110 protein-coding genes, 2 tRNA genes, 3 rRNA genes and 3 pseudogenes (2 of these 118 running past the window's edge) are annotated in these 111,973 nt (G+C 63.0%); 45 read left to right on the forward strand and 73 right to left on the reverse strand.

From position 1 onward, the window contains the following. From KSS90_RS19535 to KSS90_RS19560, 6 genes are all read right to left on the reverse strand, one after another. Window positions 1-87, reverse strand: partial view of an acetolactate synthase large subunit gene (locus KSS90_RS19535; RefSeq protein WP_023629316.1) — the start only. Its footprint begins 1,557 nt before the window's first position; the window shows 87 of its 1,644 coding nt (coding positions 1-87); the start codon lies at window positions 85-87; its stop codon lies off the left edge, out of view. Between the two features lie 359 nt (window positions 88-446). Beyond that, a 5S ribosomal RNA gene (rrf, locus tag KSS90_RS19540) occupies window positions 447-562 on the reverse strand. Window positions 563-696: 134 nt separating this feature from the next. Next, window positions 697-3,589: ribosomal RNA gene (locus tag KSS90_RS19545) — 23S ribosomal RNA — on the reverse strand. A gap of 245 nt (window positions 3,590-3,834) precedes the next feature. Continuing rightward, window positions 3,835-3,910: transfer RNA gene (locus tag KSS90_RS19550), tRNA-Ala, on the reverse strand. Window positions 3,911-3,933: 23 nt separating this feature from the next. Continuing rightward, a tRNA-Ile gene (locus tag KSS90_RS19555) sits at window positions 3,934-4,010 on the reverse strand. Window positions 4,011-4,096: 86 nt separating this feature from the next. After that, a 16S ribosomal RNA gene (locus KSS90_RS19560) occupies window positions 4,097-5,633 on the reverse strand. Together the 16S, 23S and 5S rRNA genes with 2 tRNA genes alongside form the textbook arrangement of a ribosomal RNA operon. A 459-nt stretch (window positions 5,634-6,092) precedes the next feature. On the opposite strand from KSS90_RS19560, the gene KSS90_RS19565 reads away from it, so the two are divergent. After that, window positions 6,093-6,968, forward strand: coding sequence for a formate/nitrite transporter family protein (locus KSS90_RS19565; protein WP_217866889.1), 876 nt, complete (start codon window positions 6,093-6,095; stop codon window positions 6,966-6,968). Here the strand turns inward: KSS90_RS19565 and KSS90_RS19570 are convergent. Then, entirely contained in the window at window positions 6,965-8,059 is a 1,095-nt protein-coding gene (locus tag KSS90_RS19570) for an MBL fold metallo-hydrolase (RefSeq protein ID WP_217866890.1), read from the reverse strand. The two genes, KSS90_RS19565 and KSS90_RS19570, sit on opposite strands and share 4 nt — an antisense overlap. A gap of 125 nt (window positions 8,060-8,184) precedes the next feature. Between KSS90_RS19570 and KSS90_RS19575 the strand changes: the two genes are divergently transcribed. Both KSS90_RS19575 and KSS90_RS19580 read left to right on the forward strand, forming a co-directional pair. Next, window positions 8,185-9,261 (forward strand): diguanylate cyclase, encoded by a 1,077-nt coding sequence (locus KSS90_RS19575; RefSeq protein WP_217866891.1) that lies wholly within the window; start codon window positions 8,185-8,187, stop codon window positions 9,259-9,261. A gap of 52 nt (window positions 9,262-9,313) precedes the next feature. Then, window positions 9,314-11,896 carry a bifunctional diguanylate cyclase/phosphodiesterase gene (locus tag KSS90_RS19580; protein ID WP_217866892.1) on the forward strand — a complete coding sequence of 861 codons (2,583 nt, stop codon included), beginning with the start codon at window positions 9,314-9,316 and terminating at the stop codon, window positions 11,894-11,896. 17 nt (window positions 11,897-11,913) lie between these two features. Here the strand turns inward: KSS90_RS19580 and KSS90_RS19585 are convergent, their stop codons facing one another. Next, window positions 11,914-12,234: a DUF2025 family protein gene (locus KSS90_RS19585; protein WP_217866893.1), complete on the reverse strand. Its 321-nt coding sequence runs from the start codon at window positions 12,232-12,234 to the stop codon at window positions 11,914-11,916. A 182-nt stretch (window positions 12,235-12,416) separates the two neighbouring features. Between KSS90_RS19585 and KSS90_RS19590 the strand changes: the two genes are divergently transcribed. Further along, on the forward strand, window positions 12,417-13,631 hold the full coding sequence (locus tag KSS90_RS19590; protein ID WP_217866894.1) for a GAF domain-containing sensor histidine kinase: 1,215 nt from the start codon (window positions 12,417-12,419) through the stop codon (window positions 13,629-13,631). Here the strand turns inward: KSS90_RS19590 and KSS90_RS19595 are convergent. Then, the gene (locus KSS90_RS19595) at window positions 13,570-14,487 is read right to left on the reverse strand and encodes a LysR family transcriptional regulator (protein ID WP_217866895.1); all 918 of its coding nucleotides are present in this window, start codon (window positions 14,485-14,487) and stop codon (window positions 13,570-13,572) included. The two genes, KSS90_RS19590 and KSS90_RS19595, sit on opposite strands and share 62 nt — an antisense overlap. Before the next feature lie 114 nt (window positions 14,488-14,601). Here KSS90_RS19595 and KSS90_RS19600 point away from each other — a divergent pair, with 114 nt between their 5' ends. Then, window positions 14,602-15,360 (forward strand): SDR family NAD(P)-dependent oxidoreductase, encoded by a 759-nt coding sequence (locus tag KSS90_RS19600; protein ID WP_217866896.1) that lies wholly within the window; start codon window positions 14,602-14,604, stop codon window positions 15,358-15,360. Window positions 15,361-15,381: 21 nt separating this feature from the next. Here KSS90_RS19600 and KSS90_RS19605 read toward each other — a convergent pair whose 3' ends face one another. Further along, complete coding sequence (locus KSS90_RS19605; protein ID WP_046854499.1) at window positions 15,382-16,161, reverse strand: LysR family transcriptional regulator; 780 nt, start codon at window positions 16,159-16,161, stop codon at window positions 15,382-15,384. A 101-nt stretch (window positions 16,162-16,262) separates the two neighbouring features. Here KSS90_RS19605 and KSS90_RS19610 point away from each other — a divergent pair, with 101 nt between their 5' ends. Next, window positions 16,263-16,991, forward strand: coding sequence for an SDR family oxidoreductase (locus tag KSS90_RS19610; RefSeq protein ID WP_217866897.1), 729 nt, complete (start codon window positions 16,263-16,265; stop codon window positions 16,989-16,991). A gap of 109 nt (window positions 16,992-17,100) precedes the next feature. Here KSS90_RS19610 and KSS90_RS19615 read toward each other — a convergent pair whose 3' ends face one another. From KSS90_RS19615 to KSS90_RS19630, 4 genes are all read right to left on the reverse strand, one after another. After that, on the reverse strand, window positions 17,101-17,961 hold the full coding sequence (locus KSS90_RS19615) for an efflux RND transporter periplasmic adaptor subunit (protein ID WP_217866898.1): 861 nt from the start codon (window positions 17,959-17,961) through the stop codon (window positions 17,101-17,103). An 11-nt stretch (window positions 17,962-17,972) separates the two neighbouring features. Continuing rightward, window positions 17,973-18,179, reverse strand: a complete 207-nt coding sequence (locus KSS90_RS19620) for a DUF1656 domain-containing protein (RefSeq protein ID WP_217866899.1) — start codon at window positions 18,177-18,179, stop codon at window positions 17,973-17,975. Next, the gene (locus KSS90_RS19625) at window positions 18,166-20,154 is read right to left on the reverse strand and encodes an FUSC family protein (RefSeq protein WP_217866900.1); all 1,989 of its coding nucleotides are present in this window, start codon (window positions 20,152-20,154) and stop codon (window positions 18,166-18,168) included. Before KSS90_RS19625 ends, KSS90_RS19620 begins: the two co-directional genes overlap by 14 nt. Before the next feature lie 220 nt (window positions 20,155-20,374). Continuing rightward, the gene (locus KSS90_RS19630; RefSeq protein WP_217866901.1) at window positions 20,375-22,285 is read right to left on the reverse strand and encodes a potassium transporter Kup; all 1,911 of its coding nucleotides are present in this window, start codon (window positions 22,283-22,285) and stop codon (window positions 20,375-20,377) included. Window positions 22,286-22,520: 235 nt separating this feature from the next. Here KSS90_RS19630 and rimO point away from each other — a divergent pair, with 235 nt between their 5' ends. The 5 genes from rimO to tsaA all read left to right on the forward strand — a co-directional run bounded on the left by rimO (window position 22,521) and on the right by tsaA (window position 26,442). Beyond that, on the forward strand, window positions 22,521-23,852 hold the full coding sequence (gene rimO / locus KSS90_RS19635) for a 30S ribosomal protein S12 methylthiotransferase RimO (RefSeq protein ID WP_031315328.1): 1,332 nt from the start codon (window positions 22,521-22,523) through the stop codon (window positions 23,850-23,852). An 85-nt stretch (window positions 23,853-23,937) separates the two neighbouring features. Next, on the forward strand, window positions 23,938-24,396 hold the full coding sequence (locus KSS90_RS19640) for a GNAT family N-acetyltransferase (RefSeq protein WP_217866902.1): 459 nt from the start codon (window positions 23,938-23,940) through the stop codon (window positions 24,394-24,396). A 121-nt stretch (window positions 24,397-24,517) separates the two neighbouring features. Then, entirely contained in the window at window positions 24,518-25,228 is a 711-nt protein-coding gene (locus tag KSS90_RS19645; RefSeq protein WP_217866905.1) for an rRNA pseudouridine synthase, read from the forward strand. 50 nt (window positions 25,229-25,278) lie between these two features. After that, window positions 25,279-25,740: a YehS family protein gene (locus KSS90_RS19650; RefSeq protein ID WP_217866906.1), complete on the forward strand. Its 462-nt coding sequence runs from the start codon at window positions 25,279-25,281 to the stop codon at window positions 25,738-25,740. A 6-nt stretch (window positions 25,741-25,746) separates the two neighbouring features. Continuing rightward, a complete protein-coding gene (tsaA, locus tag KSS90_RS19655) occupies window positions 25,747-26,442 on the forward strand; it encodes a tRNA (N6-threonylcarbamoyladenosine(37)-N6)-methyltransferase TrmO (protein WP_217866907.1) in 696 nt (231 codons plus the stop codon). A 101-nt stretch (window positions 26,443-26,543) separates the two neighbouring features. On the opposite strand, the gene fpr is transcribed toward tsaA, so the two are convergent. After that, a complete protein-coding gene (fpr, locus tag KSS90_RS19660) occupies window positions 26,544-27,323 on the reverse strand; it encodes a ferredoxin-NADP reductase (RefSeq protein ID WP_011535180.1) in 780 nt (259 codons plus the stop codon). Window positions 27,324-27,443: 120 nt separating this feature from the next. On the opposite strand from fpr, the gene finR reads away from it, so the two are divergent. After that, the gene (finR, locus tag KSS90_RS19665; protein WP_217866908.1) at window positions 27,444-28,370 is read left to right on the forward strand and encodes a LysR family transcriptional regulator FinR; all 927 of its coding nucleotides are present in this window, start codon (window positions 27,444-27,446) and stop codon (window positions 28,368-28,370) included. A gap of 4 nt (window positions 28,371-28,374) precedes the next feature. Here finR and KSS90_RS19670 read toward each other — a convergent pair whose 3' ends face one another. From KSS90_RS19670 to KSS90_RS19680, 3 genes are all read right to left on the reverse strand, one after another. Next, the gene (locus KSS90_RS19670) at window positions 28,375-28,740 is read right to left on the reverse strand and encodes a diacylglycerol kinase (RefSeq protein ID WP_217866910.1); all 366 of its coding nucleotides are present in this window, start codon (window positions 28,738-28,740) and stop codon (window positions 28,375-28,377) included. Window positions 28,741-28,817: 77 nt separating this feature from the next. Further along, the gene (gene erdR / locus KSS90_RS19675; protein ID WP_217866911.1) at window positions 28,818-29,468 is read right to left on the reverse strand and encodes a response regulator transcription factor ErdR; all 651 of its coding nucleotides are present in this window, start codon (window positions 29,466-29,468) and stop codon (window positions 28,818-28,820) included. A 257-nt stretch (window positions 29,469-29,725) separates the two neighbouring features. Continuing rightward, complete coding sequence (locus KSS90_RS19680; protein ID WP_102681664.1) at window positions 29,726-30,436, reverse strand: tRNA-uridine aminocarboxypropyltransferase; 711 nt, start codon at window positions 30,434-30,436, stop codon at window positions 29,726-29,728. Between the two features lie 213 nt (window positions 30,437-30,649). Here KSS90_RS19680 and KSS90_RS19685 point away from each other — a divergent pair, with 213 nt between their 5' ends. Then, window positions 30,650-31,069, forward strand: coding sequence for a quorum-sensing-regulated virulence factor family protein (locus KSS90_RS19685; protein WP_046856783.1), 420 nt, complete (start codon window positions 30,650-30,652; stop codon window positions 31,067-31,069). Between the two features lies 1 nt (window position 31,070). Here KSS90_RS19685 and KSS90_RS19690 read toward each other — a convergent pair whose 3' ends face one another. Beyond that, on the reverse strand, window positions 31,071-31,277 hold the full coding sequence (locus tag KSS90_RS19690) for a hypothetical protein (protein WP_217866912.1): 207 nt from the start codon (window positions 31,275-31,277) through the stop codon (window positions 31,071-31,073). Between the two features lie 305 nt (window positions 31,278-31,582). Between KSS90_RS19690 and KSS90_RS19695 the strand changes: the two genes are divergently transcribed. Continuing rightward, the gene (locus tag KSS90_RS19695) at window positions 31,583-32,701 is read left to right on the forward strand and encodes an LOG family protein (protein WP_217866913.1); all 1,119 of its coding nucleotides are present in this window, start codon (window positions 31,583-31,585) and stop codon (window positions 32,699-32,701) included. A gap of 69 nt (window positions 32,702-32,770) precedes the next feature. Here KSS90_RS19695 and recX read toward each other — a convergent pair whose 3' ends face one another. The 25 genes and pseudogenes from recX to KSS90_RS19820 form a co-directional block, all read right to left on the reverse strand. Next, on the reverse strand, window positions 32,771-33,241 hold the full coding sequence (gene recX, locus KSS90_RS19700) for a recombination regulator RecX (protein ID WP_217866915.1): 471 nt from the start codon (window positions 33,239-33,241) through the stop codon (window positions 32,771-32,773). Window positions 33,242-33,250: 9 nt separating this feature from the next. After that, window positions 33,251-34,327, reverse strand: a complete 1,077-nt coding sequence (recA, locus tag KSS90_RS19705; protein ID WP_028690616.1) for a recombinase RecA — start codon at window positions 34,325-34,327, stop codon at window positions 33,251-33,253. 104 nt (window positions 34,328-34,431) lie between these two features. After that, window positions 34,432-34,914, reverse strand: a complete 483-nt coding sequence (locus KSS90_RS19710) for a CinA family protein (RefSeq protein ID WP_217866917.1) — start codon at window positions 34,912-34,914, stop codon at window positions 34,432-34,434. A gap of 30 nt (window positions 34,915-34,944) precedes the next feature. Next, window positions 34,945-35,517 (reverse strand): hypothetical protein, encoded by a 573-nt coding sequence (locus KSS90_RS19715; protein WP_217866919.1) that lies wholly within the window; start codon window positions 35,515-35,517, stop codon window positions 34,945-34,947. A 140-nt stretch (window positions 35,518-35,657) separates the two neighbouring features. Then, window positions 35,658-36,119 (reverse strand): lysis system i-spanin subunit Rz, encoded by a 462-nt coding sequence (locus tag KSS90_RS19720; protein ID WP_217869830.1) that lies wholly within the window; start codon window positions 36,117-36,119, stop codon window positions 35,658-35,660. Between the two features lie 32 nt (window positions 36,120-36,151). Next, complete coding sequence (locus KSS90_RS19725) at window positions 36,152-36,703, reverse strand: glycoside hydrolase family 19 protein (protein WP_217866920.1); 552 nt, start codon at window positions 36,701-36,703, stop codon at window positions 36,152-36,154. Between the two features lie 209 nt (window positions 36,704-36,912). Further along, the gene (locus KSS90_RS19730) at window positions 36,913-37,947 is read right to left on the reverse strand and encodes a phage late control D family protein (protein ID WP_217866921.1); all 1,035 of its coding nucleotides are present in this window, start codon (window positions 37,945-37,947) and stop codon (window positions 36,913-36,915) included. 17 nt (window positions 37,948-37,964) lie between these two features. Next, complete coding sequence (locus tag KSS90_RS19735) at window positions 37,965-38,171, reverse strand: tail protein X (RefSeq protein ID WP_217866923.1); 207 nt, start codon at window positions 38,169-38,171, stop codon at window positions 37,965-37,967. After that, window positions 38,146-38,991: a phage tail protein gene (locus tag KSS90_RS19740; protein WP_217866925.1), complete on the reverse strand. Its 846-nt coding sequence runs from the start codon at window positions 38,989-38,991 to the stop codon at window positions 38,146-38,148. Before KSS90_RS19740 ends, KSS90_RS19735 begins: the two co-directional genes overlap by 26 nt. 9 nt (window positions 38,992-39,000) lie before the next feature. Then, on the reverse strand, window positions 39,001-41,289 hold the full coding sequence (locus KSS90_RS19745; RefSeq protein WP_217866927.1) for a hypothetical protein: 2,289 nt from the start codon (window positions 41,287-41,289) through the stop codon (window positions 39,001-39,003). 125 nt (window positions 41,290-41,414) lie between these two features. After that, a complete protein-coding gene (locus tag KSS90_RS19750; protein WP_217866929.1) occupies window positions 41,415-41,717 on the reverse strand; it encodes a phage tail assembly protein in 303 nt (100 codons plus the stop codon). Window positions 41,718-41,729: 12 nt separating this feature from the next. Then, window positions 41,730-42,239: a phage major tail tube protein gene (locus KSS90_RS19755; RefSeq protein ID WP_023628885.1), complete on the reverse strand. Its 510-nt coding sequence runs from the start codon at window positions 42,237-42,239 to the stop codon at window positions 41,730-41,732. Between the two features lie 13 nt (window positions 42,240-42,252). Beyond that, the gene (locus tag KSS90_RS19760; RefSeq protein ID WP_217866931.1) at window positions 42,253-43,419 is read right to left on the reverse strand and encodes a phage tail sheath subtilisin-like domain-containing protein; all 1,167 of its coding nucleotides are present in this window, start codon (window positions 43,417-43,419) and stop codon (window positions 42,253-42,255) included. Between the two features lie 80 nt (window positions 43,420-43,499). Next, the gene (locus KSS90_RS19765; RefSeq protein ID WP_217866933.1) at window positions 43,500-44,012 is read right to left on the reverse strand and encodes a phage tail protein; all 513 of its coding nucleotides are present in this window, start codon (window positions 44,010-44,012) and stop codon (window positions 43,500-43,502) included. A gap of 1,218 nt (window positions 44,013-45,230) precedes the next feature. Further along, window positions 45,231-46,304: pseudogene (locus tag KSS90_RS19770) on the reverse strand (phage tail protein); the annotation flags it as partial. Next, window positions 46,297-46,905 (reverse strand): phage tail protein I, encoded by a 609-nt coding sequence (locus KSS90_RS19775; RefSeq protein ID WP_139669597.1) that lies wholly within the window; start codon window positions 46,903-46,905, stop codon window positions 46,297-46,299. The pseudogene KSS90_RS19770 and the gene KSS90_RS19775, both read right to left, overlap by 8 nt. Window position 46,906: 1 nt before the next feature. Further along, entirely contained in the window at window positions 46,907-47,788 is an 882-nt protein-coding gene (locus tag KSS90_RS19780) for a baseplate assembly protein (RefSeq protein ID WP_217866935.1), read from the reverse strand. Beyond that, window positions 47,785-48,111: a GPW/gp25 family protein gene (locus KSS90_RS19785; RefSeq protein WP_028690641.1), complete on the reverse strand. Its 327-nt coding sequence runs from the start codon at window positions 48,109-48,111 to the stop codon at window positions 47,785-47,787. Before KSS90_RS19785 ends, KSS90_RS19780 begins: the two co-directional genes overlap by 4 nt. Window positions 48,112-48,214: 103 nt before the next feature. Beyond that, complete coding sequence (locus tag KSS90_RS19790) at window positions 48,215-48,547, reverse strand: hypothetical protein (RefSeq protein ID WP_110738424.1); 333 nt, start codon at window positions 48,545-48,547, stop codon at window positions 48,215-48,217. Between the two features lie 91 nt (window positions 48,548-48,638). After that, window positions 48,639-49,199 carry a phage baseplate assembly protein V gene (locus KSS90_RS19795; protein ID WP_217866936.1) on the reverse strand — a complete coding sequence of 187 codons (561 nt, stop codon included), beginning with the start codon at window positions 49,197-49,199 and terminating at the stop codon, window positions 48,639-48,641. Then, complete coding sequence (locus tag KSS90_RS19800; RefSeq protein ID WP_217866937.1) at window positions 49,196-49,693, reverse strand: hypothetical protein; 498 nt, start codon at window positions 49,691-49,693, stop codon at window positions 49,196-49,198. The genes KSS90_RS19795 and KSS90_RS19800 overlap by 4 nt, the downstream gene beginning before the upstream one ends. 62 nt (window positions 49,694-49,755) lie before the next feature. After that, window positions 49,756-50,586: a putidacin L1 family lectin-like bacteriocin gene (locus KSS90_RS19805; protein ID WP_217866938.1), complete on the reverse strand. Its 831-nt coding sequence runs from the start codon at window positions 50,584-50,586 to the stop codon at window positions 49,756-49,758. A 10-nt stretch (window positions 50,587-50,596) separates the two neighbouring features. Further along, window positions 50,597-50,785, reverse strand: coding sequence for a zinc finger domain-containing protein (locus KSS90_RS19810; protein ID WP_217866939.1), 189 nt, complete (start codon window positions 50,783-50,785; stop codon window positions 50,597-50,599). Between the two features lie 25 nt (window positions 50,786-50,810). Beyond that, a complete protein-coding gene (locus KSS90_RS19815; protein WP_186714660.1) occupies window positions 50,811-51,158 on the reverse strand; it encodes a phage holin family protein in 348 nt (115 codons plus the stop codon). A gap of 462 nt (window positions 51,159-51,620) precedes the next feature. Beyond that, on the reverse strand, window positions 51,621-52,367 hold the full coding sequence (locus KSS90_RS19820) for a LexA family transcriptional regulator (RefSeq protein ID WP_217866940.1): 747 nt from the start codon (window positions 52,365-52,367) through the stop codon (window positions 51,621-51,623). 112 nt (window positions 52,368-52,479) lie between these two features. On the opposite strand from KSS90_RS19820, the gene KSS90_RS19825 reads away from it, so the two are divergent. From KSS90_RS19825 to fdxA, 3 genes are all read left to right on the forward strand, one after another. Beyond that, window positions 52,480-52,683, forward strand: a complete 204-nt coding sequence (locus KSS90_RS19825; RefSeq protein ID WP_217869867.1) for a hypothetical protein — start codon at window positions 52,480-52,482, stop codon at window positions 52,681-52,683. Window positions 52,684-52,804: 121 nt separating this feature from the next. Next, on the forward strand, window positions 52,805-55,378 hold the full coding sequence (gene mutS, locus KSS90_RS19830) for a DNA mismatch repair protein MutS (RefSeq protein ID WP_217866941.1): 2,574 nt from the start codon (window positions 52,805-52,807) through the stop codon (window positions 55,376-55,378). 139 nt (window positions 55,379-55,517) lie between these two features. Next, window positions 55,518-55,841 (forward strand): ferredoxin FdxA, encoded by a 324-nt coding sequence (fdxA, locus tag KSS90_RS19835; RefSeq protein WP_023629582.1) that lies wholly within the window; start codon window positions 55,518-55,520, stop codon window positions 55,839-55,841. A 441-nt stretch (window positions 55,842-56,282) separates the two neighbouring features. On the opposite strand, the gene KSS90_RS19840 is transcribed toward fdxA, so the two are convergent. Beyond that, complete coding sequence (locus KSS90_RS19840; RefSeq protein WP_217866942.1) at window positions 56,283-56,909, reverse strand: Pr6Pr family membrane protein; 627 nt, start codon at window positions 56,907-56,909, stop codon at window positions 56,283-56,285. Further along, complete coding sequence (locus KSS90_RS19845; protein ID WP_028690109.1) at window positions 56,909-57,130, reverse strand: VF530 family protein; 222 nt, start codon at window positions 57,128-57,130, stop codon at window positions 56,909-56,911. The genes KSS90_RS19840 and KSS90_RS19845 overlap by 1 nt, the downstream gene beginning before the upstream one ends. Before the next feature lie 188 nt (window positions 57,131-57,318). Here KSS90_RS19845 and KSS90_RS19850 point away from each other — a divergent pair, with 188 nt between their 5' ends. The 7 genes from KSS90_RS19850 (at window position 57,319) to cmoB (ending at window position 68,349) form a co-directional block, all read left to right on the forward strand. Next, window positions 57,319-59,343, forward strand: a complete 2,025-nt coding sequence (locus KSS90_RS19850) for a TonB-dependent receptor (RefSeq protein ID WP_217866943.1) — start codon at window positions 57,319-57,321, stop codon at window positions 59,341-59,343. 295 nt (window positions 59,344-59,638) lie between these two features. After that, window positions 59,639-60,985, forward strand: coding sequence for a carbohydrate porin (locus tag KSS90_RS19855; RefSeq protein WP_217866944.1), 1,347 nt, complete (start codon window positions 59,639-59,641; stop codon window positions 60,983-60,985). A gap of 31 nt (window positions 60,986-61,016) precedes the next feature. After that, window positions 61,017-63,428: a glucose/quinate/shikimate family membrane-bound PQQ-dependent dehydrogenase gene (locus KSS90_RS19860; RefSeq protein ID WP_217866945.1), complete on the forward strand. Its 2,412-nt coding sequence runs from the start codon at window positions 61,017-61,019 to the stop codon at window positions 63,426-63,428. 153 nt (window positions 63,429-63,581) lie between these two features. Continuing rightward, window positions 63,582-66,002: an endopeptidase La gene (lon, locus tag KSS90_RS19865; protein ID WP_217866946.1), complete on the forward strand. Its 2,421-nt coding sequence runs from the start codon at window positions 63,582-63,584 to the stop codon at window positions 66,000-66,002. Window positions 66,003-66,170: 168 nt separating this feature from the next. Continuing rightward, window positions 66,171-66,563 (forward strand): protease inhibitor I42 family protein, encoded by a 393-nt coding sequence (locus tag KSS90_RS19870; RefSeq protein ID WP_217866947.1) that lies wholly within the window; start codon window positions 66,171-66,173, stop codon window positions 66,561-66,563. Window positions 66,564-66,652: 89 nt separating this feature from the next. Further along, on the forward strand, window positions 66,653-67,396 hold the full coding sequence (gene cmoA, locus KSS90_RS19875; protein WP_217866948.1) for a carboxy-S-adenosyl-L-methionine synthase CmoA: 744 nt from the start codon (window positions 66,653-66,655) through the stop codon (window positions 67,394-67,396). Beyond that, window positions 67,393-68,349, forward strand: coding sequence for a tRNA 5-methoxyuridine(34)/uridine 5-oxyacetic acid(34) synthase CmoB (gene cmoB, locus KSS90_RS19880; protein WP_217866949.1), 957 nt, complete (start codon window positions 67,393-67,395; stop codon window positions 68,347-68,349). Before cmoA ends, cmoB begins: the two co-directional genes overlap by 4 nt. Window positions 68,350-68,418: 69 nt before the next feature. On the opposite strand, the gene KSS90_RS19885 is transcribed toward cmoB, so the two are convergent. Continuing rightward, entirely contained in the window at window positions 68,419-68,622 is a 204-nt protein-coding gene (locus KSS90_RS19885) for a hypothetical protein (protein WP_217866950.1), read from the reverse strand. Between the two features lie 277 nt (window positions 68,623-68,899). Between KSS90_RS19885 and KSS90_RS19890 the strand changes: the two genes are divergently transcribed. Together KSS90_RS19890 and KSS90_RS19895 are read left to right on the forward strand one after the other, a co-directional pair. Continuing rightward, window positions 68,900-69,574 carry a heavy metal response regulator transcription factor gene (locus tag KSS90_RS19890; RefSeq protein WP_217866951.1) on the forward strand — a complete coding sequence of 225 codons (675 nt, stop codon included), beginning with the start codon at window positions 68,900-68,902 and terminating at the stop codon, window positions 69,572-69,574. After that, window positions 69,571-70,956, forward strand: a complete 1,386-nt coding sequence (locus KSS90_RS19895) for a heavy metal sensor histidine kinase (RefSeq protein WP_217866952.1) — start codon at window positions 69,571-69,573, stop codon at window positions 70,954-70,956. The genes KSS90_RS19890 and KSS90_RS19895 overlap by 4 nt, the downstream gene beginning before the upstream one ends. Window positions 70,957-71,084: 128 nt before the next feature. Here the strand turns inward: KSS90_RS19895 and pdxJ are convergent, their stop codons facing one another. The 10 genes from pdxJ to rpoE form a co-directional block, all read right to left on the reverse strand. After that, on the reverse strand, window positions 71,085-71,807 hold the full coding sequence (gene pdxJ, locus KSS90_RS19900) for a pyridoxine 5'-phosphate synthase (RefSeq protein ID WP_189656959.1): 723 nt from the start codon (window positions 71,805-71,807) through the stop codon (window positions 71,085-71,087). 62 nt (window positions 71,808-71,869) lie between these two features. Beyond that, on the reverse strand, window positions 71,870-72,553 hold the full coding sequence (recO, locus tag KSS90_RS19905) for a DNA repair protein RecO (protein ID WP_217866953.1): 684 nt from the start codon (window positions 72,551-72,553) through the stop codon (window positions 71,870-71,872). A gap of 134 nt (window positions 72,554-72,687) precedes the next feature. Next, window positions 72,688-73,590, reverse strand: a complete 903-nt coding sequence (gene era / locus KSS90_RS19910) for a GTPase Era (protein WP_031315023.1) — start codon at window positions 73,588-73,590, stop codon at window positions 72,688-72,690. Beyond that, on the reverse strand, window positions 73,583-74,272 hold the full coding sequence (rnc, locus tag KSS90_RS19915) for a ribonuclease III (protein WP_023630413.1): 690 nt from the start codon (window positions 74,270-74,272) through the stop codon (window positions 73,583-73,585). The genes era and rnc overlap by 8 nt, the downstream gene beginning before the upstream one ends. A 160-nt stretch (window positions 74,273-74,432) precedes the next feature. Next, window positions 74,433-75,287 carry a signal peptidase I gene (gene lepB / locus KSS90_RS19920; RefSeq protein WP_217866954.1) on the reverse strand — a complete coding sequence of 285 codons (855 nt, stop codon included), beginning with the start codon at window positions 75,285-75,287 and terminating at the stop codon, window positions 74,433-74,435. Between the two features lie 5 nt (window positions 75,288-75,292). After that, window positions 75,293-77,092 carry a translation elongation factor 4 gene (gene lepA, locus KSS90_RS19925; RefSeq protein WP_217866955.1) on the reverse strand — a complete coding sequence of 600 codons (1,800 nt, stop codon included), beginning with the start codon at window positions 77,090-77,092 and terminating at the stop codon, window positions 75,293-75,295. A 201-nt stretch (window positions 77,093-77,293) separates the two neighbouring features. Further along, on the reverse strand, window positions 77,294-78,700 hold the full coding sequence (locus KSS90_RS19930; RefSeq protein ID WP_437180097.1) for a DegQ family serine endoprotease: 1,407 nt from the start codon (window positions 78,698-78,700) through the stop codon (window positions 77,294-77,296). 201 nt (window positions 78,701-78,901) lie between these two features. Beyond that, window positions 78,902-79,867: a MucB/RseB C-terminal domain-containing protein gene (locus KSS90_RS19935; RefSeq protein WP_217866957.1), complete on the reverse strand. Its 966-nt coding sequence runs from the start codon at window positions 79,865-79,867 to the stop codon at window positions 78,902-78,904. Between the two features lie 12 nt (window positions 79,868-79,879). Continuing rightward, entirely contained in the window at window positions 79,880-80,470 is a 591-nt protein-coding gene (locus tag KSS90_RS19940) for a sigma-E factor negative regulatory protein (protein ID WP_217866958.1), read from the reverse strand. A gap of 31 nt (window positions 80,471-80,501) precedes the next feature. Further along, window positions 80,502-81,083, reverse strand: coding sequence for an RNA polymerase sigma factor RpoE/AlgU (rpoE, locus tag KSS90_RS19945; RefSeq protein WP_010220971.1), 582 nt, complete (start codon window positions 81,081-81,083; stop codon window positions 80,502-80,504). Window positions 81,084-81,519: 436 nt separating this feature from the next. Between rpoE and nadB the strand changes: the two genes are divergently transcribed. Then, window positions 81,520-83,133 (forward strand): L-aspartate oxidase, encoded by a 1,614-nt coding sequence (nadB, locus tag KSS90_RS19950; RefSeq protein ID WP_217866959.1) that lies wholly within the window; start codon window positions 81,520-81,522, stop codon window positions 83,131-83,133. Between the two features lie 48 nt (window positions 83,134-83,181). On the opposite strand, the gene KSS90_RS19955 is transcribed toward nadB, so the two are convergent. Further along, the gene (locus KSS90_RS19955; RefSeq protein WP_217866960.1) at window positions 83,182-84,144 is read right to left on the reverse strand and encodes an NAD(P)H-quinone oxidoreductase; all 963 of its coding nucleotides are present in this window, start codon (window positions 84,142-84,144) and stop codon (window positions 83,182-83,184) included. 144 nt (window positions 84,145-84,288) lie between these two features. On the opposite strand from KSS90_RS19955, the gene KSS90_RS19960 reads away from it, so the two are divergent. Together KSS90_RS19960 and KSS90_RS19965 are read left to right on the forward strand one after the other, a co-directional pair. Then, on the forward strand, window positions 84,289-86,370 hold the full coding sequence (locus KSS90_RS19960) for a carboxy terminal-processing peptidase (protein WP_172670906.1): 2,082 nt from the start codon (window positions 84,289-84,291) through the stop codon (window positions 86,368-86,370). 108 nt (window positions 86,371-86,478) lie between these two features. Continuing rightward, window positions 86,479-88,236, forward strand: a complete 1,758-nt coding sequence (locus tag KSS90_RS19965; RefSeq protein WP_217866961.1) for a bifunctional diguanylate cyclase/phosphodiesterase — start codon at window positions 86,479-86,481, stop codon at window positions 88,234-88,236. Between the two features lie 71 nt (window positions 88,237-88,307). Here KSS90_RS19965 and KSS90_RS19970 read toward each other — a convergent pair whose 3' ends face one another. The 9 genes and pseudogenes from KSS90_RS19970 to KSS90_RS20005 all read right to left on the reverse strand — a co-directional run bounded on the left by KSS90_RS19970 (window position 88,308) and on the right by KSS90_RS20005 (window position 93,398). Beyond that, entirely contained in the window at window positions 88,308-88,676 is a 369-nt protein-coding gene (locus tag KSS90_RS19970) for a hypothetical protein (protein ID WP_023629774.1), read from the reverse strand. Beyond that, window positions 88,673-88,843 (reverse strand): annotated as a pseudogene (locus KSS90_RS25960) (helix-turn-helix domain-containing protein); the annotation flags it as partial. The gene KSS90_RS19970 and the pseudogene KSS90_RS25960, both read right to left, overlap by 4 nt. A 65-nt stretch (window positions 88,844-88,908) precedes the next feature. Further along, window positions 88,909-89,017, reverse strand: a pseudogene (locus tag KSS90_RS25965) (transcriptional regulator); the annotation flags it as partial. Window positions 89,018-89,107: 90 nt separating this feature from the next. Next, on the reverse strand, window positions 89,108-89,548 hold the full coding sequence (locus KSS90_RS19980; protein WP_217866963.1) for a YkvA family protein: 441 nt from the start codon (window positions 89,546-89,548) through the stop codon (window positions 89,108-89,110). A gap of 278 nt (window positions 89,549-89,826) precedes the next feature. Then, complete coding sequence (gene bamJ / locus KSS90_RS19985) at window positions 89,827-90,549, reverse strand: BamJ family beta-barrel-assembly machinery protein (protein WP_217866964.1); 723 nt, start codon at window positions 90,547-90,549, stop codon at window positions 89,827-89,829. 220 nt (window positions 90,550-90,769) lie between these two features. Continuing rightward, window positions 90,770-91,528: a collagen-like protein gene (locus KSS90_RS19990; RefSeq protein ID WP_217866965.1), complete on the reverse strand. Its 759-nt coding sequence runs from the start codon at window positions 91,526-91,528 to the stop codon at window positions 90,770-90,772. Beyond that, window positions 91,521-91,796 (reverse strand): DUF1145 domain-containing protein, encoded by a 276-nt coding sequence (locus KSS90_RS19995; protein ID WP_217866966.1) that lies wholly within the window; start codon window positions 91,794-91,796, stop codon window positions 91,521-91,523. Before KSS90_RS19995 ends, KSS90_RS19990 begins: the two co-directional genes overlap by 8 nt. Before the next feature lie 100 nt (window positions 91,797-91,896). After that, window positions 91,897-92,616, reverse strand: coding sequence for a PA1041 family peptidoglycan-binding anchor lipoprotein (locus tag KSS90_RS20000; protein ID WP_217866967.1), 720 nt, complete (start codon window positions 92,614-92,616; stop codon window positions 91,897-91,899). Window positions 92,617-92,705: 89 nt separating this feature from the next. Then, entirely contained in the window at window positions 92,706-93,398 is a 693-nt protein-coding gene (locus KSS90_RS20005) for a PA1041 family peptidoglycan-binding anchor lipoprotein (RefSeq protein ID WP_217866968.1), read from the reverse strand. A gap of 160 nt (window positions 93,399-93,558) precedes the next feature. On the opposite strand from KSS90_RS20005, the gene KSS90_RS20010 reads away from it, so the two are divergent. The 6 genes from KSS90_RS20010 (at window position 93,559) to KSS90_RS20035 (ending at window position 99,130) form a co-directional block, all read left to right on the forward strand. Next, window positions 93,559-94,053 carry a DUF6231 family protein gene (locus KSS90_RS20010; protein ID WP_217866969.1) on the forward strand — a complete coding sequence of 165 codons (495 nt, stop codon included), beginning with the start codon at window positions 93,559-93,561 and terminating at the stop codon, window positions 94,051-94,053. Between the two features lie 4 nt (window positions 94,054-94,057). Next, on the forward strand, window positions 94,058-94,534 hold the full coding sequence (locus KSS90_RS20015; protein ID WP_217866970.1) for a YchJ family protein: 477 nt from the start codon (window positions 94,058-94,060) through the stop codon (window positions 94,532-94,534). A gap of 2 nt (window positions 94,535-94,536) precedes the next feature. After that, window positions 94,537-95,013, forward strand: a complete 477-nt coding sequence (locus tag KSS90_RS20020) for an LEA/WHy family protein (RefSeq protein ID WP_217866971.1) — start codon at window positions 94,537-94,539, stop codon at window positions 95,011-95,013. Window positions 95,014-95,020: 7 nt separating this feature from the next. Further along, window positions 95,021-95,218, forward strand: a complete 198-nt coding sequence (locus tag KSS90_RS20025; RefSeq protein ID WP_029613223.1) for an SEC-C metal-binding domain-containing protein — start codon at window positions 95,021-95,023, stop codon at window positions 95,216-95,218. A 192-nt stretch (window positions 95,219-95,410) separates the two neighbouring features. Further along, window positions 95,411-97,846 carry a penicillin acylase family protein gene (locus KSS90_RS20030; protein WP_217866972.1) on the forward strand — a complete coding sequence of 812 codons (2,436 nt, stop codon included), beginning with the start codon at window positions 95,411-95,413 and terminating at the stop codon, window positions 97,844-97,846. Between the two features lie 168 nt (window positions 97,847-98,014). After that, entirely contained in the window at window positions 98,015-99,130 is a 1,116-nt protein-coding gene (locus KSS90_RS20035; RefSeq protein WP_217866973.1) for a succinylglutamate desuccinylase/aspartoacylase family protein, read from the forward strand. Between the two features lie 6 nt (window positions 99,131-99,136). On the opposite strand, the gene KSS90_RS20040 is transcribed toward KSS90_RS20035, so the two are convergent. Then, window positions 99,137-99,379: a hypothetical protein gene (locus KSS90_RS20040; RefSeq protein WP_217866974.1), complete on the reverse strand. Its 243-nt coding sequence runs from the start codon at window positions 99,377-99,379 to the stop codon at window positions 99,137-99,139. 97 nt (window positions 99,380-99,476) lie between these two features. Continuing rightward, window positions 99,477-100,043 carry a dCTP deaminase gene (dcd, locus tag KSS90_RS20045; RefSeq protein WP_023630764.1) on the reverse strand — a complete coding sequence of 189 codons (567 nt, stop codon included), beginning with the start codon at window positions 100,041-100,043 and terminating at the stop codon, window positions 99,477-99,479. A gap of 327 nt (window positions 100,044-100,370) precedes the next feature. Here dcd and KSS90_RS20050 point away from each other — a divergent pair, with 327 nt between their 5' ends. Further along, on the forward strand, window positions 100,371-100,580 hold the full coding sequence (locus KSS90_RS20050; RefSeq protein ID WP_016488765.1) for a cold-shock protein: 210 nt from the start codon (window positions 100,371-100,373) through the stop codon (window positions 100,578-100,580). 119 nt (window positions 100,581-100,699) lie between these two features. Here KSS90_RS20050 and apbC read toward each other — a convergent pair whose 3' ends face one another. Further along, complete coding sequence (gene apbC, locus KSS90_RS20055; RefSeq protein ID WP_217866975.1) at window positions 100,700-101,794, reverse strand: iron-sulfur cluster carrier protein ApbC; 1,095 nt, start codon at window positions 101,792-101,794, stop codon at window positions 100,700-100,702. A 158-nt stretch (window positions 101,795-101,952) separates the two neighbouring features. On the opposite strand from apbC, the gene metG reads away from it, so the two are divergent. The 7 genes from metG to KSS90_RS20090 all read left to right on the forward strand — a co-directional run bounded on the left by metG (window position 101,953) and on the right by KSS90_RS20090 (window position 107,711). Then, complete coding sequence (gene metG / locus KSS90_RS20060; RefSeq protein WP_217866976.1) at window positions 101,953-103,995, forward strand: methionine--tRNA ligase; 2,043 nt, start codon at window positions 101,953-101,955, stop codon at window positions 103,993-103,995. Window positions 103,996-104,083: 88 nt separating this feature from the next. Beyond that, entirely contained in the window at window positions 104,084-104,632 is a 549-nt protein-coding gene (locus KSS90_RS20065) for an Rnf-Nqr domain containing protein (protein WP_217866977.1), read from the forward strand. Between the two features lie 54 nt (window positions 104,633-104,686). Further along, window positions 104,687-105,658, forward strand: a complete 972-nt coding sequence (locus KSS90_RS20070) for an RnfABCDGE type electron transport complex subunit D (protein WP_217866978.1) — start codon at window positions 104,687-104,689, stop codon at window positions 105,656-105,658. After that, window positions 105,655-106,266 (forward strand): RnfABCDGE type electron transport complex subunit G, encoded by a 612-nt coding sequence (locus KSS90_RS20075; RefSeq protein ID WP_217866979.1) that lies wholly within the window; start codon window positions 105,655-105,657, stop codon window positions 106,264-106,266. Before KSS90_RS20070 ends, KSS90_RS20075 begins: the two co-directional genes overlap by 4 nt. Beyond that, window positions 106,263-106,787, forward strand: a complete 525-nt coding sequence (locus KSS90_RS20080) for an Rnf-Nqr domain containing protein (RefSeq protein WP_217866980.1) — start codon at window positions 106,263-106,265, stop codon at window positions 106,785-106,787. The genes KSS90_RS20075 and KSS90_RS20080 overlap by 4 nt, the downstream gene beginning before the upstream one ends. Window positions 106,788-106,791: 4 nt before the next feature. After that, window positions 106,792-107,430, forward strand: coding sequence for an endonuclease III (gene nth, locus KSS90_RS20085; RefSeq protein WP_217866981.1), 639 nt, complete (start codon window positions 106,792-106,794; stop codon window positions 107,428-107,430). Window positions 107,431-107,534: 104 nt separating this feature from the next. After that, complete coding sequence (locus KSS90_RS20090; RefSeq protein WP_217866982.1) at window positions 107,535-107,711, forward strand: PA3496 family putative envelope integrity protein; 177 nt, start codon at window positions 107,535-107,537, stop codon at window positions 107,709-107,711. Window positions 107,712-107,757: 46 nt separating this feature from the next. Here the strand turns inward: KSS90_RS20090 and KSS90_RS20095 are convergent, their stop codons facing one another. Beyond that, window positions 107,758-108,384: a response regulator transcription factor gene (locus KSS90_RS20095; protein ID WP_217866983.1), complete on the reverse strand. Its 627-nt coding sequence runs from the start codon at window positions 108,382-108,384 to the stop codon at window positions 107,758-107,760. A gap of 371 nt (window positions 108,385-108,755) precedes the next feature. On the opposite strand from KSS90_RS20095, the gene KSS90_RS20100 reads away from it, so the two are divergent. Then, window positions 108,756-109,217, forward strand: a complete 462-nt coding sequence (locus tag KSS90_RS20100) for a hypothetical protein (protein WP_217866984.1) — start codon at window positions 108,756-108,758, stop codon at window positions 109,215-109,217. A 42-nt stretch (window positions 109,218-109,259) separates the two neighbouring features. Here the strand turns inward: KSS90_RS20100 and KSS90_RS20105 are convergent, their stop codons facing one another. Together KSS90_RS20105 and KSS90_RS20110 are read right to left on the reverse strand one after the other, a co-directional pair. Then, a complete protein-coding gene (locus tag KSS90_RS20105) occupies window positions 109,260-110,477 on the reverse strand; it encodes an argininosuccinate synthase (RefSeq protein WP_046854456.1) in 1,218 nt (405 codons plus the stop codon). Between the two features lie 128 nt (window positions 110,478-110,605). Beyond that, entirely contained in the window at window positions 110,606-111,580 is a 975-nt protein-coding gene (locus tag KSS90_RS20110) for a flagellar protein MotY (protein ID WP_217866985.1), read from the reverse strand. A 130-nt stretch (window positions 111,581-111,710) separates the two neighbouring features. On the opposite strand from KSS90_RS20110, the gene pyrC reads away from it, so the two are divergent. After that, on the forward strand, window positions 111,711-111,973 hold the beginning of the coding sequence (pyrC, locus tag KSS90_RS20115; RefSeq protein ID WP_217866986.1) for a dihydroorotase. Its footprint extends 784 nt past the window's final position; 263 of the gene's 1,047 nt are visible here — the first part of the coding sequence; it begins with the start codon at window positions 111,711-111,713; the stop codon falls past the right edge of the window.

Raw genomic sequence — 111,973 nt, forward strand, 5'->3', positions numbered from 1 at the left:
GAGGTTCTCCTCGCCAGGGATGCCGAATACATACTCGACACCTTCGTTTTCCAGGCATTGCACAACGACATCGGCGGCCTTGGCCATCTTGCTTCTTACCTCAATTAATAGGACGGTTGAAAGTCCAGAAATGCGCAGCACGGTACGCTGGCATCGCGCTATCCGGGTGCCAGGATTGCCCCGAACCTAAGCCTTGACGCAGGGTGGGTACGGGGAAGTCACTTAATGTGACGGCAATATTGTCGCACCTGTGACGAGGCGGTGTGAGGTAGCCGACGAGCAAAGGATATTTGCGGTGAACGCAGGGATGTCTGCGATGAAGCCAATTAGCCATAGAGAGCGCCGCTGACGCGGCGCATCGCCGGCAAGCCGGCTCCCACAGTGTTTTCCAGGCACAAAGACAAAACCCCTACCTGCTCGCGCAGATAGGGGTTTTGCGAAATGAATCTTGACGATGACCTACTCTCACATGGGGAAACCCCACACTACCATCGGCGATGCATCGTTTCACTGCTGAGTTCGGGATGGGATCAGGTGGTTCCAATGCTCTATGGTCGTCAAGAAATTCGGTTGCCAGTATGTCCTTGCAGACATGCCAGCCAATTCGGATATGCGATATTTGTGGTCTTACGAATCTTCGGTTGCTTCGTCTTCACCACCACAATTCGGCTTACGCGCAAATTGCTTGGGTGTTATATGGTCAAGCCTCACGGGCAATTAGTATTGGTTAGCTCAACGCCTCACAGCGCTTACACACCCAACCTATCAACGTCGTAGTCTTCGACGGCCCTTCAGGGAGCTCAAGGCTCCAGTGAGATCTCATCTTGAGGCAAGTTTCCCGCTTAGATGCTTTCAGCGGTTATCTCTTCCGAACATAGCTACCCGGCAATGCCACTGGCGTGACAACCGGAACACCAGAGGTTCGTCCACTCCGGTCCTCTCGTACTAGGAGCAGCCCCTCTCAAATCTCAAACGTCCACGGCAGATAGGGACCGAACTGTCTCACGACGTTCTAAACCCAGCTCGCGTACCACTTTAAATGGCGAACAGCCATACCCTTGGGACCGGCTTCAGCCCCAGGATGTGATGAGCCGACATCGAGGTGCCAAACACCGCCGTCGATATGAACTCTTGGGCGGTATCAGCCTGTTATCCCCGGAGTACCTTTTATCCGTTGAGCGATGGCCCTTCCATACAGAACCACCGGATCACTAAGACCTACTTTCGTACCTGCTCGACGTGTGTGTCTCGCAGTCAAGCGCGCTTTTGCCTTTATACTCTACGACCGATTTCCGACCGGTCTGAGCGCACCTTCGTACTCCTCCGTTACTCTTTGGGAGGAGACCGCCCCAGTCAAACTACCCACCATACACTGTCCTCGATCCGGATAACGGACCTGAGTTAGAACCTCAAGGTTGCCAGGGTGGTATTTCAAGGATGGCTCCATGAGAACTGGCGTCCCCACTTCAAAGCCTCCCACCTATCCTACACAAGCAAGCTCAAAGTCCAGTGCAAAGCTATAGTAAAGGTTCACGGGGTCTTTCCGTCTAGCCGCGGATACACTGCATCTTCACAGCGATTTCAATTTCACTGAGTCTCGGGTGGAGACAGCGCCGCCATCGTTACGCCATTCGTGCAGGTCGGAACTTACCCGACAAGGAATTTCGCTACCTTAGGACCGTTATAGTTACGGCCGCCGTTTACCGGGGCTTCGATCAAGAGCTTCGCTTGCGCTAACCCCATCAATTAACCTTCCGGCACCGGGCAGGCGTCACACCCTATACGTCCACTTTCGTGTTTGCAGAGTGCTGTGTTTTTAATAAACAGTCGCAGCGGCCTGGTATCTTCGACCGGCGTGGGCTTACGCAGCAAGTGCTTCACCCTCACCGGCGCACCTTCTCCCGAAGTTACGGTGCCATTTTGCCTAGTTCCTTCACCCGAGTTCTCTCAAGCGCCTTGGTATTCTCTACCTAACCACCTGTGTCGGTTTGGGGTACGGTTCCCAGTTATCTGAAGCTTAGGAGCTTTTCTTGGAAGCATGGCATCAACCACTTCGCGCTCTAAAGAGCACTCGTCATCAGCTCTCGGCCTTAAGATCCCGGATTTGCCTAAGATCTCAGCCTACCACCTTAAACTTGGACAACCAACGCCAAGCTGGCCTAGCCTTCTCCGTCCCTCCATCGCAATAACTGGAAGTACAGGAATATTAACCTGTTTTCCATCGACTACGCTTTTCAGCCTCGCCTTAGGGACCGACTAACCCTGCGTCGATTAACGTTGCGCAGGAAACCTTGGTCTTTCGGCGTGCGAGTTTTTCACTCGCATTGTCGTTACTCATGTCAGCATTCGCACTTCTGATACCTCCAGCAAGCTTCTCAACTCACCTTCACAGGCTTACAGAACGCTCCTCTACCGCATCACCAAAGGTGATACCCGTAGCTTCGGTGCATGGTTTGAGCCCCGTTACATCTTCCGCGCAGGCCGACTCGACTAGTGAGCTATTACGCTTTCTTTAAAGGGTGGCTGCTTCTAAGCCAACCTCCTAGCTGTCTAAGCCTTCCCACATCGTTTCCCACTTAACCATGACTTTGGGACCTTAGCTGACGGTCTGGGTTGTTTCCCTTTTCACGACGGACGTTAGCACCCGCCGTGTGTCTCCCATGCTCGGCACTTGTAGGTATTCGGAGTTTGCATCGGTTTGGTAAGTCGGGATGACCCCCTAGCCGAAACAGTGCTCTACCCCCTACAGTGATACATGAGGCGCTACCTAAATAGCTTTCGAGGAGAACCAGCTATCTCCGAGCTTGATTAGCCTTTCACTCCGATCCACAGGTCATCCGCTAACTTTTCAACGGTAGTCGGTTCGGTCCTCCAGTCAGTGTTACCTAACCTTCAACCTGCCCATGGATAGATCGCCCGGTTTCGGGTCTATACCCAGCGACTAAAGCGCCCTATTAAGACTCGCTTTCGCTACGCCTCCCCTATTCGGTTAAGCTCGCCACTGAATATAAGTCGCTGACCCATTATACAAAAGGTACGCAGTCACCTAACAAAGTAGGCTCCCACTGCTTGTACGCATACGGTTTCAGGTTCTATTTCACTCCCCTCTCCGGGGTTCTTTTCGCCTTTCCCTCACGGTACTGGTTCACTATCGGTCAGTCAGTAGTATTTAGCCTTGGAGGATGGTCCCCCCATGTTCAGACAAAGTTTCTCGTGCTCCGTCCTACTCGATTTCACTGGCAAGAGATTTTCGTGTACGGGGCTATCACCCACTATGGCCGCACTTTCCAGAGCGTTCCACTAATCTCAAACCAGCTTAAGGGCTGGTCCCCGTTCGCTCGCCACTACTAAGGGAATCTCGGTTGATTTCTTTTCCTCAGGGTACTTAGATGTTTCAGTTCCCCTGGTTCGCCTCTTGCACCTATGTATTCAGTACAAGATACTCAGCTTATGCTGAGTGGGTTCCCCCATTCAGAGATCTCTGGATCACAGTCTGTTTGCCGACTCCCCAAAGCTTATCGCAGGCTACCACGTCTTTCATCGCCTCTGACTGCCAAGGCATCCACCGTATGCGCTTCTTCACTTGACCATATAACCCCAAGCAATCTGGTTATACTGTGAAGACGACATTCGCCGAAAATTCGTACGTCGCGCTTTCGCGCAGAACTCACAAATTTTACCTTAGCCTGATCCACCAGCAGTGAAACTGGTGTTCAGTCTATTTCTATCACATATCCGAATTTTTAAAGAACGATCTGACAAAAGTCAGAAATCAACATTCATCACCGAATGTTCATTTCTAAGTTCTGAGCAGTGCTGCGAAACCTGAAAGAGTGGTGGAGCCAAGCGGGATCGAACCGCTGACCTCCTGCGTGCAAGGCAGGCGCTCTCCCAGCTGAGCTATGGCCCCATTGACCAGCCGCACCAAGTAATTGGTAGGTCTGGGCAGATTTGAACTGCCGACCTCACCCTTATCAGGGGTGCGCTCTAACCAACTGAGCTACAGACCTATAACAGGGTCGCGTTACAGCATCGTCTTTACACAATGAATCAAGCAATTCGTGTGGGAGCTCATCAGCAGGCTGATGTCTTCGATTAAGGAGGTGATCCAGCCGCAGGTTCCCCTACGGCTACCTTGTTACGACTTCACCCCAGTCATGAATCACACCGTGGTAACCGTCCTCCCGAAGGTTAGACTAGCTACTTCTGGTGCAACCCACTCCCATGGTGTGACGGGCGGTGTGTACAAGGCCCGGGAACGTATTCACCGCAACATTCTGATTTGCGATTACTAGCGATTCCGACTTCACGCAGTCGAGTTGCAGACTGCGATCCGGACTACGATCGGTTTTGTGAGATTAGCTCCACCTCGCGGCTTGGCAACCCTCTGTACCGACCATTGTAGCACGTGTGTAGCCCAGGCCGTAAGGGCCATGATGACTTGACGTCATCCCCACCTTCCTCCGGTTTGTCACCGGCAGTCTCCTTAGAGTGCCCACCATAACGTGCTGGTAACTAAGGACAAGGGTTGCGCTCGTTACGGGACTTAACCCAACATCTCACGACACGAGCTGACGACAGCCATGCAGCACCTGTGTCAGAGTTCCCGAAGGCACCAATCCATCTCTGGAAAGTTCTCTGCATGTCAAGGCCTGGTAAGGTTCTTCGCGTTGCTTCGAATTAAACCACATGCTCCACCGCTTGTGCGGGCCCCCGTCAATTCATTTGAGTTTTAACCTTGCGGCCGTACTCCCCAGGCGGTCAACTTAATGCGTTAGCTGCGCCACTAAAATCTCAAGGATTCCAACGGCTAGTTGACATCGTTTACGGCGTGGACTACCAGGGTATCTAATCCTGTTTGCTCCCCACGCTTTCGCACCTCAGTGTCAGTATCAGTCCAGGTGGTCGCCTTCGCCACTGGTGTTCCTTCCTATATCTACGCATTTCACCGCTACACAGGAAATTCCACCACCCTCTACCATACTCTAGCTCGCCAGTTTTGGATGCAGTTCCCAGGTTGAGCCCGGGGCTTTCACATCCAACTTAACGAACCACCTACGCGCGCTTTACGCCCAGTAATTCCGATTAACGCTTGCACCCTCTGTATTACCGCGGCTGCTGGCACAGAGTTAGCCGGTGCTTATTCTGTCGGTAACGTCAAAATTGCACGGTATTAACGTACAACCCTTCCTCCCAACTTAAAGTGCTTTACAATCCGAAGACCTTCTTCACACACGCGGCATGGCTGGATCAGGCTTTCGCCCATTGTCCAATATTCCCCACTGCTGCCTCCCGTAGGAGTCTGGACCGTGTCTCAGTTCCAGTGTGACTGATCATCCTCTCAGACCAGTTACGGATCGTCGCCTAGGTGAGCCATTACCTCACCTACTAGCTAATCCGACCTAGGCTCATCTGATAGCGCAAGGCCCGAAGGTCCCCTGCTTTCTCCCGTAGGACGTATGCGGTATTAGCGTTCCTTTCGAAACGTTGTCCCCCACTACCAGGCAGATTCCTAGGCATTACTCACCCGTCCGCCGCTGAATCAAGGAGCAAGCTCCCGTCATCCGCTCGACTTGCATGTGTTAGGCCTGCCGCCAGCGTTCAATCTGAGCCATGATCAAACTCTTCAGTTCAATACTGCTTGGGTTTTTAAGAAACCCTAAACTTGGCTCAGCAATCTCAAATGACTATGTGATTTCTCGCATGGCCACTTGTGATGCTGATAATCTTGGCGACTATCAGTCCGTACTCACAAGCACCCACACGAATTGCTTGATTCAATTTGTTAAAGAGCGTTTGGCTAAGAATCTTTCGTCTCAACCGAGGCGCGCATTCTACGCTTTCCTCATCTGCTGTCAAGCGTTTATTTTGAAGTTTTTCAGAAGTCGCTTTTTTCAAAACACCTTCCACCTCAACAACTTACCGCTTGCCTCGTGGCGTTCAACGCTGCGAGGAGGCGAATAATACGCGGTTTGATTTCAGAGTCAACACCTTGATCTAAAAAACTTTTGATCACCATCCGGCGGCACGTCGGCAACTATTCGCCACGGTTGCCGCTCTGTAGAGAAACACGCAAGCGGAGCGGCTTTGCCATGAGCGATGCACAGAATGAGAAGACCCCGGGGCTATCGGCGGACGAAGAGCAGGAAGTCAGCCACAACCAGCCACCGCGGGCGGCAGTGTTGCACGAGATCATCCGCTATCAGGGCGACCAGGAACTGGAACGCACCCTCGCTGCATTATGGTGGTCCGCGCTGGCGGCCGGTCTGACCATGGGCCTGTCGTTGATGGCCATGGGGCTGTTCTATGCCCGCCTGCCCGAAGGCGACAGCGCCCAGGTAGTCGCCAGCCTGGGCTACAGCGCAGGCTTCCTGGCGGTGATCCTCGCCCGCCAGCAACTGTTCACCGAGAACACCCTGACCGCCGTGCTCCCGGTGATGACCGCGCCCACCCTGAGCAACCTCGGCCGGCTGCTGCGCCTGTGGAGCGTCGTCCTGCTCGGCAACCTGGCCGGCACGTTGCTGGTGGCCTGGGTGATGCTCGAGCTGCCGATCTTCGACAGCAAGACCGACATCGCTTTCCTAGATGTAGGTCGCAAGGTGATGACCAACGACATCAGCCAGATGTTCGCCAAAGGCATCGTCTCCGGGTGGATGATCGCCACCATGGTCTGGATGATCCCGTCCATGGAGCACGCCAAGATCTGGATCATCCTGGTGATCACCTACCTGATGGCCCTGGGCGACTTCACCCACATTGTCGTGGGCTCGGTAGAAGTGTCGTACCTGGTCTGGGCCGGCGATGAAACCTGGCAAGCGTTCTGGCTCGACTTCGCACTACCCACCCTGGCGGGCAACATCATCGGCGGCAGTTTCATCTTTGCCCTGATCAGCCACGCCCAAGTACGCAGCGACAGCGGCAAGCCCCCCTCGCAATTGCTCAAGTATGAAAAGCCGAAAAAGGACTAGCGCGCCGCAACCGCCCGCTCGGCTCCCCTGCCCCGCTGCGGCAATGGCCTTGGCCGCCACCAGTTCTGCCCGGAGTGCGGCGAGTCGAGGCTGACCCGCTCGCCCATCTGCGGCGTGCTCAGTTGCACCTGCGCGGCGTTGGCCAGGGCCAGGATACGCTCGAAGGGCTCCTGCCAACCGTGGATGGACAGGTCGAAGGTGCCGTTATGAATCGGCAACAGCCAGCGGCCTCGCAAGTCCAGGTGCGCCTGCAGGGTCTGCTCCGGCTGCATATGCACATTGGGCCAGGCAACGTTATAGGCGCCGGTCTCCATCAAGGTCAGATCGAACGGTCCATACTGCTCGCCGATTTCACGGAAACCGCGGAAATAGCCGGTATCGCCACTGAAGAACAGCCGCAGCCCTTCGTCGATCATCACCCAGGACGCCCAGAGCCTGCGATTGCTGTCGAACAACCCGCGCCCGGAAAAGTGCTGGGCGGGCGTAGCGACGAAGCGCACGCCTTCGACTGCGGTTTCCTGCCACCAGTCCAGTTGCCGCACCTTGGCCGGCGGCACGCCCCACTCGACGAGCAAATCCCCCACGCCTAACGGAGCGAGGAAATACTCGGTGCGCGGCGCCAGCTGGCGGATGGCCTGCTCATCCAGATGGTCGAAATGGTCGTGGGAAAGAATCACCGCAGTCAGCGGCGGCAGGTCGCTAAGCGCCAGCGGTGGCGCATGGAAGCGCAACGGCCCGGCCCACTGCACCGGTGAGGCGCGCTCGGCGAACACCGGGTCGGTAATGAAGAAACGCCCACGCAGCTTGAGCAGTACGGTGGAGTGCCCGAGACGCCACAGGCTGTGATCCGGGGCGTCGGCCACCTGCTGACGGGTCATCGGCTGCAGGCTCAGCGCCGCATCTGGTCGGGTTTGCGGCGGCTTGCGCAGCAACAGGTACTTGATGCCGATGCGCAGCTTCTTGAGCACGCCATCCTTGGGCAGTTCAACCTGGTTGTGAAAGCGTCCGTCACGCTGCGGTGCCGGCTCGCCGGCGGGGGTAGCCATGGGGACCATGAGCAGCAGCACTCCGCAAAAGAGGAAAGCCTTCATATTACTCCACAGGGTCGGATCAACCGTGAAATGGCTTGTAAGGTCATTTTTCGCCGATGAACGATTGTTCAACAATATTCACACGACTTATGCGATAAACGGCGCCCCACAGAAGAACGACAACCATGATCGACAACCGCAGCGGCAAGGGGCTCTCTTTCGTCAGGCGCATCTACCTGCCGCGCATCATCGGCCTGGGGATTGGCCTATTCAGCGTGATGGCCGCCATCGCACCGCTGAACCCGCCGCAGTGGACCTGGGCCCTACTGCTGTTTAACGGCCTGCTTTGGCCGCACCTGGCCTACCAGTGGGCCCTGCGCTCGGCCACCCCCTACCAGGCCGAGCAACGCAACATTCTGCTGGATTCGCTGATGGGCGGGTTCTGGACCGCGGCGATGCATTTCAACCCGCTGCCCAGCGTCACCATCCTGTCGATGATGACCATGAACAACGTCGCCGCCGGTGGCAAACGGGTGCTGGTGCGCGGCATGCTGGCCCAACTGGCGGGCATGCTGCTGGCCAGCGCCCTGCTCGGCACCGGCGTACAGCCCCAGGCTACGCAGCTCCAGGTCCTCGCTTGCCTGCCGATGCTCACCCTATACCCCTTGGCACTGGGCTGGGTGTGCTATCAGCTGGCGATCAAGCTGGCCGAACACAAGCGCCGCCTCAGCGCCCTGAGCCGCACCGACAGCCTCACCGGCCTGCTCAATCATGGCTCATGGAAAGACCTGTTGCTGCTCAAGTTCCAGATCTGCCAGCAGCAACGGCTGCCGGCCGTCATCGCGCTGATCGACATCGACCACTTCAAGACTATCAATGACACCTACGGCCATGTGGTAGGCGACTGTGTGCTGCGCCAGCTCAGCCAGGAGCTCAAACGCAACCTGCGCGAGGACGACCTGGCCGGACGCTATGGCGGCGACGAGTTCTGCGTGATCCTCCCCGGCACCCACGAAGCCCAGGCCTGCCAGGCAATGGAGCGCCTGCGCGAACACGTGGGCGCCTACCGCAACCCGCAACTGCCGGACCTGCGCATCAGCCTGAGCATCGGCCTGGCAGACTTTCGTCCAGACCTCGCCTCGCCCGAGCATTGGCTGGAACAGGCCGACAAGGCCCTGTATGCCGCCAAGCACCAGGGTCGCGACCAGGTCAATTTCGCTCGCGGCGAGGCCGCCACGCTCAGGCTGGCCTATCCTGACTGAACCTTCGCCCAGGCCTCGGGCGCAAGACAGCAGTTGAAGGAGTCGCCCGTACATGGACAGGAACGTCGACCTTTCACCCTCCAGCCCCACCTCGCGCCTGCAGGTGCGTCGCCTGGTCGGCGGCTTCTGCGCGCTGTTCGGGCTCGCTTGCGTGTTCACCCTGGTGGCATTGTTCAACATCGCCGCCACGCTGGACCGCCAGGCGCTGGAGCAAAGCACCTTCCAGGCCTCCCAGGCGCTGGAACAACGGCTGGTTGCCTCGCGCCAGTTCCTCTCCAGCTACGCCGTCTGGGACGCCGCCTACGAACATCTGGTAGGCAAGGTCGACTGGCAGTGGGCCTATGCCGAGAAGAATGTCGGCGAGTCGCTGTACAGTGCCAGCGGCTACGAAGGCGTGTTCGTGGTCGAGGATGGCCGCACCACCTATGCCCTGTTCAAGGGCAAGCCCACCGACTCGCCGGCCAGCGCACATATCGACAGCCCTCTGGCGGCGATCATCGACGCGGCGCGCAAGGCGGCTCCGGCCCGCGAGCAGGTGACCCACTTCGTGCGTTTCAACGGCTGGCCGGCGGTGCTCAGCGCTGCGGCGGTGCGCCAGGACAAGGAAGTGACCGAGGCGGATGTGCGCCAGGCACCGGTAATGGTGTTCGTCGACCAGTTGACCGAGGCCAAGCTCTCCGTGCTGGGCAAGGGCGCAGGCCTGACCGGTATGCGCCTGGAAAAGAACGGTGCCGCCCAGGCCGGACAACCGCATATCGCCGTGGGCGAAACCGGCTACCACCTGGCCTGGAACACGCCGCTGCCGGGTCGCCAGCTGCTCCACGCCTTCCTGCCGCCGCTGCTGGCGGTGTTCCTGGTACTCGGCCTGGTGCTGCTCTACCTGTTCCGCCACGCCCTGCGCAGTTCCCGGGCAATAGATGAAAGCCTGCTGCGATTGCAGCAGAGCAACCGCGCCCTGGAAGCCAGCGAGCAGCGCTTTCGCGCAGTGGCCGAAGCCGCCTCCGACTGGATCTGGGAAACCGACCGCCATCACCGCCTGACCTACCTGTCGCAGCGCTTCGTCAGCGTTACCGGCTACCGCATCGAGGACTGGCTCGGCCAGCCGCTCAACCAGTTGCTGGCCTGCGACACCACGCCCCTGCTGCCCTGGCTCGACAACGAAGCCGACAGCGACACGCAGCAACTGGCAAACCTGCGTTGCAACTACGATGACGCCACCGGGCAGAACCGTTACTGCCGCGTGTCGGCGCGCTCGATCATCTACGAAGGCAAGCTCGCCGGATTTCGCGGCACCGCCAGCGACATCACCGACGAGGTCGCCGCCCATGCCCGCATCCAGCACCTGTCGATGCACGACGCCCTGACAGGCCTGGCCAACCGCAACAAGCTGTCGCGCCACCTCGAACAAGCCCTGCTGCGCGGCAGCGACTCGCCGCCCCTGACCCTGCTGCTGCTCGACCTGGACAGCTTCAAGCCGATCAACGATTCCCTCGGCCACCCCGCTGGCGATGCGGTGCTGCAGGAGGTAGCCAGCCGCCTGCGCGATACCACCCGTGACGATGACCTGGTCGCCCGTCTGGGCGGCGACGAGTTCGTTCTGGTCCTGCATGGCCTGGACAACCGCAGCGAAATCGATCGTTTCTGCGCTCGTCTGCTCGACCTGTTGCAACAACCCATCGGTTTCGAGGAGCACCAGTTGCACATCGGCGCCAGCATCGGCATCGCCCAGACCCGGGCCCAGGGCTACGATGCCGGCGAACTGATCCGTTGCGCCGACATCGCCCTGTACCAGGCCAAGGCCGACGGTAAGAACACCTGGCGCTACTTCTCGCCGGAGATGAACCAGCAGATCCAATACCGCCGTCAGTTGGAAAACGACCTGCGCCGGGCCATCAAGCAGCACGAGTTCGTGCTGCACTACCAGCCACGCTACCGCCTGAACGACCTGCGCATCGTTTCGGTGGAAGCCCTTTTGCGCTGGGAGCATCCCCAGGAAGGGCTGATCGGGCCAGACACCTTCATTCCGCTCGCAGAACAGAGCGACCTCATCGTCCCGCTGGGCCGCTGGGTGCTCGAAGAAGCCTGCCGCAATGCCCGTGACTGGCCCGAAGAGCTGCTGGTCTCGGTAAACCTGTCGCCCGCGCAGTTCTCCCGCAGCGATGTGGTCGCCGATGTGCGCCAGGTGTTGCTGGACACCGGATTCCCGGCCCAGCGCCTGGAGCTGGAAATCACCGAGAACGTGATGCTCAACGACATCGAAGGCGCCCTGGGCACCATGCTCGCGCTCAAAGAACTGGGCGTGCGCCTGAACATGGACGACTTCGGCACCGGCTACTCGTCACTGGGCTACCTGCGCACCTACCCCTTCGACAGCATCAAGATCGACAAGCGCTTCATCGCCGGGTTGAGCAGCCAGAGCGGCAACGACCGGGCCGTGGTCCAGGCGATCATCAACCTGGGCAAGGCCATGGGGCTGACGGTGACCGCCGAGGGCGTGGAGACCGAGCAGCAATTGAAGGCGCTGGACAAGGAGCAGTGCCACGAGGTGCAGGGCTACTACCTGAGCAAGCCCGTGGACCGGGCAGGGTTCGAGGCGCTGCTGGCGAACCGCGAAGTTCGCCAGGATGCGTCCTGAATGCGCTGCCACGGGACTCAGCGCAGGCTGCGCTCAGCCACGATCTCCGGCAGGTCGGTACGGTTGAGGTAGATGCGCAATGGCTCGCCGATGTTCAACCGATCGTCCACATGCTGTTCCAGCAGCAACGCCAGGCGCTCCCGGCACAGCGCCATGCATGCACCGGCCTCGGGCCGCCAGACGAACTCGCTGCAGGGGGTGATGCTATCGTCGGCCACGTCCATGCCGAACGCGTCCTCTGAAAACCGCACGATATGGGTGCCGCGTTTGCCGTGAAAGCCGACGAAGCCCTTGAGCTGGTCGGCGGCGATGCAGATGTCCTGGGATGTGATGGCCATGGCGTAACCTCGCAAAGAATTCGGAAGTGACGCACGCAGAGGGGGCGGTCGCCTCTGGCGGGCAACGCGCAGGTGCCAGCCTAACCCAAGTGCCAGACCGTTCGCCAAGGTTTTTCCTCCCCCAGGCCAAGGCCCGCTAGACTGGATTTTCGAGCCCCTTCGTCGTTATCGGATCCGCCCCCATGACCCAGGCCGTCACCGCCGACATCGCCATCATTGGTCGCATCAACGCCGTGCCGGCCATCCTCCAGGTCATCTGCGAGACCACCGGCCTGCGCTTTGCCGCCGTGGCCCGGGTGACCGAGAGCAGCTGGACCGCTTGCGCGGTGCTCGACACCCTGGGATTCGGCCTCGAGGTAGGCGGCGAACTCGAGGTGGCCACCACGCTGTGCCACGAAATCCGCAGCACACGCCAGACCATCGTGATCGACAAGGCCAGCGAGGACGAGCAGTACTGCCGTCACCACGCCCCACGCCAGTACCGCTTCGAAAGCTACATTTCGGTTCCGGTGCTACGTACCGACGGCAGCTTCTTCGGTACCATCTGTGCCCTGGACGCCCAGCCAACGCCACTCAAGGGCACGGCAATCCAGCCAATGATGGAATCGTTCGCCCGCCTGCTGGCCATCCAGATCGAAAGCGAGGAAAGCGCCCAACGTACCGAGCGCGCCCTGCACAAAGAGCGGGCCATGGCCGAGGTGCGCGAGCAATTCATCGCCGTGCTCGGCCACGACCTGCGCAACCCGCTGTTCGCCATCACCGCCGGTGCCGAACTGCTCAGCCAGCGCCTGACCGACGACAAGCAACGGGCCATTGCCCTGCATATCCTCACCTGCGGCCAGCGAGCCACCGAGCTGGTGCGCGACATGCTGGATTTCGCCCGTGGCCGTCTTGGTGCCGGGATCCCACTGAACCTGCAGCCCTGCCACGACCTACCGGACGCTCTCGGCCATGTGGCCTCCGAGCTGCAGCGTGTCCACCCGCAGCGGCGCATCATCCTCGACATCGGCCAGGTCGGCGGCCTGCTGTGTGACCGCGAGCGGATCACGCAACTGTTGTCCAACCTGATCGCCAATGCGCTCCTCCATGGCGACCCACAAGGCCCGGTGACCGTGCGTGCCAGCCTCAACGACAGTACCTTCGACCTGAGCGTGCATAACCAGGGTACGCCGATCGCCCCGCAAACCCTGCCCCTGCTGTTCGAGCCTTTCAGCCGGCCGATCTCCGGCGCGCCCCAGCCCGGCCTGGGCCTGGGGCTGTACATTGCCAAGCAGATCGCCCTGGCCCATGGCGGCCGCATGGAGGTGACCTCCAGCGCCGAGGCCGGCACACTGTTCAGTTTTCGCCTGCCGAAGGGTCGACCTGAGACTCCAGCAGCACCGCCAGCCAGTTCATGAACGCCTGTACCCGGCGCGGCACATGACGCTGCCGCGCATACAACAGCGACACCGGCATGGCCCGCGCCTGCCAGGGCTCGAGCAGTGACACCAGTTCACCTTGGCGAAGGTGTTCATCGACACCTACCGCCGGCACCTGGATCAGGCCGAGCCCAGCCAGGCAGGCGGCGGAATAGGCTTCGGCGTTGTTTACCGTGACCACGCCAGCCATGGCCTGGAAGCGTAGCTCGCCGCCCTGTTCGTATTCGAACCCGGCACTGCGAGCGCCGAGGTTGCGCACGTAGTGGATCAGTTGATGGCCGGCCAGGTCCTCGAGGCTGCGGGGTATCCCATGGCGTTCGAGATATACGGGGCTGGCGCAGTTGCGCATGCTCAGGCGCCCGACCGGGCGCGCCACCACGTCCAGGTCGCTGAGCGCACCGATACGCATCACGCAGTCGAAGCCTTCGCGCAGCAGGTCGACCTGGCGATCAGTGCAACTGATCTCCACGTCCAGGCGCGGGAAGCGTTCAAGAAACTGCGGCAACGCCGGCACGATGACCCGCCGCGCCATCATGGTCGGCAGGTCGATGCGCAGGCGCCCGGCCAGTTCGGCATCGTCGGCGCTGAACAGGCTTTCGATTTCGTCCATGCCCGACAGCAGGTCCTTGCTGCGCTCGTACAACAGGGCGCCGTCCTGGGTCGTGCGCACCCGGCGCGTGGTGCGGTTGAACAGGCGCGTACCGAGCAGGTTCTCCAGCGCCCGCACCTGTTCGGAGACGGTCGAGCGCGGCAGCCCCAGGCTTTCGCCGGCCAGGGTGAAACTGCTCAGTTCGCTGACCCTGACAAAGGTACGCAGCAGATCCAGCTTGTTCATACCCATCCTCATTGTCCGATTGATGCGAACAGTATTTCCGGAATCCGTGGATTTAACAGCCTATCCCCGATCAATAACCTGTCAGCAACAGCCACCCACAACGAGGTATCCGACATGACTCGCAAGATCGCACTGATCACCGGCGCCAGCCGCGGCCTGGGCAAGAACACCGCCGAACACCTGGCCGCCCGTGGCATCGACATCATCGGCACCTACCACAGCAAGGCCGACGAAGCCCGCGCCGTGGCGGCCACGCTGGAGCAGGCCGGCGTGCGCGCCGCCATGCTGCAACTGGACGTCAGCGACAGCGCCAGCTTCGCAAATTTCGTCGAACGCCTGGGCGACACCCTCGAACAGCAGTTCGGCCGCCGTCAGCTGGACTTCCTGGTAAACAACGCCGGCATCGGCCTGAACGTGCCATTCAGCGAGACCAGCGAGGCGCAGTTCGACCAGTTGCTGAATATCCAGCTCAAGGGCCCGTTCTTCCTTACCCAGCGCCTGCTGCCGCTGCTGGCCGACGGCGGGCGCATCGTCAACATCTCCACTGGTCTGACCCGCTTCGCCCTGCCCGGCTACGCCGCCTACGCGGCCATGAAGGGGGCCATGGAAGTGCTGACCCGCTACCAGGCCAAGGAGCTGGGCGCACGCGGCATCCGTGTGAACATTCTCGCGCCGGGCGCCATCGAGACCGACTTCGGCGGGGGCGTGGTGCGTGACAACCAGCAGGTCAATGACTACATCGCTGGCAACACCGCCCTGGGCCGGGTCGGCCTGCCGGACGATATCGGCGCGGCCGTTGCCTTGTTGCTGGAGGATGGCAATGGCTGGATCAACGGGCAGCGGCTGGAGGTGTCGGGGGGCATGTTCCTCTGAGGTATACGCTGCGCAATGCGCTCAAGCTCGGTTCAAGGCCTGGTGCAGCGCGGCGACGGCAGGAAGTGACAAAGCCTCATGGGTGATGCACAAGCCGACCCGGCGCCGCAGTGCCAGGCCGCTGCCGGGCCGCCAGTAGACCCCGGGACAGCGCTCGGCCAGAGACTGCGGCAACCATGCCGCGCCCAGCCCGGCGGCGACCATGGCCAGCGCCAGTTGCAACGAACCGGCCTGGCCGACCTGCTCGCCTTCGCCGTACAACCCCATCAGGCGCTGGTGCGAAGGATGCTGCGGGCAGGTGATCCAGCGCCCGTCCGGCTGGCTGCCGGTCGCCATTACCAGCACGAAGGCCTCCTCCCACAATGGCAGGAACAGTTCGTCCTCGCAGCGCTGGGCCTCGTCGGCCAACCGCGCATCCCCGTCGCAGCCTTCGAGCAAAGTCAATTGCAGGCCCGCCACCGCCTGGCTGGCCAGGCGCACGCAGGCTTCGACCTGGGCCGGCGCGATGTCCGTCTCGATGCCCAGGGCCAAAGGCACCCGCTCCTGCCCCTGGCGAAAGCGCAGACGCAGCGCGTCGGCCTCGGCCACCATGCGGCAGGCCTGGGGATACAGCTCACGCGCCTGCTCACTGACTTCGACCCCACGGGCCTGACGCAGGAACAGCTCGGCGCCGAGGTCATCCTCCAGCTGGCGGATGGTCACCGACAAGGTCGGTTGCGCCACGCACAGGCGCTGGGCGGCTACAGTGATATTGCGCGCTTCGAAGACCGCGATAAATGCCTTGAGATGACGGATATCCATAGATAGAAACGATGCCAGCCAGAGAAATAAGCCGTTTTTCATGGCCGAAAGGGCTATTTAGAATCCCGGCCATCGAAAGCGATTATGCCTGGGAGGCAACCATGAACAAACCCCTGATCATTATCACCGGTGCCAGCTCCGGTATCGGCGCCGCCACCGCCCAACGCTTTTCCGCCGCGGGCCATCCGCTGTTGCTGATCGCCCGCCGCCTGGATCGCCTGGAGGCGCTGGCGTTGCCCGATTGCCTGTGCCGCGCCGTGGATATCCGCGACCGCGCGGCGCTGGTGGCCGCCGTGGCCGAGGCCGAAGCCGTGTACGGGCCGGCCGATGCCCTGGTGAACAATGCCGGGGTGATGCTGCTGGGGCAGATGCACGAACAGGACCCGGAACAATGGGAGCGCATGTTCGACATCAACGTCAAAGGCCTGCTCAACGGCGTACATGCGCTGGTCGGCGGGATGGTCGAGCGGCGCCATGGCACCCTGATCAATGTCAGCTCAGTGGCCGGACGCAAGACCTTCCCCAACCATGTGGCCTACGTAGGCAGCAAGTTCGCCGTGCATGGGTTGTCGGAGAACCTGCGCGAGGAGCTGGCAGCGCACAATGTGCGGGTGGTGACCATCGCGCCGGGGGCGGTGGAGACCGAGCTGCTCGGGCATACCACCGACGAGGGCATCAAGCGTGACTACGAGGCCTGGAAGGCCAATGACATGGGCGGCGTGGTGCTGGCGGCGGAAGATGTTGCCGGGGCTATCGTCTGGGCCTACCAGCAGCCGCAGCAGGTGTGCATTCGCGAGATCGTGCTGGCGGCGACTGCCCAGCAGCCTTGAGGCTGAGTACCGGGGGCGCGATGCGCCCCTTTCGCCAGCGAGCCGGCTCCCACGATGACCGCGCCGGCCTCAAGTCATGTGCAATCCCAGTGGGAGCTGGCCTGCCCCCTCAAGGCGCTTCATGCACCTGTACGCTAGCCGTCATGCCGGCGCTCAGGGTCACGCCCTCGGGTACCTGATCCAGGCGAATGCGTACGGGGATCCGCTGCGCCAGGCGCACCCAGTTGAACGTCGGCTCCACCTCGGGCAGCAGTTGCCCGTCCGGCGTCGAGTTGCGGTCGGTGATCCCCCGACTGATGCTTTCCACATGTCCTTGCATGGCCTCGCCAGCCCCCATCAGCCAGACCTTGACCGGGTCGCCGACACGAATCCGCGGCAGCTTGGTTTCTTCGAAATACGCCTGGATATAGAAAGTGGCATCGTCCACCAGCGCCATGACCGATTGCCCGGTGTTGACGAAATTGCCCTCGGCCAGCCGCAGATTGGTGATATGCCCACCGCGCGGAGCGCGTACTTCGCTGCGGGCCAGGTTGATCCTGGCCACTTGCAGCTGGGCCGCGGCCTCGTGCAGTTCGCCGCGGGCGATGGCCGCGTTGATCTGGGCGTTCTCGCGCAACTCGGCACTGATCGCTTCCGGCCCCAGGGCCGTGCGCCGTGCGGCCTCGCGCTCGCGCAGGCGCAGCTGCTGGGTACGCGTCTCGACCACGGCACCGGCCTGATCGAAAGCGGCCTGGAACCGTTCGCGGTCGATGGTCATCAGCAGGTCGCCGGCCTTGACCTGCTGGTTGTCGCGTACCTTCAGCGTACTCACCCAACCGGATACGTCGGGGGCGACCACCACCACATCGGCACGCACCCGGGCATCCCGAGTCCAGGGCGTGAGCATGTAGTACTGCCACAGTCGATAGCCGGCGAACACGGCAAGCATCACCACGCACAGGGTGACCAGAACACGTACGGCTGTACGCATGGACTTACTCCTTACAAAGGGCCAGACAAGCGCACCACCAGGTACAGCACACAGACGAACAGCGCCGCGTCGAACAACGCCTCATGCCAGATCCAGCGCCCCAGGGGCGTAGCCTGCACGAGTAAGCGCAGCAGACCGGTCAACAGCAGCGCCAGCGCGACATAGATCAAAAACGGGCTGAGCAGCACGCCGCCCAGCGCCCACTCACGCAACCCCATGGGTTTCCTCCTGCCAGCGGCACCACTTGCCCCAGCTATTGCGCAACTGCAGCACCGCACCAACGGCCAGGCGCAGCGGGTCGCTGGGCGGCTGGCGGCGCAGGGCCTCGATGAACTGTTCGCTGGCAACGTCCAGGCGCTGGCCGCGCCCCGGTGCCGGGCCACTGGCGAGCACCACCTGCAACTGCTGCAAGTACTGGCGCTCGGCATCGCCCAGCGGTGCCTTGGCCACCGCCAGGCACATGCGCAGATGCACCAGCTCATCACCGATATCCAGGCCATGCAGGCCATCGTCCCAGCGCTTGCGCTCGGTTTCGGGCAGCTCGCTGGCGTGCCGCGCCAGCTGCATCAGGCGATCAGCCATGCGCCCGCCGAACCAGCTGTCGGCACCGCGCAGGTCGCGCCGGGTCAGGCGCACCAGATCGCTCTGCGTGGCCGCGCGCAGGCGCCGGCCGAGCCAAGCTGGGTGACGCAGCACCAGCAGCCGGAACGCCAGCACTGCGGCGCCCACACCCACCAGCATGGCCTGGGCGCTGTTGAGCAGGGTCGCCACGTCGAAGTGCATCGCGTTGAGCGGCGCCACCAGGACGATGAAGTGCAGGCAATACGAGGTGGCGGTCGCCCCAGTACGCGGATGGGCCATGCCCAGGGCGCCGAAGAACAGCGGCACGCCCATGCCCAAACAGAGCATGGCGAAACTGCTCCATTGCGGCAGCAGGATCTGCCCCACCAGCAACGCCGCCGGGATGGCCAGCAGGATGCCGCGCAGAAAGCTCAGGCCGATCTGTGCGCCATTCTCGCGGCTCGCGAACAAGCTGCACACCACGCAGGTGAGCACCAGCCCGCCGGGCGCCGAAGGCCAGGCCGTGGCCAGCCAGAAACTGCTCATGGCCAGGAAGGCCAGCGCGCTACGCGAACCGAACAGCAGAGCCAAAGACAGGTCGCGATGGGCCGCCAGGCTCTGCGACGCCTGCCTTGGCGCGCGCCCCTGCTCCACATCGTCGAGCGCCTGGGCCGTGGCCATCGCGTAGTCCAGCAGCAGCGTCAGGCGCGCCAGGCAGTAATGCTCGGCGGGGCTGATTCGCTCGTCATGAGCGGCGTCCCAGACACGTTGGCGCAACAGCAGCAAGCTGGGCTGCTCGGCGCTGGCCAGGTGCGCGCGCACCTCGTCCAGCCATGGCGCCAAACGACCGGCTTCGCCTTCATCAAGCTGGCGCCACTGCCTGCGCACCGAGCGTGAGAGGCGCAACAGCACCATCAGCGTCTGGCTCAGGCCACGAATCGCCCGGGCGCGCTGCCGGCCGCGGCGCCCTTCGAACCAGGCGTGCTCGCGCTGCGCGTCAATGGCGACAATGCGCCCGAGGCTGTCGAGCAGGCCCTTGCGCGCCTCGTCCTCACCGCCGAGCATGGCGCTGGCCGCCTGCAGGCCATTGTGCCAGGCCTGACGAGCCTGGCCGGCCAACTGCTGCTCGACGCGCATGGGCCAGACCAGCGCACTGGTCGCGGTGGCGCAGCAGATACCCAGGCAGATCTCGGTGCAGCGCGCCACGGCCTGGTCGAACACTTGCAGCGGGTGATCGACCGCCGGCAGGGCAATGATCGCCACGGTGTAGCCGGCCAACACGAAAGCGTAGGCCCAGGCGCTACGCAGCTGGGTCGAAGCAGCGGTACACAGGGCCAGCCACAAGGCCAGGGTCAGCAGGAACAGCCAGGGTGTCTGGGCGAACAGGCCGATGAACAGCACCGACATGCAGGTGCCGACCAGGGTGCCGGCCAAGCGCGCCAGGCCCTTCTGCACCACCATTCCCGACAACGGCTGGGCAACGATGAACGCGGTCATCAACGCCCAGGACGGTTGCTCGAGGCCCCAGCGCATCGCCAGCCACAAGGCCAGGCCGCCACCGAGCAAGGTCTTGATGGCGAACTTGAGGGCGAGGCTGTGGGGTGCGAACAGGGCCTGGAAGGTAATGGGCACGAATCGGACCTTGGGGGCGCTGGGGTAGTTAGGAAGAACGATAGACAACGGGAAGGGAGAATAAAGCGGAGCCAAACAATTAGCTAGCTAATCATCTAAATGATACAGAGGCAACTCGCGGGGCAAGTCCCCACAGGAACAGCGCATGCTTCAAGGCAAATTCGGTCCGTACAGGAGTCGGCTTACCGATGAGGGGCTGCGCAGCAGCCCCTCGTCCGGCCTAGATCTCGACCTGTGTCCCCAACTCGATGACCCGATTGAGCGGCAGGTTGAAGAACCGCAGGTTGCCATTGGCGTTCTTCAACAAGAACGCGAACAGATTCCCGCGCCAACGCGACATCCCCTCAAGGCGCGAGGCGATCACCGTCTCCCGGCTGAGGAAGTAGGTGGTGCGCATCGGGCTGAAGTCCAGTTCGTCCAAGTGGCACAGCTTCAGCGCCGCCGGCACGTCCGGCTCGTCCATGAAGCCGAAGTGCAACAGAACCCGGAAGAATCCGTCACCGTAGGCCTCCACTTCAAATCGCTCATGCTCCGGCACCCGTGGTCGGTCCTCGCTGACCACCGTCAGCAGTACCACCTGGCTATGCAACACCTGGTTATGCAGCATGTTGTGCAGCAGCGCATGGGGGACGGCATCGGAGCGCGCGGTCAGGAACACCGCGGTACCCTCGACGCGGTGCGGCGGCTGCACGCGAATGCTGCTGATGAACAATGGCAGCGGCAAGGCGCCCTCATCGATACGATCGACCAGGATCTGCTTACCGCGCTTCCAGGTGCTCATCAGCACGAACAGCACGATACCCGCCAACACCGGGAACGCACCGCCCTGCACGATCTTCGGCACGTTGGCGGCAAAGAACAGCCCGTCGACCAACAGGAAGCCAACCAGCAAAGGCACCGCCAATATCGGCGGCCACTTCCACAGCAGCAGCATGACCGCCGAAACCAGGATGGTTGTCATCAGCATGGTGCCGGTCACTGCCACGCCGTAGGCCGCCGCCAGGGCGCCGGAGGACTCGAAGCCGATCACCAGCAGTACCACGCCGACCATCAACGCCCAGTTCACCGCACCGATATAGATCTGCCCCTGCTCGTCGCTGGAGGTGTGCTGGATCTGCATACGCGGCACATAGCCCAGCTGGATGGCCTGGCGAGTCAGCGAGAAGGCCCCCGAGATCACCGCCTGGGAGGCGATCACCGTGGCCATCGTGGCCAGGCCCACCAGCGGCAATAACGCCCAGGACGGCGCCAGCAGGTAAAACGGGTTGCGCGCCGCCTCGGGATTCTGCAGCAGCATGGCGCCCTGGCCGAAGTAGTTGAGCACCAGCGCCGGCAACACCAAGGCAAACCAGGCGCGGGCAATGGGTTTGCGGCCGAAGTGCCCCATATCGGCGTACAGGGCCTCGGCACCGGTCAGCGCCAGCACCACGGCCCCAAGGATGGCCACGCCCATGCCGGGGTGAACGATGAAGAAGTTCAAGGCCCAGCCTGGGTTGAACGCCTTGAGCACTTCCGGGCTCTGCGAGATCCCATGTACGCCCAGCGCTGCCAGCACCAGGAACCAGGTGACCATGATCGGGCCGAATGCCTTGCCGATCTTCTCAGTGCCGTGCTTCTGCACCAGAAACAGTGCTACCAGCACCACCAGCGAGATTGGCACTACCCAATGGTCGATTCCATCGAACGCCAGGCCCATGCCCTCCACCGCCGACAGCACCGATACCGCGGGGGTGATCATGCTGTCACCGTAGAACAGCGAAGCACCGATCAGCCCACAGCCGACCATCAGCATGCGCAACCGTGGGTATTGCGCCGTGGCCCGTCGCGCCAGCGCGGTCAGGGCCATGGTGCCGCCCTCGCCCTGGTTGTCGGCGCGCAGAATGAACATCACGTACTTGAACGAAACCACCCACAGCAGCGACCAGAGGATCAACGACAGAATGCCCAGCACTCCGTCATGGTTGACCTGTACGCCATATCCGCCGGTAAAGACCTCTTTGAGGGTGTACAGCGGGCTGGTGCCGATATCGCCATAGACCACCCCAACGGCCGCCACGAGCAGGCCCAGCGGCCGTGCCGCCCCCTGCTTCCCCGCGTGCCCGCCTTCGGCATGACTGCTTGCCTGAACCATCGACCACTCCCGCAGACGGCCTGTTAGACCGGTTGAATGCCTACCCGCGCCGGGCCCTCCCGGATACCCCGGCGCAACGGCGCGAAGCATAGCGCAGCGTTCGTCGTATTTCTGCTGGTAAAGCGACCTTGTGCTCGCTAGAATTGCGCACTTTTTGATCAGAGGCGCGAAAAGCGCCCGCCAGGATCGCCCCCGTTACCGGCCGGGCGACCTGTATTCAATACCGAGGTTAGCCATGTCCACCACTCCCGCCACCCCAAAGGTCGGCTTCGTTTCCCTGGGTTGCCCAAAGGCCCTGGTCGATTCCGAGCGCATCCTGACCCAGCTGCGCATGGAAGGCTATGAAGTCGTGCCTACCTACGAGGATGCCGACGTGGTGGTGGTCAACACCTGCGGCTTCATCGACAGTGCCAAGGCCGAGTCGCTGGAAGTGATCGGCGAGGCGATCAAGGAAAACGGCAAAGTCATCGTCACCGGCTGCATGGGTGTCGAGGAAGGCAGCATCCGTGACGTGCATCCAAGCGTGCTGTCGGTCACCGGCCCCCAGCAGTACGAGCAGGTGGTCAATGCCGTGCATGAAGTTGTGCCGCCACGCCAGGACCACAACCCGCTGATCGACCTGGTGCCGCCCCAGGGCGTCAAGCTGACCCCGCGTCACTACGCCTACCTGAAGATTTCCGAAGGCTGCAACCACAGCTGCAGCTTCTGCATCATCCCGTCGATGCGCGGCAAGCTGGTCAGCCGCCCGGTCGGCGAAGTCCTGAGCGAGGCCGAGCGCCTGGTCAAGGCCGGCGTCAAGGAGATCCTGGTGATCTCCCAGGACACCAGCGCCTACGGCGTCGACGTCAAGTACAAGACCGATTTCTGGAACGGCCGCCCGGTCAAGACCCGCATGCTCGAGCTGTGCGAGGCGCTGAGCAGCCTGGGTGCCTGGGTGCGTCTGCATTATGTCTACCCGTACCCGAACGTCGACGACGTGATTCCGCTGATGGCCGCCGGCAAGATCCTGCCGTACCTGGACATCCCGTTCCAGCACGCCAGCCCCAAGGTGCTCAAGTCGATGAAGCGCCCGGCCTTCGAAGACCGCACCCTGGCGCGCATCAAGAACTGGCGTGAACAGTGCCCTGAGCTGGTGATCCGCTCGACCTTCATCGTCGGCTTCCCCGGCGAAACCGAGGAAGACTTCCAGTACCTGCTGGATTGGCTGACCGAAGCTCAACTCGACCGCGTCGGCTGCTTCCAGTACTCGCCAGTCGAAGGCGCCCCGGCCAACGACCTGGGCCTGGAAGAGGTGCCGGACGACGTCAAGCAGGACCGTTGGGACCGCTTCATGGCCCACCAGCAGGCGATCAGCACCGCGCGCCTGCAACTGCGCATCGGCAAGGAGATCGAAGTGTTGATCGACGAGGTCGAGGAACAGGGCTCGGTGGGCCGCAGCTTCTTCGACGCGCCGGAGATCGACGGCAGCGTGTTCATCGACGGCGACCATGGCTTCAAGCCCGGCGACAAGGTCCGTTGCCGTATCGTCGATGCCGACGAGTACGACATGTGGGCCGAGCCCATCTGAGCGAAACCCGCCTGAAAATACCCCGCCAGCTGGCGGGGTATTTTTTTGCATCTATGTTTTCCTCAATGGCCAAGAGGATCACTGGATGGCGCCCACCGTCACGCTGCAGACACCGCACCTGAGCGACTACCCCGAACTGGTCCAGGTGTGGGAGGCATCGGTCCGCGCCACCCATGACTTCCTGCCCGAGGGCTACATCGTCCTGCTGCGCGAACACGTGCTGCACAAGTACCTCGACGCCGTGATGCTGGTCTGCTGCAAGGACGCCAGACGGCGCATCCTCGGTTTTGCCGGCGTAGCCAACGGCCGCGTCGACTTGCTCTTCGTCATGCCAGAGCATCGTGGTCAGGGTGTCGGTCAGCGCCTACTGAGACACGCGGTGAACGAGCTCAACGCCGAGCGCCTGGACGTCAACGAGCAGAACCCTCAAGCACTGGGTTTTTACCTGCACGAGGGGTTCGAAGTGTACGGGCGCTCGGAGACCGACGGTCTGGGGCAGCCCTACCCGCTATTGCATATGAGGCTTGCTCGTACAGCATCCTAGGACGCAAGCCTAGGAAACCACTACCCCGCTCTGAAATGGCGGAAATGACATCGATTTGCAGCCGCTGACTTGCGCAGGCAGGTACAATGAAGGCTTTCCCTGCCACGTGATGCCCGTGTCCATGTCCGAACCCATTCGTCTCTCCAAACGCCTTATCGAACAGCTTGGCTGCTCCCGCCGGGAGGCCGAGCTGTATATCGAAGGAGGCTGGGTCACCGTCGACGACGTGGTGGTCGAACAGCCGCAGTTCAAGGTCGCCGGACAACGTGTTGAACTGCTCCCCGGTGCCCGCGCCGAGACGCTCGAGCCGGTGACCCTGCTGCTCAACCAGCAGGCCGGCCAAAACAGCGCAAGCGCCCTGGCCAGCATCAGCATGGCCAGCCTCAGCGAAGCGCACCGCGAGGGCGTGCGCCCGTTACATGGACATTTCGCCCGCCAGGCCTGCATCGTCCCGCTGTTGCCCGGCGCCAGTGGCCTGCAGCTGTTCACCCAGGACTGGCGCGTAACCCGCAAGCTCGAGGCCGACCTGCGCCGCATGGAGCAGGAATACATCGTCCAGGTCAGTGGTGAGGCCAAACCCGGCGCCCTCGAACGCCTGGCCCGTGGCGTGGAGCGCAAGGGTGTCGAACTGCCGAAGGCCAAGGCCAGCTGGCAGAACGAGCAACACCTGCGCATCGTGCTGAAGAACCCGCAACCGGGCTTGATCGAACAACTTTGCGAAACCGCCGGCCTCAAGGTGCTGGCGATGCGCCGCATCCGCCTTGGCGGGGTATCGATGGGCAAACTGCCCCTGGGCCAGTGGCGCTACGTAGCCGCTACAGAACGCTTCTAGCATTACCGCCGCGCAATGACTGACGCGGCAACAGAACAGGATTCGCTGCAATGAACCACAACGATGTACTGCGCAGCCTGCGCTACATGCTCAAGGCCAACGACCAGAAAATGGCCGAGATCATCAAACTTTCGGGCCTTGAGGTTTCCGCCGAGGCCATCGCCACCTACGTGAAAAAGGAAGAGGAGCCCGGCTTCGTACGCTGCCCAGACAAGGTCATCGCGCATTTCCTCGACGGCCTGGTGATCCACCGCCGTGGCCGCGATGACAGCCGCCCGCCCCAGCCGATCGAGGTGCCGGTAACCAACAACACCGTGCTCAAGAAGCTGCGGGTGGCCTTCGAGTTGAAGGAGGACGACTTGCACGCGGTGCTCAAATCCGTCGATTTTCCAGTGTCCAAACCGGAGCTGAGCGCGCTGTTCCGCAAGGTCGGCCACGACAATTACCGCCCCTGTGGCGACCAGTTGCTGCGCAACTTCCTCAAGGGCTTGACCCTTCGCGTGCGCGGCTGAGCCGTGATGCAGCATACCGTCACGCCGGTCGGCATCGTCCGCTCCTGCTTCAAGGAGAAGTTCGCCATTCCGCGCCAGCCCCGGCTGGCACCGGCCGCCCGTGGCGTGCTGGAACTGCTGCCACCCTTTGACCAGGGCGATGCCGTCGAAGGGCTGGAACAGGTCAGCCATGTGTGGCTGCTGTTCCTGTTCCACCAGGCGCTGGAAGACAAGCCACGCCTGAAGGTGCGTCCACCGCGCCTGGGCGGCAACAAGAGCATGGGGGTGTTCGCCACCCGGGCCACCCACCGGCCCAATGGCATCGGCCAGTCAGTGGTACGCCTGGAAGGCATCGAACCCGGTCGGCTGTTGCTCTCTGGAATCGACCTGCTGGATGGCACCCCGGTGCTGGATATCAAGCCTTATGTGCCCTACGCGGACAGTATCGTCGGCGCATCGAACCTGATGGCCAGTGATGCTCCGGAGGCGATTGCCGTCGATTGGAGCGAAACCGCTCTGCTCCAGGCCCGCGAGCATGCGCTGCGCCTGAATGAGCCGCTGGTGGAGTTGATCGAGCAGTGCCTGGCCCAAGACCCACGGCCGGCCTACCAGATGCCGCCACCGGAGCGGGTGTATGGAGTGAAGTTCTGGGATGTACAGGTGAGGTGGCACTATCCGCAACCCGATGTGATACGGGTGCTGGAAGTCATGCCGGAAGGTTGAAGCTCCACAGTAACGGCGGGATCCCTGCGAGAGTGCCCCCGATGAGCACCAGGCAAAAAAAACGCAGAACCAAGTCTGCGTTTTTTGTTACCGCACTCGCCTTACTTCTCGACGAACGCACGCTCGATCAGGTAGTCGCCCGGTTCACGCATGCGCGGGGAGATCTTCAGGCCGAAGCTATCCAGCACTTCACTGGTCTCATCGAGCATGCTCGGGCTACCGCAAATCATCGCACGGTCGTCCTGCGGGTTGATCGGAGGCAGGCCGATATCGCTGAACAGCTTGCCGCTGCGCATCAGGTCGGTCAGACGGCCCTGGTTTTCGAAAGGCTCGCGGGTGACGGTCGGATAGTAGATCAGTTTGTCGCGCACCGACTCACCGAAGAACTCATTCTGCGGCAAGTGCTCAGTGATGAACTCGCGGTAGGCCACTTCGTTCACATAGCGTACGCCATGCACCAGAATCACTTTTTCGAAGCGCTCGTAGGTCTCTGGGTCCTGGATGACGCTCATGAACGGTGCAAGCCCGGTACCGGTGCTCAGCAGGTACAGGTGCTTGCCCGGGTTCAGGTCGTCCAGTACCAGGGTGCCGGTAGGTTTCTTGCTGATGATGATCTCGTCGCCTTCCTTCAGGTGCTGCAGCTGGGAAGTCAGCGGACCATCCGGCACCTTGATGCTGAAGAACTCCAGGTGCTCTTCCCAGTTCGGCGAGGCGATGGAGTAGGCGCGCATGAGCGGACGGCCGCTGTCCTGCTGCAGGCCGATCATCACGAACTGACCGTTCTCGAAGCGCAGGCCCGGATCACGGGTGCACTTGAAGCTGAACAGGGTGTCGTTCCAGTGGTGCACACTGAGGACACGTTCGTGGTTCATGTTGCTCATCGATGGGGCTCCTGAAGGAAAACGCGGCGCGCGCAAGACGCGCAGTTGCGCGATAGTTTAGGGGCAGCGACAATATCTGTTAACTGAATTATCAAGATATGTGTTATCGGTTATATAGATATGCGATTCACACTTCGTCAGCTCCAGGTTTTCGTCGCCGTCGCCCAGCACCAGAGTGTGTCCCGGGCCGCGGGCGTACTGGCCTTGTCGCAATCTGCGGCGAGTACCTCAATTACCGAACTGGAGCGCCAATCCAGCTGCCAGCTGTTCGACCGTGCCGGTAAACGCCTAAGCCTCAACGCCCTGGGCCATCAACTGCTGCCCCAGGCCGTTGCACTGCTCGACCAGGCCAAGGAAATCGAAGACCTGCTCAACGGCAAGTCGGGGTTCGGCTCGCTGGCTGTCGGTGCCACCCTGACCATCGGCAACTACCTGGCCACCTTGCTGATCGGCAGCTTCATGCAGGTACACCCGGAAAGCCAGGTCAAGTTGCACGTGCAGAACACCGCACATATCGTGCAACAAGTTGCCCACTACGAAATTGACCTGGGTCTAATCGAAGGCGACTGCAACCACCCCGATCTCGAAGTGCAGCCCTGGGTGGAGGATGAGCTGGTAGTGTTCTGTGCGCCACAGCATCCGCTGGCCAAGATCGGCCATGCCGACATCGAGCAACTTTCCCATGAAGCCTGGATCCTGCGCGAACAGGGCTCGGGAACGCGCCTGACCTTCGACCAGGCCATGCGTCATCATCGCGCCAACCTGAACATCCGCCTGGAGCTGGAACATACCGAAGCGATCAAGCGGGCCGTGGAATCGGGACTGGGCATTGGTTGCATTTCCCGCCTGGCCCTGCGCGACGCCTTCCGCCGCGGCAGCCTGGTGCCGGTGGAAACACCGGCGCTGGACCTGTCGCGGCAGTTCTATTTCATCTGGCACAAACAGAAGTACCAGACCTCGGCCATGCGTGAATTCCTCGAACTGTGCCGCAGCTTCACCGCCGGCGTACGGCGCAGCGACGAGATCGTGCTGCCAACGATAGCCTGATCGCTCAACCGAGCAGGATCACGCCCCACACCACCGCGACCATGCTCATTGCCACCAGTTGCGCGGCGCTGCCCATGTCCTTCGCGTTCTTCGACAGCGGGTGGCGGTCCAGAGATATACGGTCGATGGCCGCCTCAACCGCCGAATTGAGCAACTCGACGATCAGCCCCAGCAGGCACACCGCGATCAGGATCGCCCGCTCGCCGCGACTGACCGGCAGCCAGAAGGCAATCGGTATCAGCAGCACATTGAGCAGTACCAGTTGACGGAAGGCGGCCTCGCCCTTGAAGGCGGTGCGCAGGCCGTCGAACGAATAGCTGGCGGCATTGACGATACGTTTGAGGCCGGTCTGGCCTTTGAATGGCGACATGTAGGTCCGTCACTTCACCGAAGAAAGGCCAGCAGGCTAATCTGACCGTGGTCAAAAAAGCGTGAATGCACGGGTACTTAACTGCCCGAAACCGATTCAAGCTGTTGCAGCAGCAGTGCCGCCTGGGTACGCGTGCGCACGCCCAGTTTGCGGAAAATAGCTGTCACGTGAGCCTTGATGGTCGCCTCCGAGACACTCAGTTCATAGGCGATCTGCTTGTTCAGCAACCCTTCGCAGACCATGGTCAGCACACGGAACTGCTGCGGAGTGAGACTGGCCAAACCTTCGCTGGCAGCCTTGGCCTCGGCTGACACATCGACCTTCTCGAACGCCTGCGGTGGCCACCAGACATCGCCGTCGAGCACATTACGCACGGCTTCCTGGATCTTACTCAGTTCGCTGGACTTGGGAATGAAACCGCTGGCGCCAAACTCGCGGGACTTCACCACGACCGCCGCCTCTTCCTGAGCCGAGACCATCACCACCGGGATCTGCGGGTATTGGCCACGCAGCAGGACCAGGCCGGAGAAGCCATAGGCACCGGGCATGTTCAGGTCCAGCAGGACCAGGTCCCAGTCGGCTTTTTCGGTCAGGCTGGTTTCCAGTTCGGCGATGCTCGCCACCTCGACCAAGCGCACATCCGGGCCCAGGCCGAGGGTAACGGCCTGGCGCATTGCGCTACGGAACAGCGGGTGGTCATCGGCAATCAGGATTTCGTATGTAGCCATCGATCTAAGGATCCTGTTCTGTACCAGGCGCAGGGGGTACGGGGAACGCCTGGCGGGCAACTCATGGCGCGAACGGCAGGGCCGCCGGCCGGGATGGCACGGCGAAGTCCGGGGTAACAGCAGCTTCGTCGTGCCCGAAGCGGCGCCAAGGATGCCGAGCACGCCCCGGGTGGTCAAGCCAATTGCCCGGTCGTCCCCGCCTACCCTGGCTGCCAGCCCCGACAGTATGTACCAATCCGCCGCGCCTGCCCCTTGGACTATAGGAAGGTATGCAAACGCTGGTGGACCTCGTCCTGCTCATCCAGCGCCAAGCGCCGCTTGCCGCTGAGGTAGTGCAGGCTGAACACATCCAGGTAGGCATCCAGGGCCTGCGAGGCCTGGCTGTCACCGGCCAGCTCCAGGCACATGGCGGCGACTTCGGCGGTACAGAAGTGATCGTCACGTTTGGAGCGGCGCAGGCGGTAGCGCGACATCTGCTCGGCCTGCAGGCTCAGCACCGGGAAACGGTCGAGATAGGGGCTCTTGCGGAACATCTTGCGCGCCTCGGTCCAGGTGGCGTCGAGCAGGATGAACAGCGGGCGCTTGCCCGGTTCACGCAGCACCTCGCTGACCACACGGTCCTCTTTGACGAACTCGCCGGGGAAGACGATATAAGGCTGCCAGCGCGGATCGTCCAGTAACGCCAGCAGGCCTTCGTCCACCGAGGTACGCAACCAGCCAAAGGCGGAGGTATCCTCAATCACGTCGGCAATCAGCCATCCCGTGTTGGTCGGTTTCAGTGGCTCGGTGTCATGCATCAGCAGGCACATGCCGGCCTCTGCCGGCACCCGCGGTTTCCACGCGCACAGGCAGTGCGTGGCGATCACCCGGCAATCCGGGCAGCGCTCGGCTCGCGAGCCGCGGGCGACAAAAGGTTTGATGCTGCGCGCCAGGCGCTCGGCGCGCAGCCGCGCTACCGCGTGGCTCATGGCTGCAGGCCTTGGCAGAAAGATGGAAGGGGCACGACGACGACTCGGTAAAAACAAAACGTGAGTCTACCAGAGCACACGTCATTTGCCGTGCAGCCCTTGCGGCCGCTCCTTTATAATCAATGGCTCAGGCGGCCGGGGAACCCAGCAGTTTCATGGAACGCCGCCCGCCGGCGCAGGTCAAAGCGCCAGTCATCGAACCAGGAGAGATCCATGCTGCGTCTTATCGTCCCGACCCTGAGCCTGTTGCTCGCCCTGCCCCTGGCCGCCCAGGCCGCTTCCAAGCAGGAATACGAGCTGACCCAGATGCTGCAGAAGGTCGCCAAGGAAAGCAGCGTTGGCACCCCCCGGGCAATCAACGAAGACATCCTCGACCAGGGCTATACCGTCGAAGGCAAGGCACTGGTCAATCACCTGAGCGTGCGCCAGGAGCATGCCCAGGGAATGCAGGCCAACCCCGCGCAGGTGCGCAGCCAACTGGGTGACAGCGTTTGCCGTAACAATGGTTACCGTCAGCTGATGTCCAAAGGCGCGGTGATGGTCTACCGCTTCACCGTGTACAAGACCAATCAACCGGTCATGGACCAGGCGTTCGACGCTGCCAGCTGCGCGGCTGGCAACAAGAAGAAGTGATTCAGGCCAGCTGATCGCTGTCCCTAGCGCGCCGCTGCTCATCTTCGGCGCGCAACTCGGCCAACAGTGCCTGCAGGTAAGGCGAGTGCCCCTCACTCCCCTGCAGGCGACGCAAGCACTCCCCCTCCAGGCTCAGGTGATGAACCTTTGCCTCGCGCTCGAGCAACTGCAACAGTTGCCCATCCACCTCGATCACCAGCCGGCGCATACCGCCACCTCGCTGCATCGCCCTTCTGTCCCCAGTTAACCAAAGCGCTGCTGCACCTGGATCCCGTCTGACCGGCGGTAACGGCACGCCTGTGGCGGCACGAAGCCGCGCCAGCGTCTAGATTGATAACGAGTACCCATAACAACGACAACGCGATGGAACTGCCACTGCAACAATGGCCTTGAAGGCCTACTGCAACGCTCGGGGGGCACACTCGAGCCACAGCAGCCAGCGACACACGCAGTGTCGCGGCCGGGACCTGCCATCGATCCGGTCAGAGGTTTTGCTGCAGAAGGAGACGTTGAATGCCTTACCAATCGAACGAGCTGCTGTTCAATCATTTCAGGGACCACGGCATCGACCTGAGCAAGATCGACGAGCAACTGCAACTGGTCGCACCGAACAGCCCCAACCTGCCACTGTACCGCGACATGCTGCTGACCGTGCTGCGCATGGCGCACGACGACCGCAACCGCTGGAACGCCAAGATCACCCTGCAGGCCCTACGTGAACTCGACCATTCGTTCCGCACCCTCGAGCATTACAAAGGGCGACGCAAGGTCACCGTGTTCGGCTCAGCACGAACACCACTGGAACACCCTATGTACGCGCTGGCCCGGGAGTTGGGCGCAACACTGGCACGCTCGGACCTGATGGTGATCACAGGTGCCGGTGGCGGCATTATGGCCGCCGCCCACGAAGGTGCCGGTAGCGATCACAGCCTGGGCTTCAACATCACCTTGCCTTTCGAGCAGCATGCCAATGCCACCGTCAGTGGCACCGACAAACTGCTGCCGTTCCACTTCTTCTTCATTCGCAAACTGTTCTTCGTCAAGGAGGCCGATGCGTTGGTGCTCTGCCCTGGTGGTTTCGGTACCCTCGACGAGGCGCTGGAGGTGTTGACGCTGATCCAGACCGGCAAGAGCCCGTTGGTACCGGTGGTCCTGCTCGACTCTCCCGGCGGCAGTTTCTGGCAGGACGCCCTGGCCTTCATCAGTCGCCAGTTGGAAGAGAACCGCTACATCCTGCCCAGTGACCTCAAGCTGGTACGCCTGGTACACAGTGCCGACGAAGCGGTCGAGGAAATCAACCAGTTCTACAGTAACTACCACTCCAGCCGCTGGCTGAAGAACCAGTTCGTCATCCGTATGCACCACCCCCTGAGCGAGGCGGCCCTGCATGACGTTGAAGAAGGCTTTGCAGATCTTCGCCTCAGCGGTCGGTACCACCAACAGCCCGACAGTGGCGCGGAACATGAAGAAGGTAACTTCAGCCACCTGACACGCCTGGCCTTTGCCTTCAATGGCCGTGACCAGGGCCGTTTGCGCGAACTGGTGGACTTCATCAACCTGCCGGAGAACTGGGCCAAACCCCAGCCGATGCATACCACCCAACGGGCCCGGGAAGCCCTGCGAGTGAACTGAACGCAAAATGGCCCACATGGCTGGCCCCGGTTGGGGTCAGCCATGTGGGCCATCTGCAATCGGCAAGCTTCAGTAGTCGTCGAGGTCGCGCCCACTGAGCAGGCGACCAATCATTTCCATGGAGTAACCACGGTAGGCGAGAAAGCGCGTTTGCTGTGCGCGACTGCGCGGATCATGGGGGAGTTGCCCGGAGAATTTGCGCTGCCACACCTCTTGCAACCGCGCCACCCAGTCCACTTCGCTGTCACGCAGTGCCTGGTCGATATCGCCCCGGTTCAGACCTCGTTGACCAAGCTCCTCACGGATACGTCCAGGGCCATAGCCTGAACCGGAGCGATAGCGAATGAAGCTTTCGAGGTAGCGGGTTTCGCTGAGCAACCCCTCTTCAGCAAGCCGATCAAGCGCGGGTTCGATCAACTCATCGGTAGCGCCGCGTTGACGCAGCTTGCGGGTTAACTCCACGCGACCATGCTCGCGACGTGCGAGCAGGTCCATGGCTGTCCGCCGAACGGCGACGGGAGTGTCGAGTACGACGGACATGGAAGCAGATCAATAACCGGCGTCAGCGTCAGCCAAGTCGTCGGCATCGGCTTCAGCAGCACCGGCCTTGGCAGCAGCGGCGGCGGCAGCTGCAGCACCCGCGGTCAGCAGCTTGTCGCGAATCTGCTTCTCGATCTCGCTACCAATGGCCGGGTTCTCTTGCAGGTACTTGGCGGCGTTGGCCTTGCCCTGACCGATCTTGTTGCCCTGGTAGCTGTACCAAGCACCGGATTTCTCAACCAGGCCCTGGGAAACACCCAGGTCGATGATTTCGCCGTTACGGTAGATGCCCTTGCCATAGAGGATCTGGAACTCGGCCTGGCGGAATGGCGGCGAAACCTTGTTCTTGACGATCTTGACGCGGGTTTCGCTACCGACCACCTCATCGCCTTCCTTGACCGCGCCAGTACGGCGAATGTCCAGACGCACCGAGGCGTAGAACTTCAGGGCGTTACCGCCGGTGGTGGTTTCCGGGCTACCGAACATCACGCCGATCTTCATACGGATCTGGTTGATGAAAATGACCAGGCAGTTGGCGTTCTTGATGTTACCGGTGATCTTGCGCAGCGCCTGGGACATCAGGCGGGCCTGCAGGCCGACATGCATGTCGCCCATCTCGCCTTCGATCTCGGCCTTGGGAACCAGCGCGGCCACGGAGTCGACGATGATCACGTCGACGGCGTTGGAACGCACCAGCATGTCGGTGATCTCCAGGGCCTGTTCGCCGGTGTCCGGCTGCGAGACCAGCAGGTCGTCGACATTGACGCCCAGCTTGCCAGCGTATTCAGGGTCGAGGGCGTGTTCGGCGTCGACGAAGGCACAGGTGGCGCCGTTCTTCTGGGCTTCGGCGATGACCGACAGGGTCAGCGTGGTTTTACCCGAGGATTCCGGTCCGTAGATCTCGACGATACGACCTTTCGGCAGACCGCCGATGCCCAGGGCGATGTCCAGGCCCAGCGAACCGGTGGAGATGGCGGGGATCGCCTGGCGCTCGTGGTCGCCCATGCGCATGACCGCGCCCTTGCCGAATTGGCGTTCGATCTGACCCAGGGCCGCAGCCAAGGCGCGCTTCTTGTTGTCGTCCATTGAAATCCTCACGTGTTCGACGTGGCCCTGACGGCCGGAATAACTGTATAAGTAGCCAGTATTATTCCACAGCGATTCGTTTCCGCAAACCCCCGTCGGGCGATTTACTCCGCACCAAGCTGTAACAAGCCGTCTAACGCGGCGATCACCGTCTGTCGGCGCACCGCTTCGCGGTCACCGTCGAAGTGGCGGCGCTCGCTGCACACGTGGATGCCATCGGCCCAGGCCAGCCACACCGTGCCCACCGGCTTGGCCGGCGAGCCGCCGTCGGGACCGGCCACGCCGCTGACCGCTACCGCGAAGCGCGCTCCGCTGGCAGTCTGTGCGCCCCTCGCCATGGCCTCGACCACTTCCTGGCTGACCGCCCCCACTTGAGCGAACAATGACTCCGGAACTCCCAACTGGCGGGTTTTCTGGGCATTGGAGTAGGTGACGTAGCCGGCCTCGAACCAGGCCGAGCTGCCAGGAACACGGGTAATCGCCTCGGCGATACCGCCACCGGTGCAGGACTCGGCGGTGGTCACCTGGGCGTTGAAGCGCCGCAGGTGTTCGCCCAGACGGGTGGAGAGTACGGTGATCGGGTCCATGACGGGCTCCTTAGGAGAATGGGCTCTACCCTAACATCCTGGAGACCTGTCCAGGCATCGTGCCAGCCATCCGGCCGGGTAATGGACAAAAAGCAGGTAGCTCAGGAACAGCAGGTATTCCAACACCATCAGCATGGTTGCGGCAAAGCATGCAAACAACGTCGGGTTGAGCGCGACCCAGCGGAACTTGCTGCGGTGATGGGCAAAATCCACATAGGTGAAGTAGTTGTAATGAAGCATGAACGCGATGAGGGTGGCCAAACCGAGGTACAGCAACAGGTAGCGATGCCAGGCAAGGACGGGCAAGCGCGCAGGCAACCCCGCACCGGGCTGCTGCAGGATCACGGCAAGCCCGGCGGCGAACAAGGGGGCGGCAACCGCGATGTAATTGGCGATAGCCATGGATTCAAGCGGAAAGTTCGATGACCAGAGGCCGACCCGTCCCAGCAGGTCCTCTACCAGAAACCGCTCGAGCACGGCTGGCAGCGGGCCTTGCGCCTGAGTTGGCAACCACAGGGCAATGGCGAAGATTGGCAACACGCTCACCAGTATGAGCAGCCCTTGGCAAAGGTTGAGCAGTCCAGCCGCTTTAATGGTTTGCATGACATCCTTTTCATTGCGTGCGGTAACGTCGACCGGCCCCAGAGCCTGGATGTCCCCGACGGCGCCCCGGGAAGTCCTGCCCAAGCGCGTCATGTTATCGCCCAGGGTTGCCCTGTCCAGTCCGCGCAAGGCTTGGCCGGTCAGCGCGACAGCGCACGGATGTAGGCCTGGCACGCCCGCAAGGCGATCAGTCCACGATCGCCGTCGTCGGTGATGGCGACAATTCGTCGAGCATGCGCTGGGTCAAGTCGGGCGCGTACGGGGCCATGATCCACGCCGCCGGCGCCGGCGGCGGTAGGCACTGAGGTACAGGCGGTGTCGCGCTCGACCAGGACCGACAGGCGCAGATCGGCAGTAGCAAGGCGGTCACGCAGGCGAGCCTGAGTCTGTTGGGCATCGGTCAACTCCTGGAAATGCTTAGCTTCACTGTCGTGCAGGCGTTGTTCGAGGCCCTGGCGCTGCTCGCGCTCGGCGAGCAGCAGGCCATGCAGCGCCTCGGCCTGGTCGAGGCGCTGCTGCACCAGCGCCTGTTCCTGCTCGTGCAGTTGACGCCCAAGGCGCCAGCCCTGGAGTTGCCAGGCCAGCACCGCGGACAACGCCATCAGTCCGAGGCACAGCGCCAGTGGCAGGCGGCTCAGCACAGCACCTCCCGCGCTCGCTTCCACAGCTCGAGCCGTTCGGACAAACCGTTGAGGCCACCGTTGATATGGCGGGTGATGCGGTTGAACTCGCCCTGGTCGGCCAAGGCATTGAGCCCACGCGAGTGCCAGAACCAGGCAGCCGACTCGCAGGCCCAACGGGGTTGCTCGAGCATCTGCGGTTGCGCCAGCAGGCGCTCGTCACCGAACAATGCACGGCTGCAGGCCTGGTAGTTGTTACGCCCGGTCACCTGGATCAGGCCACGGCCGCAATAGCGTTGGCCGTCGCCGTCGGCTTCGGGCGTGTTGCCCAGGCGCAGCGCCAGGGTGCCGATATCGTAGCGGGCCAGGTACTTGTCGTTCCCCAGCTCCTTCACGTAGCGCAATTGGCCGGACTCATGGCCGATCTGGGCCAGGAACGCGGCAACGCGCTTGGGGTGGTCGATCTCCCAGTTAGCCATGGCGGTGTTGAGCGCCGGCAGAAAAACGGCGGCACGCTGGCCGGCGAGTGGGTAAATCTGCTTGAGTTGCTGTTCAGTGAGCGGCATCGCTGCATTCTCCATTGCGGTCTGATCGAAAGGCGGCCGGTGCCGCCTGCGGCTCGCTCATGGGCGATGACTCGAAGCGCGTGGCTTTCACAGGATTCAAGATGCGGCGACGGCCGCACCCGACCTGGAGCAGGGTGAAGCGGACCGGCAGTCAGGGACTATAGGGAGCGCCGCCGCCGGCAGGCATGGGGAAACCTCACCGCCCTGTCTCAGGCCTGGAGCGCCCCCGTCCGCCGAGGCGCGGCGCCCTTGACCTTGGCCTTGCCCTGGCGGCCGCCGTTGCACTGCACGGTGGTGCGCCAGCCGCTGCTGGTAAACACCTGCTCGACCGATTCGATCAGGTAGCGCCCATCGAGCCCGGCCAGAAAGCCCTGAACATCGATGCTGCGCTCGGCGAACAGATCGGTACGCCCAGGCATATCCAGGCGCACGCTGGCGGTGTCGCGGTTAAAGCTGGCCAAACGAGCGCGGGCGGCCTGTTCCGCCGCGGCGCGGTTAGGGTACAGGTGACGGTCGGTGTATACCGGTTGCAGACCGTCCGGGGCATCGCCATTGAACAGCTCCACCGCCTGCAGACGCCCGCTGCCACTGTCCTGGTGGCGGGTTCTGACGGCCTTGTGGGCACTCTTGTCGGCCAGGCGAAACTGCCACTGGCTGACATCGCTGCGGGCAATGCCCACCACATCCAGGGGTTTGCCACTGGCGCTCTGCCCACCCTGGCGCGGCAACACCAGCAACTGGCCATTGGCGAGTTTGGCGGTACAGTCGTGCAGACGCGCCAGGCGGGTGATGAAGTTGAAATCCGACTCGCTGTACTGATCGACCCGCGGCACCTGCACGGCCACCGGGCACACTGCCTGCCAGCCGTTGCGGGCACCGATCTCGGCAACGATGCGCTGCAGCGTCGCGTTCTCCCAGCTACCGCTGCGAATGGTCTTGCCGCTGCCGCGCAAGTCGCTGGCCTTGCCGCGGATCACCAGGGTGTCCGGCGGGCCGGACAGCTCGACCTCATCCACGGTGTAGCGGCCCAGGCGGCTCAACGCCTGCCCGGCGTAGCCCAGGTACACCTCGAGTAGCGCGCCCCTGGCCGGTAAGGCCAGGGCGCCGTCGCGGGCATCGATGCGCAGCTCGAACTCGTCCGACTCCAGGCCGGGTTTGTCGGTGGTGCGCAGTAGCAGCAAGCGGTCGTTGATCAGGGCGGTGATGTCGTTGCCGTCGGCGGTGATACGAAATTGGGGTTGCACGCTCAAGGCTCCAGAAATCAGTCCCACAATTGCAAGGTATCGCTCGTTGCCATCGCGAGTTCAGGCAACAGGATCCTTACCCCGGCACGAAAAGGCTGCGCCTCGTCCGCCAGCCCCTGGTTGGCATCCAGCACGGCCTCGAGCGTGCCGGTCAGGTGGCCGTAATAGTGCTGGCAGAGCGTATCGAGCAGGTCGCCCTCAGACGTTGTGCAAGTCTTGGCCATAGCTCACGAACTCCAGTGAAAAGCCTTGTTTGCGTGGAATGCCACCGGCCAGCAGGACACTCTGCTCCTCCTCGATGCTAGTCAGGCACCAGGTGCCGAGCACCTCGCCGTAGCCCGTGGTCAACGACAGCGGCAGCAACTGGCGGCCAATGCTGCGCAGCGTCTGCAATTGGCCCAGACCGCCCTTGAAGCCGGGGAAGATCGCACCACGGATGTTGATGCTCTCCTCTCCCAGGCTTATCGCCTGCTGCGCGCTCTCGCGGCTTAGGCGCTCCTGCCCGGCCCAGCGAAAACGCGTCTGCCGGCGTAACTGGTCGAAGGCGGCGGTGTCCAGGTTGAAGTAGTACGGCGCCGCGCCCGCCTTGAGCGGTTGCAGCACCAGCAAGTGCGGGAAGGGCTTGACCGCTTCGGCAGCCGGCGTCGCCTCGGGCGCGAAACCCAGGGTCGACAGCACGCCGTTGACGGTGGAACGCACTTCCCCTACCACACGGCGAATAGCTGCGCCGGCCTTGGCGGCGTGAGCGGCGAAGCCGTCGATGCGGTCGCGCACCTGGCGCACCACCGCCACCGCCTGGTCGTACTTGGCCACCACCTTGGCAACCCGGGCCTGGGCATTGGTGATCGCGCGCATGGTGCGCTGAAGCTTGGCACCGATGATCGGGCCGACCACCGGCAAACCTTCCAGCTCACCCACCGCGCCCTGTATATGGACGATCGCATCGTTCATCGGATCGAGCATGGCGTCGGCACGCCGACGCCCTGCCTCTCCCGCCTTGACCAGGGCGTGCAGCGTGGCTTGCAGCTGCTCCAGGTAGGTCATGGATCCTCCTTAAAGTGCGATATGTGGGGTGTCGGCCAACTGTGCCGAACGGGCCTGGCGCATCAGCTCTTCCAACTGACGACGGGCGATGGCCTCCAGTTGCGCAAGCGTGCCTGGGTCGTCGAGGCTATTGGTGACACTGACGGGCATGTTCGAGGTGAACGTGAATTGCTGGTTGTAGACGGGTGCCGGCGGTGTGGTCGCAGGTGTCGAGGTAACGGCGGGCGGCCCCTGGGCAGGTGTCGCCTGACTGCTTATCGAGCGCACCACATCACCGGGTACGGCCTTCTGCTCTAGCGTGTCCTTGGGCGTGGCGGACGTGGCCTCGCCGGCCTTGGCTGCAGCATCCCCTTTGATCGGCTGATCCTTGCCGCCAAACCAGGTCTTGCCCAGCCAACCGCCAATCTGATCGCCCACCATCCCACCCAGTGCGGCACCGAAGGTGGTGCCGACCACCGGCACGACAGAGCCGATGGCCCCGCCGACCAGCGTCCCGACCAACCCACCGACGGCACTGCCATAGCCTTCGGCTTTTTCGCCATCGGGCTTGTCGCTGGTGAAGGTTTCCAGCCCTTGCCGAGTCGCTTTCAGTACCGCAGGCTTGGCCAGGACCTTCATCGCCGCGCCAACGCCCCTGGGTTCCGGTGCTGAGGCTGCATCTGCTGTAGATTGGGCCGTTTGGGAAGCTTGCGCGCCCTCCTTGGCAGGTTCGCTTGCCTCGGCAATCTTGTTGCTTGCGGGCATCGCGCCCCCCGGATCACCTTTGGCAGCAGGCGTTGCGGATGACTCCACTTTTCCGGCGACCGGTTTAGCAACCTCCTTGTCACCACCGAACCAGGTTTTACCGACCCAGCCACCAACCGCCTCACCCACCATGCCGCCGACCGTGGAGCCGACGACAGTTCCCAGGCCCGGCACGACCGAACCCAAAGCACCGCCAACCAGCGTACCGACCAGACCGCCTACAGCATTGCCGTAGCCTTCGGCCTTATCGCTCTCGGACTTGTCACTGGTGAATGTCTCCAGGCCTTTACCCACGGCGCCAAGCACCGCTGGCTTGCCGAGCGATTTGACGGCCCCCCCCATCTTGGAGAGGACTCCCTTGGGAGCATCGGCTGCCGGCGCAGAAGGCGTGGCTGGCGTTGAAGCGGGTGCTGCCGGTGGCTTGTCCGCCACGGCTTTCAGCAACGCACTGGCGGATGTCTGCACGGGAGCAGTTGCTATGGGGACCTGTGCGCCAGGCAGGGTTGCGTCGCTCAGTGCCAGCAAGCGTTGCCCTGCCAGCATGGCGCCGACCCCAAGCTCGCCAAAGGCGCTGCCCAAGGTCGGTAGCGTCCCTGCGTCAGCCTGTGCCTCGAACAGGCTGACCGGGGGCCCGGCCAGCTGGAGCGGCGTTTCCGCCTTGGTAGAACGATCCGCAGCTGCCTCGGGTGTCCTGCTCTTTTCGTCACTGCTGTCGCTGAAGAAGTCGTACAGCCCTTCGCCAGCGCGACCACCGAGCTTCTCGCCCAGGTAGGCACCAAACAAGCTGCCGTAATCCTCACCACGCTTGCCGCCGCCCGCACCGCCCTTCGCTGCCCCAAGGGCCGCGCCAAGGAGATTGCCGGCCAGCTCACCGATTGCAGCACCGACGCCCTTGGCCTTCGCCCGGCCATCCTCGCCGGTCACTATTGCCTCGGTGCCCTTCAGCATCGCTGTAACAGCGCCCATCTCGGTCTTGCTGTGGACCGCCTTGACGGCCCGCTGTCGCTCTTCGGGAGACAGACGGCGACTGGCCTTGTATGCCGCAATCCCCCCTGCGGCAAGCCCACCCAGGCTTGCCATGACGATTTTGCTTTTCTCGCCAGCACTACGGGGCGTGGATGTGGTTGTGGCCGGTGTCGTCGGTTTGACCGGCGTTTCAGCCGTTGTCTTGCCGTTCGCCGCCGGCAGCAGCAAAGGTGGGTGCCAGATGCTGCGAACGGGCAACGGTTTGCGTCGCGGTAACCCCGCGATTACCTGCCCGAGGCGAACATAGGCCTGCTGCAGCTCGCCAACACGATCGCCTTCATCACGCAAGCGCTCGACCTGCGCGTCATGGGCTCCTGCCTGTTCACCGGCCAGCTTCCTGCCGACTTGTCCCACCTTGTCCAGCTCCACCCCCAGACGGATCACCTCAGCGATGAGCCGCCCCAGGTGGGTGCCATCCGCCTCCTTGCGCAAGTACCCGATGCGCTGACGGAGCTTATCGAACGCGGCGCCCAACGGCCTGTCGGCGCTGACGCCGAGCCCGAGGGTGAACACCTGTGTGTTCGCCATGGGTTCCTCCTTGTCATTCCGCCAGCCACCAAACCATGTCGCTGTACGACATGCTCATGATTTCGCTGGCGGAAAAATTCAGCTCCTTGGCCAGCCGCCTGGCGGCGGCCTTCTGCCGGGCAGGGTCAAACTTCGTCGTCCTGCACCAGGCGAAAATAGCCGCTCTGCAGGCGGCTGTAGTCCTTCAGGGCCAGGCCTTCGAGGTCCTTGATGCCGACTTCAGCGAGCGAGGCGAACAGGTTCAGTTCGCGCTGCTCGTCGTCAACTGCGCCACCGGCTTGGGCATTGCGGATGTCACGCACGGTCGGTGCGCGCAGCGACAGGCTGTCGACCTGCACGCCGTTGGCCTCGCTGGGGCGCGACAGACGCACGGTCACCCGCTCGGCGTTGACGGTCAGCCATTGCGGCAGTTTCTTCGCTTGAGCCATCGAGCGTTCTCCTTAAAGACCCAGGGCGGCGCGCTGGGCGGCCAGCTGGTCGACACCGTCGATCACCCGCTTCATGCCCAGGGCGTCGATTTCGTAGACCAGGCGGCCATCGACTTCGAGCTTGTAGTAGGTGACGGCGACGCTGTGCTTGATCTCGGCCTTGTCGCCGGATTTCCAGTCGCCCATGTCGATCTCTTTCAGCGAACCGCGCAGGGTGACGATGACCGGGTTGATCTTGCCCTTGAGGCCCTTGAAGGCGCCGCGGAAGGTGCCGTTGAAGGCGGTGCCGTCGGCCAGGCCGAAGAACTTCAGCGACTCGCGGCGCACGCCGGTGGTGGTGAAGGCCGCTTCCTGCTTCTCCATGCCCTGGTCCATCTCGACCGGCATGTCCATGCCGCCGGGGCGGTGCTCTTCCATCTTCAGGGTGAGCTTGGGCAGGGTCAGGCTGGGCACGTCGCCCTGGAAGCTGACGCCATCGACGAACAGGTTCAGGTTGGCCAGTGTTTCGGGAATCATTGCCATGTAGGTGCGCTCCTTAAGCGGCGGAATCGAGGACTTCGGTCAGCCACTGGTTGGTGACTTCGACGCGGAAATTGGGGTTTTCGGCAGGCGGCACATCGGTGAAGCGGATGTTCCAGTACACCTTGCCCTGCTCCAGCTGGCTGGCGGTGTTCAGCTCCGGGTCGGCGAAGACCTCGAAGTTGATGATCGCGCCCTGGTTCTTCAGGTCGCGCATGAAGGCCTGCAGGCCCTCGGTGACGTCCTTGACGTAGGTGGCGGTGATGGAGCGGTCGACGGCCCACTTGTGGCCGTAGAGGATCGCGTCCATGACGATGTCCATGGTCCGCACGCGGGTGACGAAGGCCCATTTCGGGTCGCTCGACAGGGTGCGGTTGCCCCACAGGCGGAAGCCGTCGTCGCGGATGATGGTGGCGATGTTGGCGTTGTTCAGCAGGTTGGCGCGGCAGGTGTCGTCGCCATCGAGGAACTCCACGGCACGGGTGGTACCGGTGATGCCGACGAACTCCTTGTTCGAAGGCGACGCCCAGAAGCCGTACTCGCGGTCGGTGAAGGCGAACAGGCCGGCGACCCAGGCCGAACCCGGCGCGTCGACGGTGGCCTCTGCGGCGTTGTCCCAGTACCGCACGCCCGGATCAACCAGGAAGGCGCGCTTGGCGCCGAAATTCTTGGCGTAGGCGATGGCCGCTTCATCGGTGGTGTTGGGGCCGTCGATGATGGCGATGGCGCGCAGCTTGTCGGCCAGGGCTACCAGGGCGGTACCGACGGCCTGGGTGGCGCTGTGCTTGGGGGTGACCAGCAGGCGCGGCTGGGCGTTGAAACGGCTCTTGCCGTCGAGCAGCGCCTGCAGGCCAGTGCGCTTGCCGTCGGCCAGCACGTTGCCGATGATCGCCGAGGTCTGCTCGGCGGCGTCTTCGACCTTGGCCACGCCGCAAGCGACGATGACCGCCTTGGCACGGCTGTAGATGGCGCGGCAGGCCTTGGTGATCGCCGCGTCCTGGCCGAACGCCGCGACCGCTTCGCGCTCGCTGGTGATCAGTACCAGGTCATTGGCCTTGGCGGTGACGCCCGGGCCTTCGGTGAAGGTGTCGACCAGGCCGATGATCGAGGACGATGGCAGTGCGATGTTGCGGGCGCCGGTGTCGACGTTGGTCACGGTGACGCCGTGGAAGAATCCGCTCATAAAATCTCCAGATATGAAAAGGCCTCGCATCGCGAGGCCAGGAATAGGATGGAAAAGAAAAGCTCCGTCAGTGCATGGCTTTACCGAATCGGTGCAACGGACTGAATCGCTGATATCGCGTCCTCTGCGATAGTTTGAGCTTCGAGAATGCGGCCGGCTGAGCACTCGCCGCGAATCTGCTCCTTGGCCTGTAGACGCAATTCGCGCAGTCGTAACAACGCTACGTCATGCCGGGCTGACTCCCGCAAAATCTCATCGGCCGCCTGTTGCGACGTGCGGCCATTGATAGCCCAGGCAGCGATCATCGGAGGAATGTCGCCCGCGTAGCCGGCTGCTGCAAAAGCCGTAGCTTCAGCGGCAGCCCGCTCGTACTCAATGACACGTAGTGGATCACCAACCACGGCAACACGGGCGGCGTCAGTTACCGCATCCAGCCACCTGCAAAGGGACACCTCATCGTGGACAGGTCGCGTCAGATCCGTCGCCTCGTCTTGTGTGATCGCAACTAAGTGTTGTGGAATACGATCATCCTGCGAGCCATCCGCCTCATAGGCGAATACAGTTCCCATGCTAGGGTCTTTGTAGTATTTCATGCATGTTCCTTATCGAAGTTCCAGCCAGGTCGTTGGCTGGAAGTTGCAGGAATAGGTCACTCCATGGGGCACAATAAAAGACACAGAATCGCTAATGCCTGTTTGGACGCCGCTACTCGACCAGCAAACCTCCAGCCCATTGACGAAGTACTTCAATAGCAATCCCAAGTGGTTCACTTGAGAGAGCGTCACCACAATCGGGCGCCCCGTCGTATTCGTGTAAGTAGTATTCGCAGCCCTCGAGGTTCTGACGTCCTGCCAGGTCTGCCCCACCCCAAGCGTAAGCGAAACAGCATTCCTCAAAGCGCTCTGTACAAAGCTGGTGTTGGCAAGTCGCGTAGTGTCATCGCCGTAAGGGGCTGTGTCTGCCTTGGGCGCGCCGGTAAACACCGGATTGACCAGGGACGCCAACGGGTAGCCGTTCCACTTCAGTTGGCCGCCAACGTCCATATGGAGCTTTGCTGCGTATTTGCCAGCCCAATGAAAAGCAAGGCCTGGGCCATATTCGTCCCGCACCTCGGCGGGAGCCCATTCTCCCACCTGCTGAACTTCTCGGAGCTCCAGCCCGGTGGAGCGCCAGTCCGCCGTATTGACAGCCGAAGCTAGTTGCGGACGCTGCTGACTCACACCGCTGACTATCAGCCTGTTCCCCACCGCTGTCTGCACAAAAGCAGTCGTGGCCAACTGTTGGCTGTTGGTACCTGAGGCAGCAGTGGGTGCCACAGGAACGCCGACGAAGGAGGGGCTATTGAGTTTCGCCAGCTCGAAAGGTATCCGCCAGGTGCCATCAGCATTGCTTGCCCTTGCAAATATTCGGTCCGCATATGGAATATTCGCCACTTCGAAGCCAGCTGACCCGTTGTACGTAGTACGCTGAACAAATGCATAACCCCCATAAGGAGAAAAGCTTGAGTCGTAGTAATAGTGCCCCGAAGGCAACGTCGGTAGTTGAGCCGCCGAACTAACATCGCCGGTCTGGGTGGCACCCAAACCGTACTTGTCCAGCGTGGCGCGCAGAAACTCGGAGTTGATCGCTTGCTTGCTTTTGTTGCCCGTCGTAGCAGTCGGTACCAGCGGTATGCCCGAAAATGCAGGGCTGGCCAACGGAGCCTTGAGAGCAAGAGAGTTGGCAACTGTCGTGGCAAAGCTCGGATCATTGCCAAGGGCATCGGCCAGCTCCTTCAGCGTGTCCAGCGTTCCCGGTGCGGCGTTCACCAAGGCATTGATAGCCCTTATCACATAGGCAGTACTGGCCGCCTGCATGCTGTTATCACCCACTGCTGCGGTTGGGACCTTCGGCACGCCTTCAAACACAGGGTTTGCCACCGGCGCCTTGAGCAACATGACCTGGTCGACTTCGTTTCTGGTATAGACATCCGTCAGTCCATAGCCAGCTACCGTTGTCGGGTTGCTCGCGGACAGTACCCGACCGTAAGTGTCCACCTTTACACTTTGATAAGTGCCCGCTGCCACGCCGGTTCGACCGAACGCCATTTCAAAACCCAACGCCGTCACCCCCAGCGTGATTGGTCCGTCACTCACCAACTGCCACCCGCTGTCCGCGTTGACGGCGCCGCGCTCAACCAATACCAGCAAGCCTGGAGTGACTTTGTCGCTAGAGTCGGCATCGGTGCAGCGCGTCCAAGGCCCACCAGCGACAACGGTGTACAAACCATTGTCTTTGGCTGCGGCCTGATTCTTAACCAGAACCCGCGCACCTGCTGGCAGCGCAACGCCATCCACCGTCTGCAGGCCACTCAGGGTAATGGCCGCCGTGGTGGCCACTAACATCGAATGCTTGAAATCCTGCCGCGCCAGCTCCTCGGTGACCCATTCACGGGTGGCAAGCACCACCGCCGGATCGATCTTCAACTGCACATTACTGGCGCTGCTTACGATCAAGTTCATGCGCACCACCTGAGTACGCCCCGAGCCTTGGCTGAGCAACGGTTTGTAAGTCGGCGCGCAGTTGGCCACGGCGACCATGTCGCCATCGGCGTCGTACAACGCGATCTCGCGGATCCACTTGCCGCCGACATCCGCCGGGATGACCTGCTCGGCGACGATGATCGCGCTATTCTTGTCGTCCACCTTCAGCTGGTTCAGCGGCGCGCGGCGCCATTCATTGATCAGGCTGGTCTGAGTGGCGTTGGGGGTGGGGTCGGCGCCATTGGCGTCGCCCACGCCCATCTGGGTGATTTTCCAAGGGATGCCCAAGGCATCCGCGTTGGCCTGTTTCGCCGCGCCCACGTTGGTGAGGATGGCGTAGAACTGGGAATTCTGGTCAACCATGTGCAATGTCCAAGGTATCGATTGTGTGTTCGCGGCCGCCGCGGCCGATGGCGCCACTGACGATCAGGTCAGGCGATGCCGGCGGGTAGACGTCGAGTTCGTCGCCGTCCTGCAGCGTGCAGCCGAAGTAGAGGGCGCCACGGCTTTCGAGGCTGATCGCCAGCCCCGTCATGTGGCGGCTGACCGGCCGGGCGTCGTCGATCAGCGACGACAATTCGTTGTAGGTTTCCTCGCTGATGCCGGTGTCGGTCACCCCGACCTTCAGCGCAAAGGTCCCCGGCACCCCGGCCGGCTGGGTCTGCCACCATTCCTGCACCTCGATCAGGTAGCCGAACGGCTCGACCACCCGCCGCAGGGCGCCGAGGGTGCCCTTGTGGGCGTGGACGAAGAACGCCGAGCGGATCACCGAGCGCTTGATCGCCTCGCTCCAGCTGTCGTCCCAGCGGTCCACCGACCAGGCCCAGGCCAGTTGGTAGAGCAGGTGCGCCGGGCAGGTGTCGGGGTTGTAGAGGGTGCGCAGGGCGGCCTTGAGATCCTCGTCGGCGGCCACCTCGATGGCCCGCTCCAGTGGCGTGCGGTTGAGCGGCAGAAGACTCTGCATGTCAGCCCCCCCGCCGCAGTTCAATGTCCATGCACCAGGCGGCCTGGGCCTTGCTCGGGCGGATATCGCTCCAACCGACCAGCTCGACGCGGCTCACGCCGTCGATATGCAGTTGCGCGTCGATCCCCGAGCGGGCGATCTCGACGCCCAGGCGTCGGCGCGGGTTGACCCAAGCCTGGAGACGGCGCCGGCATTCGCTGAGGATTGCTTCGAACTCCGGGCCGTTGTCGGCCATGTGCAGCACCGCCTCGACCCGATACGGCAGCACCTCGGCGCTGCGCACATTGACCCGGTCGGCGACCGGGCGGATATCGTCGTCGTTGAGGTAGGCCTTGACCTGGGCCAGCAGCTCGGGGCTGGCCACGCCATCGTTGTCCAGGCTCAGCACGGTGACGTCCACCACGGCCGGCGACGGGCTTTCGGCGGTCGCGTCGGCGACCCTCCCCGAAGCGTTGCGGGCGTGGAGGATGTAGCTGTTGCGCGGGCCGGCGGTGGTCAGGCCTTCGTAGACCAGCTGCACCCGTTCGCGCAGGGCGTCGTCGGATTCGAGCACCGCCTCGGTCGGTGGAATCGTGCCCGGGTCCGCCGCCTGGATCACCAGGCGCTGCAGGCTGACGTTGGCCGCCAGCTGATCAAGATCGCTGCCCTGGGCGTAGGCCAGCAACAGGGCCTTGGCCGCGTCGTTGATCCGCGCCCGGTTGAGCAGCTTGCGGTAGGCGCCCACCTCGAGCAGCTTGGTCACCGGGTCGCTTTCCAGGTTGGCGGTCCAGCCTTCACCCATCTGGGTGCGGAAGCTGGTCAGGTCTTCCTGGTAGAGCACCTCGAAATCAAGGTCTTCGAGCAGTTGCGGCGCGGGCAGTTTCGACAGGTCGACCTGGCTCATACAGTCACCTCCACCAGGGCGTCATCGCCCAGGTAACGGCCGCTCAGGGCCAGGCTGACCTGGCCATCGAGCACGGCGACGACCTTGACCCGCTCCAACTTCAGACGCGGCTCCCAACGCCCGAGGGCCCTGGCCACCTCGGCCTGCACCGCGCTCTTCCAACCTTCGTTGACCGGCAGGTCGACGTAGCGGCGCAGCTGGCTGCCGTACTCCGGGCGCATGCGCCGGCTGCCCAGCGGCGTGGTGAGGATGTCCTCGATGGATTGACGCAGGTGGGCCACGCCCGACAAGGGTTGGCCAGTGCGGCGGTCCATGCCGATCATGGGGCACCTCCTGGGATTGAGGCTCCAGGTAGCCTGTTCGGATAGCGCATGGTTATCACCTGGCAGAGAGGAGTGGGTTGCCCGGACAAGCCGGGCAGCCGTTTCAGGAGACGAAGTCGTAGGTCAGGGCGATGGCCGCCGTGGCGTTGTTGGCGACGGTCCACAGGCCGTAGCCCGCCGGGATGAACAACGGATAAGGCAGGGTGTACTGCGAGTCGATGCCGCCATTGATCCCGCCCATGATGGCGTGAACGCTCATGTCGCCGATGTAGGCCGGCGCCTTCGGGCCGGTGTACAGGTTGAGGATGCCGCCACCGGTACACAGGGTGGCCGTACGCAGGTACACGCCATCCTTGTTGTCCGCCGCGCTGAAAACCTGGCTGACGGCGGTTGGGTGGGCGTTGAAGAAATGCTTACCGACTTTTACTGCTTCCATGTTGCTTTACCTTTTGAGTCGAAATGATGGGTCGCGGCACACGCCGCGTTCATGTCGCTCAGTGGCGATCTTGCTGGCTTCATGCCGTAGTTCAGTGCTTGTGATTGGCAGTGTTGCCGGCCGTATCGATGATCCGGCCACCACCGTTGATGTCACCGCTGACCGTCAGCGGGCCGTTTATGGCGACCCTGCCGGTCAGGCTGATCGACGCAGCGTCGAGGGTGATGGCGTTGTCGCTGACCACCAGGGTGCTGGCGCCGACCTTGACCGTGGCCTGGCCGCTGGGTAGCTGGACGTCATAGCGTTTGGCCTGCCAGTCGTAGGTCAGCGAACCGCCGTCGTCGAAGCGCCAGACCTCGACGTGGTCGCGGTTGTCAGGTGCCGTCCCGGCATTGCCATACAACCCCGGGACGAAGGTGCCCAGGGCCGGTTCACCGCTGGGGCTGATCAATACCCCCTGCTCGTCCAGGCTCGGTACCCGCCAGTGGCGGGCCTTGCCGGCAGCCTGGGCATGCCAGCGCACCCAGGCGCTGGTCCAGCCGCCGCCGTCGGACACCCGCACCCGGGCTGCGGCCAGGTCGACCGCCACCACCCGACAGGGAATCACCAGGCTGGCCAGCATGCGATCGTGCATCGCACTGGCGTAGCTCATGCCAGGTCCTCCGGTGACAGGTACTTGTCCTGGTTGCCGGGCCCGGTGTCCGGGGCAAAGCCCAGCATCAGGCTGCCCGCCGGCTGGTCGGGCCAGGGCCAGTGGACAGTGCCTAACAGGACAGGTTGTTCCCATTGCACCCGCCAGCTGGTGCCCTCGGCTTCGGCGAGGATGTCCCGCGCGCCCTCGACGTAATCGAGCCCCCAGCACTGCTGACGCAGCACATCGATCAGCTGCGCCGCCAGCACGCCGGCCTGCGTCCGTGCCTGCGCAGGAGTGCCCTGGGCGGTAACCCGGGCCTCGAAGGTCGCCATCAGCAATGAGCGACCGTCACGCAGCGCCTCGTCGCCACGCATGCGCACCACGCCATGCACCAGGGCCGGCAGGGCCGGCTCGGTTTTGTCGTCGCCTTCCGTGGCGACCGTGGCGAAGGCCGGCAACGCCGTCCGTAGAGTGGCGGTGACGGCCGCGTACAACTGGGCCAGTTCGCTCATGCTTGTGCTCCTTGAACGCTAGGTTCGGCGAAGGCCGGGCCAGGAAAGGCCCGGCGTCCGGCTCAGAAGTGCCAGGTCCAGATATCGATAGGCTTCTGGTCGGGATTGATCTTGCGGATATGGCGATAGGTTGGCTGGAAGCCGAAGCGCGCCCATACCGGTTTCTCGTCGAGGATGGCGATGCCGCCGTTGGCCTGCAGGCGCAGCACCGCGCTGGCATGGCCGCCGGTGTGCGAATGCCACAGCACGGCGTTGCCGGCACCGTAGACCACCAGGTTGCCGTCACCCTGGAACACCGCGCGCACAGCGCCCTTGCCTTGAGTGCCGGCGTTCCAGGTGGCCGCGCCGTTCGGGCCATAGGCCACGAGATTGCCGTCGCCCTGGAACACCAGCTTGCTGGTGCCCGCGCCATATACCACGCCCTGAACCAGCTCGGAGCCAGGCGCCAGCAGCAGCGAGTCCACCGCGCCAGGCACCAGCGGGATAGCCGACGTGCCGTTCCACAGCGCCAGGGAGTCGACCAGCACAATGTTGCCGTCGTCCTGCAGCACCAGGTGGGTGCGGTTCCACTGGTCGTTGCTGGTGAAGGTGCTGTTGTTGGTCAACCACACCCGGCGCCGTGAGTAATCGTCGAGGAATGCGCCGTACTGCACGTAGAACGCCAGCGGGGCCTTCTTGTTGCGCAGGGGGACGGTCGAGCTGAAGGGTTGCTGTTCATTGGCGACCCAGACGGTGGCGCCGTTGTCCTGGATCACCAGGTTGCCATCGCCCTGTAGCAGCAGCTTGAAGCGCTGGTTGGGCGACAGCAGGTACTGGCCCGCCGACAGGGTCTGATAAGCGGGCAGCACCGAAGTGCCGACGCCGTTGAAAGGAATGCGGGTACGACCTGCCATGGTGTTTCTCCTACTGGATCGATTGAAGGGGAGCCGGGCTCTGCGGCCCGTCCTGATCGCTCGTCGGCACGTTGTCGAGGCCCGTGGCCTTCATGTGATTGATGGTCGCGCAGCGCGAACACTTGATCTGGACCAGCGCCGACCCGCCGATGCGGGCCAGCAAGCGGTTGCATTTACCGCAGCGAAACTCGTTGAACATCCGCTTCTCTTCCTTGTAACCGCGTTCATTCTTCGTCCTGGCGCACAGCCGCAGGCTGCTCGCCCAACCCCAGCCGCCGAGCGGCCCAGCGCTCGTAAAGGCCGATGGCCACGTCGGCGCCAGCCATGGCGGTAAGGCAGCCGAAGGCGCTGGCGCTCCAGATCGACATGCCGCTGGCGTACAGCAGCATGACCGTCGACACCCCGCAAACCATGCAGGCTCCGGAGCGCAGCGCCAGCCGCCTGAGCAGCCCCCAGCCGCGGGCGCCGGCCTTGTCGGCGCGCCACATCTCACCGGAAAGTCCGCCCAGCAATGCCAGGAGGATCACCAGCCAGAGCGGCATCTCCAGCAACGTCTGTTGCTCGTTCGTCACGTTCCTGTCTCCTGTGTGTTGTCCGCCGGCGACAGGCCGGCGGATCGTGATTGGCTTGACTCGGCATTCCAAAAAGCCCGCTCTGCAGGCTTTTCAGTAATGCGCGGTGTAACCGCCGGCCACGACTGGTGACGCCGTGCGGTTGCGCTTCAAATTGGTGACTCCGACCGCGGCCGCCTGCCCGCCGGATAACTGATCGTGGTGCTTTACGCTGCACACCCGGGCCAGTTGCCAACCCTCTGAACAGTCGAGGCCTGTTCATCGCTGCCTATATCTCAACCGGTTTACGTCCGGCTTGGGATACATTTTATGCATTCATGCATATGCAGTCAATGCACAAATTCAAATTTTTATGCATCAGCTTTTGCTTCTATGCATAAGGGCCTGGTCGGATACAGATGTAGGGGTTTTCTGAGGGCGAAAAAAAACCCGCCGAAGCGGGTTTTTATCGAGGGACGGAGATCAACGGGCGTACATGCCCCACCAGAAGACGTGGCCGAGGACGCTGATCTGCTCTTCCTGCATCTGCTGGAAGCTGTAGTCCTCATCGGGATGTTCATCACGGTTGAAGCTGCGCAAGCGAATGCCGGTAGGCAAGCGGTAGACCTGTTTCACCCGCAGTTGGCCATTGTGGTTGATGGCATACAGGTCGCCATCGATGATGTCGCCGATGGTGCATTTACCGGTATTGACCCCGACCGTGGCACCGTCGCGCAGCACCGGCAGCATGCTGTTGCCACGCACCGTCACGCACTTGGCGTTGTCGAACTGCACGCCATTGTGGCGCAGGCTGCGTTTGCCGAAGCGCAAGCGAGCGTTTTCGCTTTCTTCGATGACGAATCTTCCTGATCCTGCTGCCAACTCGACCTCACGAAGAAAAGGAACGGATACCTCGTCGTCCTCGACGGGGGTTTCATCGTCCCACAGGCTGATATCGCTCAGGGCCACATGGCCCTGGGCGAGCGGGACCGTGTCGCGGGACTCGCCCAGCTCGACACGGCCACGCAACTGGTCGGTGCTCACGCCGAAGTATTCGGCGATCTTCGAGACGTGCTTGTCCGAAGGATCGACGATCTTCTCGCTGAGAATCCGCGACAGGGTGGATTGAGGTACGCCCGTGCGCCGATGCAGCTCTGTCGGGGACAGGCCGTGGCGGGCGAGCAGTTCTCTGAGTACGGAGGCTACGTTGCGTTTTTGCATAATGCGCATAATGCAACCGTGGAAACGGAAATGCAACGGCCAGGCAATGAGAAACACTGGTTGCCCCGCTCCCGGGCCATCGCTATCGTCGCTTTTTTCTCTCCAAGGATCACCGAACGGCATGGACCTTTCGCCGCGGCGTCGCTGGCCCACCTACCTGCTTGTCGGGTCGATCATTGCGTTGATGGCTGCCCTCAACATCCAGGACTGGCCTTCCTATGAACGGCCACGGCGCGTCTTTAGCCGAGGTTTCGTGATGTTCTGTGTATTGGTGGTGATCATGGAACTGATCCTCCTCAACCAGTTCTTCGGCCACCCAGGCTGATGCCGACACCTGACAGCCTGCGCAGATTTGCCCCACCCATCCAACCTGCGCCCACTGAAAAAAGCCTGTACCATTGACGGTTTCGAAATTTGCCACCAGACCACCCGCTGTAAGGCCCTGAATGTCTGATCTCTCCGCACACACCCCGATGATGCAGCAGTACTGGAAGCTGAAAAACCAGCACCCGGACCAGCTGATGTTCTACCGCATGGGCGACTTCTACGAGATCTTCTACGAAGATGCGAAGAAAGCCGCGAAACTGCTGGATATCACCCTGACCGCCCGCGGGCAGTCGGCGGGCCAGTCGATTCCCATGTGCGGGATTCCGTTCCACTCGCTCGAAGGCTACCTGGCCAAGCTGGTCAAGCTCGGCGAGTCGGTGGTGATCTGCGAGCAGATCGGCGACCCGGCCACCAGCAAGGGCCCGGTGGAGCGCCAGGTGGTGCGCATCATCACCCCGGGCACGATCAGCGACGAGGCGTTGCTCGACGAGCGTCGCGACAACCTGATTGCCGCCTTGCTCGGCGACGAGCGGCTGTTCGGCCTGGCAGTACTGGATATCACCAGCGGCAACTTCACCGTGCAGGAGATCAAGGGCTGGGAGAACCTGCTGGCCGAGCTCGAGCGCATCAACCCGGTGGAGCTGCTGATCCCGGATGACTGGCCGCAGGGCCTGCCAGCGGAGAAGCGCCGTGGCGCACGGCGCCGTGCCCCATGGGACTTCGACCGTGATTCGGCACGCAAGAGCCTTTGCCAGCAGTTCGCCACCCAGGACCTCAAGGGCTTTGGCTGCGACAAGCTGACCCTGGCCATCGGCGCCGCCGGCTGCCTGCTGGGCTACGCCAAGGAAACCCAGCGCACCGCCCTGCCCCACCTGCGCAGCCTGCGCCACGAGCGCCTGGACGACACCGTCATCCTCGATGCCGCCAGCCGCCGCAACCTGGAGCTGGACATCAACCTGGCCGGTGGCCGCGACAACACCCTGCAATCGGTGATCGACCGTTGCCAGACCGCCATGGCCAGCCGCCTGCTGACCCGCTGGCTGAACCGTCCGCTGCGCGACCTGAAGGTGCTCAAGGCACGCCAGGACTCGATCCGCTGCCTGCTCGACGGCTATCGCTTCGAAAAGCTGCAGCCGCAGCTCAAGGAAATCGGTGACATCGAGCGGATCCTCGCGCGTATCGGCCTGCGCAACGCCCGCCCACGCGACCTGGCGCGCCTGCGCGACGCCCTCGGCGCCCTGCCTGAGCTGCAGAACGCCATGGCCGAGCTGGAGGCACCGCACCTGGCGCGCCTGGCCGCGATCACCGGCACCTACCCAGAGCTGGCCGGCCTGCTGGAGCGGGCGATCATCGATAACCCGCCAGCGGTGATCCGCGACGGTGGCGTGCTCAAGACCGGCTACGACAGCGAACTGGACGAACTGCTGTCGATCAGCGAGAACGCCGGCCAGTTCCTCATCGACCTGGAAGCCCGCGAGAAAGCCCGCACCGGCCTGGCCAACCTCAAGGTCGGCTACAACCGCGTGCATGGCTATTTCATCGAGCTGCCGACCAAGCAGGCCGAACAGGCACCCGCCGACTATATCCGCCGGCAGACGCTCAAGGGCGCCGAACGTTTCATCACCCCCGAGCTGAAGACGTTCGAGGACAAGGCGCTGTCGGCCAAGAGCCGTGCCCTGGCCCGCGAGAAGATGCTCTACGATGCCTTGCTCGAAACCCTGATTGGGCATCTGGCGCCACTGCAGGACAGCGCCGCGGCGCTGGCCGAGCTGGATGTGCTGAGCAACCTGGGCGAACGCGCCCTGAACCTGGACCTGAACTGCCCAAGCTTCGTCGACGAACCGTGCCTGCGCATCGAGCAGGGCCGCCATCCGGTGGTCGAGCAAGTGCTGACCACGCCGTTCGTGGCCAACGACCTGGGCCTGGACGACAGCACGCGCATGCTGATCATCACCGGTCCGAACATGGGCGGTAAGTCCACCTACATGCGCCAGACCGCGCTGATCGTGCTGCTGGCGCATATCGGCAGCTTCGTCCCGGCAGCCGCCTGCGAGCTGTCGCCGGTGGACCGTATCTTCACCCGTATCGGCTCCAGCGACGACCTGGCCGGCGGGCGCTCGACCTTCATGGTCGAGATGAGCGAAACCGCCAACATTCTGCACAACGCCACCGATCGCAGCCTGGTGCTGATGGACGAAGTCGGCCGCGGCACCAGTACCTTCGACGGCCTGTCGCTGGCCTGGGCCGCCGCCGAGCGCCTGGCTCAGTTGCGCGCCTACACGCTGTTTGCCACCCACTATTTCGAGCTGACCGTATTGCCGGACAGCGAACCGCTGGTGGCCAACGTGCATCTGAACGCCACCGAGCACAATGAACGCATCGTGTTCCTGCACCACGTGCTGCCGGGCCCCGCGAGCCAGAGCTACGGCCTGGCCGTTGCGCAACTGGCGGGCGTGCCGGCGGCGGTGATCCAGCGTGCCCGCGAGCATCTGGGCCGGCTGGAGACCACCAGCCTGCCCCACGAAGCGCCGCTTGCAACGCCGCGCGACAACACGCCTCACGTGCCGCACCAGAGCGACCTGTTCGCCAGCCTGCCACACCCGGCCATCGAGAAGCTGGGCAAGCTGGACCTGGATGACATGACGCCGCGCCAAGCTATCGAAATGCTATATCAACTGAAAAACCTGTTATAACGGCCCACCGCGCAAGCTGGTAGAATCCGGCGCGGTTTGCGAGGGCTGCAGGTTATTAGCCTGGTCTGCAGCCAGCACCGTGAACCGCGCTGCCCTGGAAGGAAGGGCAAGCTGCCGTCGCCTGAGGAGAGAATTAGAAATGACCTTCGTCGTCACCGACAACTGCATCAAATGCAAGTACACCGACTGCGTGGAAGTCTGTCCGGTGGACTGCTTCTACGAAGGCCCGAACTTCCTGGTGATTCACCCGGACGAATGCATCGACTGTGCGCTGTGCGAGCCTGAGTGCCCGGCCCAGGCGATTTTCTCGGAAGACGAAGTGCCGTCCGGCATGGAGAACTTCATCGAGCTGAACGCCGAGCTGGCCGAAATCTGGCCGAACATCACCGAGAAGAAAGACGCCCTGGCGGACGCCGAAGAGTGGGATGGCAAGCCTGGCAAGATCGCCGATCTGGAGCGCTGACAGCGCCCAGGTACGAAAAAGGCCCGCGAGGGCCTTTTTTCATTTTCCGCAGGCAAAAAAAAGGGGCGGTTTGACCCGCCCACATTTTTTCCGTAGTCCCTGTATGTCCCAATCATCGTCCTGATGAATCGCGTCCCGCGATGTCCTTGGCGATCATCCTTGAAAGCCTGTGTCAGTCCGTAGACACAGTTCGAATACTAGCGATTCCCCGCCTCGGGACAAGCAGCGAATATCTCAGGATGATTCATATGAAACATCTTTTGATGTTTATAAAATTTATATATTTCATGTGGTTAGAAAAAGTGAACCACTGGAAACGACATTGATTTACTGATCCCTACAGCGATCACTTACATGATGAGTAAGCGAATGCTTACACGCGATACTACGAGGGTGGCGAAATAAACATTTTCGGTGAGGGTGCCACGGGTCTCTCCCGCGTCAATGCCGCCCGCGCCAGCGGTCGAGCCCTTGTAACAGCAAGCCGATCCCCCAAAACCCCGCCAGCACCCCAAGTGCATTCATCAACACTTGCCCATAGCCGAGTCGCGCCACATCGACGAACGGATAGGGATATACCCCAATTTCATGCCCGCGCAGCAACACAAAAGCAAAATACAACCCCGGATACAGCGCCCAGGCTGCCAGATGCCAGAGCCGCAGCCGCCCCTTGGGCACCTCGAACCACCAGTACAGGATGAACAGCAGCGGCATCACGTCGTGCAGCAGTTCGTCCGCCAGCCACTGCCAGCCCTGGGGTTGCCAAAGGTGGCGCAACAGCAGGCTGTAGGCCAGCGCCACCAGCAGTATGCTCGCGGCGACACACGAACTGACCGCTGGCGACAGGAACCAGCGCCTGGACGCCGACTCGCGGCCGAACGCGGCCTGGCTGAGCACGGTGGCCACCAGCGTGTTGCTCAATACGGTGAAATAACAGAACAGATTGACCAGCCCGCCGATCAGGCTGGCCTGCTCCTGCCAGCGCGCCAGCAACACCAGGTACAACTGGATCGCCAGACCGGTCCAGCCGAGTACGGCTGCCAGAGCCAGCCAGGGGCGGCGCGGCATCAGCCTTTGCGCTGCAGCTTCACGTACAGCTGCTCGACCTTTTCCCGTGCCCACGGGGTCTTGCGCAGGAAGGTCAGGCTCGACTTGATGCTCGGATCGCTCTTGAAGCAGCGGATGTCGACGCGCTCGGCCAGGCCTTGCCATTGGTAGTGCGCCACCAGCTCGGTGAGGATCTGCTCGAGAGTCTTGCCGTGCAGCGCGTTGTGATTGGCCGTGCTCATGCCAGTGCTCCAGGTTCGGAAAGGTGCGCACCTTACACGAGTGTAGTGGGTGATGGGATGCCGATTGCCCACGACGAGACCGGAACAGGCAACACAAAAACCACTGGCAAGCACGGAAAGCCTTGTGCTGAAATAGTGATGTTATATTGTAACGTCAAAACGACTCTGCCAAGGAACGCCACATCCCCATGCGTCACATGCCGCTGCACCTCTCCCCCCTTGCCGTCGCGCTCTGGCTGGCCTCCACCTCCAGCCAGGCCGTCGAACTGCAACCCCAGGTGATCACCGCCAACCCGCTGGGCAACGCCCAGCTGGCCGCGCCCAGTACCGTCCTAGAAGGCGACGACCTGCTGCAACAGCAACACGGCAGCCTCGGTGAAACCCTCAACAAACAGCCCGGCGTCGCCTCCACCTGGTTCGGCCCCGGAGCCAGCCGCCCGGTGATCCGCGGCCTGGACGGCGACCGTATCCGCATCCTGCGCAACGGTGTCGGCGCCCTGGACGCCTCGTCGCTGTCCTACGACCACGCCGTACCACTGGACCCAGTGACTATCGAGCGGGTCGAGATCGTCCGCGGCCCGGCTGCCCTGCTGTATGGCGGCAACGCCATCGGCGGCGTGGTCAACACCTTCGACAACCGTATCCCCGACGCGCCCATCGACGGCATCCACGGTGCCGGCGAGTTGCGCTACGGTGGCGCCGACACCACCCGCAGCAGCGCCGGCAAGCTGGAAGCCGGCAACGGTGCCTTCGCCTTGCATCTGGATGCCAACAGCCGCCAGTTCAACGACCTGCGCATCCCCGGCTACGCCCGCAGCTCGAAGGTGCGCGATGCCGACGAGCCCGGCAGCAAGCACCGCCTGAAGAACAGCGACGGGCGCCAGGACGGCGGCGCAATCGGCGGCAGCTACCACTGGGACCATGGCTATACCGGTCTTTCCTACAGCCGCTACGACAGCAACTACGGCTCGGTGGCCGAGCCCGGCGTGCGCCTGGACATGCAACAGGACCATTACGGTTTCGCCTCGGAACTGCGCGATCTCGACGGACCATTCAGCTCGGTGAAAGTCGATGCCGGCTACACCGACTACCAGCACCGTGAAATCGAAAGCGGTGAAGTGCATACCACCTTCAAGAACAAGGGCTACGAGGCACGCATCGAGGCCCGCCACCAACCGCTGGGTCCGGTCGAGGGCGTGATCGGCGCCCAAGTCAGCCGCAACGAGTTCTCCGCACTGGGCGAGGAAGCCTTTGTCCCGCACACCGATACCGACAGCCTGGCGCTGTTCCTGCTCGAGCAATGGCAGGCCAGCGAGCGCCTGAACCTGAGCCTGGGCGCGCGCATGGAACACACCCGGGTCGATCCGGACGCCAAGGGCAACGAAACCTTTGCCGGAACCGACAGCGCTAGCAGCTTCAACGCCTTCAGTCTGTCATCGGGTGCGGTGTACCAGCTCGACCCGATCTGGTCGCTGGCCGCCAACCTCGGCTACACCGAGCGCGCGCCGACCTTCTACGAGCTGTATGCCAACGGCGCCCACGTGGCGACCGGCGCCTACGAGATAGGTGACCCGAACCTGAACAAGGAAAAGGCCATCTCCGGCGACCTGGCCCTGCGCTTCGACAACGGCACCCACAAGGGCAGCGTCGGTGTGTTCTACAGCCATTTTCGCAACTACATCGGCCTGATCGGCACCGGCAACCTGCGTGAAGGGCATGACCACGACCATGATCACGATCACGGTGATATCCCGGAATATGCCTACCAGGGTGTGCGCGCACGCTTCTACGGCATCGAGGCCCAGGACCGCTGGAAGTTGCTGGAAAATCGCTACGGCAGCTTCGCCCTGGAACTGTCCGGCGACTATACCCGGGCCAAGAACCTCGACAGCGGCGAGCCGCTGCCGCGTATCGCACCGCTGCGCCTGAACAGCGGTCTGGTCTGGGAGCTGGATCGCTGGCAGGCCCGGATCGATGTACAGCATGCCGCGTCGCAACGGCGCAAACCGAGCAACGAAACCAGTACTGATGGTTACACCACTCTAGGCGCCAGCCTGGGGTATCGCTTCGACATCGGCCAGAGTGAATGGCTGGCGTTCGTGCGCGGCGAGAACCTCACCGACCAGACCGTGCGCTATGCCAGCTCGATCCTGCGCGATATCGCGCCGGCGCCGGGGCGCAGTGTACAGGTGGGCCTGCGTACCAGCTTCTGATTGCCGGGGGCGTTTGTCCCCATTCAGCAGCAAGCTCCCACAGGACTGCGCTTGACCTGTGGGAGCCGGCTTGCCGGCGAACAGGCTGCGAAGCAACCTCCTGCCCCCTTACTGTTACCCCATCGGCAACAATCCCCTGCGACATTTTGTCTTTTTTTCTTACAACTTCCCCTATATCCTCCCAGCCGCAAGCTGAATCGCTTCATCGATCCTCAATCGCAGCCATTTCCCTTCGATGCTTCCAGGCCTCGTTGCGCTTGCCGTTTCTTCAACAATCAAAAGATAGCGCTATCTCATGCTCCAGCTGCCCACTACCCGTTACTCCGGCCTCGCCCTCGCCACCCTGCTCGGCGCCCTGTCCCCTACCACCAGTGCCAGCGAAATGTTCGCCAAGGACTCGAAGTGGATGCTCGGCGACTGGGGCGGTACTCGCAGCGAACTACTGGAGAAGGGCTACGACTTCACCCTTGGCTATACCGGCGAGATGGGCAGCAACCTGCACGGCGGCTACAGCCACGACCGCGCCGCACGCTACAGCGACCAGTTCACCTTCGGCGTGAACATGGACCTGCAGAAGATCCTCGGCTGGCACGACACCGAGGTCCAGCTGACCATCACCGAGCGTCACGGCAACAACATCAGCAACGACCGCATCAACGACCCGCGCGTCGGCGGCTTCACCTCGGCCCAGGAAGTCTGGGGTCGTGGCCAGACCTGGCGGCTGACCCAGATGTGGGTCAAGCAGAAGTACTTCGATGGCGCACTGGACGTGAAATTCGGCCGCTTCGGCGAGGGCGAGGACTTCAACAGCTTCCCCTGCGACTTCCAGAACCTGGCCTTCTGTGGCTCGCAAGTGGGCAACTGGGTAGGTGGCATCTGGTACAACTGGCCGGTCAGCCAGTGGGCCCTGCGCGTGCGCTACAACCTCAATGACGCGCTCTACGCCCAGGTCGGGGTGTTCGAGCAGAACCCGTCCAACCTCGAGAGCGGCAACGGCTTCAAGCTCAGCGGCAGCGGCACCAAGGGCGCGGTGATGCCGATCGAACTGGTCTGGAGCCCGCGGGTCAATGGCCTGAAAGGGGAATATCGCGCCGGCTACTACTACAGTAATGCCAAGGCACAGGATGTACTCAAGGACAGCAACGGTACGCCCGCCGCCATCAGCGGCGCCGCCTATCGCAGCAGCTCGAGCAAGCACGGCCTGTGGCTCGGCGCCCAGCAGCAGGTGACCGCGCTGGCCTCCGACCAGTCGCGCGGCCTGAGCCTATTCGCCAACGCCACGATGCACGACAAGAAGACCAATGCCATCGACAACTATGTGCAGGCAGGTGTGGTTTACAAAGGGCCGTTCGATGCCCGCGCCAAGGACGACATCGGTTTCGCCCTGGCCCGCGTGCATGTCAACCCCGGCTACCGCAAGAACGCCCGCCTCAGCAACCAGGTCAATGGCCTGGACGACTACGACAACCCCGGTGTCCTGCCCGTGCAGGACACCGAGTACAGCGCCGAACTCTATTACGGCATCCACCTGGCCGACTGGCTCACCGTACGCCCGAACCTGCAGTACATCCGCCATCCGGGCGGGGTGTCGCGGGTCGACGACGCGTTGATCGGCGGCCTGAAGATCCAGAGCAGTTTCTAACCCGACCCTTTCACACTACGGAGAACAGACGATGAGCACTGACGGTGCCAAGAATGGAACCCGCTGGCTACCGCGCCTGATGGGCGTGCTGCTGTTGCTGATGGGCCTGGCCCTGCTGGCCGGCGGCATCAAGCTGAGCCAGCTGGGCGGCTCGCTTTACTACCTGATTGCCGGTATCGGCTTCGCCCTGTCCGGCATCCTGTTGCTGGCCAAGCGGCGCATCGCCCTGGGCCTGTATGGCCTGGTACTGCTGGGCAGCACCGCCTGGGCATTGCTTGAAGTCGGCCTGGATTGGTGGCAGTTGGTGCCACGCCTGGCCATGTGGTTCGCCATCGGCGTGGTCCTGCTGCTGCCGTGGGCGCGCCGCCCGCTGGTCGGCCCTGCGTCGAAGGTCAACACCGCCCTGCTCAGCGTCGCCGTGGTCGCCTCCGGCGCCACTGCCGTGGCCAGCCAGTTCACTCACCCGGGCGAAATCCGTGGCGAGTTCACTCGCGACAACAGCGAGATGGGCAGCGCCGCCCCGGCCATGCCCGACGGTGAATGGCAGGCCTACGGCCGCACCGAGCATGGCGACCGCTACTCGCCGCTGCGCCAGATCACCCCGCAGAACGCCTACCGCCTGGAAGAGGCCTGGCGCATCCGCACCGGCGATCTGCCAACCGAGAACGACCCGGTAGAGCTGACCAACCAGAACACGCCGCTGAAGGTCAACGGCATGCTCTACGCCTGCACTGCCCACAGCCGCCTGCTGGCCCTGGACCCGGACACCGGCACCGAGATCTGGCGCTTTGATCCGCAGGTCAAGAGCCCCACCGGCACTTTCAAGGGCTTCGCCCACATGACCTGCCGCGGCGTCTCGTACTATGACGAGAACAGCTACGTCAGCCGCGATGGCAGCCCCGCGCCGAAAATCACCGACGCAGGCCAGGCCGTGGCCCAGGCCTGCCCGCGCCGCCTCTACCTGCCTACTGCCGACGCCCGCCTGATCGCCATCAACGCCGACAACGGCAAGGTCTGCGAGGGCTTCGCCAACCAGGGCGTGATCGATCTGACCCGCGGCATCGGCCCGTTCACCGCCGGTGGCTACTACTCCACCTCGCCGGCCGCGATCACCCGCAGCCTGGTGATCATCGGTGGCCACGTGACCGACAACGAATCGACCAACGAGCCGTCCGGCGTGATCCGCGCCTACGACGTACACGACGGTCACCTGGTGTGGAACTGGGACAGCAACAACCCGGACGACACCAAGCCCCTGGCCGACGGCAAGTTCTACAGCCGCAACTCGGCCAACATGTGGTCGATCGCCAGCGTCGACGAAGACCTCGGCATGATCTACCTGCCACTGGGCAACCAGACTCCCGACCAGTGGGGCGCCGACCGCACCCCGGGCGCCGAGAAGTACAGCGCCGGCATCGTCGCCCTGGACCTGGCCACCGGCAAGGCACGCTGGAACTACCAGTTCACCCACCACGACCTGTGGGACATGGACGTCGGCAGCCAGCCCACCCTGGTCCACCTGAAGACCGACGACGGTGTTAAACCCGCGGTCATCGTGCCGACCAAGCAAGGCAGCCTGTACGTGCTCGACCGCCGCGACGGCACACCGATCGTGCCGATCCGCGAGATCCCGGTACCGCAAGGCGCGGTCAAGGGCGACCACACCGCGCCGACTCAGGCCCGCTCCGACCTCAACCTGCTCGGCCCAGACCTGACCGAACAGGCCATGTGGGGCGCCACGCCGTTCGACCAGATGCTCTGCCGCATCCAGTTCCGCAGCCTGCGCTACGAAGGCCAGTACACCCCGCCGTCCGAGCAGGGCAGCCTGGTCTACCCGGGTAACGTCGGCGTGTTCAACTGGGGCAGCGTCTCGGTCGACCCGGTACGCCAGATCCTCTTCACCTCGCCGAACTACATGGCTTTCGTGTCGAAGATGGTGCCGCGTGAACAGGTGGCCGAGGGCAGCAAGCGCGAAAGCGAGACCAGCGGCGTGCAGCCGAACACCGGTGCGCCGTACGCCGTGACCATGCACCCGTTCATGTCACCGCTGGGCATTCCGTGCCAGGCGCCAGCATGGGGCTACGTGGCAGCCATCGACCTGTTCACCAACAAGGTGGTGTGGAAGCACAAGAACGGCACCACCCGCGACAGCACCCCGGTGCCGATCGGCATACCGGTGGGCGTACCGAGCATGGGTGGCTCGATCGTCACCGCCGGCGGTGTCGGCTTCCTCAGCGGCACCCTGGACCAGTACCTGCGCGCCTACGACGTGAAGAACGGCCAGGAGCTGTGGAAGGCTCGCCTGCCAGCCGGCGGCCAGGCCACGCCGATGAGCTACACCGGCAAGGATGGTAAGCAGTACGTGCTGGTGACCGCGGGCGGCCATGGCTCGCTGGGCACGAAAATGGGCGACTACATCATCGCTTACAAATTGGCTGAGTAAGCGTCACGCCTATCGCGGGGCAAGCCCGCTCCCACCGAGGGAGCGGGCTTGCCCCGCTATTGTTTCCCCCGCAGTTCTCCCCCCTTCGTCTACCATTGAAACCTGCCAACCACCGCCCCATCTAAGCACCATAGCCATTCACGCAGGTGCCCCATGAGCGACCAGCAGGATTTCCCGGAACACCCCGACGAACACAGCGAAGTCGAACCTCTCGATCCCGCGACCGCCCCCGGTCACCATCTCGCCCTGCCCGGCCAGCAACTGCCGGACAAGGTCTACGTGATCCCGATCCACAACCGCCCGTTCTTCCCCGCGCAAGTGCTGCCGGTGATCGTCAATGAAGAACCCTGGGCCGAAACCCTCGACCTGGTCGCCAAGACCCCGCACCACTCCCTGGCGCTGTTCTTCATGGACACCCCGCCGGAAGACCACCGCCACTTCGACACCAAGGCCCTGCCCGAATACGGCACCCTGGTGAAGGTCCACCACGCCAGCCGCGAAGGCGGCAAGTTGCAGTTCGTCGCCCAGGGCCTGACCCGCGTACGCATCCGCACCTGGCTCAAGCACCACCGCCCGCCCTACCTGGTGGAGGTCGACTACCCACGCCAGCCGGCGGAGCCCACCGACGAGGTGAAGGCCTACGGCATGGCCCTGATCAACGCGATCAAGGAGCTGCTGCCGCTCAACCCGCTGTACAGCGAAGAACTGAAGAACTACCTCAACCGCTTCAGCCCCAATGATCCATCGCCACTGACCGACTTCGCCGCCGCCCTCACCTCAGCCACCGGCAACCAGCTGCAGGAAGTGCTCGATTGCGTGCCCATGCTCAAGCGCATGGAAAAGGTCCTGCCGATGCTGCGCAAGGAGGTCGAGGTCGCCCGTCTGCAGAACGAGATCTCCGCCGAGGTGAATCGCCAGATCGGCGAGCACCAGCGCGAATTCTTCCTCAAGGAACAGCTCAAGGTCATCCAGCAGGAGCTGGGCCTGACCAAGGACGACCGCAGCGCCGACGTGGAGCAGTTCCAGCAGCGCCTGGCGGGCAAGACCCTGCCTGAGCAGGCGAAAAAACGCATCGACGAGGAGATGGGCAAGCTGGCGATCCTCGAGACCGGCTCGCCGGAGTATGCCGTCACCCGCAACTACCTGGAGTGGGCAACCGCCCTGCCCTGGGGTGTGTACGGCAAGGACAAGCTCGACCTCAAGCACGCGCGCAAGGTGCTCGACCGCCACCACGCCGGGCTAGACGACATCAAGGAGCGCATCCTCGAGTTCCTTGCCGTCGGCGCCTGGAAGGGCGAGATCAGCGGCTCCATCGTGCTGCTGGTGGGCCCGCCCGGTGTGGGCAAGACCAGCATTGGCAAGTCCATCGCCGAGTCCCTGGGCCGGCCGTTCTACCGCTTCAGCGTCGGCGGCATGCGTGACGAAGCCGAGATCAAGGGCCACCGTCGCACCTACATCGGCGCCCAGCCGGGCAAGCTGGTGCAGGCGCTGAAGGAAGTCGAGGTGATGAACCCGGTGATCATGCTCGACGAGATCGACAAGATGGGCCAGAGCTACCAGGGCGACCCGGCCTCGGCGCTGCTGGAGACCCTCGACCCCGAGCAGAACATCGACTTCCTCGACCATTACCTGGACCTGCGCCTGGACCTGTCCAAGGTGCTGTTCGTCTGCACCGCCAACACCCTCGACTCGATCCCCGGCCCCTTGCTCGACCGCATGGAAGTGATCCGCCTGTCCGGCTACATCACCGAAGAGAAGCTGGCCATCGCCAAGCGCCACCTGTGGCCCAAGCAGCTGGACAAGGCCGGTGTGGCCAAGACCAGCCTGAGCATCAACGATGCCGCGCTGCGCGCGGTGATCGAGGGCTATGCCCGCGAAGCCGGGGTGCGCCAGCTGGAGAAGCAGCTGGGCAAGCTGGTGCGCAAGTCGGTGGTCAAACTGCTGGAAGACCCGGACGCCAAGCTCAAGATCGCCGCCAAGGACCTCGAGCCCGCCCTGGGCATGCCGGTGTTCCGCAGCGAGCAGGTGCTGGCCGGCAAGGGGGTGATCACCGGCCTTGCCTGGACCAGCATGGGCGGCGCCACCCTGCCGATCGAGGCCACGCACATCCACAGCCTCAACCGCGGTCTCAAGCTCACCGGGCAGCTGGGTGACGTGATGAAGGAATCGGCGGAGATCGCCTACAGCTACATCAGCTCGAACCTCAAGCAGTTCGGTGGCACACCCGGCTACTTCAACGAGGCGTTCATCCACCTGCACGTACCCGAGGGCGCCACGCCCAAGGACGGCCCCAGCGCCGGCGTGACCATGGCCAGCGCCTTGCTGTCGCTGGCCCGCGACCAGGCGCCGAAGAAAGGCGTGGCCATGACCGGCGAGCTGACCTTGACCGGCCAGGTACTGCCGATCGGCGGGGTGCGCGAGAAAGTGATCGCCGCACGGCGACAGAAAATCTTCGAGCTGATCCTGCCGGAGGCCAACCGTGGCGATTTCGAGGAGTTGCCGGAGTACCTGAAGGAAGGCTTGACCGTGCATTTCGCCAAGCGCTTCGCCGATGTAGCGAAAGTATTGTTCTAAAGAGGACGGGGCCGCGTTGCGGCCCTATCGCCGGCAAGCCGGCTCCCACCAAGTGCAGCATGTACCCTACTTGTGGGAGCCGGCTTGCCGGCGATAGGGCCCGCGCAGACCACACACACTTGCGACAGCTTCGGTTATCCTCAGGCCATTCCAGCTTCAGGAGCCAACATGACCCTCCCTCGCCTGCTCGTTCCCGCCGCCCTGGCCCTGCTCACCGCCTGCGCCCAGCAACCGCAACGCACCGTCGAACTGGACGGCGAAAGCGAATGCCCCAAGCGCCTGCTAGTCGGCCAGACCCTGACCCTCACGCTGCCCAGCAACCCCACCACCGGCTACCGCTGGCTGCTGCAGAACCCGGCTTCGGAGATCCTGCGCAGCCTCGGCCCCGAGGTATACAGCTCTCCGGAGCAAGCCGGCATCGTCGGCAGTGGCGGGCTTTCCAGCTGGCGCTTCCAGGCCAAGGCCGCAGGCGAGGGCCACCTGATCCTGGTCTACCAGCAGCCCTGGGCCCCGGAAGTACGTCCGGTACAGACCTTCGATTGCGCCATTCGGGTCAACTGAGCGAACGGCGCCGGTCAGCCAGTCATGCAAGCTTGCCGTGGTTTGGCTAGAATGCCGCCCCTGTAGATTGCCAGCCGCCTGGACCCACCGTGAGCAAACAACCCGACCGCCTTTTCGCCCAACCCCTGGAGCAGGTGCCCGACTTCGTCTTCAACGAAGACGTGGTGCAGGTGTTCCCGGACATGATCAAGCGTTCGGTGCCCGGTTACCCGACCATCGTCGAGAACCTCGGCGTGCTGGCCGCGCGCTTCGCCCAGCCGGGCTCCGCACTGTACGACCTCGGCGCCTCGCTGGGCGCGGTGACCCAGGCGTTGCGCCGCCATGTACGCACGGACGGCTGCCGGGTGATCGCGGTGGACAACTCCGCGGCCATGGTCGAGCGCTGCCGCCAGTACCTTACCGCCCAGGACTCGATGTTCCAGGAGTTGCTGCCGGTGCAAGTGCTGGAGGCCGATATTCTCGCCCTGCCCTTCGAGCCGGCCTCGGTAGTGGCGATGAACTTCACCCTGCAGTTCGTCGCCCCTGAACAGCGCCTGGAACTGCTTGCCCGCATCCGCCAGGCACTTTTGCCGGGCGGCGCGTTGATTCTCTCGGAGAAACTGCACTTCACCGACGCCCAGGAGCAGGAGCTGCTCAACGAACTGCACCTGGACTTCAAGCGTGCCAATGGCTACAGCGAACTGGAAATCGCCCAGAAACGCAGCGCCATCGAGAACGTGATGAAACCCGACACCCTGGAAACCCATGAAGCGCGCCTGCGCGCCGCCGGCTTCTCCAAGGTCGTGCCCTGGTTCCAATGCCTCAACTTCGCCTCGCTGATAGCCCTGCCATGATCGATCTGTCCCCCCTTGTCCGCCGCCTGGCGGGCACCCCCCTTGCCACCTGGTCCCAAGGCCTGCAGGCGCAACTCGAGAGCAAGTTGGAAAAAGGCCACGGCGACCTCGATCGCTGGCGCGGCGCCCTTGACGCACTGCCGCGCCTGACCCCGAGCGAAGTCGACCTGGTCGACGGCCTGCGCCTGGACTGCGACTGCGACGACGCCACCCGGGCGCAGATGCGCCAGGCGCTGATGGGCCTGTCGCCCTGGCGCAAGGGCCCGTTCGACCTGTTCGGCGTGCATGTCGATACCGAATGGCGCTCGGACTGGAAATGGTCGCGGGTCGGCCCGCACCTGGACCTCAAGGGCAAGCGCGTGCTCGACGTGGGTTGCGGTAACGGCTACTACCAGTGGCGCATGCTCGGAGCCGGCGCCGACCTGGTCATCGGCGTCGACCCCAACTGGTTGTTCTTCTGTCAGTTCCAGGCCGTGCAGCAATACCTGCCGGACTTGCCGGCGTGGCACCTGCCGTTCGCCCTCGAAGAGCTGCCGGCCAACCTCGAAGGTTTCGACACCGCGTTCTCCATGGGCGTGTTCTACCACCGCCGCTCGCCCATCGAGCACCTGCTGGCGCTCAAGGATTGCCTGGTCAAGGGCGGTGAACTGGTGCTGGAAACCCTGGTGATCGAGGGCGACGAAAACCAGGTGCTGGTGCCCGAGGACCGCTACGCGCAGATGCGCAACGTATGGTTCCTGCCGTCGGTTCCGGCATTGGAGCGCTGGCTGCGCCGCGCCGGCTTCAGCGATGTGCGTTGCGTGGATGTCAGCGTCACCGGCGTCGACGAGCAACGCAGCACCGAGTGGATGCGCTACCAGTCGCTCGGCGACTTCCTCGACCCGAACGACCACGGCAAGACCATCGAAGGCCTGCCGGCGCCACGCCGCGCCACATTGCTGGCGCGCAAATAAAAAAGGCGCCCCTTAGGGCGCCCAAGCTCACCTGCGACGAGGAGCTGTCGCGGCGCAGGTGCGTGGTACTCAATCCTTGGCCAACTCGCGGGCCTTCTCATCGGCCTTGCGCTCGCGTTCGGCCACGGCCTGCTGCTTGTCGCCATACAGCCGCGCCTGATCCTCGCGGAATGCTTGCCAGAATTGCTTCGAACGCTCCGCACCACCTTCGGCGAAAACGCTGGTGCTGCCCACGGCGAGGATCGCCAGCAGCAGGTACTTGGTCAGGTTCATCGTGCTTGCCTCGTGATAACCGTATCGACAGGGCCATGATTGCAAGCGCTAGCTAACGCCAAGGTGAGGCGGACATTACAGTGTTGAAAGGCGCGCACAGCCTCTTGTGGCGCGGGTTTGCCATGATGGCGCCTGAGCTTTCATGCACATGACCCGCACATTACAAATCCGCAATCCCCACCGCTTGACCATTCGCATCCAGTAACATCCCCACCGCTTGACCCTGATGCCACTACAGGGTCGAGAATCGCCCCCTTTCATCGAGCCGAGCCCAACCATGCGCCTACTGATCATCGAGGACGAACCCCGCACCGCCGATTACCTGCAGCAGGGCCTGCGCGAGAACGGCTATGTAGTCGACTGCGCCCACACCGGCACCGACGGCCTGCACCTGGCCCGCCACCAGCCCTACGACCTGGTGATCCTCGACGTCAACCTGCCCGAGCTTGATGGCTGGGGCGTGCTGCAGCGCCTGCGCGCGGAGTCGTCCACGCGGATCATGATGCTCACCGCCCACGGTCGCCTGGCAGACCGGGTCAAGGGGCTGGACCTGGGCGCGGACGACTACCTGCTCAAACCCTTCGAATTCCCCGAGCTACTAGCCCGTATCCGCAGCCTGTTGCGCCGCAACGACCAGCACCTGCAACCCAGCACGCTGAAAGTCGCCGACCTCGAGCTCGACCCCGGTCGCCACCGCGCCTGGCGCAACGGCCAGCGCATCGACCTGACCGCCAAGGAGTTCGCCTTGCTGCACCTGTTGATGCGTCAGAGCGGCGAAGTGCTGTCACGCACCCAGATCATCTCGCTGGTGTGGGACATGAACTTCGACTGCGACACCAACGTTGTGGAGGTGTCGATTCGCCGCCTGCGGGCGAAGATCGACGACCCCTTCGAGGACAAGCTGATCCATACGCTGCGCGGCGTTGGCTATGTGCTCGAGGCACGGACGTGAAGCGCCACAGCCTGTCGCTGCGCCTGGGGCTGAGCGTCACCCTGTTGGGCGCAGCACTGGTGCTGCTGCTGGCGTGTCTGGCGGTGTTCGCCCTCGACCACGAGCTCGACAGCCGCGCACGCAAGGATCTGGCGCGCAAGATGCAGCAAGTCGAGCACAATCTGCGCGCCGGTCTGCGCAGCGACGATCTGGGCGCCCGCTCCCATCACCTGCTCGACCTGGTCCTGGGCCACGACAACCTCAGCCTCAGCGTGATGGCCGTCAACGGCCGTCACCCGACGCTGCTTAGCCTCGGCCCGGCCCTGCAGTCCGAGCACCTGCTGAACCTGGAGGCGGACGACCGACTGACCTTTCATGCCTGGCGCGACGACGGCGACAACGAGATCCTCACCGCCAGCCGCTTGATGCGCCTGCGCGACGACACCCCGGTCAAGGTACTGATGTCGCTCAACCGCAGCGATGACAACAGCCTGCTGCAGGCCTACCTGCACTCGACCCTGCTGGCCTTGCCGCTGCTGCTGGTACTGATCGGCATCGCCGCCTGGAAATTGGTGCAGCGCGGCCTGCGCCCGCTGCGGCATTTTCGCCGCATCGCCGGGCAAGTCTCGACCCAGGACCTGGAGCATCGTCTGCCGGATGAGGGCCTGCCGGCCGAGCTCGCCAACTTGGCGCGAGCCATCAACGTCATGCTTGACCGGCTCGACCAAGGGGTACGCCAACTGTCGCAGTTCTCCGACGACCTTGCCCATGAACTGCGTACGCCGATCGGCAACCTGATGGGCAAGGCCCAGGTCACCCTGGCCCGCGAGCGTGACGGCGACAAGTACCGCGAAGCCCTGGAAGACAGCGTCGAGGAGCTGACCCGCCTGAACCGCATCATCAACGACATGCTGTTCCTCGCCCAGGTCAGCCAACCGCAGACCCAGATCACCCTGATACCGATCAAAGTGGCGGATGAAGTGGCGCGCGTGAGCGAGCTGTTCACGTTCAGCGCCGAGCTCAAGGGTATTTCCTTGCACCTGCAAGGCTGGGGCACGGCCCTGGCGGACCGGCTGATGTTCCAGCGGGCGCTGTCGAACCTGCTGAGCAACGCTATTCGCCATGGTCCCGAAAGCAAACCGGTGGCCGTGGGCATTGAGCGGCTGGGCAACGAGATTGCCGTGTGGGTGCAGAACCAGGGCACGGGGATAGAGGAGACGCACCTGCCGCACCTGTTCGAACGCTTTTACCGGGCAGGCGCCGGGCGTTCACGGCTGGAGGGCGGAACCGGGCTGGGGTTGGCGATCGTCAAGTCGATCATGCAATTGCATGGGGGGCGGGTCGAGGTGAGGAGCAGTCCGTTGGGCCCTACCCGCTTCACTCTGGTATTTCGAGCGGAGTAAGTGGTTGATGCCAACGGCCTCATCGCCGGCAAGCCGGCTCCCACATGGATCGCACTGGCCTTGAGTGCCGCGCAGTACCTGTGGGAGCCGGCTTGCCGGCGATGAGGCCGGTGCAGACGGTTAGAAAATCAGCGCGAAGCGGCGACGATCAGCGCCTTCATCTCCGCCACCGCGGCCTTGAAGCCGACGAACAGCGCATGGGCCACCAACGCATGACCGATGTTCAGTTCATTGATGCCTTTGATTGCCGCCACCGCCTCCACATTGTGGTAGTGCAGGCCATGCCCGGCGTTGACGATCAGGCCCTGACCAACGCCAAACGCGACGCCATCGACGATGCGCTTGAGTTCCTCGGCCACTTCGGTCGGAGTCTCGGCGTCAGCATAGCGACCGGTATGCAGCTCGATGGCCGGGGCGCCGACACGGCGCGAGGCTTCGATCTGGCGCTCGTCGGCATCGATGAACAACGACACCTCGGCACCGGTGCGTGACAAGCGCTCGACCGCTGCCTTGATCCGCGCCTCCTGGCCAGCGACATCGAGGCCGCCTTCGGTGGTCAGCTCCTGACGGGTTTCCGGCACCAGGCAGATGTGCGCCGGGCGGATCTTCTCGGCGAAGGCCATCATCTCTTCGGTGACGCCCATTTCGAAGTTCATGCGGGTCTGCAGCACATCCTTGAGCAGCAGCACGTCGCGCTCCTGGATATGCCGGCGGTCTTCGCGCAGGTGTACGGTGATGCCGTCGGCACCCGCTTCCTCAGCGTCCAGGGCGGCCTTGACCGGGTCCGGATAGCGGGTGCCTCGGGCCTGGCGCAGGGTCGCCACGTGGTCGATATTGACGCCGAGAAGCATGCGGTTGCTGTGAGTCACGAAGGGGCACTCCTGAAGGTTGAGGGCCACAGCATACGTGCTGATCAGCGCTTGCGAAACAGTTCCCGGCTGACCAGTGGCTTGGGCCCCAGGTGTACCGCCAGGGCTTGGCGCATCAGGCGCTTGGCGGCGAGCAAGGCACCGGGCGCCTCCCAGTCGGCCTGGGCCAGGGCCAGCAATTCGCCGCCCTTGAACAAACCGGGCTGGAACAGTTCGACCCGCTCGAGGCCCGCGTCGACCTGCAGGCGGTAGAGTCCCTCGGCGACGACGGGCAGGTCATTGACGTCATGGTCCAGGGCGAAGGCATAGCCCAGCTCATCCAGCAGGCGCCATTCGAAGGAGCGCAACAGCGGCTCCAGCGCACGCCCGTCGGCCAGGGCCTGCAAGGTCAGGGTGTAGTGCTCGAACAGCGCCGGGTGCGGCGCCTCTGCGGGCAGCAGGCGCATCAGCAGCTCGTTGAGGTACAGCCCGCTGAACAGCGCGTCGCCGTGCAACCAGGCAGCAATGCCGACGGCATCCAGGCGGCCGACGTTCTTCAACTCACCGCGCCCGCGCAGCTCCACCTCCAGCGGCACGAACGGTCGCACCAGGCTGCCGCCCTTACCCCGCGCCCGGCGCAGCACCGCGCGTACCTTGCCTTGCGGGGTAAGGAAGTCCACCAGCGCACTGGTTTCCTTGTAGGCGCGACTGTGCAGTACGTAGGCCGGCTGGGAGGTGGGTTGTTCCATCAGCGATTTCTCGACGTCATAAATGACTGTGGGAGCGGCGATGCGGCGGCCCGACTTGTCCCGCGATAGCTATCGTAGGGCAAGTGGGCCGCTGCATCGCCGCTCCCACCAGAGGCACGGGGCCGGTCGGCGTATTACAGGTCGCCGTAACCCAGCGAACGCAGGGCGCGCTCGTCGTCGGACCAGCCGCCTTTGACCTTGACCCACAGGTTGAGCATGACCTTGGAGTCGAACAGCACTTCCATGTCCTTGCGCGCCTCGGAGCCGATGCGCTTGATGCGCTCGCCCTTGTCGCCAATGATGATCTTCTTCTGGCCATCGCGTTCAACCAGGATCAGCGCATGGATGTGCAGCACATGGCCCTGCTGCTTGAACTCCTCGATCTCCACGGTGATCTGGTACGGCAGCTCCGCACCGAGCTGACGCATGATCTTCTCGCGCACCAGCTCGGCTGCGAGGAAGCGGCTGCTACGGTCGGTGATCTGGTCTTCCGGGAAGAAGTGATCGTTCTCGGGCAGGTGCTTGGCGATCTGTGCTTCCAGCGCTTCGAGGTTGTGCCCCTGCTGCGCGGAAATCGGCATCACCTCGGCGTTCGGCAGCTGCTCTTGCAGCCACTGCAGGTGCGGGATCAGCTCGGCCTTCTCTTCCATGCGGTCGGTTTTGTTGACCGCGATGATCAGCGGGCCGGTCACGTACTGCACGCGCTCCAGCACCAACTGGTCTTCGTCGGTCCACTTGGTGCGGTCGACCACGAAGATCACCACGTCGACGTCCTTCAGGGCCGCCGAAGCGTTGCGGTTCATGTAGCGGTTCAGGGCCTTGTCGTTGGCCTTGTGCATGCCAGGGGTATCAACGTAGATCGCTTGCACGTCACCCTCGGTCTTGATACCGAGCATGTTGTGGCGGGTGGTCTGCGGCTTGCGCGAGGTGATCGCCAGCTTCTGGCCGAGGATGTGGTTGAGCAGCGTGGACTTGCCCACGTTGGGGCGACCGACGATGGCCACGTAGCCGCAGCGGGTCGAAGTATTCTCAGTCATTGCCATTCTCCACGCCCAGGGCGATCAATGCGGCGGCGGCGGCGACCTGCTCGGCGATACGCCGGCTCACGCCCTGGCCGCGGCTTTTCTTGTTCAGCAAGACCACTTCGCATTCGACGAAGAAGGTCCGGCAGTGCGGTTCGCCCTGGATATCCACCACTTCGTAACGTGGCAACTCGCAGGCACGCGACTGCAGGAACTCCTGCAGGCGCGTCTTGGGGTCCTTGTTGGTATCGACCAGGGTCAGTCCATCGAACTCGTCGGTCAGCCAGGCGAGGATTCGCTCGCGTGCGGTCTGCATGTCGGCGTCCTGGTAGATCGCACCGATCAGGGCCTCGAGGGCGTCGGCAAGAATCGACTCGCGACGGAAACCACCGCTTTTCAGCTCACCCGAGCCCAGGCGCAGGTATTCGCCCAGGTCGAAGCCGCGGGCCAGCCGCGCCAGGGTCTCGCCCTTGACCAGGCGTGCGCGAAGACGCGACAACTGGCCTTCACGTGCCTGCGGGAAGCGCTCGAACAACGCCTCGCCGACCACGAAGTTGAGGATGGCATCGCCAAGGAACTCCAGGCGCTCGTTATTGCGCCCGGCGTAGCTGCGATGGGTCAGGGCCAGCAGCATCTGGTCCTGGTTCTTGAAGGTGTAGCCGAGCTTGCGCTCCAGGCGTGCAAGGGAACCACTCATGGGGCCACCCCGGCAATGTTCAACGCGTTGTTCAAATCAACATCCTGAAAGACGGTTTGACTGTGGGCAGACGCCGGCAACGGCGAAAGCCTCGTTCCCTGAGAACACAGCCTATGTCAGAAATGCAATCGGCGCCGTCCGTGGACAGCGCCGTCGTTACTCAATGGATCAGCCCGACCCGCGACAGGTTCGGGAAGTGGCTGAGTTTCGGCTCTGGCCAGCTCATCCAGACCGCGAAGGCCTTGCCGACGATGTTCCGGTCCGGAACCATGCCGTGCAGTTCCTTGGGAATGTTCGGATCATCCCAGAAACGGCTGTCGTTGGAGTTGTCGCGGTTGTCACCCATCATGAAGTAGTGACCCGCCGGCACGGTCCATTGCTGGTCCGGCGGCATGCGATAGCGGGTCATTTCCTTGCGGATCAGGTGCTCGGCTTCACCGAGCTTCTCCTTGTACAGCTCGGCGCTGCCCAGGGTGCCCGGCTCGCTGCCAACCAACTGCTCGGCAATCGCCTGGCCATTGACGAACAGGCGCTTGTCGGCTGTGTAGCGGATCACATCACCCGGCAGGCCGACCACACGCTTGATGTAGTTGACGTTGGGGTCGCTCGGGTAGCGGAACACCATCACATCCCCGCGCTGCGGATCACCCACCGCGATGACCTTCGTGTCGATCACCGGCAGGCGAATACCGTAGGAGAACTTGTTCACCAGGATAAAGTCGCCCACTTCCAGCGTCGGCTTCATCGACCCCGACGGGATCTGGAACGGTTCTACCAGGAACGAACGCAACACCAGCACGATGAACAGCACCGGGAAGAACGACTTGCCGTACTCAACCAGCAACGGCTCCTTGTTCAGGCGTTCGACCACGGCCATTTCGGGCTGGCTGACGCTGCCCTGGTAGTTGGCGATCGCTGCACGCCGGCGCGGGGCCAGGAACAGCAGGTCGAGCAGACCCAACAGACCGCAGACGGCAACGGCGATGACGAGCAACAGCGGGAAATTTAGCGACATAGGACCTAGCTATCCAACCTGAGCACAGCGAGGAAGGCTTCCTGTGGAATCTCCACGTTACCCACCTGCTTCATGCGTTTCTTACCGGCCTTCTGCTTCTCCAGCAGCTTCTTCTTACGGCTGACGTCACCGCCATAGCACTTGGCCAGTACGTTCTTTCTGAGCGCCTTGACGGTTGTCCGGGCAATGATCTGGCCGCCGATAGCTGCCTGGATCGCCACGTCGAACATCTGCCGAGGGATCAGTTCCTTCATCTTTTCGGTCAACGCACGGCCTTTGTAGGCGGCGTTGTCGCGATGCACGATCAGGGCCAGGGCATCGACCTTGTCGCCGTTGATCAACACGTCCAGCTTGACCAGGTTGGCCGACTGGTAGCGGTCGAAATGGTAATCCAGCGACGCGTAGCCGCGGCTGGTGGACTTGAGCCGGTCGAAGAAGTCCAGGACCACTTCGTTCATCGGCATGTCGTAACGCACCTGCACCTGGCTGCCGAGGAACTGCATGTCGCGCTGCACGCCACGCTTCTCGATGCACAGGGTGATGACGTTGCCCAGGTGTTCCTGCGGCACCAGGATCGTCGCGGTAACGATCGGCTCGCGGAAGTCGGTGACGGACGAGACGTCGGGCAGCTTCGACGGGTTGTCGACGACGATGGTCTCGCCGGTCTTGAGCTCGAGCTCGTAGATCACGCTTGGCGCGGTGGTGATCAGGTCCAGGTCGTATTCGCGCTCCAGGCGCTCCTGGATGATCTCCATGTGCAGCATGCCCAGGAAGCCGCAACGGAAGCCGAAGCCCAGGGCGTCGGAGCTTTCCGGCATGTACTGCAGCGACGAGTCGTTCAGGGTCAGCTTCTGCAGGGCGTCGCGGAAGTCCTCGAAGTCGTCGGAACTAACCGGGAACAGACCCGCGTAGACCTGCGGCTGGATCTTCTTGAATCCTGGCAGCACTTCGACTTCCGGGGTGCTGGACAGGGTCAGGGTGTCACCGACCGGCGCACCGTGAATGTCCTTGATGCTGGCGATGATGAAGCCCACTTCACCGGCTTTCAGATCGGCGGTCTGGGTGTGTTTCGGGGTGAATACGCCGACGCTGTCGACCAGGTGTACCTTGCCGGTGGACTTGACCAGAATCTTGTCGCCCTTCTTGACGCGCCCCTGGCGCACACGCACCAGCGAGACCACGCCCAGGTAGTTGTCGAACCAGGAATCGATGATCAGCGCCTGCAGCGGAGCGTCGATCTCGCCGGTCGGCGCGGGGATGGTATGCACCAGGCGCTCGAGCACCTCGTCGACGCCCATGCCGCTCTTGGCACTGCAAGCCACGGCGTCGGTGGCGTCGATGCCGATGATCTTCTCGATCTCGTCCTTGACGCGGTCCGGGTCAGCCTGGGGCAGGTCCATCTTGTTCAGTACGGGCATGACTTCCAGGCCCTGCTCGATGGCGGTGTAGCAGTTGGCCACCGACTGCGCCTCGACGCCTTGGCCAGCGTCTACCACCAGCAATGCACCCTCGCACGCCGCCAGCGAGCGCGAGACTTCATAGGTGAAGTCGACGTGGCCGGGGGTGTCGATGAAGTTCAGCTGGTAGGTTTTACCATCCTGCGCCTTGTAATGCAGCGTGACGCTGTGGGCCTTGATGGTGATACCGCGTTCGCGCTCAAGGTCCATGGAATCGAGGACCTGGGCTTCCATTTCGCGCGCCGACAGGCCACCGCACATCTGGATGAAACGGTCGGCCAGCGTCGACTTGCCATGGTCGATGTGGGCGATGATGGAGAAATTGCGGATATGACTCAAATCACTCACGGGTCAACACTCGAAAAGGCTGCGAGCCGGACGCCCGCCGAAAAATAGCCGGGAATTGTACCTCAAGCCGGAGGGATATGGGAGATTCCTCTATCGGGCTGTATACAGGTTGCGTGGCAACCGGTTGCCACGGGCAGTTGGCGCCTGCTCACTCATGAAAAAGGGCAGCCGAAGCCACCCTTTCTCTACCGTTCATCCAGCTTATTCAGCCAGCTTGAAGGTGATGAAGCTGGCGCGCCCCTGGCGCAACACGCGCATGGACACCGAACGGTTCTTCGGCAGGTCCTTGGCGATTTCGGTGAACTGCTTGGCCGAGGCGATGGCCTGGTTGTTCAGGTGGCTGATCACATCGCCCGGGCGCAGGCCGATCATGGCCGCCGGGCCATCCTGGACCTCCTTGATGACTACCCCACCCTTGAGTTCGAGCGATTTCTTCTGCTCGGCACTCAGGTCGGCGACAGACACACCCAGGCGGTTGCTGCTGCGCTCGGCACTGCCATCGGCCCCAAGGCCCATGCCGATGTCGGCGTCATCTTCCGGCAATGCGCCGATGGTCACATCCAGGTTTTGACGCTTGCCGTTGCGAATGATCTCGAGCTTGGCTTTCTCGCCATCCTTCAGGCTGCCCACCAAGTGCGGCAGGTCGGCGGACATGACGATCGGCTGGCCGTTCATGCTCAGGATCACGTCCCCCACTTGCAGGCCGCCCTTGGCTGCCGGGCCGTTTTCCAGGACCTGGGCCACCAGAGCACCGGCCGGTTTGTCCAGGCCGAACGACTCGGCCAGGTCCTTGTTGACCTCCTGGATCACCACGCCCAGCCAGCCGCGGCTGACCTTGCCGTCTTTCTTCAGCTGGTTCGACACATCGATCGCCACGTCGATAGGGATGGCGAACGACAGCCCCATGAAGCCGCCGGAACGGGTGAAGATCTGTGAGTTGATGCCCACTACCTCGCCTTTCATGTTGAACAGCGGGCCACCGGAGTTGCCCGGGTTGATGGCCACGTCGGTCTGGATGAACGGCACATAGGTGTCGTTGGGCAACGTGCGGCCCTTGGCGCTGACGATACCCTTGGTCACCGAGTGGTCGAAGCCGAACGGCGAACCGATGGCCAGCACCCACTCACCGACCTTGAGCTTTTCCGAGTCGCCCAGTTTGACGGTCGGCAGATTCTTGCCGTCGACCTTGAGCAAGGCCACGTCGGTGCGTGGGTCGGTGCCTACCAACTTAGCCTGCAGCTCGCTGCGGTCGGAAAGGCGGACGATGATCTCGTCGGCGTCGGCCACTACGTGATTGTTGGTCAGCACGTAGCCGTCGTTGGAAATGATGAAGCCCGACCCCAGCGACTGCGCTTCACGCTGGCGATCACCGCGCGGCGAACGCGGCTGCTGCGGCATGTTGCGTTCGAAGAACTCGCGGAACATCGGCGGCAGGCCTTCCAAGTCGGGCATCTGCCCGGCGGCGACGCGGCGATCCGGCAGCTTCTGCTTGGTACTGATGTTGACCACCGCCGGCGAGGCTTGCTCGACCAGGGTGGTGAAGTCCGGCAGAGACTCCTCGGCCTGGGCGCTGAGCACCTGGCCGAGCATCAGCACGGCAGCGAACATCGATAGGTAGGTTTTCAAGCGTGGTATTGACATACGGCTCCCGTCACAACGAGCGTAGTTAGCAGTTAGGTTCCCGCAGACGCAGGAAAGGCCAGACTCCGAGAAGCCTGACCTATAGAAAATTTGCGGCAGGATTGCAAATGACAATGCCTTAATTTCATGTCAGCTCTGTGTAACAAGAGCTGTCAGGGCACTGTGCCGTCATTGACGCGCCTGGGCATCCTGAGCCCGCATCGACAAGGCGACACGCTCGGCAGTGCCCAGCGGAATTTCGCCGACCACCGTGACCATTACCTTGCCCTTGGGCGTGGTCAGACGCCGCGACACTGCGACGGTAGGTCCGAGCTGGGCACGGGTATCGATACCGGACTCGTTGCCGATCGGCTCGAGGAATACCGAAAAGCGTGCCAGGCCATCGTCATACATCAGGCTGCTGACGGTACTCTTGCGCTCGGGATCGCGCCGCACCGAGCTGTTGACCAGCTCGAAACCCGGCGGCAGCCAATCGGAACGCCATCCGGCAACACTTTCAGAAGTGCCTGACGCGATCTGTTCGACCGGCCTGCAGGCAGCACCCGCACTAAGGTCGGTGTCAGTCGGTACAGCATCGGTGTCCAGACGGGTCATCTGGAAGCGCTCGAGCAACTGCCCTTTGTCGTTCAGCATCAACGAGCGCAGGGGCAGGCCGGTACGGCGATCAAGGTGCAGTTCGAAGGCATAACGGTGCTGGTCACGCGGGGTGAGTGAGACAACCACGGCGTCGCGCCCGGCGACGCGTGACTTGCCTGCCACGCTCAGGTCATACCAGCTCATCAGTTTCAGGGGATCTAGCACCCGCGCGGCATTGTCCGGCGGGGCGCTCACGCTGCTGACCAAGTTGCCACTGACGCACTGCACCTTGCCGTCGACCCGCACGATTTCCTGGGCCGAGCCGTCGAGCTGCAACAGCCGCTCGCTGACCTTGCCATCCTGGACGCGATGCCAGATATCGTGGGATGAGAAGCTGCCGTTACGTTCGTAGACGAAGGAACCCTGGTAACTCTGCTGTTGCTCGGCCCTTGCCAGCTTGTTCAGCCACTCGCTCGCCTCGGGCGAGGAATTGGCGGCCAGGGCCTGCACCGTCAGGCTGCTGCCAAGCAGCAGCGACAGGAGAGGTAGCGCGCGCATGATCCTCCTTACTTAGCGGTTTTCCAGGCTGGCGGCGCGGGCATAAGGCAGCGCGGTTTCGTTGCCCTTCAGCGCGGACTCCTGGGCGTGCTGGCGCAGGTAGCCTGGCAGGCGTTGATCCCAGCCGGCCTGGTTCTGCAGCACACCGTTGGCCATCGGCCCGGTCGGTTGCTCGTTGCCTTCACTATAGCCTGCCAATACGGCGGGGCCTTGCACCTGCGGCATGCTCAGGCCTTGCTGGGCTGGCTGCTGGGCGGCCAGTTGGGCGCCAGTGATCTCGTCCTGGTTGTAGAAGCGCACACCCGCCAGCACGGCAACGGTCACCGAAGCGGCCACGGCCAGACGGCCGATGCTGCGCCACGGGCCCTGCTTGACCTTGGCCGGCACGGCCTCGTCGGCCAGCGCCGCGGAAACCGCCGAGGCGATGTCCAGTTTGGGCATCAGCAGTTCCTTGTGCATGGCTGCACGGGCGACCTGGTAGCGCGACCAGGTGGCACGGGTTTCGGCATCGTCAACGGCGTTCAGCACGCGACGCAGTTCCAGTTCGTCCGCTTCGTTATCCATCACCGCGGACAGCGATTCCTGCAAAGCTTCACGACTCATGGCGGTTCCTCTCTTGGCTGTCGCCGCTGTCTCAGGTTTCCTGCAACAACGGTTGCAGGGCTTTGTCTATGGCCTCCCGAGCGCGGAAAATCCGAGAGCGCACGGTACCCACCGGACATTGCATGACACTGGCAATGTCTTCGTAACTCAGTCCATCGAACTCGCGCAGGGTCAGCGCCGTGCGCAAATCTTCCGGCAGTTGCTGGATGGTTCGATGGACAGTGCCTTCGATTTCATCCCGCAACAACGCGCGCTCTGGGGACTCGAGATCCTTGAGACCATGATCGCCGTCGTAAAACTCCGCATCCTCGGAGCTCACATCGCTGTCTGGCGGCCGTCTTCCACGGGATACCAGGTAGTTCTTCGCCGTGTTGATGGCGATGCGGTACAGCCAGGTGTAGAAGGCGCTGTCACCGCGAAAATTCCCAAGCGCACGGTATGCCTTGATAAAGGCTTCCTGCGCCACGTCCTGCGCTTCATGGGTGTCGTGTACGAAACGCACGATCAACCCGAGAATCTTGTGCTGATACTTCAGCACCAACAGATCGAACGCTCGCCTGTCGCCACGCTGCACGCGCTCGACAAGCTGCTGATCCTCTTCCTGGGTTAGCATGAACACTCCTCAGTGATCTCGAAGGAGCGTTGCAACAGCCATCGTTCAGGCTTGCAACCATAGACTCGGGCTTTTCGCAAAAGTTCTCCCCTCCAAGCAAGTTTCCTGCGGTCCTTGGTCGACTCGCACGGAAGACGCAGCGCGGTCACGGCCGGCTACGTCAATAATCAGGTTTCGTTACGCAGGTGCCAGCCCAGGATAGGGCCGATGCCTTGCGTCGCCGCGGCAATCTGTGGCGTATGGGCAGCCTGTATAGGATTTCCAGGGATATCGGAAAGTTCCCACAAAGATCGCCAGCCACCCGCAAGTGCCATTGGAAATCAGGCGCCTGGGGCTGCTATAAAGGCAACCCGACCCGGTTTCACGATAGTTTCACAATGCCATCGGCGCCCGACTATTGTGCCGTGCCCCCTCCAAAGATTACTAGTGTCCCGACATGAGCCAACAATTCCAACATGATGTCCTGGTGATCGGTAGCGGTGCCGCCGGTCTCAGCCTGGCACTTAACCTTCCCGGCCACCTGCGCATCGCCGTGCTGAGCAAGGGTGACCTGGCCAACGGTTCGACCTTCTGGGCCCAGGGCGGTGTCGCCGCGGTGCTCGATGACACCGATACCGTGCAGTCGCATGTCGAGGACACGCTCAACGCCGGTGGCGGCCTGTGCCATGAAGATGCCGTGCGCTTCACCGTCGAGCACAGCCGCGAAGCCATCCAGTGGTTGATCGAGCAAGGCGTGCCCTTTACCCGCGACGAGCACTACAGCGTCGACGACGGTGGTTTCGAGTTCCACCTGACCCGCGAAGGCGGCCATAGCCACCGGCGCATCATCCATGCCGCCGACGCCACCGGCGCCGCGATCTTCACCACCTTGCTGGAGCAAGCGCGCAAGCGGCCGAACATCCAGCTGCTGGAACAGCGCGTGGCCGTCGACCTGATCACCGAGCGGCGCCTGGGCCAGGACGGAGATCGCTGCCTTGGCGCCTACGTCCTAGACCGCAACACCGGCGAGGTGGACACCTTCGGTGCCCGTTTCACCGTGCTGGCCACTGGCGGCGCGGCCAAGGTCTACCTCTATACCAGCAATCCCGACGGTGCTTGTGGCGACGGCATCGCCATGGCCTGGCGCGCTGGCTGCCGGGTGGCGAATCTTGAGTTCAACCAGTTCCACCCGACCTGCCTGTACCATCCGCAGGCCAAGAGTTTCTTGATCACCGAGGCCCTGCGCGGCGAGGGTGCGCTGCTGCGCCTGCCCAACGGCGAGCGTTTCATGCCGCGCTTCGACCCACGTGAAGAGCTGGCGCCACGGGATATCGTCGCCCGCGCCATCGACCACGAAATGAAGCGCCTCGGGGTCGACTGCGTCTATCTGGACATCAGCCACAAGCCGGCCGACTTCATCAAGAGCCATTTCCCCACCGTTTACGAACGCTGCCTGACCTTCGGCATCGATATCACCCGCCAGCCGATCCCGGTGGTGCCTGCGGCCCACTACACCTGTGGCGGAGTAATGATCGACGAGCATGGCCACACCGATGTGCCCGGGTTGTACGCCATCGGCGAAACCAGTTTCACCGGCCTGCATGGCGCCAACCGCATGGCCAGCAACTCGCTGCTCGAATGCTTCGTCTACGGTCGCGCCGCCGCCGCCGACATCGAGGCGCGCCTGGACCAGGTCGCCATGCCCCGTGCCCTGCCCTGCTGGGATGCCAGCCAGGTCACCGATTCGGACGAGGACGTGATCATCGCGCACAACTGGGACGAACTACGGCGCTTCATGTGGGACTATGTCGGCATCGTGCGCACCAGCAAGCGCCTGCAACGGGCCGAGCACCGGGTGCGCATGCTGCTGGACGAAATCGACGAGTTCTACAGCAACTACAAGGTCAGCCGTGACTTGATCGAGCTGCGCAATCTGGCGCAGGTGGCCGAACTGATGATCCGCTCGGCCATGCAACGCAAGGAAAGCCGGGGCCTGCATTACACCCTGGATTACCCGGGGATGCTGCCTGAGGCCAGGGACACGATTCTGGTGCCACCGAACCATGAGTAAGGCCTGGACAGGGGTGGGAGCGCGCTAGCCCGCTCCCACGAACCGCCATCAAACCAGTGCTGGATCGATCACCAGCACCAGCTTCCCGGAAACCTGGTTGCTTGCCAGCTCCGCATACGCAGCTTCGGCAAATTCGACCGGATAGGTATCGACCAGCTGTGGCGACAGTCGCCCCTCGGTGAACAACGGCCACACCTGCTGGCGCAATTCGCGCAACAATTCGGCCTTGAACCCGTCATCACGGTTGCGCAGCGTAGAGCCTGTGATTTCCAGGCGTTTGCCCAGCACCAACGCCAAGTCCAGCTCGACCTTGCGCCCGCCCATCAGGCCAATGATCACCCAACGCCCGTCACGGGCCAGCAGTTGAAGATTGAGCGGCGCATAGCTGGCGCCCACCGGGTCCAGGATCACATCGAATGGACCGAGCTGCGTGAGGTCATCGAGGTTGCCATTGCGCACCACGCCACCTGCGGCCCCCAGCGACTCACAGTAGGCCAGGCGCTCCGGCGAGCCGACGCTGACCCACACCGGGTTGCCGAATGCCTTGCACAGCTGGATGGCCGCAGAGCCCACGCCACTGGCTCCGGCATGCACCAGTACCTTCTCGCCAGCCGTCAATGCCCCCAGCTGGAAGATGTTCAGCCAGGCCGTGGCATACACCTCTGGAATCGCAGCGGCCTCGTGCAGGCTCAGCCCTTCGGGCACCGGCAGCACATGACGGGCATCGACCACAACCTCCTCGGCCATGCCGCCACCGGCGAGCAATGCACAGACGCGGTCGCCCACACGCCAATCGGCACCCGCCCCGACTTCTTCGACGATACCGGCGCATTCCAGGCCCATATAAGGGCTGGCACCAGGAGGCGGCGGGTACAGCCCCGCGCGCTGCAGCAGGTCGGCGCGGTTCAGGCCCGCGGCGGCCACACGGATACGTACCTGCCCGGCATCGCAGGCCGGGCGCTCGGCCTCGACCCACGCCACATGTCCGTCAACGCCTTGCAATGCCTTCACAGTGCCTCCATAGTTGAATCATATGACCGAGCCTGGGCACGCCAAGTCCCAGGCTTTTTGCAGTATGCGTCCGGCTCCGATGGAACCGGCGAACGGATAAGACGGCCTACTATGCGTGATCAATTGCCTCCACGTCGAATCAGCATGAAGCATTTCCTCCCCAGCACCGCCCTCGCCCTCATGATCGGCCTGGGCAGCCTCACGCTCGGTGGCAATGCGGCCGCCGCCAACAAGTGGGACAGCCTGCAGCCGGACCGCGACGAAGTGGTCGCCAGCCTCAACATCGTCGAGCTGCTCAAGCGCCACCACTACAGCAAGCCGCCGCTGGACGACGCCCGTTCGGTCATCATCTATGACAGCTATATCAAGCTGCTCGACCCTTCGCGCAGCTACTTCACTGCCGCCGACATCGCCGAATTCGACAAATGGAAGACCCAGTTCGACGACTTCCTGAAAAGCGGCAACCTCGAGCCGGGCTTCACTATCTACAAGCGCTACCTGGACCGCGTGAAGTCGCGCCTGGACTTCGCCCTGGCGGAGCTGGCCAAGGGTGCCGACAAGATCGACTTCACGGTTAAGGAAGACCTGCTGGTCGACCGCAAAGACGCCCCGTGGATGAAGAACCAGGCCGAACTCGACGACCTGTGGCGCAAGCGCGTCAAGGACGAAGTGCTGCGTCAGAAGATCGCCGGCAAGGATCCCAAGCAGATCCAGGAAACCCTGACCAAGCGCTACAAGAACCAGCTGGCGCGCCTGGATCAAACCCGCGCGGAAGACATCTTCCAGGCCTACATCAATACTTTCGCCCAGTCCTACGACCCGCATACCAACTACCTGTCGCCGGACAACGCCGAGAACTTCGACATCAACATGAGCCTGTCGCTCGAAGGCATCGGCGCGGTGCTGCAGAGCGACAACGACCAGGTCAAGATCGTGCGCCTGGTGCCGGCCGGCCCTGCCGCCAAGACCAAGCAGGTGGCGCCGGCCGACAAGATTATCGGCGTCGCCCAGGGCAACAAGGAAATGGTCGACGTGGTCGGCTGGCGTCTTGACGAAGTAGTCAAGCTGATCCGCGGCCCGAAAGGCTCGGTGGTGCGTCTGGAGGTCATCCCGGCCAGCAACGCGCCGAACGACCAGACCAGCAAGATCGTCTCGATCACCCGCGAAGCGGTCAAGCTCGAGGAGCAGGCGGCGAAGAAGTCGGTACTCAAGCTCAAGCAGGATGGCCGCGACTACAAGCTCGGCATCATCGAGATCCCGGCCTTCTACCTGGACTTCAAGGCCTACCGCGCCGGCGATCCGGACTACAAGAGCACCACCCGCGACGTGAAGAAGCTGCTCACCGAACTGCAGAAAGAGAAAGTCGACGGCGTGGTCATCGACCTGCGCAACAACGGTGGCGGCTCGCTGCAGGAAGCCACCGAGCTGACCAGCCTGTTCATCGAGAAGGGCCCGACCGTGCTGGTGCGCAACAGCGACGGACGCGTCGACGTGCTCGAGGACGAGAACCCCGGCGCCTTCTACAAAGGCCCGCTGGCACTGCTGGTCAACCGCCTGTCGGCGTCCGCCTCGGAGATTTTCGCCGGCGCCATGCAGGACTACCATCGTGCGCTGATCATCGGTGGCCAGACCTTCGGCAAAGGCACCGTGCAGACCATCCAGCCGCTCAACCATGGCGAACTCAAACTGACGCTGGCCAAGTTCTACCGGGTCTCCGGGCAGAGCACCCAGCACCAGGGCGTGCTGCCGGACATCGCCTACCCATCGATCATCGACACCAAGGAAATCGGCGAAAGCGCCCTGCCTGAGGCCATGCCGTGGGACACCATCCGCCCCGTGGTCAAGCCTGCCTCCGATCCGTTCAAGCCGTTCCTGGCCCAGCTCAAGGCGCAGCATGAGGCGCGCAGCGACAAGGATGCCGAGTTCGTCTACATCCGCGACCGCCTGGCGCTGACCCAGAAGCTGATGAACGAGAAGACCGTCAGCCTCAACGAGCAGCAACGTCGCGCCCGCCACGACGAGATCGAAGCCAAGCAGCTGGCGCTGGAGAACATCCGGCGCAAGGCCAAGGGCGAAGAGCCGCTGAAGGAACTGAAGAAAGAGGACGAGGACGCCCTGCCCGCCGAGCCGGACGACACCAAGCCCGAGGACGATGCCTACCTGTCCGAGACTGGCCGCATTTTGCTCGACTACCTGAGCCTCAGCACCTCGGTGGCCAAGCACTGAGGTGATGGCAAAATAATGTGAGCTGTCATCAAACAGTCACTGGACTGTCGTGAAATGGAAGGGCCGAACGTGCAAGCGTTTGGCCCTTTTCAATTCAGGAAGCAGTCCATGACCGTCACCGAACAGCTCAGCGCTTTGAGTGCCATCCTGGCTCAACGCAGCATCCACTGTCTGTTCCAACCCATCGTCTGCCTCTCCGAACGGCGCATCCTCGGCTATGAGGCCCTGAGCCGCGGCCCCTCCAACAGCCCTTTGCACTCGCCCCTGAACCTGTTCGCCATCGCCCGCCAGGCCGGTCGCCTGGGTGAACTGGAAGTGCTGTGCCGGGAAACCGCCTGCCGACGCTTCAGCGAGCTGAACCTTGCGGGCCAGCTGTTTCTCAACGTCTCGCCCGAGTCCCTGGTGGAACCAAACTACCCTTCCGGGCGCACCCTGCAGATGCTCGAACAGGTCGGCCTGCCCCCCAGTCGGGTGGTCATCGAACTGACCGAGCAGACGCCCACCGAAGACTTCCAGCTGCTGTACAACGCCCTGCACCACTATCGCGACATGGGGTTTTCAATCGCCCTGGACGACCTGGGTGCCGGCTACTCAAGCCTGCGCCTATGGTCGGAACTGCGCCCGGACTATGTGAAGATCGACCGCCATTTCATCGATGGCATCCACCAGGACCCGCTCAAGCGTGAGTTCGTCGGCTCGATCCTGCAGATCGCCCGCGCCTCTCGTTCCCAGGTGATCGCCGAAGGCATCGAACTGGCCGAAGAGCTGGCCATTCTGGGCGAGATGGGCGTTGATCTGGTCCAGGGCTATCTGCTGGGACGCCCCCAGGAGTTTCCCCCAGGCGACAAGCTCGGCCTGTTGCCTGCGCCGCCAGATACGGCAGTGGCACTGGGCGAGGATAGCGGCGATCTCAGCGCCTTGCTCATCCAGCAACCCTCGGTCCTGCGCGACACCGCGACCCAACAGGTGCTCGAGGCGTTTCGCCGCCAAGCCAACCTCAATTCGCTCGCGGTGCTGGACGAGCGTGGCAAACCCTGTGGCATCGTTCACCGTCATTCACTTGCCGACGCCCTGCTGAAGCCGTTTGGCACCGACCTGTTCGCCCGTAAGCCGATCAGTCGGCTGATGAGCCAGGATTTCCTCGCCGTCGAACGCAGCCAGTCGCTGCAACAAGTCAGCCGGCTACTTACCAGCCGAGCCCGCCAGCGTATCGAGGAAGACTTCATCATCACCCAAAGCGGGCGTTACCTGGGATTGGGGCGGGTGATCGACGTACTCAAGCTGATCACCGAGCAGAAGATCCAGCAGGCCCGGCACGCGAACCCACTCACCTTGCTGCCCGGTAACGTACCGATTCAGCAGTGCCTGGCACGCCTGCTGCTGCAACGCCGCGAGGCTGCCGTGTGCTATGTGGATATCGACAACTTCAAGCCATTCAACGACATCTATGGCTATGCCCGAGGCGACGAGGTGCTGCTGTGCCTGGCCCAGTGCTTGAGCGACTGCGTCGATCCTCACCGGGATTTCGTTGGCCATATCGGCGGAGATGATTTCATGCTGGTACTGGGCTCGGCGGACTGGCGGGAACGCCTGCAATTGCTGCTGGAGGCCTTCGCCCGACAGTGCCGGCGCTTCTACCGCAGCGAACACCTGCAAGCAGGATGCTTCCTCGCCCACAACCGCCAAGGACAACGGGAGACGTTCGCCCTGCTGTCACTATCGATCGGCGTGGTCTGGCTGGAGCCCGGTAGCAGTGACGGGCTGGATGCCGGCCAGCTGGCCGAACTCGCCTCCCAGGCCAAGCGCCAAGCCAAGGATTGCGGTGGATCTGGCCTGAGCCTGATAGATACGACTGCGCTGAGTTAACCCAATGGACCGCTTTGCGGTCCTTTCGCCGGCAAGTCGGAGCGCCTCCCCACAAGCCTATTGCCCCAACTTCAAGCCTCTTCCGGGTAGCGGTACTCGAACACCCGCACCACTTCCGAGGCATGCCAGGATGCTGCCTCCATGCCATCCACCGGCCCGGAGAACCGCCCCAGCCGCTCGACGCACTCGAAAAACCCGGTCCGTGGCAGGCGGCTGGCGCCTTGGCTGATCACCAGCGAACTGCGCAGCGGCTGCTCGGCGCGGGCGTCGAGCACCGCCAGGTACTCAAGGGCCGCGGTCAAGGTCTGCATGGCCGGGCTGGGCAATTGCAAACGCTCGAGCAGTGCCCGGTAGGTCAGCAGATGGCGTTGCCGGCGGGCCAGGTCGAGCTCGCTCAGCAGGCCCTGCCATTGCTGACGGCTGATCCTGACCTGGCTCATGACAGCTCGCTCCAGCCGGCCACACCCAGGTGCCACGCCAGGCTGCGCAGAATGGCCGCGTCGGGGCGGCGCTCGCCAGACTCGATCATGGCCAGGTATGCCGGGCTGATTCCGACACTGCGTGCCAGCTGCTCCGGCGCCAGCCCCTTGGCCTGACGCAAGGACGCCAGCTCATCCAGTGAGGACAGGCTGGCGCTTGGTTGAGTGCTGGCAACATTGCTGTCGGTGGCGGGTGCGCTGGCCGGTGCCTGGCCTGCGGCCGCTAGCAACGCCTGATACTGCTCCCAGGGAACCACTGCGTACTCGGGCTGACCGTCCCGGCTGATGACCTGAATACCCATACAACCCCCTTGACGTTGGATCACGGCATGTAATCCGTAGGCATAACCCTTATGCCAATTATATTACCAACCTCAGGAGTCTGTGCGGAATCAGCTGCCGGGGCGCTCCAGGCGCAGGGCTTCGGGTGTGTCCGGCAGACGCTCAACCACCCGCAGCCGCTCCGGCGCCTGGCTGTCACGCCAGGACTTGAAGCGACTCAACTCGTCGGCCACGGTCTTGAGCACCCACCCCAACACGGCGATGTCGTCGAGCAGGCCGACCCCTAACAGCCAATCGGGGATTGCATCCAGTGGGCTTACGAAGTAGAGCAAACCGGCAACGATGGTCACCAACGCCTTGGGGCTGACAGCGCGATACTCGCCACGCCACCATGCCAGGCACAGTGCCTGCATCAGGCGCAAGTCCTCGCGCAGCTGGCCCAGTTTCGGCCCCTTGCGGGCCACCGCGAACAGCAGCGCCGGCAACCTGCCACGGCTGAGCAGGCGTTCGGCCAGGGGCAGGAAACGGGCGAAATTCCAAGGTGCGCTCATGGGACCTCCGGAGGAGCTGGAGGTTATCCACATTTATTGTGGATAACCTTGTGAACAGGGCGGCGTTGGCGCCGCGTGGTGCCCGTCGGGTAAGGGCCTGGGACGAATCGGGCGTTTTTTACACAACTGTTTCAACCACGCAAACGTTTTGCGACACGGCTTGCGCGTCTGCTGGATACTGCTTGCGACAGTGAACGACACCGACGGTTCGCGTCAAGCCAGGCTAAAAACGACGACGCCCCGTCGAAACGGGGCGTCTTCATGCAACAGGCCAGGTGTTACTTGGCCGGGGCTTCACCGACCTTGGCCGGATCCTTGATACCAAGCAGTTCCAAGTCGAACACCAGCACCGAGTTGGCCGGGATCAGCGGGCTCGGGCTCTGGGCGCCGTAGGCCAGCTCAGCCGGGATGTACAGCTTGTACTTCTCGCCAACGTGCATCAGTTGCAGGCCTTCGACCCAGCCCGGGATCACGCCGCTGACCGGCAGATCGATCGGGCTGCCGCGCTCGACGGAGCTGTCGAAGACCTTGCCGTCGGTCAGCTTGCCCTCGTAGTGGACGGTGACCACGTCGGTCGGCTTGGGCTGCGGGCCGTCGGCTTTCTTGACGACTTCATACTGCAGCCCGGAGGCGGTGGTGATCACGCCAGGCTTCTTACCGTTTTCCTCGAGGAATTTCTTGCCGGCGGCGGCAGCTTCCTCGCTGGCCTTGGCCAGACGCTCTTCGGCGCGCTTCTGCAAGGCGGTGAAGGCTTCGACCAGCTCTTCATCCTTGATGCGCTGTTCCTTCTTGCCAACAGCGTCCTCGATGCCTTGGGCGACGGCTTTCGAATCGAGGTCGTCCATGCCTTCCTGGGCCAGGCTCTTGCCCATGTTCAGGCCGATACCGTAGGAGGCCTTCTGTGCTGGGGTCTTCAGCTCGACGCTGCTGGTCTGGGCGTCGCAACCGGCGAGGACCAGACCTACCAGGGCAACCGCGGCCGCCAAACGATGCTGTTTCATGTAATTTCCTTGTTCATGCGCCATGAGGGCAATCAGGGTAAAGCCGCGAGCTTAGCAGGCGGCTGCGACCAATGGCTACCGGCATAAGAGCGGGTCGAGGGCTGGAAGTTCCTGGGTGAAAGGTTGTTCATGCTCGCGGAGGCAGCCTTTGGCCAGTATTGGCGATATTTTTCGAAGGTAGGGTGGTTTTTCGAAGATGGGTTGGGTGCGCCCAGCACGCTCAAAGCCGCTGAAGAATCAGCTCCCCCGAAGCCCCTGCCAGCCCAGGCTGCCCGGCCTGTCCAGGCCGCCCATTGCCTCCCGCGTCAGTCCGATAAACCAGACATCCCTTGCTGGCCCCACCTACCCCAGCCTTTCCGGCAGCTCCCGCCTTACCCGGCGCACCGCCGTCAAGCCGAACTACAATCCGCTCCTGCGCGAACCCCGCCGGCAACGTCAGGCGAATCCGCCCCCCGGGCGCGCCATCGTGCCCGTTGCCGCCATCGTCGCCGTTGGCCCCACGGCTGGCCTGCCCCCAGGTGCAGCCGCCCGGTTTGCCATTGGCGCCGTCGAGCCCGGTGTACCCTGGCGCCCCAGCCCCGCCGCGAGCGTCGATCGCCAGCCGATCAGCCTCCAGCGCCTGCAACCGCAAGTCCAGATTGCGCCCTGGCCGCGCGGAGCGCTCGTAAGTGCCTGGTGCCCCAGGCGCGCTGAACTCGCTACCCTCGCCCAAAAAGGCACTCGAGGCTTCGATGCGCAGATCGCCCTCGGCCGGCGCGATGGCGATGCGCGCATCGCGCCCCAACTCAAGACGGTCGATTTTCAGCTCGGTAAGGGTGGCTGGTAGCAACAAGGTCGCCGAATCGGCTATCCGCAGCTGCTCCAGATGCACGCTAGCCGCCTTGTTCGGCAAACGCAGCATCGAATGGGCGGTGACCTCAAGGCTGTCGGCCTGAGCCAAGGGTGTGGCCAGTGCGGCCAGCAACATCAGTTTACGCATGGCTCGGCGCCTCCTGCGACCGGGGGATGGACATGACATGGAAGATGCCGGTCAACAGGATCTGCAGGCGGTCGAACCAGCGGTGACTACGCCCTCGCAGGCTGCCGTTGAAGAACAGCACCTCGAGCACATGCAGTGACAGCAGGATGATACCCGCGGCACTGATCAGCAGATTGAGCGGCAACGGCTGCGGCATGAACAGGTTGAACAGCACCACGCCCCAGAACGCCACCGTCAGAGCCTTGCCCAGGCCCAGGATGAACTTCATACCCCGCCCCCCATGATTTATTGTTATGCCGGCGCGCGGGCCGTTCGAGCGGACCGCGCCGGCAACAGTAACCCTACTGCCGGGGCATGCGCCAGAGGGGTCAGTTCAGGTGCAGTTCCACCCGTCGGTTGCGCGAGCGACCTTCGTCGGTGTCGTTGTCGGCCACCGGCTCAGTCTCGCCACGGCCCTGACTGGTCACCTTGTTCGGTGCCAGGCCCTGGCTGATCAGGTACTCGGCAACACCGCTGGCACGGCGCTCGGACAAGCGCTGGTTGTAACTGTCGGAGCCCACGCTGTCAGTGAAACCGATCACCTTGACACTGGCCACACTGGGGTCGTTGAGCTTGGGCAGCAAGCCCTGCAGGCGCTGCTGTGTACCTTGGGTGAGTTCGGCGGAGTCGAAGGCGAACAGCACCTGGCCCTGATCATCCAGCGTGATCACCTCTGGGGTCGCCGCAGGCTCTGGCTGCGGTGCGGTGGCTGGATATTGCGGCAACGGGCAACCCATATGGTTGACCTGGGTACCGGCCGGGGTATCCGGGCAACGGTCGCGGCGGTCGAATACGCCATCGCCATCCTCGTCGCCATCCTGGGCATAACAGATCAGGCCACCGGCGATAGCGCCGGCAACGCCGGCCCCAGCCGCCCAGCTGGAACTCTCGATGGCGCCCAGGCCGCCGCCGACCAGTCCGCCAAGCAGGCTGCAGATGGGCCAGGTCCTTTGATTGAGAGGCGCGCTGCCATCGCTGTGGGTGGCGCAGCCTGCCAGCAGGCTCGTGGCCACCACCAACGGCAGTGCCGCTTTCGACAAAACACGCATGGTGAATGCTCCTGTGTCACCGGCCGCTACCGGTCACACAGGAGTAAAGACGTGCCCACGCCACTTCTCAAGGCGCGGGCACATCGCCGTCAACGCTGGATCTTGATCTCGGTTCGACGGTTCATGGCACGCCCGTCGGCGGTGGCGTTGTCGGCCACCGGCTGCGTTTCGCCCGCCCCTACCACCGAGACGAAGCTGGCACGCGGCACACCGCTTTCGACCAGGTAGTTGGTCACCGACTGGGCGCGGCGCTCGGAGAGCTTCTGGTTGTAGCTGTCGGAGCCAACGCTGTCGGTGTGACCGGAAACGCTCAGGCGCGCGCTCGGGGCTTCCTGCTTGAGGCGCGTGGCGATGGTGTTCAGGCGCTCTTTGTCGGTGGCCGTCAGGCGTGCCGAGTCAAACTCGAAATGCACGTCACGGATGACGATGACTTCTTCCTTCTGTACCACGACTTCCTCGACCACCGGCGCCGGCTCCGGCGGGCAGCCGTTGGCGTCGACCTGAACGCCGCGCGGGGTGCCCGGGCACTTGTCGCGGCTGTCCGGCACGCCATCGCCGTCTTCGTCACCGTCACCATGGGCCCAGCAATAACCCGCCGCCAAGCTGCCACCGAGCAAGGCGCCCCAGCCAGCCCAGCTGGAGCTCTCGATCGCACCCAGGGCCGCGCCGCCCACGCCCCCGACGGCAGCACACTTCGGCCAGTCGGTTTTCTGCAAACCTGCACAACCAGTCAACACACTGGTGAGCAGAACCAGGGGTATCGCTGTGCGTACTATGCTCATTTTGTTGCTTCTCCTAGGGGGAATCGGTAGAAAACCGATGCTCTGGGAGTAAAGACCGGCGCTTCCCGCTCTGCCAGCAATAAGCCAAGACGCAGCGGCGCGCCTCTTTGCCCGCCGGCCTGGGACCGTTAGTCTTGAGCGACCTGAACGAGGAATGGCAATGACCGACGCTTTCTCCCAACGCACGCCCCAGCAGGCCCTGGCCGCCCTGCTGGAACGCTGCACCCCGCGCCACTTGCTGCTGGTTGGCAGTCGCTTCCCAGCCCTGGAAGCATTCGCCGCCGCCCATCCCGATACCCACATCGAAGTCGCCGCACCCGGCCCGCTGCCCGCCGAGCAGGCCGCTCGGCGCTTCGACCTGGCGGTACTGGTCGATTGCCTGGAACATCTGCCCAAGCGCACCGGCCTGGAGCTGCTGGGCGGCATTCGCAACCTCAACGCCAGCCGCGTCGCGGTGCTGGCCGACCTGGCCGCCTGCGGCTGGCAGGCCACCGATTTCTACTCGCTGGCGCTCTCGGCCAGCGAGCAGTTCCAGCGCGATGAACAGGTATTGAGCCTGTTCACTTATGATCTGCATGACTACAAACAAGTCCCGGATTGGCTCAACGCCAGGTTCTGGGCCAACCCCGAAAACTTCGGCAAGTACTGGTGGTGACCGAATGAGTGTCTCAATCTGCCCCTGCGGCAGTGGCAACCTGCTCGATACCTGCTGCGGGCACTATCACAGTGGAACACCAGCGCCGGATGCCCAGACGCTGATGCGTTCACGCTACAGCGCCTATGTGCTGGGCCTGGTGGATTACCTGGTGGCTACCACCCTGCCGGCCCAGCAGCCAGGCCTGGACCGCGCCGCCATGGCGGCCTGGAGCGCGCAGAGCACCTGGCTGGGCCTGGAGGTGGAGGCCGCCGAGGTGCTGGGCGGACAGCCCGAACATGCCTTCGTCACGTTCACCGCGCGCTGGCACGACCTCGAGGGCGATCACCAGCACCGCGAGCGCTCGGCATTCGTCCAGCACGCCGGACGCTGGTATTTCATCGACCCGACCGCACCCCTCAAGGCCGGACGCAACGACCCCTGCCCCTGCGCCAGCGGGCAGAAGTTCAAGAAGTGCTGCGCCAGTTACCTCGGTAGTTGAGCATGCGCACCCTGGCCCGCCTGCTCACGCTCAGCCTGCTGTTGGGCTGGTTGGCGGGCTGCGCCAGCTGGGGCGGTGATACCTGGCGCGAACCACAGTTGCACCTGCTCGAAGTGGAACCGGTGAAGGTGCGCCTGCACCAGCAGGAGTTCATTCTGCACCTGCGGGTCGACAACCCCAACGACAGCCGCCTGTTCATCCGCCACCTGGCCTACTCGGTACGCCTCGGCGACCTCTTGCTGGCAGATGACGAGGCGAGCCTCTGGCGCAGCGTTGGCGGCCATGCCCGTCGCACCTTCAAGATCACCGTGCGGACCAATCTCTGGCAGCATCTGAAGCCGCTGGCGAAGCTGCTCAAGAGCGGGCAACCCGTGCAGTATCAACTGCGCGGCGAGCTGGCCACCGGGTTGATCGTGCATCGGAACCTGCACTTGCGGCAAAGGGGTGAGATAATCCCCGGCGATCTTAATCCGGAGTAACCCTGCAATGACCCAACAACCCCATGTTCATGGCCCCGACTGCGATCACGGCCACGACCATCACCACGACCACGGCCATGTACACGGCCCACACTGCAACCACGGCCACCAGGAGCCGGTGCGCAACGCCCTGAAGGACGTCGGCCGCAACGACCCTTGCCCGTGCGGCAGCGAGAAGAAATTCAAGAAGTGCCACGGCGCCTGATCAACGTCAGCGCACGTGTTCAGGGCCAAGCCCACTCCCAGGCAAATCGTCGCGGGAACGGGCTTGGCCCATGATCAACCCGTTCCAGTATGACCACTGGTAAATAAAGCTCCCCGGCACCTTGCACGGCGACTGCGCGCTCACTACCTTAGCGCCTTTCAGAACCCCGCCACGCCTTGCAGGAATCCAGCCATGGCCGCCCCCGTCCTTCCACCCTTTCCTCTCCGCCTCGGCAGTGCTGCCGCGTTGCTTGGCCTGCTCGCGCTCGGCGGCTGCCAGATGGGTGGCTACCAGGACAGCGTCCTGCCCAACAGCGGCGTGCAACCGCTCAAGGGCCTGGCGCAGAACGTCTCGGTACGGCGTAACGCCATGGGCGCGCCGCTGATCGAAAGCAGCAACTTCCATGATGCGCTGTTCAGCCTGGGCTACCTGCATGCCGGGGATCGCATCGAGCAGATGGTCGCCATGCGCCTGCTGGCCCAGGGGCGCCTGGCCGAGCTGGCGGGAGCCGACGCTCTGGAGATCGACCGGCTGATGCGCGCGGCCAACCTCAAGCAGGGTGCCGGCCAGCTGTATGCCGATGCCTCGCCGCGCCTGAAGCGCTTCTTCGAAGTCTATGCCCGCGGGGTCAACGCCTACCTGTTCCGCTATCGCGACAAGTTGCCGGGCGAACTCGCTCGCAGCGGTTATCGCCCGGAATACTGGAAACCCGAGGATTCGGCGCTGATCTTCAGCCTCTACGCTTTCAGCCAGTCGGTGAACCTGCAGGAGGAACTGTCGGCATTGACCCTGGCGCAGAAGGTCGGTGCCGACAAGCTGGCCTGGCTGCTGCCCGGCGCTCCGGACGAGCCCCTGGCCGAAAGCGAAGTCGACAAACTCAAGGGCCTGAACCTGGCCAGCCAACTGCCGGGCCTGGGCGCGCTCGCCGCCACTGGCCAGCAATTGGCCGACCTCGGCCTGCTGGGCGCCCCCGGCTCGAGCAACCTGGCCCTGTCGCCCCAGCGCAGCCGTAGCGGCAAGAGCCTGTTGGCCAGCGACAGCCGCGCTGCCTGGGCCCTGAGCCCGGTGCAGATCCATACCGGCAAGTATCAGGTCGCCGGCCTGTCGCTGCCGGGGCTGCCGATCGTGCTGGCCGGTTACAACGGCAAGCTGGCCTGGAGCAGCAGCGCGGTGATGGCCGACAACCAGGACCTGTTCCTCGAGCAGGTGCGCCGCCAGGGCACCCAGCTGACCTACCTCGCCGACGGCAAGTGGCAACCGGCGCGTGCCCGCAACGAGACCTTCTTCGTTCGCGGCCAGCGCCCCCAACGCGAGGTGATGTACGACACCCGCCACGGCACCCTGTTGCCGGGGCATGGCAGCCTGGCCCTGGCCCTGCATCTACCACAGCTCAAAGACGATCGCAGCCTCGATGCGCTGTTCGACCTGACCCGCGCGCAGAACATCGAACGTGCCTTCGACAGCACCCGCGAGGTCGGTGCGGCAGCGCTGAACTTCGTGTTCGCCGAGCCCCAGCATATCGGTTGGCAGGTCAGCGGACGCTATCCGAACCGCCGCGAAGGCCAGGGCCTGTTGCCCTCGCCAGGCTGGGACGGGCGCTATGACTGGGATGGCTACGCCGATGCGATGCTCCACCCCTACGATCAAGATCCACCCGCCGGCTTCATCGGCCACGCCAACCAGCGCAGCCTACCCAAGGGCTATGGCATGCAGCTGTCGAGCAGTTGGTACTACCCCGAGCGCGCCGAACGCCTGGCCCAGCTGGCCGGCAACGGTCGTCACGACAGCCGCAGCCTGATGGCCCTACAGAACGATCAGGTGACACTGCTGGCCGACAAGCTCAAGCAGATGTTCGACGCCCCCGGGATGGCCCAGCCGCTCAAGCAGGCCATCGACGCCCTGCCTGGCGCCCAGCGCGACAAGGCTCGCGATGCCCTGGCCCGACTCAAGGCCTTCGATGGCCGGCTGAGCCCGGTATCGGCCGATGCCGCCCTTTACGAACTGTTCCTCCAGGCGGTCACTCGCCAGACCTTCCTCGACGAACTGGGCCCGGAGTCCAGCCCGGCCTGGCAAGCATTCATCGGCAATGCCAAGCTTTCCTACTCCGCCCAGGCCGACCACCTGCTGGGGCGCGAGGACAGCCCGTTCTGGGATGATCGCGGCACGCCGCAAAAGGAAGACAAACCGACCATACTCGCCCGCAGCCTGGCGGCTGCGGTAGACGCTGGCACCGCCCAGCTCGGCGCCGACCGCCGCGCCTGGCAATGGGGCAAGCTGCATCAGTACCGCTGGCCGGCACCGGCATATCACGGCCTGGGCGACAAGCTCGAGCGCGCGCCCCTGGCGGCAGGTGGCGACTTCAGCACCCTGGCCCTGACGCCTTATGCCTGGGGGAGCAGCTTCGACACCCAACTGCCGGCCTCGGCGCGGATGATCGTCGATTTTGGTCAGACCGAACCGCTGCAGGTGCTGACCAGCAACGGCCAGTCCGGCAATCCGGCCAGCCGCCATTACAACGATGGGCTCGATGCCTGGTTCAAGGGCCGCTTCACCAGCCTGCCGCTGCAACCGCAGAATTTTGCCCGGGCCTACGGCAGCCAGCGGTTGACGCTGGTGCCTGGCAAGTAGGTCTCAGAGACCAGCACCAGGAAAATCGAGCGCCGCGCGCGGTGCTCGATCTCATGGTCACTGCCCCATCCTCTTGCGCTCTCCTATGTGAATAGTGCGTCGCCCCCGAAGTTATGCTTCTATCCTTGATCCCAGCCTTCGCCCTACAACGCTGACATCAGGACCACCATGCATCACTCGACCCACGACCTGCTCTCTCCTGTCCCGGGTATCGCCCGCCAGTTGCACAGTTTCCATTTCGGCCCGCGTGGCGCCGGCAAGGTGTACATCCAGGCTTCGCTGCATGCCGATGAACTGCCGGGCATGCTGGTGGCCTGGCACCTCAAGCAGCGGCTCGCGGACATGGAACAACAGGGGCGGTTGCGCAAGGAGGTCATCCTGGTGCCGGTGGCCAACCCGGTCGGCCTCGAGCAGGTGTTGCTGGACGCGCCCCTTGGGCGCTTCGAGCTGCAAAGCGGCGAGAACTTCAACCGCAGGTTCGTCGACCTGTCGGACAGCATCGGTGACCAGATCGAAGGCCACCTCTCCCAGGACCCGGACCACAACCTGGCGTTGATCCGTGAATACCTGCGCCGCGGCCTGGATGCCCACCCCGCGCACACGCCGCTGCAGTCCCAGCGCCTGACCCTGCAGCGCCTGGCCTGCGACGCCGACATGGTGCTCGACCTGCATTGCGACTTCGAAGCCGTCGAGCACCTGTACACCACGCCCGAGGCCTGGCCGCAGGTGGAACCGCTGGCACGCTACCTGGGCGTCCAGGCCAGCCTGCTGGCCACCGACTCGGGCGGGCAATCGTTCGATGAGTGTTTCAGCCTGGTGTGGTGGCAGTTGCAGCAGCGCTTCGGCAAACGCTTCCCGATCCCTCAGGGCAGTTTTTCGGTGACCATCGAGTTGCGCGGCCAGGCCGATGTCAGCCACGCCCTGGCCACCCAGGACTGCCTGGCGATTCTCGACTTCCTGACCCACGCCGGGGTCATCGAAGGCCAACCGGCGCCCTTGCCCGCGCTACGCCATCCGGCTACACCGCTGGCGGCGGTGGAACCGGTCATGGCGCCGCTCGGTGGCTTGCTGGTGTTCCATGCCAGCCCTGGGCAATACCTGCCCGCCGGTGAGCTGATCGCCGAAGTGATCGACCCGCTCAACGACCGAGTTACCCCGTTGCGTAACAGCCACGCCGGGCTACTCTATGCCCGCAGCACCAGGCGCATGGCCACCGCGGGCATGGTGGTCGCCCATGTGGCAGGCGAGCAGGTCTGTCGCAGCGGTTACCTGCTGGGCAACTGAGCGGCGTCACGCCACCGGAGCGGGAGGCGGCTCATCGGGCAGGGTCGGTTCGCCCGGCTCCATCGGTGGCTGCTCGCCAGGCTGCGGCGGCTGGGGGGTGTCGGGATCAGGCTGGTGTGGTACTCCACCAGCGCGCATGGGCAGTGGCGTGTGTATCGGCGGATGGGCCAGCAGCGACCAGGCCAGCAATCCGATATGGTTCGGCTGCAGGACGGCCAGCTTGGCACTGATTGCGGGGTCGAGTTTCATGAGAGGCTCCTGACGAGAGCCGGCGCACGTCATGCGCGCCGGAACTGTTCACTCGTTGGAGTGCCAGGCGCAGAAACAATTCCCGCGCTTTGTCGGCTCAGGTGCGCGGCAGGGTAACGCCGCGCTGGCCCTGGTACTTGCCGCCACGATCTTTATACGACACTTCACACTCCTCATCGGACTGCAGGAACAGCATCTGCGCCACACCTTCGTTGGCGTAGATCTTCGCCGGCAACGTGGTGGTGTTGGAGAACTCCAGGGTCACATGGCCCTCCCACTCAGGCTCGAGCGGGGTGACGTTGACGATGATGCCGCAGCGGGCGTAGGTGCTCTTGCCCAGGCAGATGGTCAGCACGTCGCGCGGGATGCGGAAGTACTCGACGGTGCGGGCCAGGGCGAAGGAGTTCGGCGGGATGATGCACACGTCGCTCTTGATGTCGACGAAGCTGCCGGCGTCGAAGTTCTTCGGGTCGACGGTGGCCGAGTTGATGTTGGTGAATACCTTGAATTCGTCGGCGCAGCGTACGTCGTAGCCGTAGCTGGAGACGCCGAAGGAGATGACCCGGCTGTCGTGCTCGCCGCGCACCTGGCGCTCGACGAACGGTTCGATCATGCCGTGTTCCTGCGCCATGCGGCGAATCCACTTGTCCGATTTGATGCTCATGGCGGGGTGTCCTGAAGAGTGCAAGGTGAAAAACGAGATGCGCATCTTACCGGTCCCGGCGCGCGGGTTAAAGTTTCCATGCCTATCCCGCGCCAGACGGGGCCTGCAACGGCCGCCGATCCGAAATTCATCAAAGCGCTCCTTGACCATTGGCAGGTTGTGGAAAGTGGGTTAAGGTGGCGCCACTGTGCTGCACGTGACACCGAGAATCTCTAGTTTGATGCACGATTATCATCGGCCCATCGCTGAATTTTCTGCTCTCTTTGCACTCAGTCCCGGCCAGGGTTTTTCCTGACCGTAATCAACTTTGTCCAAGGAGACAGAAACATGTCCAACCGTCAATCCGGTACCGTCAAGTGGTTCAACGATGAGAAAGGCTACGGCTTCATCACCCCTCAGTCGGGTGACGACCTGTTCGTGCACTTCAAAGCCATCCAAGCTGACGGCTTCAAAACCCTGAAAGAAGGCCAGGCTGTTACTTTCGTCGCTACCCGCGGCCAGAAAGGCATGCAGGCTGAAGAAGTTCAGATCGCCTAAGTCGATCTCGCTTCCTCGCTTTCAAAAAAAACCCGCCTATGGCGGGTTTTTTTGTGCCTGATCGAATGGCCTTTATGCCATCGTGAGGGCGAACCCGCCCCCACAGGACTGCCTGAGCCTCAATCCTCGCTGATGGTGATGCTCGGCATCGCCGGCGCCGCCGCTTCCTGCAGCACGATCCGCGCCCCCACCTGCCGCGCCAGCTCCTGGTAGACCATGGCGATCTGGCTTTCCGGCTCGGCAATCGCGGTCGGCTTGCCGCTGTCAGCCTGTTCGCGGATGAGCATCGACAACGGCAACGACGCCAGCAGCTCGACGCCGTACTGGGCCGCCAGCTTCTCGCCGCCGCCTTCGCCGAACAGGTGCTCGGCATGGCCGCAGTTGGAACAGATATGTACCGCCATGTTCTCCACCACGCCCAGCACCGGAATGTTGACCTTGCGGAACATTTCCACTCCCTTCTTGGCATCCAGCAACGCCAGGTCCTGCGGAGTGGTGACGATCACCGAACCGGCTACCGGCACCTTCTGCGCCAGGGTCAGCTGGATATCGCCAGTGCCTGGCGGCATGTCGATCACCAGGTAGTCAAGGTCGTCCCAGGCGGTCTGGGTCACCAGTTGCAGCAACGCCCCCGAGACCATTGGGCCGCGCCAGACCATGGGCGTGTTGTCATCGGTGAGGAAGGCCATCGACATGACCTCGACGCCATGGGCCTTGATCGGCACGAACCACTTCTGCTCGCGCACCTGTGGGCGGGTACCCTCGGGAATGCCGAACATCACGCCCTGGCTGGGGCCATAGATGTCGGCGTCGAGGATGCCGACCCGAGCACCTTCGCGGGCCAGGGCCAGAGCCAGGTTGGCGGCAGTGGTCGACTTGCCTACGCCGCCTTTGCCCGATGCCACGGCAATGATGTTCTTGACATTGGCCATGGCCGGCACTTGAGCCTGGGCCTTATGCGTGGCGATCACACTATCGATGGTGACGGAGGCCGAAGCCACGCCGTCGAGGTTCTCGATGGCAGTCTGCAGCACCTGCGCCCAGCCACCCTTGAACAGCCCGGCGGCATAACCCAACTGCAACTGCACATTGACCTGTTCGCCCTGGATATCGATGGCGCGCACGCAACCGGCGCTGACCGGATCCTGGTTCAGGTAGGGGTCGGTGTACTGGCGAAGCACGCCTTCGACGGCGGCACGGGTGACGGCACTCATGGAGGCTCCCATTGGCAAACTGAAAACGAAACAGGTGCCTATGCTAACCCGTCAATCGTCAGCGGATGCGTTGTTGGGGTGAAATATATTCGCCAGCCCTTTATAGTGGCCGATCACCCTCATTTTTACCCCGTAGCCAGATAAGTAGCCGAGCCACCATGTCCGAGCCACGTCAGATTCTCGTCACCAGCGCCCTGCCCTATGCCAATGGATCGATCCACCTTGGCCACATGCTCGAGTACATCCAGACGGACATGTGGGTGCGCTACCAGAAACTGCGCGGCAACCAGTGCCTCTATGTCTGCGCCGACGACGCCCATGGCTCGGCCATCATGCTGCGCGCGGAAAAAGAAGGCATCACGCCCGAACAGTTGATCGCCAACGTCCAGGCCGAGCACAGCGCCGACTTCGCCGATTTCCTGGTCGATTTCGACAACTTCCACTCCACGCACAGCGAGGAGAACCGCGAGCTGTCGAGCCTGATCTATACCCGCCTGCGCGACGCCGGGCATATCGCCACCCGTTCGGTCACCCAGTATTTCGACCCTGAAAAGGGCATGTTCCTTGCCGACCGCTTCATCAAGGGCACCTGCCCCAAGTGCGCGACCGAGGACCAGTACGGCGACAACTGCGAAAAATGCGGCGCCACCTACGCCCCAACCGAGTTGAAGAACCCCAAGTCGGCCATCTCCGGCGCCACCCCGGTACTGCGTGATTCCCAGCACTTCTTCTTCAAGTTGCCCGACTTCCAGGCGATGCTCCAGCAGTGGACCCGCAGCGGTACCCTTCAGGATGCCGTAGCCAACAAGCTCGCCGAATGGCTGGATTCCGGCCTGCAGGAATGGGACATTTCCCGTGATGCGCCGTACTTCGGCTTCGAGATCCCAGGCGAGCCCGGCAAGTACTTCTACGTCTGGCTGGACGCGCCGATCGGCTACATGGCCAGCTTCAAGAACCTCTGCGCGCGCCGCCCCGAGCTGGACTTCGACGCGTTCTGGCGTGAAGGCTCGGAGACCGAGCTGTACCACTTCATCGGCAAGGACATCGTCAATTTCCACGCCCTGTTCTGGCCAGCCATGCTCGAAGGTGCGGGTTTCCGCAAACCGACCGCGGTCAATGTTCACGGCTACCTGACCGTCAACGGCGCGAAGATGTCCAAGTCACGCGGCACCTTCATCAAAGCGCGCACCTACCTCGACCACCTGCAGCCGGAATACCTGCGTTACTACTACGCAGCCAAGCTGGGTCGCGGAGTCGACGATCTTGACCTGAACCTCGAGGACTTCGTGCAAAAGGTCAATTCCGATCTGGTCGGCAAGGTAGTCAACATCGCCAGCCGCTGTGCCGGCTTCATCCACAAAGGCAATGACGGCGTGATGGTCGCAGGTGATGCCGCGCCGGAGCTGAGCGAAGCCTTCCTCGCTGCCGCCCCTTCGATTGCCGAGGCCTATGAGGCCCGCGACTTCGGTCGCGCCATGCGCGAAATCATGGCCCTGGCCGACCGCGCCAACGCCTGGATCGCCGACAAGGCACCGTGGTCGCTGGCCAAGCAGGAAGGCAAGCAGGACGAGGTCCAGGCCATCTGCGCCCAGGGCATCAACCTGTTCCGCCAGCTGGTGATCTTCCTCAAGCCGGTACTGCCGATTCTGGCTGCCGACGCCGAGGCATTCCTCAATGTCGCGCCGCTGACCTGGAACGACCACCAGTCGCGCCTGGAAAACCACAAGCTCAACCCGTTCAAGGCGCTGATGAGCCGCATCGAACCGGCCAAGGTCGAAGCCATGGTCGCCGCCAGCAAGGAAGACCTGCTGGCTGCCGAGGCCAAGACCGCGCCGGCGGGCAATGGCGAGCTGACCAAGGACCCGCTGTCGGCCGAGATCGAGTTCGACACCTTCGCTGCGGTCGACCTGCGCGTGGCGCTGATCGTCAAGGCCGAAGCCGTGCCAGGTGCCGACAAACTGCTGCAATTGACCCTGGACATCGGTGACGAGCGGCGCAATGTGTTCTCGGGCATCAAATCGGCCTACCCGGATCCTTCCCAGCTGGAAGGCCGCCTGACCATGATGGTGGCCAACCTCAAGCCGCGGAAGATGCGCTTCGGGGTTTCCGAGGGCATGGTCATGGCAGCCGGCCCGGGCGGCGAGGAAATTTACCTGCTCAGCCCTGACAGCGGTGCCAAGCCAGGCCAGCGCATCAAGTAAACTCTCTGCCCCGGCCAATTGGCCGGGGCATTTGCATCTGCCGCCTACTGCCGGATAATGGCGCCATTCTCCCGTTGCCGGCATCGCCATGAGTGACTACGTTCTGGTTCTGGTCAGCGCCGCGCTGATCAATCACCTGGTCCTGCAGGCCGAGCCAGTCGAACACGCACGCCTGCATGCACTGGGCCTATGCAGCGCACTCCTGATAGTCGTGGCGCTGCCTGTCGGAATGGCGCTGTACTGGCAATTGCTGGTGCCACTGCAGTTGCAGGACCTGCGATTGTTCATCTTCCTACCGTTGCTGGCGGCATTGGCCTGGACGCTGCCGACGCTGCTTCAGCGACTGCGGCCAGACTGGCCCGCACACGGCCTGCAGGGCCTGCTGAGCACGAACGCCGTGGTGCTAGGCTTGCTGTTGCAACTGCCCCATGACGGCATGGACAGCTGGCGGCTACTGGCATGGCCGCTGGTTGGCGCCCTAGGATTCTGGCTTGCGCTGATCCTCTATGCAGACCTGGGAATGCGCAGCCGCCAAGCCGAGATCCCCGTAGCCTTACGCGGCCTGCCCATCCAATTGATCGGTGCTGGGGTAATGGCCATGGCGTTCTCAGGATTCAACGGACTCTTCGCACCATGAACCTGCGCATGCACAACGCCACCGCCCAGCAAGATGTCGAGGAGCCGCAGGCCCATGCCGCCACGTGATCCCCGCCTGCGCAGCACCATGCAACTGGTACTGCTGGCCTGCGCGCCCGGCCTGCTGGCGCTGTTCTGGCTGCAGGGCTGGGGCGTGCTGATCAATTTGCTACTGAGCAGTTGCGCGGCGCTGGCCACCGAGGCCTTGTTGCTGGGCTGGCGCAAGCTCCCGGTTGCTTCGGCCTTGGGCGATGGCAGCGCGCTGGTCACCGCCGTGTTGCTGGCCGCGGCCCTACCCAGTCAAGCCCCTTGGTGGCTACCAGTCATCGCCGCGTGCGTCGCTATTGGCCTGGGCAAACAAGCCTTCGGTGGCGTGGGGCACAACCTGTTCAACCCAGCCATGGTGGGTTATGCGTTCGTCCTGCTGAGCTTCCCCCTGCAGATGAACCACTGGCCCGGCCAGGCCTCCGGACTGCTGGACAGCCTGAACCTGAGCCTGGGTACCAGTGATCGCATCGATGCCTGGGCCAGCCCCACGGTGCTCGATGTCTTGCGCCACAACCGCAGTCTGACAATTGACGAGTTGTTTGCCAGCCATTCGGCCTTCGGCCACTTCGGCGGACGCGGCAGCGAACAGGTCAACCTCGCTTTCCTGATCGGCGGATTGTTCCTGATGCAACGCAAGGTCTTCAGTTGGCATGCGCCCGTCGGCTTGCTCGGCGCCTTATTCCTGTTCAGCTTGCTGAGCTGGAATGGCTCCGGCTCCGACTCCAACGGCTCGCCCCTGCTACACCTGCTATCAGGCTCGACCATGCTGGCGGCGTTTTTCATCGCCACCGAGCCGGTGACGGGTTGCAAGCAGCCACTGGCCCGCCTGTTGTTCGGTATCGGCGCCGGGCTGCTGATCTACCTGATCCGCACATGGGGCAGCTTTGCCGACGGCACGGCATTCGCCATCCTGCTCATGAACCTTGCGGCACCGCCCCTGGACCGCTGGGCGCAACGCCGCCAGCAGGCCTGCCTATGAATGCCCGCTGGCGCAGCGCCCCATGGCTGTTACTGGTGGCGAGCCTGGCCGTTGCCACGACACTGGCCTGGCAACGCTTCACTGCCGGACCGATTGCACAGGCTGAGCGCCAATGGCGGGAGCAGCAGTGGCTGAATGTGCTGCCGTCGGGCAGCTACGACAACCACCCCCTGCAGTCACCCTTGGCCCTGGCGGATACAGGTCTGCGTCGTAGCCGGCTGCTGGCCGGATATCGCGCAACGCTGGCGGGCGTCCCAACGGCCATTCTGCTGCACAGCAGGTTCCAGGGTTATGCCGGCGCCATTGAAATGCTGATCGCCATTGCCCCCAACGGTCGCCTGATGGGCATGCGCGTGCTTGAGCAAGAGGAGAGCCCCGGCCTGGGAGATCAACTGGTGAATCCAGCCAACCATTGGCTCGAGCAATTCATCGGCCAGGGACTACAAGGCATACCCGAGCAGGCCTGGGCGATCAAGCGGGACCAAGGCGCGTTCGATCAGTTGGCAGGCGCGACGGTAACCTCTCGGGCCGTGATCGAGGCGACTCAGGATGCGCTGCGCTATTTCGACGACCACCGTCCATCATTGCTCGGCGAGGCGCGTCCATGAACAGATCCTGGTTGGTAGTGGCCAGCCTGACACCATTGCTCGGTGCCACCCGAACCCTTGCCCAGGCGCTCACCATTGGCCTTTGCGCAATCCTGCTGATCGGCCTGCACCAGGCGCTGATGGCGCCTCTGCGCCGCCACCTGGTAAGGCAGGCCAGCCTCTGCGCGAGCGTTTTACTGAGCGCAAGCCTGACAACATGCCTGTACCTGGGGTTGAACGCGTGGGCACTGCCTATGGCCCGGGAGCTTGCCTTGTACCCTCTTCTGTTGGCCCTGCCCTGCCAGGCCATCGAGCAGCTGCCAAGACACAAGCACCACTACCGCCAGCTAGGCCTTGGCCTGGGCGGTCTGTTGGCAGCCAGCATCGCGCTGGGGGGCTGCCGTCAACTGCTGACCGACGGTATCGGCCTGCACATTGCCATGCTAGCCCCTGGCGCCCTCCTGCTGCTCGGCCTGCTGCTGGGCTTTTACAATTACGTCCGCCCATCGACCACATCCTCACGCCGTCAAGGAAGCCGTTGACCCCATGAATGCCGCCAAACGCCTGGAGATCTTTCGCAGGCTGCATGAAGACAATCCCGAACCCAAGACCGAACTGGCCTACTCCAGTCCCTTCGAACTGCTCATTGCCGTGATCCTCTCAGCCCAGGCGACCGATGTCGGTGTCAACAAGGCCACTGCTCGCCTGTTCCCGGTCGCCAACACTCCGCAAGCTATCTACGCCCTGGGGGTAGAAGGTCTGAGCGAGTACATCAAGACCATCGGGCTGTACAACAGCAAGGCCAAGAATGTCATCGAGACTTGCCGCCTGCTGGTCGAACTGCACGCAGGTGAGGTCCCGCAGACCCGTGAAGCGCTGGAAGCACTGCCCGGCGTCGGTCGTAAGACTGCCAACGTGGTGCTCAACACCGCTTTTCGCCAAGTGGCCATGGCCGTCGATACGCATATTTTCCGGGTCAGCAACCGCACGGGCATCGCGCCGGGTAAGACCGTTCTGGAGGTCGAAAAGAAACTACTCAAGTTCGTGCCGAAGGACTTTCTGCTCGATGCCCACCACTGGCTGATCCTGCATGGCCGCTATGTCTGCCAGGCTCGAAAACCGCGCTGTGGCAGTTGCCGAATCGAGGATCTGTGCGAATACAAGCTCAAGACCTCGGACGATTGAAGCGACACCTGACAACTGCTCAAGGCGATTGAAAAAATCTTTTTTACCCGCTCTGCGATTCCCGCTATAAGGACGGCCAATGGCCCTTTGGCTTGGAGTGACGCATGAGCACCGATAAAGAAGACTTGGCGAGCGACGACGATTTCCCGAGTGCGGACGACGATGTGGAGCCGCAGGCCGAACCGGCCAAGACCAACCTGAGCAAACGCCGTACCATCGACAATATGCTCGAGGAGCGACGCCTGCAGAAGCAACTGGCCGACTTCGACTACGACCTTTAGCCCAGACATGCAAAAGCCTCCTGAACGGAGGCTTTTTCAATTGGGCTCAGGCTAGGCCGTGGCGCTGGGCGAGTTCGATCAGATCCACCAATGAACGGGCATTCAACTTGAGGAGCAGACGAGTCTTGTAGGTACTGACCGTTTTGTTGCTAAGGAACATGCTGTCGGCAATCTCCTTGTTGCTCTTTCCCCGTGCGAGCTGCTGCAGCACCATCATTTCCCGCCCGGAAAGCCGTTCGACCATTTCCATTTCCGTGGCTCCCCCCGTCCCCGAGCGCCCCTTGTGCAGTGCCTGGTTGGGAAAATAACTGTAGCCGGACAGTACCGCCTTGATGGCACTGAGCAACTCGGTCAGCTCCTGTTGCTTGCAAACATAACCCGCCGCCCCTGCCTGCATGCAGCGCATCGAAAAGTGTCCAGGCGCCTGGGAGGTCAATACCAGCACCTTGGTCGCCGGACTCGCCAGTGTCATCCTGGCAATCACTTCAAGCCCATCCAGTTTGGGTATCCCGATATCCAGAATGACGATGTCCGGTAGATACTCCCGCGTCAGTTGCAAGGCATCCACCCCATTGTCACTCTCCGCCACCACTTCGTAGCCATGCCGTTCCATCAGCATGCGTACGGCCAGGCGAATGACCGGGTGATCATCCACGATCAGCACTTTATTCATGCGATTCCCATTGATACGTTATTTTTAGTTCGATAGACCACCACACCCGAGCATAACGATTATTTATGCAGCGGTTTCCCTGGCAATTTCACCGAAAGAAGTGGACTACTATTAAAAGAGACCTTTCCTACACACAGCCATTTCACAAAATGTAATAGATGCAGGTTCCTCGCAACGATCCAGAAAGTAGCAGTCGCAAGAATTGGATCCAAGTACCACTGAGTCACACTTCATGCGGGAAATTTCGACTATACGTACTGGATAAGGACTGAGGCTGAAGCTGCACAGGTAACCAGGAGGGGAAATAACTCAAGCTTATGTTCGTCGGAAAAACGAGCTACTGATGGGCAAAGCATTGCCAGGCACTCGTCATGAACCGCGATCCCATCAGTCCATTGGCCTTAATCGCCGTCTTTGCCGGCGTGATCGAAGCATCCGCCCTGGCATCGCTGCCGTTTCTAAGCGAAGACAGCCAAACCCTATATACGTGGTTCCTGGTGGGATTCCCGTTCTTCCTTACCGTGCTGTTCTTCCTCACGCTCAACGTCAATGCCGGCTCGCTGTTCGCGCCTGACAGGAATACCAGCAACGCGCACAAGCCTCGACACACGCCTACTGCGGGGAGCAAAGGCGCGATGATCATCGCCATTTCCGGGGCCGACAGTCAGAAGATCATCGAAAACCATGTACTGAGAATGATCGAACGACCTCATGGACGACAGCGACGCTGGATGCTGTACAACCTCGACACGCGCACCTGCATCCATATTTCAGTCGCCCCCATGCCGGATGACGAGGCCACGACCGCCGCACTGCCAGAATCTCAGGCATGAAAAAACCCGGCAATGGCCGGGTTTCTTCATTGCCATGAGGGCTTACAGCAGCGAACGCCCCTTGTTGGCCGCAATGCGCATGCGCAGTGCGTTAAGCTTGATGAAGCCCGCCGCGTCGGCCTGATTGTAGGCACCGCCATCTTCCTCGAAGGTCGCGATGTTGGCATCGAACAGCGAATCGTCCGACTTGCGGCCCACGACGGTGACATTGCCCTTGTACAGTTTCAGGCGGACAACGCCATTCACGTTGAGCTGCGAGGCATCGATCATCTGCTGCAGCATCAGACGCTCCGGGCTCCACCAGTAGCCGGTGTAGATCAGGCTGGCGTACTTGGGCATCAGCTCATCTTTCAGGTGAGCGACTTCACGGTCCAGGGTGATCGACTCGATGGCGCGGTGAGCCTTGAGCATGATGGTGCCGCCCGGAGTCTCGTAGCAGCCGCGCGACTTCATGCCGACATAGCGGTTTTCGACGATGTCCAGACGACCGATGCCGTTGGCACCTCCGATGCGGTTGAGATCGGCCAGCACGGTGGCCGGAGTTTTCTCGACGCCGTCGATGGCGACGATGTCACCGTTGCGGTAGGTCAGTTCGATGTAGGTGGCCTGGTCCGGGGCGCTCTCCGGAGAGACGCTCCATTTCCACATGTCTTCCTCGTGCTCGGTCCAAGTATCTTCCAGGACACCGCCTTCGTAGGAGATGTGCAGCAGGTTGGCGTCCATCGAGTACGGCGACTTCTTCTTGCCGTGGCGCTCGATCGGGATACCGTGCTTCTCGGCGTAATCCATCAGCTTCTCGCGGGACAGCAGGTCCCACTCACGCCATGGCGCGATGACCTTGACCCCAGGCTTGAGCGCATAGGCGCCCAGCTCGAAACGCACCTGGTCGTTGCCCTTGCCGGTCGCACCGTGGGAAATGGCGTCGGCGCCGGTTTCGTTGGCGATTTCGATCAGACGCTTGGCAATCAGTGGGCGGGCGATGGAAGTACCCAGCAGGTACTCGCCTTCGTAGACGGTGTTGGCGCGGAACATCGGGAATACGAAATCACGCACGAATTCTTCGCGCAGGTCGTCGATGTAGATTTCTTTCACGCCCATCGCCTGGGCCTTGGCGCGGGCCGGCTCGACCTCCTCGCCCTGACCGAGGTCAGCGGTGAAGGTCACCACTTCACAGTTGTAGGTGTCCTGCAGCCACTTGAGAATCACCGAAGTATCAAGGCCGCCGGAATACGCCAATACGACCTTTTTTACGTCCGCCATGCCATCACTCCACGGGGTTGTACGGAAAGCCGATGATTCTACCGGCCTTACCGAAAAATTTACAATGGGGCGACAGCTTGTGACGACAAAGCGACAGTAATTGTCGAGCGCGCGACCCGATGTCGCACTCAGGATTTCGCCGGAGCGGGCTTGGCGGCCGCGGCCGCAGGCGTTGTTGGTGTGGCGGCTTCAGGTGCTGGGGCCGTCGGCGGCACCGGCACTGCCGATTGCTCGACCGGTTTCTCCACCGGGGTCACGCGCTCGAGCTGGATGTTCACCCGGCGGTTTCGCGCCCGGTTGCCGGCAGAGTTGTTCTTGGCCAACGGGTAGCGCTCGCCGTGGAAGCGCACGGTGATCTGCTCCTCCGGCACGCCATGGGCCTTGAGGTACTCGGCTACCGCCAGCGCCCGTCGACGTGATGTGTCACGGTTGGTCAGGCGATTGCCGCTGTTGTCGGAATGGCCATTGAGTTCGATGTGGTTGACCGTCGGATCGGCCTTCAAGTAATCGAGCAGCACATCCAGGCGAGCGCGCGCCGAGCTATCCAGTTCGATTCCGCCACCGGGGAAACCGACCTGGGTCTGGCGGATCTGGTCATAGTTCATTGGCAGCAGCTTTGCAGCGCACAGTTGGTAGTCGCTGTAGGCCTTGGCGAAACTGACTGGCATCACGCGCACTTCCATCGGCCGGCCACCCTCGCCCCGGTAGTTGCGCACCACCGTACTGCGACCGTCGAGCAGGCCATTGATCAGGCGGCTTGCCTGGCCTTGGCTGGAGGTGAACAGCACGCCGGTACGGCTCATGTGTACCGCACCGAGGTTGATATCGCCACGCCCTGGCTGCCAGGGCGCCGCGGCGGCCAACAAGGTGGCGGAACCTGCGCCGAGAACGTTGCTGTCCGAACGCAGCTGGAATGTCGGCTGTTCGCCGGCACGGCGTACGAACTCGCCGCTGCCGAAACCGTCGATCGGCTGGATCAGGCGACATTCGAACTGATCACCCTCGACTTTCCAGGCGACGTTCTCCACGCGGGTCTGGAAAGTCATGGCCCCGGCCGGCAGGCTGGCGACAAGGGTGAACAGGGCTAGGTAACGCTGGCGCACGGTCGGCTCCACTGATTCTGACGGCTTACCTGAATGCTATCGGACGTCTGTCGGAAAACTTGATAGCCGTGCTCGAACAGGGGTTTTCCGGTAGCATTGGCTTCTGAGTTCGACCCGCCTGGAATCTCCAATGTCCGATCGCCTGACCCTCCTGCGCCCCGACGACTGGCACATCCATCTGCGCGATGGTGCCGTCCTGCCCCACACCGTCGGTGACGTGGCGCGCACCTTCGCCCGTGCCATCATCATGCCCAACCTGGTTCCGCCGGTGCGCAACGCCGCCGAGGCCGCGGCCTACCGCCAGCGTATCCTTGCCGCACGCCCCGCCGGCAGCCGCTTCGAGCCGCTGATGGTGCTCTACCTCACCGACCGCACCAGCGCCGACGATGTGCG

Origin of the sequence: Pseudomonas maumuensis (assembly GCF_019139675.1) — a bacterium.
Taxonomy (GTDB): domain Bacteria; phylum Pseudomonadota; class Gammaproteobacteria; order Pseudomonadales; family Pseudomonadaceae; genus Aquipseudomonas; species Aquipseudomonas maumuensis.

Coding starts and splice junctions, on each gene's coding strand:
- KSS90_RS19565 (WP_217866889.1), top strand. CDS start 6,093: ATGAGCGATGCACAGAATGAGAAGACCCCGGGGCTATCGGCGGACGAA.
- KSS90_RS19570 (WP_217866890.1), bottom strand. CDS start 8,059: ATGAAGGCTTTCCTCTTTTGCGGAGTGCTGCTGCTCATGGTCCCCATG.
- KSS90_RS19575 (WP_217866891.1), top strand. CDS start 8,185: ATGATCGACAACCGCAGCGGCAAGGGGCTCTCTTTCGTCAGGCGCATC.
- KSS90_RS19580 (WP_217866892.1), top strand. CDS start 9,314: ATGGACAGGAACGTCGACCTTTCACCCTCCAGCCCCACCTCGCGCCTG.
- KSS90_RS19585 (WP_217866893.1), bottom strand. CDS start 12,234: ATGGCCATCACATCCCAGGACATCTGCATCGCCGCCGACCAGCTCAAG.
- KSS90_RS19590 (WP_217866894.1), top strand. CDS start 12,417: ATGACCCAGGCCGTCACCGCCGACATCGCCATCATTGGTCGCATCAAC.
- KSS90_RS19595 (WP_217866895.1), bottom strand. CDS start 14,487: ATGAACAAGCTGGATCTGCTGCGTACCTTTGTCAGGGTCAGCGAACTG.
- KSS90_RS19600 (WP_217866896.1), top strand. CDS start 14,602: ATGACTCGCAAGATCGCACTGATCACCGGCGCCAGCCGCGGCCTGGGC.
- KSS90_RS19605 (WP_046854499.1), bottom strand. CDS start 16,161: ATGGATATCCGTCATCTCAAGGCATTTATCGCGGTCTTCGAAGCGCGC.
- KSS90_RS19610 (WP_217866897.1), top strand. CDS start 16,263: ATGAACAAACCCCTGATCATTATCACCGGTGCCAGCTCCGGTATCGGC.
- KSS90_RS19615 (WP_217866898.1), bottom strand. CDS start 17,961: ATGCGTACAGCCGTACGTGTTCTGGTCACCCTGTGCGTGGTGATGCTT.
- KSS90_RS19620 (WP_217866899.1), bottom strand. CDS start 18,179: ATGGGGTTGCGTGAGTGGGCGCTGGGCGGCGTGCTGCTCAGCCCGTTT.
- KSS90_RS19630 (WP_217866901.1), bottom strand. CDS start 22,285: ATGGTTCAGGCAAGCAGTCATGCCGAAGGCGGGCACGCGGGGAAGCAG.
- rimO (WP_031315328.1), top strand. CDS start 22,521: ATGTCCACCACTCCCGCCACCCCAAAGGTCGGCTTCGTTTCCCTGGGT.
- KSS90_RS19640 (WP_217866902.1), top strand. CDS start 23,938: ATGGCGCCCACCGTCACGCTGCAGACACCGCACCTGAGCGACTACCCC.
- KSS90_RS19645 (WP_217866905.1), top strand. CDS start 24,518: ATGTCCGAACCCATTCGTCTCTCCAAACGCCTTATCGAACAGCTTGGC.
- KSS90_RS19650 (WP_217866906.1), top strand. CDS start 25,279: ATGAACCACAACGATGTACTGCGCAGCCTGCGCTACATGCTCAAGGCC.
- tsaA (WP_217866907.1), top strand. CDS start 25,747: ATGCAGCATACCGTCACGCCGGTCGGCATCGTCCGCTCCTGCTTCAAG.
- fpr (WP_011535180.1), bottom strand. CDS start 27,323: ATGAGCAACATGAACCACGAACGTGTCCTCAGTGTGCACCACTGGAAC.
- finR (WP_217866908.1), top strand. CDS start 27,444: ATGCGATTCACACTTCGTCAGCTCCAGGTTTTCGTCGCCGTCGCCCAG.
- KSS90_RS19670 (WP_217866910.1), bottom strand. CDS start 28,740: ATGTCGCCATTCAAAGGCCAGACCGGCCTCAAACGTATCGTCAATGCC.
- erdR (WP_217866911.1), bottom strand. CDS start 29,468: ATGGCTACATACGAAATCCTGATTGCCGATGACCACCCGCTGTTCCGT.
- KSS90_RS19680 (WP_102681664.1), bottom strand. CDS start 30,436: ATGAGCCACGCGGTAGCGCGGCTGCGCGCCGAGCGCCTGGCGCGCAGC.
- KSS90_RS19685 (WP_046856783.1), top strand. CDS start 30,650: ATGCTGCGTCTTATCGTCCCGACCCTGAGCCTGTTGCTCGCCCTGCCC.
- KSS90_RS19690 (WP_217866912.1), bottom strand. CDS start 31,277: ATGCGCCGGCTGGTGATCGAGGTGGATGGGCAACTGTTGCAGTTGCTC.
- KSS90_RS19695 (WP_217866913.1), top strand. CDS start 31,583: ATGCCTTACCAATCGAACGAGCTGCTGTTCAATCATTTCAGGGACCAC.
- recX (WP_217866915.1), bottom strand. CDS start 33,241: ATGTCCGTCGTACTCGACACTCCCGTCGCCGTTCGGCGGACAGCCATG.
- recA (WP_028690616.1), bottom strand. CDS start 34,327: ATGGACGACAACAAGAAGCGCGCCTTGGCTGCGGCCCTGGGTCAGATC.
- KSS90_RS19710 (WP_217866917.1), bottom strand. CDS start 34,914: ATGGACCCGATCACCGTACTCTCCACCCGTCTGGGCGAACACCTGCGG.
- KSS90_RS19715 (WP_217866919.1), bottom strand. CDS start 35,517: ATGCAAACCATTAAAGCGGCTGGACTGCTCAACCTTTGCCAAGGGCTG.
- KSS90_RS19720 (WP_217869830.1), bottom strand. CDS start 36,119: ATGGCGTTGTCCGCGGTGCTGGCCTGGCAACTCCAGGGCTGGCGCCTT.
- KSS90_RS19725 (WP_217866920.1), bottom strand. CDS start 36,703: ATGCCGCTCACTGAACAGCAACTCAAGCAGATTTACCCACTCGCCGGC.
- KSS90_RS19735 (WP_217866923.1), bottom strand. CDS start 38,171: ATGGCCAAGACTTGCACAACGTCTGAGGGCGACCTGCTCGATACGCTC.
- KSS90_RS19740 (WP_217866925.1), bottom strand. CDS start 38,991: ATGACCTACCTGGAGCAGCTGCAAGCCACGCTGCACGCCCTGGTCAAG.
- KSS90_RS19745 (WP_217866927.1), bottom strand. CDS start 41,289: ATGGCGAACACACAGGTGTTCACCCTCGGGCTCGGCGTCAGCGCCGAC.
- KSS90_RS19750 (WP_217866929.1), bottom strand. CDS start 41,717: ATGGCTCAAGCGAAGAAACTGCCGCAATGGCTGACCGTCAACGCCGAG.
- KSS90_RS19755 (WP_023628885.1), bottom strand. CDS start 42,239: ATGGCAATGATTCCCGAAACACTGGCCAACCTGAACCTGTTCGTCGAT.
- KSS90_RS19760 (WP_217866931.1), bottom strand. CDS start 43,419: ATGAGCGGATTCTTCCACGGCGTCACCGTGACCAACGTCGACACCGGC.
- KSS90_RS19765 (WP_217866933.1), bottom strand. CDS start 44,012: ATGAAATACTACAAAGACCCTAGCATGGGAACTGTATTCGCCTATGAG.
- KSS90_RS19775 (WP_139669597.1), bottom strand. CDS start 46,905: ATGCAGAGTCTTCTGCCGCTCAACCGCACGCCACTGGAGCGGGCCATC.
- KSS90_RS19780 (WP_217866935.1), bottom strand. CDS start 47,788: ATGAGCCAGGTCGACCTGTCGAAACTGCCCGCGCCGCAACTGCTCGAA.
- KSS90_RS19785 (WP_028690641.1), bottom strand. CDS start 48,111: ATGATCGGCATGGACCGCCGCACTGGCCAACCCTTGTCGGGCGTGGCC.
- KSS90_RS19790 (WP_110738424.1), bottom strand. CDS start 48,547: ATGGAAGCAGTAAAAGTCGGTAAGCATTTCTTCAACGCCCACCCAACC.
- KSS90_RS19795 (WP_217866936.1), bottom strand. CDS start 49,199: ATGAGCTACGCCAGTGCGATGCACGATCGCATGCTGGCCAGCCTGGTG.
- KSS90_RS19800 (WP_217866937.1), bottom strand. CDS start 49,693: ATGAGCGAACTGGCCCAGTTGTACGCGGCCGTCACCGCCACTCTACGG.
- KSS90_RS19805 (WP_217866938.1), bottom strand. CDS start 50,586: ATGGCAGGTCGTACCCGCATTCCTTTCAACGGCGTCGGCACTTCGGTG.
- KSS90_RS19810 (WP_217866939.1), bottom strand. CDS start 50,785: ATGTTCAACGAGTTTCGCTGCGGTAAATGCAACCGCTTGCTGGCCCGC.
- KSS90_RS19820 (WP_217866940.1), bottom strand. CDS start 52,367: ATGCGCATTATGCAAAAACGCAACGTAGCCTCCGTACTCAGAGAACTG.
- KSS90_RS19825 (WP_217869867.1), top strand. CDS start 52,480: ATGGACCTTTCGCCGCGGCGTCGCTGGCCCACCTACCTGCTTGTCGGG.
- mutS (WP_217866941.1), top strand. CDS start 52,805: ATGTCTGATCTCTCCGCACACACCCCGATGATGCAGCAGTACTGGAAG.
- fdxA (WP_023629582.1), top strand. CDS start 55,518: ATGACCTTCGTCGTCACCGACAACTGCATCAAATGCAAGTACACCGAC.
- KSS90_RS19840 (WP_217866942.1), bottom strand. CDS start 56,909: ATGCCGCGCCGCCCCTGGCTGGCTCTGGCAGCCGTACTCGGCTGGACC.
- KSS90_RS19845 (WP_028690109.1), bottom strand. CDS start 57,130: ATGAGCACGGCCAATCACAACGCGCTGCACGGCAAGACTCTCGAGCAG.
- KSS90_RS19850 (WP_217866943.1), top strand. CDS start 57,319: ATGCGTCACATGCCGCTGCACCTCTCCCCCCTTGCCGTCGCGCTCTGG.
- KSS90_RS19855 (WP_217866944.1), top strand. CDS start 59,639: ATGCTCCAGCTGCCCACTACCCGTTACTCCGGCCTCGCCCTCGCCACC.
- KSS90_RS19860 (WP_217866945.1), top strand. CDS start 61,017: ATGAGCACTGACGGTGCCAAGAATGGAACCCGCTGGCTACCGCGCCTG.
- lon (WP_217866946.1), top strand. CDS start 63,582: ATGAGCGACCAGCAGGATTTCCCGGAACACCCCGACGAACACAGCGAA.
- KSS90_RS19870 (WP_217866947.1), top strand. CDS start 66,171: ATGACCCTCCCTCGCCTGCTCGTTCCCGCCGCCCTGGCCCTGCTCACC.
- cmoB (WP_217866949.1), top strand. CDS start 67,393: ATGATCGATCTGTCCCCCCTTGTCCGCCGCCTGGCGGGCACCCCCCTT.
- KSS90_RS19885 (WP_217866950.1), bottom strand. CDS start 68,622: ATGAACCTGACCAAGTACCTGCTGCTGGCGATCCTCGCCGTGGGCAGC.
- KSS90_RS19890 (WP_217866951.1), top strand. CDS start 68,900: ATGCGCCTACTGATCATCGAGGACGAACCCCGCACCGCCGATTACCTG.
- pdxJ (WP_189656959.1), bottom strand. CDS start 71,807: ATGCTTCTCGGCGTCAATATCGACCACGTGGCGACCCTGCGCCAGGCC.
- recO (WP_217866953.1), bottom strand. CDS start 72,553: ATGGAACAACCCACCTCCCAGCCGGCCTACGTACTGCACAGTCGCGCC.
- era (WP_031315023.1), bottom strand. CDS start 73,590: ATGACTGAGAATACTTCGACCCGCTGCGGCTACGTGGCCATCGTCGGT.
- rnc (WP_023630413.1), bottom strand. CDS start 74,272: ATGAGTGGTTCCCTTGCACGCCTGGAGCGCAAGCTCGGCTACACCTTC.
- lepB (WP_217866954.1), bottom strand. CDS start 75,287: ATGTCGCTAAATTTCCCGCTGTTGCTCGTCATCGCCGTTGCCGTCTGC.
- KSS90_RS19930 (WP_437180097.1), bottom strand. CDS start 78,700: ATGTTCGCTGCCGTGCTGATGCTCGGCCAGGTGCTCAGCGCCCAGGCC.
- KSS90_RS19935 (WP_217866957.1), bottom strand. CDS start 79,867: ATGCGCGCGCTACCTCTCCTGTCGCTGCTGCTTGGCAGCAGCCTGACG.
- KSS90_RS19940 (WP_217866958.1), bottom strand. CDS start 80,470: ATGAGTCGTGAAGCTTTGCAGGAATCGCTGTCCGCGGTGATGGATAAC.
- rpoE (WP_010220971.1), bottom strand. CDS start 81,083: ATGCTAACCCAGGAAGAGGATCAGCAGCTTGTCGAGCGCGTGCAGCGT.
- nadB (WP_217866959.1), top strand. CDS start 81,520: ATGAGCCAACAATTCCAACATGATGTCCTGGTGATCGGTAGCGGTGCC.
- KSS90_RS19960 (WP_172670906.1), top strand. CDS start 84,289: ATGAAGCATTTCCTCCCCAGCACCGCCCTCGCCCTCATGATCGGCCTG.
- KSS90_RS19965 (WP_217866961.1), top strand. CDS start 86,479: ATGACCGTCACCGAACAGCTCAGCGCTTTGAGTGCCATCCTGGCTCAA.
- KSS90_RS19970 (WP_023629774.1), bottom strand. CDS start 88,676: ATGAGCCAGGTCAGGATCAGCCGTCAGCAATGGCAGGGCCTGCTGAGC.
- KSS90_RS19980 (WP_217866963.1), bottom strand. CDS start 89,548: ATGAGCGCACCTTGGAATTTCGCCCGTTTCCTGCCCCTGGCCGAACGC.
- bamJ (WP_217866964.1), bottom strand. CDS start 90,549: ATGAAACAGCATCGTTTGGCGGCCGCGGTTGCCCTGGTAGGTCTGGTC.
- KSS90_RS19990 (WP_217866965.1), bottom strand. CDS start 91,528: ATGCGTAAACTGATGTTGCTGGCCGCACTGGCCACACCCTTGGCTCAG.
- KSS90_RS19995 (WP_217866966.1), bottom strand. CDS start 91,796: ATGAAGTTCATCCTGGGCCTGGGCAAGGCTCTGACGGTGGCGTTCTGG.
- KSS90_RS20000 (WP_217866967.1), bottom strand. CDS start 92,616: ATGCGTGTTTTGTCGAAAGCGGCACTGCCGTTGGTGGTGGCCACGAGC.
- KSS90_RS20005 (WP_217866968.1), bottom strand. CDS start 93,398: ATGAGCATAGTACGCACAGCGATACCCCTGGTTCTGCTCACCAGTGTG.
- KSS90_RS20010 (WP_217866969.1), top strand. CDS start 93,559: ATGACCGACGCTTTCTCCCAACGCACGCCCCAGCAGGCCCTGGCCGCC.
- KSS90_RS20015 (WP_217866970.1), top strand. CDS start 94,058: ATGAGTGTCTCAATCTGCCCCTGCGGCAGTGGCAACCTGCTCGATACC.
- KSS90_RS20020 (WP_217866971.1), top strand. CDS start 94,537: ATGCGCACCCTGGCCCGCCTGCTCACGCTCAGCCTGCTGTTGGGCTGG.
- KSS90_RS20025 (WP_029613223.1), top strand. CDS start 95,021: ATGACCCAACAACCCCATGTTCATGGCCCCGACTGCGATCACGGCCAC.
- KSS90_RS20030 (WP_217866972.1), top strand. CDS start 95,411: ATGGCCGCCCCCGTCCTTCCACCCTTTCCTCTCCGCCTCGGCAGTGCT.
- KSS90_RS20035 (WP_217866973.1), top strand. CDS start 98,015: ATGCATCACTCGACCCACGACCTGCTCTCTCCTGTCCCGGGTATCGCC.
- KSS90_RS20040 (WP_217866974.1), bottom strand. CDS start 99,379: ATGAAACTCGACCCCGCAATCAGTGCCAAGCTGGCCGTCCTGCAGCCG.
- dcd (WP_023630764.1), bottom strand. CDS start 100,043: ATGAGCATCAAATCGGACAAGTGGATTCGCCGCATGGCGCAGGAACAC.
- KSS90_RS20050 (WP_016488765.1), top strand. CDS start 100,371: ATGTCCAACCGTCAATCCGGTACCGTCAAGTGGTTCAACGATGAGAAA.
- apbC (WP_217866975.1), bottom strand. CDS start 101,794: ATGAGTGCCGTCACCCGTGCCGCCGTCGAAGGCGTGCTTCGCCAGTAC.
- metG (WP_217866976.1), top strand. CDS start 101,953: ATGTCCGAGCCACGTCAGATTCTCGTCACCAGCGCCCTGCCCTATGCC.
- KSS90_RS20065 (WP_217866977.1), top strand. CDS start 104,084: ATGAGTGACTACGTTCTGGTTCTGGTCAGCGCCGCGCTGATCAATCAC.
- KSS90_RS20070 (WP_217866978.1), top strand. CDS start 104,687: ATGCCGCCACGTGATCCCCGCCTGCGCAGCACCATGCAACTGGTACTG.
- KSS90_RS20075 (WP_217866979.1), top strand. CDS start 105,655: ATGAATGCCCGCTGGCGCAGCGCCCCATGGCTGTTACTGGTGGCGAGC.
- KSS90_RS20080 (WP_217866980.1), top strand. CDS start 106,263: ATGAACAGATCCTGGTTGGTAGTGGCCAGCCTGACACCATTGCTCGGT.
- nth (WP_217866981.1), top strand. CDS start 106,792: ATGAATGCCGCCAAACGCCTGGAGATCTTTCGCAGGCTGCATGAAGAC.
- KSS90_RS20090 (WP_217866982.1), top strand. CDS start 107,535: ATGAGCACCGATAAAGAAGACTTGGCGAGCGACGACGATTTCCCGAGT.
- KSS90_RS20095 (WP_217866983.1), bottom strand. CDS start 108,384: ATGAATAAAGTGCTGATCGTGGATGATCACCCGGTCATTCGCCTGGCC.
- KSS90_RS20100 (WP_217866984.1), top strand. CDS start 108,756: ATGAACCGCGATCCCATCAGTCCATTGGCCTTAATCGCCGTCTTTGCC.
- KSS90_RS20105 (WP_046854456.1), bottom strand. CDS start 110,477: ATGGCGGACGTAAAAAAGGTCGTATTGGCGTATTCCGGCGGCCTTGAT.